This is a genomic window from Candidatus Poriferisocius sp. (assembly GCF_965204145.1).
In the GTDB taxonomy this organism is placed as follows: domain Bacteria; phylum Actinomycetota; class Acidimicrobiia; order Acidimicrobiales; family Bin134; genus Poriferisocius.
On sequence record NZ_OZ241977.1, the window covers coordinates 2,679,436 to 2,794,778 of the forward strand.

Here is a 115,343-nt window from a genome sequence, read left to right on the forward strand (position 1 = left end):
AGACCAAGGCTGCATCGGCTGCGGGGCCGAACCCGAATGGTGCGTCTCCCATCACATAATCGAATGGCAATACGGAGGCCCCACCCAACAAGACAACCTCGTGTTGCTCTGCCACCCCTGCCACCACAAAGCCCACCACCGCAACTGGACAGTCGAACACCACCCCGACACCCACCGCCCCTACCTCAAACCCCCCTGGCAACAACCCCTCGAACCACCCCAACGACGCTGACCCGAAGCGCCTAAAGCGTCTTAGTCAGCGCGTGGGCGGGGGCATGGGTTTGTCGTGGCGGGCCCATTGGAATCTGGAATGGAAATGGTGGAGTCGAGCTGCCTCGTGAACCTGGGTCGGGCATTTTTGGAGAATGTCTAGTATGTGACACGAATGTGTAGTGCATGGCTGCTGGAGGGAAGTGGCATCGAATGGCTTGATGGGCCAGTCCCTGGCAATCACAGCATGGAACCAAACGGAGTGCTCATGCGTTTAGTTCGTGATTGCTGGGAGGCACTCCGATGAACTCCGATATGACGCAGGCAGCAGTGAAGTATCGCGACCACGGTTGGGGCACTGGGAGGCGGAAGTCTGGACGGCAGCTGGCAGTCACCTTCCTGGTCGTTTCGACCCTGATAGGCACGGTCATCGTGGCCGACATGGATGCGGTCCGAGCACAGGGCTCGGCTGTCACCGGTACCGAGAGGGAAGACGTCCAGCTCCGCGACAATCTGATCGCCAACCAGGAGTCGCTGCTGAACGCCTACCGCTGCCTGTTCAACATCGACACCCAAATCGTGCCCGGCGGCTGCGTCAACAGGAAGCCCGAACCCCAGACAGGCAGCACTGCAACGGCTGGCCCCCGGGACGACGCCGCCTCGACACCAGTGCAGGTGAGGTTCTCATCAGCGGCCTACTCCGCAGCAGAAGGAACGACCGCGCAGGTGACAGTGCTGCTCGACACAGCCCCCAACCGCACCGTGGTCATCCCGCTGACGTATACCTTCCAGGATGGGGCCACCTCCGCCGACGCGGGAACATTGCCCACCAACGTCACCTTCGCTGCCGACGACACCGCCAAGATCATCACCATTGACATTGTCGACGACAGCCATGCCGACCCCGGAGAGTCAATCAGAGTCGCAATCGGCTCCCCCCTGCCAGACGGAGTCACCACCGGCACCACCCGCCAAACCGCCGTCGACATCACCGATGTCAATCGGCCAGCTACCAATCGGGGAGAGATTGATGTCTATGTGTTCTATTGCGCTGCGGAAAGCCGAGGCTACAACCAGGCCGATTTGACTTTTGAAGCCAACAGAATCAACGAGGTCGTGGGTGGCTTCTTTTCGAGGGAATCTTCAGGGTTGTCCACTTTGAGGTTCTTACCCGGCGGCATAGTCTCGCCCGACCTTGATTGGGAAAGTACAACCATCGGCGGCGAAAGGCTCAGGTTGATTGATGACCCCAACCACCAAGGAATACGCAATTGCTTTTCCGAGGCAGATCCGCCAGGCGAGAGCCAACACTACGTGTTTCTGGTGGACTTACTTCCAAGCTGGTCTGCTGGTGGCTTTGCCTGGCCCAACGCGAACTTCCCAAATTTGGGAGGGCGGGTATCTATTGCCGTGGCACCAACCGTTGAATCGAGATACGAAGGAAGTTATTTCTGTAGCAGCAGCGGTGGCCGACCACACCGAGTGCGAGAACAACCTGGCACCATTCTGTCAGCCCTTCAAACAACTTTTTTTGATACTAGAGATGGAATCGACTGCCGCTACGTCTCGTACTGGAGATACCTCTTCACGATTGGCCACGAGATCGGGCACTCGGTATACGAGCTCGACCACCCTCCGGGCTGCTCGATCATGGGCAAGGGATACACACCAAGCAGCAAGTGCCCGACGATCTACTTGGACGAGGAGATGCGGACTTCGAACTTCTTGAATGGGCTCTACGTCGATTGCGCTGACCGCGAGAAATTGGGCTGGCCCATTGTGGCGCGAGAAGACTGCTCATCTCCTCCACCACCGGTCGAGGTCGGTTTCGAGTTCGCGTCTTACAGCGCTGAAGAGGGCACGACCGCGCAAGTCACCGTGGAACTGGATGCCGTCCCCTTCCGCACCCTGACCATCCCGCTGACGTATGCCTTCCAGGGCGGGGCGACAGCCGCCGACACCGGAACACTGCCGACCAGCGTCACCTTCGGCCCCAACGACAAGACCAAGATAATCACCATCCCCGTCAACAACGATGACGACGACGAGGTCGGCGAAAGAGTTGAAATCTCGTTCGGAACCCCCCTTCCCGCCGACGTCACCCTCGCAGGGAGACCCGACCCCGTCCAAACCACGGTCAGCTTCACCGACTCAGCCCCACCGCAAGTCCAGGTCAGCTTCGCGTCGACCACCTACACCGCCGCCGAGGGCACCACCGGGCAGGTCATCGTGCAACTCGACAGAGCGCCGGGACGCCGCCTGGTCATCCCGGTTACGGCCATCTACCAGAACGGGGCCAACCACACCGACGTGGTGCGGGACCAGTCCAGCGTTACGTTCGAAGCCCACGAGACAACCAGCACACACGCATTCGACGTCTTGAGCGACAACCTCAGCGAACCCGGCGAAGGCATCAAGTTCGCGATCGAGGGCCCCACCGATTTTGTGGACTACGCCACCTATCTCTCAGCTCGTCCCCTTCCTGCCGGAGTCACCGTAGGAACCCCCAGAAGTACCATCGTCACCTTCATCGACACTCCCCCGCCGCAAGTCCAGGCCAGCTTCGCGTCGGCCACCTACACCGCAGCCGAGGGCACCACCGCGCAGGTCACCGTCCAACTCGACCAAGCCCCCCAACGCACCGTGGTCATCCCGCTCACGACCACCCTCCAAGGCGGCGCCACCGCCGCCGACTTCGGAACACTGCCGGCCAACGTCACCTTCACAGCCAACGAGACCTCCAAGACACTGTCATTCACCGTCACCGACGACGGCCTCAGCGACCCCGGCGAATCCATCCGACTCTCGCTCGGAACCGCCCTGCCCGACAGAGTCACCGCTGGAACCCCCAGCCAAACCACCGTCAGCTTCACCGACTCCACTCCACCGCAAGTCCAGGTCAGCTTCGTTTCGGCCGTTTACACCGCCGCCGAGGGCACCACCGCGCAGGTCACCGTCCAACTCGACCAAGCCCCGAGACGCACCCTGGTCATCCCGATTGCAAGCACCTACCACAACGGAGCCAACCGCGCCGACATGGCGGGCGTTAAGAATCCAGTGAACGTGACGTTCGGACCGCACGAAACAACCAGCACGTTCACATTCGACGTCTTGAGCGACAACTTCAGCGAATCCGGCGAGGGAATCAGATTCGAGATCGAGGACTACTCCCACAGTCGCCTGCCCGAAGGAGTCACCGTCGGCACCCCCCGACAAACCACTGTCACCTTCACCGACTCTGCCCCGCCGCAAGTCCGAGTTCGCTTCGCGTCGGCCACCTACACCGCAAACGAAGGCACCACCGCGCAGGTCACTGTGGAACTGGACAAGGCACCCAAACGCACCGTGGTCATCCTGCTCACGACCACCCTCCAAGGCGGTGCCACCGCCGCCGACTTCGGAACACTGCCAACCAACGTCACCTTCACAGCCAACGAGACCTCCAAGACACTGTCGTTCGCCGTCATCGGCGACGGCCGTGGGGACCCCGGCGAATCCATCCGACTCTCGCTCGAAACCTCCCTGCCCAGCGGGGTCACCGCCGGCACCCCCTCACAGACCATTGTCAACATCACCGACACCGAGTTGTCCCCAATCACCGTAAGTTTCACATCATCCACCTACTCGGTGTCTGAGGGAAACCTCGCAAGCGTGAGGTTGACGTTGAATAAAGCCCCAGGCCGCACCGTGACAATCCCGCTGACGTATGCCTACCAGGACGGGGCCACCGCCGCCGACTTCGGACGGTTCGGATTAGCCCCCGCCAATATCGTCTTCGGTCCCAACGATGTCGCAATATCCTTTGGTCCTGACGTCGTCGATGACGGCTTCGCTGATGCGGGAGAATCATTCACAGTCGCGATCGGGCCCAACTTGCCCGCTGGAGTCACCGCCGGCACTCCCAGACAAGCAACCGTCAACATCACCGACACCGGCCTTCAGCAACTCCAGGTGGAGCTATTCACAGACTCAACTACCGCTGCTGAAGGAACATGGGCTCATGTCGGCGTCGTATTCAGCGCTACCCCCAAGCGAACCCTCGTCATCCCGTTCACGGTCACATTCCAGGGCGGTGCCACCGAAGACGACATTCATGATTTGACCCTGGGGAGAAAGGACCCTGACACCGGAATCTTTACCGCCACGTTCCCGATCGGCGTTGGGTCCAAACCAATCACATTCGATGTCGTGACAGACGACCTAGTCGAGACCGGCGAATCAGTCACTATCTCCATCGGCTCTTCACTTCCCGAAGGAGTAACGCTCGGCACCCCCAGCCAAATCACCATCACTCTCACCGACCCACCCGAACCCGAGGCTTGACCGAATCGTTGAGTTAGCTGATCAAACCAGCTAACTCTTCAACATGATGGCGCCACTCTTCGGGGGAGAGGGCTAGGGGGACGAGCAATACGTGCTCTAGGCCGGCGTCGACGTAGGGGGCCAGGGTTTCGGCTACGTGGTCGACATCGCCGATGACCATTTCTCGGTCGCCGTAGCCGTCGCCGACCACTGACCAGCGGCCGGCGGCATCCAACGGGTCGCCCAGGCGGAGTTCCATGTGGATGGAGATGGTGGTCTCCTGATGGGCACGGCCAAGACGGTCTTGCTCGGCTCGCAACACAGCAAGGCGCTCGGCGAAGACCTCGGGTGGGGCCCAGGTGCCCATCCAGCCATCACTTCTTGCGGCTCGGCGGAGGGCTCCGGGGGATGATCCGCCGATCCAAATTGGGATCGGTGCCGCGGGCTGGGGGTTGATTCGCACGCCGGAGAAGCTGAAGAACTCGCTCTGAAACTCGGTAGCCCCCGACCAGGCGGCCCGCCACCCGTTGATGTAGTCGTCCAAACGCTGAGCCCGGTGCACCATGGGCACGCCGCAGGCCTCGAACTCGGGCTCCAGCCATCCGGCTCCCACTCCGAGGATGGTGCGGCCCGGGGCCAGCCAGTCGAGGGTGGCCCATTGCTTGGCGAATTGCATGGGGTTCCGATAGGCGGGGATCAGCACCGACGTCCCCAGCCCCACCCGCTGGGTGTGAGCGGCCACGGCGGAGAGCAATGGCACCGGCTCGGGGAAGAACGACGGCATCCCCTCCAGATCGACCGGCACGGCCACATGGTCGGCGGTCCACACGTCGTCGAATCCGGCGGCCTCGGCCTGCTGGGCAGTCTCGACCAACAGTTCCAGGGAGGCTGCCCTGCCGAGTTGGGGCAGGTGGATGCCCCACCTCATTGGCTTGTTGCCGCTCTGATCAAGTCCGCATCCACGGCGACAACCGGCTAGTACCGATACCGGGGCCAGGGTGGGTGGATCGAGTACTCCACCACTCCGTAGCCCCGCTCGCCGGTTTCCAGAACCTCGAAGTCGAAGAACGGCTCATGGCAGTCCAGCCGAACCTCGGCGTCGTTCTCGTCCCGCATGAGCCCGTTGCGAGTGTGGGCGTGCTTGCGGCCGGTGCGCACGGTGAGCACTTCGCCGTCGGTGGTCTCAAAGGTCATGTCGAAGGCCATGGCGGTGCGCTGGTCCTCTTCCAATCGGGGCACACAGGTGGCCGACCGCAGCGCACGGGTGCCGTCGGCATCGCCGATCCAGCCTCCGACCCCAGGCGTGTCGTCGGGCAGGGGCTGTGTCGGACTCATCCACCCGAAGGCGTTCAGATGCCGGTCGGGGAGCTGCACCGATGGCCAGAAGTGCCCCCACGACTCGGCCTGGGTCCGGCGATGGCGCACATCCCATGGTCCGGGCCGCTCAAACCGATGCGTCCAGGAGTGATCCCGATGAGACCAGCAATCAATGGCCCGGCGCTCCCCTGCCCGGGGCCCACCCCGAGACTCGAACTCGCCCCGGCACAGCAGCGCCTGCTCATAGTGCCCGCCATAACCCTCGTAGGCCCCCAGCGGGTTCCCCCCGAAGCAGTCGTTGTAGTCGAACACGCCAAAGCGGTCTTCGAACACCAGATCGAAGCCGAAGCGGGGGGCATCAAGCTGCCAGCGATACCGCGAGAACGGCTCCTCCACGGAGTAGGACACCCGGCCGTCACCCAGCACAGAGAACTCCAGCTCATCGGTAAGAGGGTGACGAGACCCCCATTGCACCGGAACGCCATCGATGACGTAGAACGCGCTGGCTCTCAGATAGCCGTGGGACAGGCTGGCGTGGATGTGGTTGATGCCGAACACGTCGGCTTCCCGGTCGCATACCGAGAACCAGAAGTTGTCGCTCCACAGGGCGTCGCTGCCCGGCGGGGGGGTGTGCAGGTACTCGTCGGAGTTGCTGAGCGGCATTGAGGGTTGAGGATAGGTCCTCGATGGGTCAGGGACCGATTAGCCACCCTCGGGCTGTGCCTCACCCACGAGGCGAACCTGGCCGTCGCCCTTTTCTACCTCCCCCACGACGGTGGCCCGATGGCCGCCGGTTCGCAAGAGGTCGATGGCCTTGGTGGCGTCTCGGTCCCGCACCGCCACGATCATGCCCAGTCCGAGGTTGAACACCTTGGCCATCTCCTCGTCGGCCACGTCGCCGATGCGCTGCAACTCGGCGAATACCGGCGGCTGCTCCCAACTGCTCCGGTCGACCACCGCGTCGACTTTGTCGGGCAGCACCCGCGCCAGGTTGCCGGGGATCCCCCCGCCGGTCACATGGGCGATGGCCCGGGCGTCCACCTTGGCCAGCATGGCCCGCACCGCAGGGGCGTAGATCACCGAGGGCAGCAACAGCTCATCGGCCACCGACTGGGAGCTCCCCTCCCAAGCGGGCTCGTCCAACCCCCGTTTGGCCACCTCGAAATAGAGCCGGCGAGCCAGGGAGTAGCCATTGCTCCGCAATCCGGGCGACGGCAGCCCGATCAGCGTGTCGCCGGGGCGCACGTTGGCCCCGGTGATGATCCGCGACCGCTCCACCACCCCCACGGCAAACCCCACGAGCTCGAATTCGTCATCAGGCTCGTCCACCGGGTGCTCTGCCATCTCCCCGCCGATCAACGCGCAGCCCGCCTGGCGGCAGCCCTCGACTATTCCCACCACCAGCTGCTCGATCCGTTCGGGGTCGAGCCTCTGCACCGAGATGTAGTCCAACATGAACAGGGGCTCAGCCCCCTGGCACACCAGATCGTCCACGCACATGGCCACCAGATCAATGCCAATGGTGTTGAACCGGCCCGCCTCCGCTGCCACATAGGCCTTGGTTCCCACGCCGTCGGTAGTCGACACCAATACCGGCTTCTTGTACCCGTGGCGAGCGAAATCAAACAGCCCTCCGAATCCGCCGATGTGGCCGATCGCCTCTGGTCGAAATGTCGAGCGCACATGTTCCTTGATGCGCTGCACCGCCTCTTCGCCCGCGGCGATGTCTACCCCCGAGGACCCATAGGTCTCAACCATTGCCGGTGGCCTCCAACCGGGCCACAGCCTCAGCCATTGCCGGTGGCCCAGAGCGAGGGCGCGGGCTCCTCGTCGGCGTCGGCAAACTGAGCGACGCTGCGCTGATAGGCGATCGAGCCGGGCGGCGCCACCGGCACCTCCACCGGATAGTTCCCGGTGAGGCAGGCATTGCAGAAGCCGGCCCCCACTGCTCCGGTGGCCTCGGTCAAACCCTCCATGTCGATGAACGCCAGCGTGTCGGCCCCCACGTAATCGCACATCTCGGCCACGCTGAGGTGGGCCGCGAGAAGCTCGGTCCGGTCGCCGGTGTCCATGCCGAAATAGCAGGGCCAGCGATAGGGCGGCGAGCTGATGCGGAGGTGAACCTCGGCGGCGCCCGCCTCTCGCAGCATGGTCACCAGTGCCCTCGTCGTGGTACCCCGCACAATGGAGTCGTCCACCACCACCAGGCGGTTGCCCTCGATGCTGTCGCGCAGGGGGTTGAGCTTCATGCGCACCCCCATCGACCGCATCTGCTGGCTCGGGGCGATGAACGTCCGCCCGATGTAGCGGTTCTTCACCAGCCCCTGGCCGTAGGGGATGCCGCTGGCCCGGGAGAAGCCCTCGGCCGCGGGGAGCCCCGATTCGGGCACGCCCATCACCAAATCGGCCTCCACCGGGGACTGCTCGGCCAACTGCTCGCCCATGCGCACTCGGGCGTGGTGCACGCTCTGGCCGTAGATCACCGAGTCGGGGCGGGAGAAGTACACGAACTCGAAGATGCACAGGCGGGGGTCCACCCGCTCCTCGGGGAACGGGCGCACCGACCGCACACCCTCCCCGTTGATCACCACCATCTCTCCCGGTGCCAGCTCCCGCAAGAAATGGGCGCCCACGATGTCGAGCGCGGGAGTCTCCGACGCCAGCACCCATCCCCCCTCCAGCCGGCCCAGGCACAGAGGGCGGAATCCATTGGGATCCCGTACCCCGATCACCCGCTTCTCGTCGGCCAGCACCAGCGAGAAAGCGCCCTCTAGCCGGGGCAGCACCCGCTCCAGCGCCCACTCGAGTACCCGCCCCTTCGCCCGATCCGACGGAGTCATCGCCGAGATCTCGATAGCCAGCAGCTCGGCTATGAGATCGCTGTCCGAGCCGACCATGCCGGGCAGGATCGACGTCTCCTCGGCCAGCTGGGCGGTGTTGGTGAGGTTGCCGTTGTGGCCCAGCACAAATTGGTGGTCAGCGGTGCTGCGGTAGACGGGCTGGGCATTGCGCCACGAGCTGGACCCGGCGGTGGAATAGCGGGTGTGGCCGATGCCCAGGCAGCCCTCGAGGGTGGCCAGCGTGCGGTCGTCGAAAACAGTGGCCACCAACCCCATGTCCTTGACCACGGTGATGTTGTCGCCATCGCTGACCGCGATCCCGGCCGACTCTTGGCCCCGGTGCTGCAACGCGTACAGGGCCAGGTAGTTCAGATGGGCGACGGGATCATGGGGTGCATAGATGCCGACAACCCCACAGGCCTCTCGGGGAGAGTCGTCCATGAGATCAGGCACTGGTTAATTCTGACATGGGCGAGCGCCACCGATCAGCAATCGCGGCCAATTCCAGGTCGAGCAGCCCCTTGATGGCGAAGCGGTCTCCGGTGGCCAGGCCGATGCGGGCGACGGCCACCCCAGAAGCAGCCGCCGCGTGCTCCACTTCGGGAAGCAGCTCGGGGTTCACCGCGGCCACTGCCCGGGAGGGGGCCTCGCTGAACAGCTCGGCGTGGTCGTGGATGCGAGCCCCTCGAAAACCCACCCCGGACATGGCAGCCATCTCGGCCAGGGCCACGCCCAACCCTCCGCTGGACACGTCGTGGACCGCCGATAAGCGGCCGTCCGCAACCAGACCGGCCACCAGGCCGGCCACCCGCCGGTGCTGCTCATAGTCCAGGTCAGGCAGTCGCCCCCGCTTGTGCCCGGCGGTGGAGGCGGCCCACAGCGAGCCGGAAAGCTCGGTGCTGCCCGATCCCAGCACGATCACCCTGTCGCCCTCGCTCCACGACAAACCCGGAGGAATCTGAGTCAAGCTGTCGATCGCTCCAAGCAGGCCGATCACCGGGGTGGGATCGATGTTGTGGCCGTTGGACTCGTTGTAGAGGCTCACATTGCCCCCCACCACCGGGACTCCGAAGGCATCGCACGCCTCAGCCATGCCGTCCACCGCCTCGGAGAACTGCCACATCACCTCGGGATGCTCGGGATTGCCGAAGTTCAAGCAGTTGACCAGGGCGAGCGGTCGGGCGCCCACGCAGGCCAGGTTGAGCACCGCTTCGGCCACGGTCATGGCGGTTCCAGCGCGGGGATCCACCGCACACCAGCGATGGTTGCCGTCGGTGGTCAGGGCCAGTCCCCGGCCGGTGTCAGCGCCGGATGCGGGATGCTTGAGCCGCAGCACGGTGGCGTCACCGCCGGGGCCGACCACCGTGTTGCAAAACAGCATGTGGTCGTACTGACGGTAGATCCAAGACGGATCGCTCAACAGATCCAGCAGATCGGCACCCACATCGGAGGGCGGTGGCAGCTCCTGAGCAGTGTCGGCCCTGGCCGCCTCCCAATCTCCAGGCGGACGTCGGGGCCGGTCATACAGCGGCGCATCCTCATGGAGGGAGGCCGCGGGGAGCTCGCCCAGCACCGGGCCGTCGGTTCCGTCTCTCACGCGAAGCTGCCCGCCCCCGGTCACCCGGCCCACTACCGAAGCCTGCACGTCCCAGCGGTCGCAGATCGCCAGCACATCGTCCAGTCCGTCAGGGGAGACGATGGCCAGCATCCGCTCCTGCGATTCGCTGGTGAGCACCTCGAAGGGCTCCATGCCGGGCTCGCGCCGGGGGACGGCGGCCACGTCCACATCCATCCCCACTCCGCCCCGGGAGGCTGTCTCGCTGGTGGCGCAGGTGAGTCCTGCACCCCCGAGATCTTGGATACCCACCACCAACCCGGCGTCCAGCAATGCCAGACATGCCTCGATCAGGCGCTTCTCCTCGAACGGATCGCCCACCTGCACGCTGGGCCGCTTCTCAGCCTCCTCCTCCTCGCCGAAGGACGCCGAGGCCAGCACGCTTACCCCGCCAATACCGTCACGCCCGGTGGACGCGCCTAGCAGCACCGCGAGATTGCCCTCGCCGCTGGCCCGGCCCAGCACCAGCCGATCAGCCGGCATCAGGCCGAGGCAGAGCACATTCACCAGCGGATTGCCGGAATAGGTCTCGTCGAAGACGGCCTCACCCCCCACGGTCGGCACGCCGACCGCGTTGCCATAGCCGGAGATGCCCGACACCACCCCTTCGGCAATCCAGCGGCTTCGGGCATCGTCGGGAAGGCCGAACCTGAGCGAGTCCATCACCGCAATCGGGCGGGCGCCCATGGTGAAGATGTCGCGCAGAATGCCGCCGACGCCGGTCGCCGCCCCTTGGTAGGGCTCAATGGCCGAAGGATGATTGTGGCTCTCAATTCGAATAGCCGCAGCTATGCCGTCGCCCACATCAACGACTCCGGCGTTCTCACCAGGGCCGACCAGTACCCAGGGTGCCTCGGTTGGCAGCCTCTTTAGGTGCAACCGCGAGGATTTATACGAACAATGCTCCGACCACATCACTGCGTACATCGCCAATTCGAGATGATTCGGGGCGCGGCTCAATATCTTCTCGATGGCGTCTGCCTCATCATCGGTCAATCCCAACGACCTGTGTATTGGTTCGTTCATCTCAAATCGCCTGAAGAATCACTGGGGATGAATGCCCAGAAGACTGAACTGATCGAATACAGGGTTTGAATAAACGCGCGCCATATAGTTGAATTGACCCGGTCAATTCTTCGAAGAAAGAGAAAAGAGAGTCAAAATGGTATCTGATGAAGCCAAAGCAGCACGGGCTGCCGGGCAAGCACAAGGCCGCACGGTCAGCCGCTATCTGACAGCGCTTGACTCGACCAAGCCCAAGCGCGGCCGGCAACGCTCTCCGGAAAGGATGCAGGCCCGCATCGCCGAACTCCCTGGCGAGATCGCCCAGGCCAAGCCGCTGAAGCGAGTTCATTTGATCCAAGAGCTCATGGACTTGGAAGCCGAGCTGGGCAAAGAAGAGGAAACGGTGGACATCAGCGACGTCGAGAGCGAATTCATCTCGATCGCCGCCGAGTACAGCGAGCGCAAGGGCATTTCTTATGCGGCATGGCGTGAGGTCGGTGTTCCGGCCAGCGTGCTGAAAGCCGCCGGAGTTGCCCGCACCCGTTCGGCTGACTAATTCCCACTAATCAGCCCTTTCAGCAATTGAGCACCGTCGGTGCTTCCCAGCAACGGGTGAGCAGCGCGCTCAGGGTGGGGCATTAGCCCCACCACGTTGCCGTCTTCGTTGCAAATTCCCGCGATGTCGGCCGTTGCCCCATTTGGGTTATCCCGGTAGGTCAACACGATTGAGTTGTTGTCGCGCAACTCCGCCAGTGTCTCTTCGGAGCATATGTAGTTGCCCTCAAAATGGTTGATTGGGATGTTCAACTCGTCGCCTTGAGACAGGCCCCTGGTCAGCACCGAGTTGGTTGATTCCACCCGTAGAGTCGTGGGCTGGCAGAGAAACTTGAGTCCCCGGTTCTTGTAGAGGGCTCCAGGCAATAATTGAGCTTCGGTAAGGATCTGAAATCCATTGCAGATCCCCACCACAGGCCCGCCGTCATAAGCAAAGCGGGTTACGGCATCCATGATGGGCGAGAACCGGGCCATCGCTCCAGTGCGGAGATAGTCACCGTGGGCGAAGCCACCGGGCAGGACTACCGCGTCAATGTCCCTCAACGAGGTGTCCTTGTGCCATAGCAACTCGCCAGTTCCACCCACGCCCTCAACTGCCTCCACCACGTCGAACTCGCAGTTGGAGCCCGGAAACACGACCACGCCGACCTTGGCGGTCATTTGCGCCCCAAGATGAAACAGACAATTGAAACTGTCACAACACCGGGCTGAGAGAGATAGCCACGTCTTCTATAACCGGGTTTGCCAAGAAGCGTTCGCACATGGCCTCGACTTGTCGGTGGGCCTCGGATTCATCAGATGCATCCACGAGGAATCGCAGGCTCTTGCCCACGCGAACATCGCTCACACCGCTGAATCCCAGCGCGGGCAGTGCCCGCTCGATGGTAAGGCCCTCCGGATCGGCTATCCCCTCGCGGAGGCTCACCTCAACGGTCACATTGAACATCGGCTTCACCATCACCCGGGCCAATCAGCGAAATCGCGCCCGGTGATGATCTCGTAGGCGCTCACGTAGCGAGCCGCGCTGGCCGTCACCACCTCATCGGGCAGCGGCGGTGGCGGATATTGCTTGTCCCAGTCCAAGGTGCTGAGGTAGTCGCGCACCGGCTGCTTGTCGTACGACGGCGGGGTGGCCCCCGGCGCCCAGCCGTCCACCGGCCAGAAGCGGGAGGAGTCGGGGGTGAGCACTTCGTCGGCCACCACCAGCGTGCCGTCGACCAAGCCCATCTCGAACTTGGTGTCGGCGATGATGATGCCTTTCTCAGCGGCGGCCTCTGCCGCCCGTTGGTAAAGCTCCAATGACGCGTCGCGGGCCTGCTCGGCCAAATCGGAACCCACCAGCTCCACCGCCTGGTCGTAGGAGATGTTCTCGTCGTGGCCCGACTCGGCCTTGGTCGAGGGGGTGAACACCGGTTCGGGCAGCTTGTCGGATTCTCGGAGCCCAGCGGGCAGGGCCTGGCCGTGCATGGTGCCCTGGCTCTTGTACTCCTTCCAGGCCGATCCGCTCAGATACCCCCGAACGATGCATTCGATGGGCAGCATCTCGGCCCGATGGCACAGCATGGTCCGTCCGGCCACCCCATTCGTCTGGGCCTCGGGGGGGAAGTCGGCCACATCGGTGGAGATGAGGTGGCTGGGCAGCACATCGGCCAGGGTCTCGAACCAATAGGCCGACATGGCGGTCAGCATCCGCCCCTTTTCGGGAACAGGCTCGTCCATGACCACGTCGAAAGCCGAGATGCGGTCGGACGCGATCATCAGCAGCCGGCCTTCGCCGGCGTCGAAGATGTCGCGGACTTTCCCGGAATGAACGGGGGGCAGGTTGATGTGTTGGGTGCTCACAAGATGGACTCCGGTTGGTAGGAGGCGGCGTTGGGGTGTTCTTGAGCCAAATCTTTGGCTTGATTGGCGAACTCACGGGATTGTGCCGGCCCGGCACCGGCCAGAACGAGGATCTGGCTCTTGATCCGTTCAACGTCGACAGCCGCTATCGACAACCTCGCGTCATCGACGACGGCAGTGAAGAACTCATCTCCTTTGGAGACATGCTCAGAAATGATGCGATGGGCCTCTTCCCTTCCTGCTCCAGCGGCCACTGAGGCCATCAGCATCCGGGTGGCGGTCAACGCTGGCAGATTGGCGTCCAGCTCGGCCGCAATCGCCCCTTCGAACACGACGAGTTCCTTGAGCACTACGAGCACCGCTTCAAGCTGACCGTCGAGAGCCAGGAACGCGCCGGGCAGGGCCACCCGCCGCACCACCGAGCAGCTCACATCGCCCTCATTCCACTGGTCGCCCACCAGGGAAGACACCATGTCGGCGTATCCCTGCACTACCGCGGAGAGGCCGCAGATGCGCTCGGAAGTACGGGCGTTGCGCTTGCCCGGCATGGCCGATGAGCCCACCTGCCCGGCCTGAAATCCCTCAGAAATCAGGCCCTGCCCGGCCATAAGCCGAATGGTCCGGGCCAGGTTGGCGGGTGCCGACGAAGCCTGGACCAGCGCCGAGACCACGTCGTAGTCCAGCGACCGGGGATACACCTGCCCCACGCTGCCCATCGTGGCCGCAAATCCAAGACTGGCGGACACGCGGTTCTCGAGTTCAGCAGCATCGTTCGCCGCGCCAAGGAACAGATCGATCTGGTCTTGCTGAGTGCCAACCGGTCCCTTCAGACCGCGCAAGCGGTAGCGAACCAGCAGGTCCTCAATTCGATCCAAAGCAGCGCGCGCCTCTTCCCCGGCAGTGGCGAACCGCTTGCCCAAGGTGGTGGCCTGGGCAGGCACGTTGTGGGAGCGGCCCACCATCACCAACTCGGCATGGGTGTCGGCCTTCACTCCGAGGGCACAGACCACCGCCACAAGCTTGTCCCGCACCAATCGCAGTGAATCGCGGATCTGAAGCTGCTCGATGTTCTCGGTGAGGTCGCGCGACGTCATCCCCTTGTGGATGTGCTCGTAGCCGGCCAGCGCGCAGAACTCCTCGATGCGGGCCTTCACGTCGTGGCGGGTGACTCGCTCCCGTTCCCGGATGGAATCCAGGCTCACCTGATCGATGGCACCTCGATAGGCCTCGACCACCCCGTCGGGCACCTCGATGCCGAGATCCCGCTGGGCCTCCAGCACCGCCACCCACAGGCGACGCTCGGCCTTGACCTTCCCCTCCGGCGACCAGATGGCCGCCATGGCCGCGCTGGCGTAGCGGTCGGCCAGAACGTCGGGGATCTGGTCCTTGTCAGCCACCGGCCATCTCAGCGCGATGGGCGGCCAGCCTCTCGGCCAGACCGGCGTCGGAGACCGCCAGAATCTGAATGGCCAAAAGGGCCGCGTTCATGGCGCCGTTGATGGCCACCGTGGCCACTGGGATGCCCTTGGGCATCTGCACAGTGGAATACAGGGAGTCCACCCCGTTCAGTGCTCCGCCGGCCAAGGGCACGCCGATCACCGGCAAGGTAGTCTGAGCCGCGGTCGCCCCGGCCAGGTGAGCAGCCATGCCCGCACCGCAGATGATGGCCCCGAATCCGGCCTCGCGGGCCCCGGACACAAACTGGCGGACCTTCTCCGGCGTGCGGTGGGCCGACATAACCTCCCAGTGGCACTCCACGCCGAACTGTTCCAGCGTGGTGCGGGCCGGGGCCATGGTGTCCTCGTCGCTCGACGATCCCATGATGACAGCCACTTTCAAGCTCATGCCGATTCCCTCTGTGAAGCGCCCTCAACCGCCGCGGCGGCAATGTCAAGGCGAACGTAGCGGCCCGGCCAGTCAATGTGGGTGACCCCGGCGTACGCCCGCTCCCGAGCGGTGGCCAAGTCGGATCCCTGCCCGGTGACGTTGAGCACCCGACCCCCGGCGGTGACCAATCCTTGAGCATTCTGACCAGGCGAAATAACGCCAGTTCCGCCCTCAGCGGCTGATGCCACCCCCGCACAGAACACAGTCACCCCCTCTACGGCGTTGGCCGCTTGGATACCGGCGATTGGATCGCCGGTTCTCGGGGATGCGGGATAGCCCTCGGAGGCGCACACCACCGTCACCGCGGCGTCGTCGCCGTACACCGGCGATTCGGCGAGCGATCCGGCTGCTGCCCCTGCTAGCAGGTCGGCCAGGTCGGACCGCAGCCGGGGCAGCACCACCTGGGCTTCGGGGTCGCCGAAGCGAACGTTGTACTCCAATACCTTGATTCCCTGGGGGGTGAGCATGAGCCCGGCATACAGCACGCCCCGATAGTCGATGCCCTGCCGCCTGAGCTCGGCCAGGGTGGGCAGCACCGCCCGATCCATGACCTCGTCAACCACGTCTGCGCCAGCCACCGGCACAGGGGAATAGGCCCCCATGCCGCCGGTGTTGGGGCCGACGTCGCCCTCGCCGATGCGCTTGAAATCCTGGGCCGGGGACAACGGCACCGCCCACTGGCCATCGCAGACCGCCAGCACCGACAGCTCCGGGCCGGTGAGGCCCTCCTCGATCACCACCCGGCGCCCGGCGTCACCAAAGGCCTCACCCGACAGATACGCGCGCACTGCATCGGCAGCCTCAGCCCGGTCCTCGGTCACCAGCACGCCTTTGCCCGCAGCCAGCCCGTCGGTTTTGATCACGAACAAGTCGTTCATAGCGTCCAGATAGCGGAGCGCCGCATCAGGCTCGGTGAACGAGCCATGGCCGGCAGTGGGGACGCCCGCCGCCATCAGCAGTTCCTTCATCCACGCCTTGGACCCCTCCAAGAGGGCCCCGTCGGCACCAGGGCCGAACACCAGCCCGCCCGACGCCCGCAGCTCGTCGGCCAATCCGTCCACCAGCGGCACCTCGGGGCCGATCACATACAGATCGGCGTCGATCTCAGTTGCGGGTGCAGGGGTCGAGCCGGGGATACCGGGATTTCCCGGAGTAACCACCACGTCGCACGACCGGCCGAGCACGTGGGCTAATGCGTGCTCTCGGCCTCCGCTGCCGACGACGCAGACTCTCACGGGACCGGGCTGAAGGAGATGAACTGATCCCGGCCGGGACCAACGCCGACCAGGGTGGCGGGCACGCCAGCCTGCTCTTCGATGAACCGCAGATAGTCCTCAGCCTCTTGGGGCAGCTCGGAGCGATCGCCGACTTCGCTCAGGTCGGTGCGCCAGCCGGGCAGCTCTTCGTAGATCGGCACCGCACGGTGGATCTCCGATTGGTGGTAGGGCATCGAGTTGCTGCGCTCCCCATCTACTTCGTAGGCCACGCACACCTTGATGGGGTCGAGGGCGTCCAGCACGTCGAGTTTGGTGATGGCCAGGTCTGACAGGGAGTTGACTCGGACCGCGTGGCGCAGCATCACCGTGTCCAGCCATCCGCACCGGCGGCGGCGCAAGGTGTTGGTGCCGTACTCGCGACCCACATCCACCAAGTGGTCGCCGATCTCGTCGGTGAGCTCGCAGGGGAACGGCCCCGAACCCACCCGGCTGATATATGCCTTGGTGACCCCGATCACCCGGTCGATGTGCCGAGGGCCGATGCCCGCCCCCACGCAGACTCCGCCGGCCACTGGGTTGGATGAGGTAACGAACGGGTAGGTGCCGTGGTCGAGATCGAGGAACATGGCCTGGGCCCCTTCGAACAGGACGTTCTGGCCAGCCTCCAAGGCATCGTGAACCAACCCCACCGTGTCGGCAATGTGAGGCTCCAAGCGTGGACGGCACTCTTCCAGGTACTGATCGGCCAGCGATTCGAGATCGAACGGCAGCCGGTTGTACACCTTGGCCAGCAGCGGGTTCTTCTCGTGCAATACCACGCCCAGCTTCTCCCGGAAGATCTTGGGGTCGAGCAGATCCTGGACCCGTAGCCCCACCCGAGCCGCCTTGTCGGCGTAAGCCGGGCCGATGCCCCGCTTGGTGGTGCCCAGCTTGTTGCGCCCCAGATGGCGCTCGGCCACCACATCCAGCGTCTGGTGATACGGCAGGATGAGGTGGGCGTTGCCGCTGATCTTCAGCCGGCCGCAGTCGACCCCGGCCTCTGACAGTCGGTCCATCTCCGCAATGAGCACCTTGGGGTCGATCACCACCCCGTTGCCGATCATCGGGATCACATGGGGATAGAGAACCCCGCTGGGAACGAGCTGGAGCTTGAACGTCTGGCCCTCCACAACCAGGGTGTGACCGGCGTTGTGGCCGCCCTGGTAGCGCACCACCATGTCCATGTCGCGGGCGAGGAGGTCGGTGAACTTGCCCTTGCCCTCGTCACCCCATTGCGTCCCGACGACCACGGTTGCTGGCAATGCACTACCCCATCAGCGTGGCTTACGAACCGACACTACTCGCGCCATGCCGGTGGTTGACCACCATTAAATTCAGCCCAGCGTCATCTCACCATACGGGACAGGGTGAGCGCGTAGTCTCCTCGGGCGTCGGTCCACAAGCGCTCCATGGCCAAGCCCACGCTGGCCAGTTCGGAGCCGATGTTCTCGGGCCGGAACTTGGCGCTGATCTCGGTCCGCATGCGCTCCCCTTGGGCGAAGTCCACCATCGTGCCCAAGCCGCCGATGGTCACTCGTTGCGCGCAACGCGACCGCAGCCACATCTCAATCCACTCTTCTTCGATATCAAAACGAGCCTCGTGCTCGAACTGCTCAAGATCGAAGTCAGCATCGAGGCGGTGGTTGATCACCGACAGCACGTTGCGGTTGAACGCCGCGGTCACCCCCTCGGGGTCGTCATAGGCCGCAATCAGCCGGTCGTGATCCTTCACCAAGTCGAAGCCCAGCAGGAAGGTGTCGCCCGGCGCCATTGTGTCGGCCACGCTGGCCAGAAAGTCTTTGCGAGGGGCGGTGGGAAAGTTGCCGATCGTGCCCCCCAGAAGCATCAGCAGCCGGCAGCCGCCATCGGGGACGTGGCCCAAGTGGTGCTCGAAGTCGCCGACCACCCCGTGGACGGCCAGCCCCTTATAGGCCGCGGCCAACTCTTTGGCCGCGGCCCGCAGCGTGGCCTCGCTGTTGTCGAACGGCACATAGCGGCGGAGCCGGCCGGTGGCGGCAAGGGCGTCCAGCACGATCCGGGTCTTCTCCGAGGTGCCCGACCCCAGTTCCACCACGGTGTCGGCCCCCGACCGCTCGGCGATCACGTCGACTTCTCGCTCGAGGATCTCCCGCTCCCTCCGGGTGGGGTAGTAGTCGGGCAGCCTTGTGATCTGGTCGAAAAGCTCGCTGCCCCGGTCGTCGTAGAACCACTTGGGGGGCAGCTCTTTGGGCTGGGAGGTGAGCCCCTCGGCCACGTCGACCCGAAGCGCTCGATCGATCCAAGCGCGATCTAAATGGACGTCGACGACCGGCTCAACAAAAACGCGACCTGGCATTACACGTCCTGAGCCAGACGCATCCCGGAGAAGTGCCAGCGGGTGTGGGGATGGAAGAAGTTGCGATAGGTGGCCCGGATGTGCCCCGGCGGAGTCACACAGGCACCGCCCCGGAGCACAAATTGGTTGACCATGAACTTGCCGTTGTACTCCCCCACCGCTCCCGGCGCCGGCCGAAACCCGGGATAGGGGCCGTAGGGGCTAGACGTCCACTCCCACACGTCTCCGAAGAGCTGGCTCAGGCCGTCGCCAGCCGCGGGTGCGGGATGCCATCGACCCTGGTCTCCCAGGTTGCCTCCTGGTTTCTGCTCAGCGGCGGCGTGCTCCCACTCGGCCTCGGTGGGGAGCCGGGCACCGGCCCAGCGGGCAAAGGCATCGGCCTCGTAGTAGGACAGATGGCACACCGGCTCGTCGGGCGACAGTGGCTCAAGACCATGCAGGGTAAACACCCGCCAGCCGTCTTCGGAGTGGAAGTCCCAGTACGACGGGGCCTCCCAGCCATACTCCTGCCTTTGATACCAGCCGTCCGACAGCCACAGGGTGGGGGTGCTGTAGCCGCCGTCGGCCATGAACTCCAGCCACTGGCCGCAGGTCACCAGCCGGTTGGCGAGCCGATACGGGGGGAGGATGGTCCGGTGGCGGGGGCCCTCGTTGTCGAAGGCGAAGCCAGCGCCGTCGTGTCCCACCCACACATCTCCGCCCTCGAAACAGGTCCAGTCGGCCGCCGGCTGACCATTGTCCGACACCGCCGCTAGCGCGGGAGGGAGATCGTGGTAGGCAGGCCACAGCGCTCGGTTGGTCGACAGCACGTGCTTGATGTCCATGAGCAACAGCTCTTGGTGCTGCTGCTCATGATGGAGGCCCAACAGCACCAACTCAGCGGTGGCATCATCGAGCGGGCGAGCCAGCAACTCGGCCATGGCCTGGTCTACATGAGACCGGTAGGCGGCCACTTCCTCGCACGATGGTCGGGAGAGATTGCCCCGCTCGGGCCGAGGATGGCGATCCCCGACCGTCTCGTAGTACGAGTTGAACAGGAAACCGAACGCCGGGTGGTACTCGCGATAGCCCTCCAATCGGGTTTTGAGCAGGAAGGTCTCGAAGAACCAGGTCACGTGGGCCCGGTGCCACTTGGTCGGGCTGACATCGGGCATCGACTGGATGCACTGGTCCTCGTTGCTCAACGGAGCGGCGAGCGCGTCGGTGTAGGACCGAACGGTCTGGTAGCCCACCAAGAGGTCGGAAAGGTCGGAGGCGAGGGTCACGGTCACAGGAGCGGCAGGGGTTGCACTCTACTAGGAAGTCGCGGCGGTTCAGACTCTTCGATACAGCACGATGTCGGCCCGCTTCGACTCCAGTTCCTGGGTGAGGCGCGCCACCTGGGCCTTGAGCCGGGCCACTTCTTTCTCCAAGGCCAGCACTCGCTCCACGCCGTCGAGATTCATGCCCTCGCTGGTGAGCTCGTGTACCCGGCGCAGCTTGTCGATGTCGGCGTCGCTGTAGCGCCGACTCCCGCCGCCAGTGCGGGCCGGCTGCACCAATCCCCTCCGGTCGTAGATCCGCAGGGTTTGGGGATGGATGCCGGCCAACTCGGCGGCCACCGAGATGACGTACACCGCCCGATCGCGGCCTCGGGGATCGATCATGGTCACGCCTCCATCGACTTTTCGTATGCTTCCAGAGCCTGGCGCTGCTCGTCGTTCAGCTCAGTGGGAACCTCCAGGTCCACCGTCACCAAGAGATCGCCGGTTCCCTTGGGGGTCTCCACGCCCCTGCCCCGAACCCGCAAGACTTTTCCGGGCTGGCTGCCGGGGGGCAGACGCAGCGTCACCGGATCGCCCTCGAAAGTGGGCACCGAGACCTCCGCTCCCAATGCGGCCTGGGCGAACGTCACCGGCACGGTGACGGTGAGATTCTTGCCCTGGCGGCCGAACACCGGGTGAGACTTGACGTTGACCGTCACGTACAGGTCGCCGGGCGGACCGCCATTGAACCCCGGCTCGCCTTTGCCGGCCAGCTTGATCTTCTGGCCGTTGCCCACCCCGGCAGGGATGCGCACTGAGATGGTGCGCCCAGACCGGGCGGTATCGCCGCTGAGCGTCAAGTCGGTGGTAGCACCCCGTACCGCCTCGGCGAAGTCCAGGGCCAGGTGGGCGTTGAGATCGTGGCCTCGAACCGGGCGGTTCTGGCCGCTGAACGGGGGACCGCCCCGGTCGAAACGGCCGCCGCCCATGAAGGCAGAGAAGACATCGGCCAGATCGCCCTCCATGGTGAAGCCGCCCGGCCCGGCTTGGAAGTTCATGGGCCCCATGTGGCGCACCTGGTCGTATTGGGCCCGGCGCTCGCCGTCGCCCAGCACGTCGTAGGCGGCCGACACCTCCTTGAACCGCTCCTCGGCCTTGGCGTCCTCAGGGTTGGCGTCGGGGTGAAGCTTGCGGGCCAGCTTGCGGTAGGCCTTGGTGATCTCCTTGTCAGACGCCGAGGAGGAGACGCCGAGGACCTTGTAATAGTCGGTCTCCAGCCATTCTCGTTTCACGTCCATGCTCCGATTGCCTCCGCCCTACCCCCGGACCTTCACCATGGCGGGCCGCAGCACTCGGCTGTTCCACTCATAGCCAGCCCGCAGAACCTCGGCGATCACCGCCTCTCCCTCTCCCGGCTCGTGGACAACGGCCTCGTGGCAGGTGGGATCGAACGGCGCGCCGGGATCGTCCAGCTTGGCCAATCCCTCTTTCTCCAGCGCACCGAACAGCGCGTCTCGTATGGGGATGACATCTTCGGCGCCTTGGGCCACGGCGGCATCACAGGCGTCGAGCACCGGCAGCACCTTCTCCACGATTTCGGCCGCGGCCATGGCCACCGTCTCCTGCTGGCGCTCGACCGACTTGCGACGGAAGTTGGCAAACTCGGCGGTCACCCGCTGAAGGTCATTGAGATAGCCGTCCCGCTGGGCCACCAGCTCCTCCATTGAAGGCGCTGGCTCCTGAAGGCCATCGACATCCTGGAGCTGCTCGTCGGCAGACTGCTCATCGGCAGACTGCTCGTCAGCAGACTGCTCGTCGGGAGACTGCTCGTCAGCAATCTCCTCCTCGGCTCGTTGTGCCGCAGCCTCCTCGCTCACGGGGAGCTTCCGTCTTCTTCGTCTTCGACAATCTCGGCGTCGACGATGGTGTCGTCATCCGGGGAAGTATCAGCACCCCCATCAGCGAAGCCGCCGGGAGCGTCGCCCGCCGCAGCAGCGGCCTGCTCGTACATGGCCGCGCCGATCTGCTGGCTGATGGCCGACAGCTCCTCGGTAGCCGAGCGAATGCGGTCCAGGTCCTTTTCGTTGATGGCCGATTTCAGAGCTGCCAGCTTGGCCTCAACCTCGGCGCGCTGGGCGGCATCCACCGAGTCGCCGGCCTCGGCCAGCAGCTTCTCCACCTGGTACACCAGGCTGTCGGCGTTGTTGACGGCCTCGGCCTCCTCCCGGCGACGGGCGTCCTCGGCGGCATGGGCCTCGGCGTCGGCGACCATCTGATCGATGGTGCCCTTGTCCAGCGAGCTCTGCCCGGTGATGGTGATGGACTGCTCTTTTTCGGTAGCCCGGTCTTTGGCCGAAACATGGACGATGCCGTTGGCGTCGATGTCGAAGGTCACCTCGATCTGAGGAACCCCGCGGGGGGCCGGAGGAAGGTCCACCAGCTGGAATTTGCCCAGCGTCTTGTTGTAAGTGGCCATCTCCCGCTCGCCCTGGAGCACATGGATCTCCACTGTGGGCTGGTTGTCATCCGCAGTGGTGAACACCTCGGTTCGACGAGTGGGGATGGTGGTGTTGCGCTCGATGAGGCGAGTCATCACCCCGCCTTTGGTCTCGATGCCCAGTGACAGCGGCGTCACGTCCAAGAGCAACACGTCTTTGACCTCGCCTTTGAGCACGCCGGCCTGCACGGCGGCGCCCACTGCGACCACCTCGTCGGGGTTGACTCCCTGATGGGGCTGGGTCCCGGTCATGCCGGTCACCAAGTCGACCACTGCGGGCATCCGGGTAGAGCCGCCCACCAGGATCACGTGGTCTATGTCGCCCGCCGACAAGCCGGCGTCGGACAGGGCCTGCTCGAACGGCTTGCGGCACCGGTCCAGCAGGTCGCTGGTGAGATCTTGGAACTTGGCCCGGGTCAGTTCGTAGTCCATGTGGAGCGGCCCGGCGTCGGTGGCAGTGATGAACGGCAGGTTCACATTGGTGCTCTGGGTTTGCGACAGCTCGATCTTGGCCCGTTCCGCGCCCTCCTTGAGCCGCTGCATGGCCATGTTGTCCTTGCTCAGGTCGACCCCGTGGTCGTTTCGAAACGAGTCCACCAGCCAGCCGATCACCCGGTCGTCCCAGTCATCGCCGCCCAGGGCGGTGTCGCCGCTGGTGGACTTGACTTCGAACACCCCGTCGCCGATCTCCAGGATGGACACATCGAAGGTGCCTCCGCCCAGGTCGAAAACCAGAATGGTCTGGTCGGTGTCGCCCTTGTCGAGGCCGTAGGCCAGTGCGGCCGCGGTGGGCTCGTTGATGATCCGCAGCACCTCAAGGCCGGCGATGGTGCCAGCCTCTTTGGTGGCGGTGCGCTGGGCGTCGTCGAAGTAGGCCGGGACAGTGATCACCGCCTCGGCAACCTCGGTGCCCAAGTAGGTCTCGGCGTCCCGCTTGAGCTTTTGCAGGACCCGAGCCGAGATCTCCTGGCTGCTGTAGTCCTTGCCGTCGATGCTCTCCGACCAGTTCGTGCCGACGTGGCGCTTGACCGAGCGGATGGTGCGATCAGGGTTGGTGATGGCCTGGCGTTTGGCCACCTCGCCAACCAGCACTTCTCCCTCCTTGGAGAACGCCACCACCGACGGGGTCGTACGAGAACCCTCGGTGTTGGCGATAACGGTTGGCTCACCGCCTTCGAGCACGGCGACCACGCTGTTTGTGGTGCCCAAATCGATGCCGACAACCTTTCCCATCGTGTTTGACTCCTTGTGTAATCGGGTTTTCCCCGCATTATTTGCGACTTCCAGGATACCCTGCAAATTGCCATATCCCAAAACTTGAGTGATATCCACTAAGGGTTGGAGCCGCTACGCTGCCCTGAGTGAATCCAGCGACCCTGATCCTGCTCCGCCACGGCCAGAGCCAGTGGAACGCCTCCAACCAGTTCACCGGCTGGTACGACTGCGACCTGACCCCAAAGGGCGAGGACGAAGCCCGGGCCGGTGGAACGGCGCTGGCCGGGGCCGGACTCCTGCCCGACGTCGTGCACACCTCGGTGCAGACACGGGCGATCCGCACCGCTGAACTGGCCCTCGCCGAGATGGATCGGAGCGGAGTGCCGATGAAGCGGCACTGGCGGCTGAATGAGCGCCACTACGGCGACCTCACCGGGCTGGACAAGACCGAGACCCGCCAGCGCTATGGCGACGAGCAACTCAACGCCTGGCGCCGGGGATATCGCACGCCGCCCCCGGCCATCGCCGACGACAACCCGTGGAATCCCAACGGCGACCCCCGCTACGCCCACATCCCTCCGGAGCTGTTGCCCAGAAGCGAGTGCCTGGCCGATGTGGTGGAACGGCTGATGCCCTACTGGCACGACGAGGTGGTCCCCGATCTGCGGGCCGGGCAATTGGTGCTGATCTCGGCCCACGGCAACAGCCTGCGGGCCCTGGCCAAGCACCTCGATCAGATCGACGACGACGCCATCGCCGAGCTCAACATCCCCACCGGCATGCCGCTGGTGTACGAGCTGGGACCGGACATGATGCCCATCGAGGCCAAGACGACGCTCGCCCGCTCGCTCGACCCCGCTGCGGCGGCCGAGGCCGCCTCAGCAGTGGCCAAACAAGCGGGCTAAGCGCCTGTCAGGCTGTAGGAGTGTCAGCCCACAGAGGTGGAGGTGTCCGGGCCGTAGCCGGGCACTCCATGCTCGTGGAGGTCGAGACCACCAATCTCTTCCTCACGAGACACCCGTAGACCCATCGTCTTCTTCATCACTGCGAACAAGATGCCGGTGGTGATGGTCACCCAGGCGAACACCAGCACGACGCCGATGAGCTGGACCAGAAGTTGGTCGCCGCCGCCGCCGTAGAACAGGCCAGCCTTGTCGGTGGCCACGAAGCCGTCGGCATAACGGGAGAACAGCCCTACAGCGAGGGTCCCCCACACGCCGCATACGCCGTGGACTGAGATGGCGCCCACCGGGTCGTCCACTCCCTTGCGGTCGAAGAACAGCACCGAGTACACCACGATGGCTCCGGCGATGCCCCCGGTCACCACCGCACCCATGGGGTTCATGGTGGCAGTACCGGCGGTAATGCCCACCAGCCCGGCCAGCACGCCATTACCTGTCATGGCCACGTCCAGCGAGCCGGTTTTGCGCCAGATGACGGCGCCGGCGACCAAACCGCCAGCGGCCGCGGCCAACAGCGTGGTCAACGCGGCGTGCATCACCACATTGTCGGCAGCCAGCTCTGAGCCGGGGTTGAACCCGAACCAGCCGAACCAAAGGATGAACACCCCCAGCACGACGAAAGCGATGTTGTGGCCGGGCAGGGCCCGAGGGTTGCCGTTCTCGTCGTATTTCCCGATCCGGGGTCCGAGGAAGATGGCCCCCATCAAGGCGGCCCAGCCACCGGTGCTGTGCACAATGGTGGAGCCGGCGAAGTCGCCGAACTTGGCGTCGCCGATCTCCAAGTCGGCGATAAGGCCGTCACCGCCCCAGAAGGAGTGGACCACCACCGGGTAGATCAGCGCAGTCATAAAGAAGCTGAACACCAAGTAGGCGGAGAACTTGGTCCGCTCGGCCATGGCGCCTGAGGCAATGGTCACCGCGGTGGCGGCGAACACCACCTGGAAGAAGAAGTCGGTGGGGCCGCTGAGGCCGCCATCGATGGCGTTGGACATGCCGCTCAAGAAAAAGCCGTCGGTGCCGAACACAGATCCCGCATCGGTCCCGTAGGCGATGCCGAAGCCAAAGGCAAAGAAGGCCAAGGCGCCAATACACATGTCAGCCAGGTTCTTGGCCATGATGTTCCCGACGTTCTTGGCCCGGGTCATCCCCGCCTCGACCATGCCGAAGCCGGCCTGCATCAAGAACACCAAGATGCCGGCGATGAACACCCAGAGGTTGTCCATCACCGCCTGCACCGCTTCGGCACCGCCGTCTTGGGCTGCTGCGGGAACAACCCCAATGAGCACTGTCCCGGCGGCAATCAGCGCTCCGACTCCGAATTTCCTTTTCATATGACCGGCCCTCCTTCGCCGTTTCTGCGCCCGCGCCACTGCGGCCCCGGCGCAATCGGAAACACGGTAGAAAGACCAGGTTTCACGATTGTTTCTGCGCTGTGAATTTCAAGCAGGCCGTGTCGAGTTCGTACTGCCTGCTTGAGTACGGAACCGGAGGGTGTCGGCCACTAGGTTTGGGGTCGCCATGGACCCAAAGCGCTTGCGTCCCTTCCACATCGTGCTCGGCCTTGGGCTGGGCTTCGCCGCCTTCACCATCGCCTCGGGCATCGCCTCGGCCATCACCGAGTTCAAGAACCCGGCGGAGATCACCCGCCATCCGTGGGAGAACATCCCCAACGGGTGGAAGGCGGCCTTCTACACCATCATCCCCATCTTCTTGGTGTGGGCCTCCTGGGAGTTCGCCAAGCGGGTGAAGAACTGGGAGCGGGGCGGCCCCGACAACCGCCGCACCACCCTGGCCAACGCCAAGACCCGCCTCGAGGACCTCCGACGGGGCATGTACATGCGCACCCTGTTGCGAGAGCCCGGCGCCGGGATCATGCACTCCATGATCTATGTGGGGTTCATCATCCTGTTGGGGGTCACCACCACTCTCGAGATCGACGAGCAGCTCCCCGACGGGGCCAAGTTCCTCCACGGCCGGATCTATCAGGTGTACTCCGCGGTGGGCGACATCGCCGGTGCCATCTTCCTGGTCGGGGTTATGTGGGCCATCGTGCGCCGCTACGGCCCCCGGCGGCTGCGCCCCTACCGCATCCGCATCAAGTCACGGCCCGAGCACGCGGTGATCCTGGGCACCTTCTTCGCCATCGGCGTCACCGGTTTCGGCGCCGAGGTGTTCCGCATCGCCGACCACGGCGTGCCCGACTTCGAGAAGTGGTCGGTGCTCGGCTACCAGGTGGCCACCCAGATGCGGGGGCTCGAGGGGCTCGACCACTGGCACCAGTTCTGGTGGGCCGGACACGTGATCACCTTCGTGGCCTTCCTGGTGCTGCTGCCCATCACCATGTTGCGCCACATGGTCACCTCCCCGCTGAACATGTACCTGCGGGACAAAGACCGGCCCAAAGGCGCCATGAAGCCCATGCCCAACCTGATGGAGACCGACCTGGAGACGTTCGGCGCCGCCACCGTGGAGGATTTCACCTGGAAGCAGCTGCTGGACACCGACGCCTGCACCATGTGCGGGCGGTGTACGTCGGTGTGCCCCGCCCACGCCACCGGCAAGCCCCTCGACCCCCGGGAAATCGTGCTCAAGACCGGCGAGGTCATGGCCGCCACCGGCGAGCCGGCCACCACCCCGCCGCTGGGCACGGTGCCGGAGATCAAGGTGGAGGCCAACTCTTTGTTCGAGCGGATCACCGGCGAGGAGATCTGGGCGTGTACGTCCTGCAAGGCGTGCGACGAGATCTGCCCGGTGAACATCGAGATCCTCGACAAGATCCTCGACATGCGCCGCTACCTGTCGCTGATGGAGTCCGACTTCCCCACCGAACTGGGCCAGGCCTATCGGTCGATGGAGAACTCGGGAAATCCGTGGGGCATGTCTCAGGGCGACCGCGGGGCGTGGGCCACCGAGTTCGAGGGCATCGCGGTGCTCGACGGGGGCGACCCGCTGGAGTCCGAGTACCTCTACTGGGTGGGCTGTGCCGGATCGTTCGACGACAAGAACCGCAAGGTGACCCAGGCGGTGGCCAAGCTGCTCCAGCGAGCCGAGATCAGCTTCTCCATCTTGGGGCCGGCCGAGAACTGCACCGGCGACCCGGCCCGGCGCTCGGGCAACGAGTACATCTTCCAGATGCTGGCCATGCAGAACATCGAGACCCTCAATGAGATGGGGGTCAAGAAGATCGTCACACAGTGCCCCCACTGCTTCAACACCCTGGCCAACGAGTACCCCCAGCTCGGCGGGCACTACGAAGTGGTCCACCACACCCAGTTCCTGGAGGCGCTGATCGACGACGGACGCCTCGACATGACCGGCGCCCGTCTCGACGAGCGGGTGGTGTACCACGACTCCTGCTACCTGGGCCGCCACAACGACGTGTATCTGGCCCCCCGCCGGGTGGTGGGATCGCTGGGCGGCGTCGAGGTGGTGGAGGCCGAACGCAACGGGACCAAGGGCATGTGCTGCGGGGCGGGCGGCGCCCGCATGTGGATGGAGGAGACCATAGGCAAGCAGGTGAACGTGGAGCGCTCGCAAGAGCTGCTGGCTACCGGGGCCGACCGGATCGCCACCGCCTGCCCGTTCTGCTACATCATGATCGACGACGGCATCAAGGCTGAGGGTGCCGACGACGACGTGGTGGTGGGCGACATCTCCATGCACCTGCTGGAGGCCCTGGAAAACCGCGACGCTGCCGTGGAGGAAGCCCGCCAATCCGAACTGCTCACCATCCGCACTCGGGCACCCGAACCCGGTGCGGTGGCTGTGGCCGAGCCGCAGGTCGCAACGGAGGCTCAAACCACGGTTGAAGCAGAGCCCGTGACCGAGGACGCAGCTCTGGCCGTCGAAGCCGAGCAAGCACCGGCGCCCGAAGCTGACCCCGAGTCGGAGGTTGACTCAGAACCCGAAGCACCCGCGCCCGAAGCTGCCGCGCCCTCCCGCCAGCCGGATGACTTCACCCGAATCATGGGCACCGACCCCGCTCTGGCCCGGTCCCTTCCCGAACACGGGATCGTCACCTACGAGGACATGGCCGCCCTTGACGAGGCCGGGGTGCGCGACCTCGAAGCCGCCCTGGAGATTCCCGGTCGCATCAGCAAGTGGAAGTGGCCCACCCAAGCTGCCGCCCTCATTGCTGAGCGCGAAGAAGCCGACTGAACAACTCCAGCTCTCATTAGCCCCTGGAGGGGGAAGGCAAGGGCGAGCCAACCGCTCAGCTCACCCGGTATTGCGGAGACCAGCGGCGATACCGTTTACCGTCAAAAGCAGGGCCCGCTGAATGCGTCGGTTGTCTGCGGGAACACCGGTTGCGGCTCTCGACCGGGCCAACAGCTCAACCTGCAAGACGCTGATGGGGTCGAGATAGGCGTCGCGCACCGCCAAGGTTCGCTTCAGCACCGGAAGGTCGTTGAGCAGGTCGCCACCGGCAAGCTTGGCGATGTGGGCCACGGTCAAGTCGTGCTCCTCAGCAATGGTGTCGAAGAAGTGGTGGAGTTCGGGGGCAACCAGGCGGTTGACATAGTGGCGGGCAATGGCAAGATCGGTCTTCACCAGGGTCATTTCAACGTTGGAGACGAATGTGCGGAAGAACTGCCAATCCTGGTACATGGTCTGAAGCTGTTCTCCGCATCCAGCCTGCTGCGCCGCCTCCATTGCGGTGCCCACCCCGAACCAGCCGGGGATGATCTGGCGCGACTGGGTCCAGCCGAACACCCAGGGAATTGCCCGCAGGCCGTCTATCCCGGCCTCAGCGCCCGACCGTCGAGCCGGTCGTGAGCCGATATTCATTGCAGCCAACTCCTCTACCGGGGTAGAGGTCTGGAAGTACTCAACGAAGCCAGGGGTATCGAGCAGGTTGCGGTACGCCTGATAGGCGCGTTCGGACATGAGCTCCATGACGTCGTTCCAAGCTTCGATGCCGCCTTGGCCGTGGCGGGGATGGCGGTGGGCCACCGTGGCCTCGACCACCGCCGACAGGGCCAGATCGAGATTGCGCTGCGCCAAGCGGGGCAGTCCGTACTTGTCGGCGATGACCTCGCCCTGTTCGGTGATCTTGACCGCACCGTTCACAACCCCAGCGGGCTGCGACAAGATGGCCGCGTTGGTGGGGCCTCCACCCCGCCCCACTGTGCCGCCTCGCCCGTGGAACACCACCACCTTGATCCCGACCTCAGCCGACACTTCGGCGATCGCCCGCAGCGCCTTGTGGATCTCCCACTGCGAGGTCGTGATCCCGCCGTCCTTGTTGGAATCTGAGTATCCGACCATTACCTCTTGCACATTGCCCCTGATCTCAACCAGCCGCCGGTAGGCGGGCACGGCAAAGAGCTCTCGGAGCATGGTGCCGATTCCGCGAAGATCGGCAACGGTCTCGAACAGCGGCACGAATCCGAGGCGGGCGATTCCGCTGGGGATGTCCACCAATCCGACTTCACGGGCCAGCACAACGGGGGCCAGCACATCGTCGACCCCCTGGGTCATCGACACGATGTAGCTCCCGATAGCCCCGTCTCCGTGTTGATCGAGGGCGTGACGGAGAGCGGTGAACAGAGCCAATGAGCCTCGCGCGTCCAGCCCCGCAGGTGGGGCCAGCGGACGGCGGCTTTCCAGTTCGGAGGCCAAAAGGGCGGTGCGCTCGGGGCGCGACATGGTGCTGTATCCGGTATCCAGCTCAGAAAAGAGCCCTTCGAGGGCCAAATGGTGGGCCGATGCGCTCTCGCGTATATCGAGAATGGCGAGGTGAAAGCCGATCATGGCCAGAATTCGCCGTACCCGGGCCAGGCGGCCCTGAGCCAGCAGCGACCCCTCATTGGCTTCCAGCGACTGAGACATGACGGCCAAGTCGGCTTCCACTTCAGCAGGCGTCCTATAGGCCCTCGGTCCGGGCGGCAGGTCCATCGCTTCCTGAAGGCGCTGGTGGATCACCGAGCAGCGCTGGCGATAGGGCTCACCAGCGCTCAGCTTGCTGAACCGGGAGACAATGTCGGGAAAGCCGTCGCGGTCGGTCTCGAGTTGAGCCTGCATTTCCTCAGTGATTCCAGCGACCGCCGTGCTCACCGACAGCTCCGAGGACAGCTCCTCGATCTCGGCCACCAACAGGCGCAACGCCCGACCTCGCTGGAAAGCCAGCACCTCCAGCGTCGTTTCCGGAGTGACATTGGGATTGCCGTCGCGGTCGCCTCCCACCCAAGAACCGAACCGCACTGGCACCTGAGGCCCGTCAAGCGATCCTCCGATGGTCCGGAGCACAGCATCGACGTCATCGAAGAGCTCGGGTACGCCGTCGGCGGCAATCTCGGTGAGGAAATAGAGGATGGACCGAGCCTCGTCCACCGGGTCGGGCCTCTCCCGGCGGAGCTCGTCGGTCTGCCAGACAGCGTCGATCAGCTCATCGATCCGGCGGTCGATCCTGCTCTGGTCGGCCGGTCCACAGCCGCTCTCCCCCCGGCGTTCGATGAGGACCGCAATCTCGGTGAGCTTGTCGAGGATCGACCGGCGGGATGCCTCAGTGGGATGGGCGGTAAAAACCGGGCGCAGGTCGGCATGGCGGGTGGCAGCCACGATCTCGGCCTCGTCGATTCCCAGCTTCAAGAGCTTGTCCACCGCATCGCCAAAGCGGAGACTGCCAGCGAGGCCGGCGGCATTCAGATCCTCCACTCGGTGAACTTGCTCGGCGGTGTTGGCCAAGTGGAAGTAGACGGTGAACGCCCGCACAAGATGGATGGCCTCGACCACATCGACATCGTCGAGCACCTTTCCTAGCCCGGCACCCGACTCCTCGTCGCGCCGCAGGCCCCGAGCCATGGCCCTCACTTGCTCCACGCGCTCAAGCAACTCGGGTCCGTGCTGGCGCACCAGGGCATTTCCCAGTTGAGTGCCCAGACGCCTGATGTCGTTGCGAAGAGCGGAGTCGATTTGGTCGAGTTCGTCAGCCGGCACCATGGAATTCAAACATCCATTCTACCGACCGAGCTCCAATCGCTTTGCTCCCGGCGAAGTGTCTACCCCACCTTGTGCCAGTACAAGACGCAATTGGAGTGGAGGCTCCGGCGATGAGAATCGGCGACGTGGTGAAGGCTCTCGGTTCAATGGTGGCGGCGCCTGGGCCGAATGTCACGCCAGCGCCTCCTGCGACATCGACGCCACATAGCCGATGGCGGGATCGGCCTGGCCTTCGAGCAAGTCGCGGTAAACCGCCTCGATCTCCTCGGACCCCGTTCGGTGGACCACGCTGAGCCAGCGACCGGTGTCGTCGACGAGTTCGTGCCATGCCTCGGCGATGCGCCTCGTCAACTCGGCCGCTCCCCATTCCTCGGAGCGCTTGGCGATCTGACTGGGGGCGAAGAAGAACTCAGGCCGCGCGCCGGGCAGCTCGGCACCGCCTATTGCGGGGTCCTCCCAGTGGGTGGCGCCGACGGTCAGGGAGAACTGGAGCCTGTCGCCGAAATGGGTGTGTACCCCCGACCGCACTGCCGCACTTCCCGCCATGTCGACCACGCCCGACGCCGCCGCGGGATCGAGTTGGTGGATGTCGTCGTAGACGACGACTTCGTCGTACAGGTCCAAACCCTCGACGAAGGCGAGATTGCGGGAAGATGTGAGGCCCACGCTGCGGTGGCCGCGACGGGCGAGGCAGAAGGCCAGGCAGATCGAGGTTTTCGATGATGCGCTGGTCACCAGGGTCTGAGAGGCACCGTGAAAGCCCTGGTCGCCCAGGAAGTCGTCGGCCAGAAACGACGTCATGAACAGGCCGCGGAGCAGCAGGAACTCGTCTACTCGGTCATCGCGGAACATGATGTCGCCGCTGACCGCGCTGAAATCGGTGTAGACCGCGGCGTGCTGGGCGCGGTGGGCGCCGATGTCGGTGAAGCCAGCCCCTTTTGGCGCGACCTCGATGACCACATCGCTGGCCATAGGATAGAAGCCGAAGTAGCGTCCGCTTGCATGGCTGAACCCTAACGACCTCCTTCAACTATTGCCAGTAAAAGGCGCACTACTATAGGGTCTTGCCATGCCGCGGTACGGGGTGCTGAACGACGCCTACCTGGGCTCCTGGCTCCAGCGAGACGAGCCTGGCGGGCCCATGTGGGCGCTCAACCTGATGAAATACCGCCCCGTCGCCGACTACCGCGACGGACGGGAGACCTCGCTCAGCGGCATCGAGGCCGACGATGTCTATTCGCCGGCCGTCGACCGCTGAGCCGATCAAGTGACTGCTACCGTCGAACGAAGATGACCGATATCGACCACTCCGACGCACCGGTCGACGGGCGTGTCGCCCGCCGAGAGCGCAATATCGAGAACGTTCTCGACATCGTCATCCAGATGTTCGCCGAGGAATCTCTCTTTCCGACTATGGAGCAGGTTTCCCAGCGGTCGGGCCTTTCTCTGCGGTCGCTCTACCGGTACTTCCCCAATCCTGGAGAGCTCCTCGAGGCCGCGGTCAATCGCCATCGCGAGCTAATGAGAGACGCCGGCCACCTCCACAGAATCGGACAGGGTCCTCTCGACCGCCGGATAGACGACTTCGTGGCCATGCGGCTCCGGCTCTATGAGAGAGCCAGCGCGGTGTACCGGGCCGGGTTGCACAATGCACCTCTTCATCCCCCGATTCGCGACTGGGTGGCCCGAGCCCGCGACGATTTCCGCAACCAGTTCGAACTCCAGTTCAATCCCGAGCTGTCCTCCCTCAAAGCCGCCGACCGCCAGGCTGTTCTGGCGGCTGGCGACGCGCTGTCCCAGTTCGACGCCATCGACTACCTGCGGCGCCACCGCCGCCTCTCGGTGTCAGAGACCGAAGCCGTCCTCCGCTCTGGGCTGCAAGCCTTGCTCGAAGTGGACCGGCGACAGGCCGGTGGCGGCTGAGAAGGCGGCGGTGATCGCCTCGGCCTCGTATACGCGGTTGCGGCGGCCCGCGCTGCGCTGCACGAGGACGCCTGCTTGTTCGAGTTGTGCCAGGGCGCGGGCCCCAGTCCTCCAGGAAGCTCCCAGCAGTTCAGCCGCCTTCTCTGCGTTCAGGACGGGATGCGCGGGGAGTTGGTCGATCAGCCTCATGCCGGGCTTGCTGGGGCGGCCTTCGGCTGTGACCATGCTCAACCAACCCTGCTTTATGGTCGCCACTTGTTTGATGAGGTGCCTGGCGTAGGACACCGCTTCGCTCACGGAACCAGCGGCAAGGGCGATCCAAGGGCGGATCGCAAGCGACCTCGCCGGGTCGTCGGGCTGCGCCACAACGCTGGCCTGCTCCAAAGCGGCGATGTAGTCGTCCTTGCGGAGAGCGAGGGCAGAGCTGATCGGCAGTGTGCAGGGAGGGGATAGCCGGCTTCGCTGGAGCATCATCTGTATCAGGGCCCGGCCCGTGCGCCCGTTCCCGTCTCCGAACGGGTGGATCATCTCGAATTGGGCGTGAACGACGGCCATTTCCACAATCGGGTGACCCTTGCCCCGGTTGACCCGGTCGATGAGATCACTCATTAGCGCATAGACGGTGTCGGAGGGCGGAGGGATATAGGAGGCGGTCAGTGGCGTCGACCAGAGCCTGCCCGGCCCGATCCAGTTTTGCTTTGCTCTGAAGTTCCCGGCCGAGGGGTCGTCTTCCATGAGCTCTCGGTGGACCGACGCAATGTCTTCGACGGTGAGCGGCCTGTTTTCGGCGGCGATTTCCAGCGCGTGATCGAAGGCATTGACATTTCGCAAGGCCTCCAGATCGTTGGGGCGGGGCTGCTCGCCGAATAGGCCAAGCTGGGCCTCGGCCCGTGCCAGCCGTCGCGCCGATGGGTGGACGCCCTCGATGGTGCTAGACGCTGCGCTCTCGGCTCGGCGAACAAGCCATTCGGCGGGCAGCGCTGCCGCGTCGCCGCATTCGTCGCCTAGGCGGCGTATCGCATCCTCCGCCACCATCACCCTCTCGACGCACTCGCCGTCCATCTCGACGTCCCAGTCGGCTATCGGGTGGGGGATAAACGCCCTGAAAACGCAGGCGGGATCATCGCCCGAGCCCGCCTGCCTAGACTCGTAAGCCTCCTCGTCCCAATAGCGCGGCGATGACATCATGCCCATGTGCGACTCCCCAACGGCCGTTCGCCTGTCAGTATACAGCCTCATATTGACGCATACGTGGAGATATCAACAATCTTGTCAGTATAGATATCTATATTGACAGATCTATCGATCTCAAGCACAATATGTCAACACACTGGCCTGTGTTGACAACCAAGGCCAGCCTAGAAGGGGCGCAGCAGGAGCTTTCCGTGGTTTTCGCCTCGAAACAGCATGCGGAAGGCCTCGGGGAAGCTCTCAATTCCCTCGACGATGTGCTGGCGATGCTTGAGCGAGCCGTCGGCCACCCAGGCGGCCAAATCGGGCACTGCCTCGGGGATGCGATGGAGGTAGTCGAGCATCGTGAACCCCGTCATGCGACCGCTTCTGGAGATCAGCTGCACGTCCACTTCGATCTCGCCATCGGCCAACTCCGGCGGAGAGTCGTGAGTGATGCTCCAGACATCGTCGGCGGGAATCCCCGACGGGTAGGCCACAAGTCGGACCTGGGAGGGTTGCGGAACCATAGGCCGAGAGCCTAAGTTTTGCGTGTATTACTGGCAAATGATTGGTGTGAGAGAGATCCGAGGACCGCCATGGGCAATGTCGACACGCTGAACCTCATCCAAGACTCGCTATTGCGCCGCATGCGGACCATGCACTCGCTCTACTACCAGGCGGTAGGCACGATGGAGCTGCATCATGTCAACCACTTCGAGCGGGAGGGGGTGCTGCCGATAGCGTTCTCGCTGTTCCACTACACGAACATGCAGGACGCCACCTTCATGGGCATCTCCGGCGAGCTTCCCATCTGGAACGACGACTGGCAGGCCCGAGTGCAGATGGCCATCAACGACCACGGCAAGGAGCGGCCGGTCAGCGACATGATCCATCAGCGCGTCGGCGACTTCGAGGCGTTCAAGGAGTACCAGCGAGCGGTCTTCAGCCGCACTGAGGCCTACATCGAGTGCATGGACCCCGCCGAATTCGAGCGGGTAATCGTGGCTCCTCCCTACCCACCCCAGATCGCCAGCACCTACAGCGCGATGTGCGCGGGGCCCCAAGGCATCACCGTTCTCGACGCCTTCGAGTGCTGGCACTACCAGCATGGACTGCGCCATATGGGTGAAATCGAGCTCGCCCGGGGTTTGGTGGGCTTGGGCGGAATGACGTCTTGAGCAACCGGCGCCACCAGCACCATCCCCTAGACCCAGCCAACCGGGAACCGCAAAGGAGCAATAGATGGACATCGTGTTGACCGGGACCGGCTCGCCGCTGCCCGATGCCAACCGAGCGGGCCCGTCCACCCTCATCAAGGCGGGCGACACCCACATCCTGGTGGACGCGGGCCGAGGAGTGGTCATGCGCATGGCCGGAGGCGGCTCCCTGCCCGCGTTCCTGGCCGCGGTGCTGGTCACCCATTTGCACAGCGACCACGTCTGCGGCCTCAATGACGTGATCACCACCCACTGGGTCATGACCCGGGGGAATGCCGAGCTGGCCGTTTACGGGCCGCCGGGCACAGCCCAATTCGTGGAGCGCCAGCTCCACGCCTTAGAGGCGGATATCGGCTACCGCATCGAGCACCACGACGCGCTCACCAATGGACCGAGAGTGCGGGTAACCGAAGTTGCCCCCGGTAAGGGCTTCTCCGTCAACGACGTTCAGGTGACCACCGCAGCCACGGCCCACGCGCCGGTACGGCCCACCATTGGCTACCGGCTCGAGCACAGCGGCTCGTCGGCCGCGCTGGTGGGCGACACCATTCCCTGCGAGGGCGTGGACCAATTGGCCGCCGGCGCGGACGCCTACGTGCAATCGGTGATCCGCCGTGACCTGGTGGAGCAGATCCCCAACGACATGATCCAAGACATCCTCGACTACCACTCCGGCGTGGTGGAGGCGGCCCAGACCGCGGCCCGGGCGGGCGCCAAGCGGCTGGTGTTGACCCACATGGTGCCGGCACCCACCGCCGAGCAGTACTCCGAGTGGATTGCGCTGGCGGCCGAGCACTACGAGGGCGAGATAGTCATCGGAGACGACTTGACCACCATCGCCACGGGACAGGAGTGACGACAATGGCTGGCTCTTCGATTCGAAGTCCGTTTCCCGGAGCGATCGACAAGACCGCGTCCCGGACCGAGATGGCCAGGCAATGACAGCGGTTGCACTCGGGGGCCTTCGGCCATGAGCGAGACCACCCGAACCGCCATTGTCGCTGCCGATGCCGATGCAGTGTGGGAGGTGCTGGGCGACTTCGGGGCCATCAGCAAGTGGGCGCCCAACGTCGATCACTCCTGCTTGATGAGCGAGCAGGCCGAAGGCGTCGGCGCGGTGCGCCGAGTGCAGGTGGGCCGCAGCTCCCTGGTGGAGCGGGTGGTGGAATGGACTCCGAGCTTCTCCCTGGCCTACTCGATTGAGGGACTTCCTCCGGTGATCCGCACGGTGGTCAACACCTGGTCGCTCATGGAGATGGTCAGCGGAACCCGGGTGTCGCTGACCAGCCGAGTACACGCCGGGCCACGGCCGCCGCAGCAGCTGATCGCCCGGATTGCGGCCCAGCGTTTGGCCCGAGCCTCTGAGACCATGCTCGCCGGACTCGAACGCCATCTGGCCATGGCCGCGGGAGCAAGCCGATGACCCTTGGAGCAAGCCCGAGATCGCTGGAGTCCGACCGATGACCGATCGTCCCGATGTGGTTGTGATCATGACCGATCAGGAGCGGGCCGCCCCGCCCTATGAGAGCGACGAGCTGCGCGAGTGGCGCCGTCGCACCCTGGTCGGGGCCCGGTGGTTCGAGGACCACGGGGTTTCCTTCATGCGGCACTACACCGGCTCGCTGGCCTGTGTGCCCAGCCGTCCTACGCTGTTCACCGGCCAGTATCCCGACGTCCACGGCGTGACCCAGACCGACGGCTTGGGGAAAATGTGGAACGACTCTCGGATGCGGTGGCTGCGCCCCGGCGAGGTGCCCACCCTGGGGCACTGGTTCCGGGCCGCGGGCTACGACACCCATTACCAGGGAAAGTGGCACATGAGCCACGCCGATCTGTTCGACCCCGCCACCGGGGGCGCGCTGGCCACCAACGACAGCGAAGGCGCAGTGGACGAGATGGCGGTGAGGGCCTATCTGGATGCCGACCCGCTCGGTGTGTTCGGGTTCTCCGGATGGATCGGCCCTGAGCCCCACGGTCCGTCGTTCTCCAACACCGGATTTGTGCGGGATCCGCTGATTGCCGACCGGGTGGTGGCCTGGCTCCAAGACCGCTACGCCCGCCGACGGGCCGGCGATGCCAAGGCTGCCCGTCCGTTCTTGCTGGTGGCCAGCTTCGTGAACCCCCACGACATCGTGTTCGCCCCGGGATGGCTGCGGCGGGGCAGCCCTCGCACCCCTGGCGTTGGGGATCCGCCACCGGTGCCGCCGTCGCCCACCGATAACGAGGATCTCTCCTCCAAGCCCGCCGCCCAGATCGCCTTCCGTGCCTCCTACCTGTCGTGCTACGGGCCGCCGCCGCTGATCGAACGGGCCTATCGGACGCGGGCCCAGGGGTATCGCGACCTCTACCACCGCCTCCACGCCGAGGTGGACGGCCCGCTCGACCGGGTTCGCCGCGCCATCACCGAGGGGGGATCAGAGCACGCCGTGCTGGTGCGAACCGCCGACCACGGCGAGCTGTTGGGCGCCCACGGCGGCCTCCACCAGAAATGGTTCAACCTGTACGACGAGGCCACCCGCGTGCCGTTCGCCATCGCCCGAATCGGACATCACGAGACGACGGGCCGCCAGGTGGACGATGCTCCCAGCTCCCATGTCGATCTCGTGCCGACGCTGTTGGCCGCCGCCGGCATCGACCAGCAGGAAGCCGCCGGGCAACTCCAACAGACCCATACCGAGGTGCACCCCCTTCCCGGCCGCGATCTCATGGCGGTGGTCGACCAGACGTCGGCACCCGACACTGAACGGCCGGTCTACCTGCTGACCCGCGACAACATGCCCGAGGGTGATTCCGGGGCCAACGCCATGGCCCGGCAGATGGGCCGGACGGTGCGTCCGCCACTCCCGCTGCGCATCCAGGTGCCCGCCCACGTCGCCGCCAACTTCGAGGGTCTCGTCGTCCGGGTGCCGGATGCCGCGGCGGCTGGCGGTGCCGGCCGCCTGTGGAAGATCGTGCGGAGCTTCGACGATCCCGACACTTGGACCGAGCCGGGCGTGCGCCACCTGGCCGCCGGCGGACCGGCCGGGCCGATCCATCGATCTGAGCCCCTCCCCGACCAGTGGGAGATGTACGACCTCGACGCCGACCCCATCGAGGCCCATAACCGGGCGAGCGACCCGGCGGCCGCGGCCGTTTTCACCCATCTCACCAACATCTTGGCCGCCGAGCGGACCAAGTGCGTTCCCGACCGCAACCAGCCTTGGCCCTACGCCGAGCGCATCCCCTCGGAGGGTCCCATGGCCAAGACGCCCCCGCCCCCTGCCCGTCTGCTGCGCAAGGCGCTCCAGCAGGTCGGCATGCATCCCGATGACCAACGTCGCTTCAGGGCCGATCTCACCGGGCGACGAGCCCTGGTGGTGGCCACCAACCACGGGAGGCTCGACATCGGCAAGCCCACCGGAGTGTTCGCCAGCGAGATGACCGTGCCCTATTACGCCTTCTTGGACGCCGGTATGGAGGTACACGTGGCCAGCCCGGCCGGCGGAGAGATCCCCGTGGATCCCCAATCGCTGAAACCCGTGCTCCGCACCGAGGCCGACGACCGCTTCCTTGTCGACGACGACCTACGCCAGAAGGTCACCGAGTCGCTGGCGGTGGGAGACCTCAAGATGGCCGACTACGACATCGTGTACCTCGCAGGAGGGTGGGGAGCGGCCTATGACTTCGGCTTTTCGCCCGAACTCGGGACCCAGATCACCGAGGCCAACCGGCTGGATCGGGTGATCGGCGGCGTCTGCCACGGCCCGCTCGGCCTGTTGCTGGCCACCGGGCCCGACGGGGAGCCGCTGGTCAAGGGGCGCCGGGTAACCGGGGTGACCGACAAGCAGGTTCAAGAGCTCGGCATCGAGAGCACGCCCCACCATCCCGAAACCGAATTGCGGCGGGTCGGTGCGGTCTTCGAGAGCACCACCCGGTTCCGCGACGCATTCGCCAACCACTGGGTGGTCGACGGCAACCTGGTGACCGGCCAAAACCAGAACGCCGCCCCCATGGTGGCTCGCGAGATGATGCAGCTCGTCGCCAAGGCACCCACCCGAACTTAACTGCGACTCAGTTTTCATCCTCAGCCTCGGTCGGCCAGGTCGTATTCGGCCATGCTACGAAGCAGCAGGGCTCGCACCAGTGTCGAAAACCGCTAGTATCAAGTGTCGAAAACCGTTACTGACAGGTGTCGAAAACCGCTAGTATCAAGTGTCGAAAACCGTTACTGACAGGTGTCGAAAACCGCTAGTCTGTGATGGTGGCTGAGTACAGGGATGAGTACAGGGAGCGGTTGGCTGACCGGTTGATCGCAGAGTTTCTCACGGAACTGCCCGCTTTGGCGATTGTTGGGCCGCGGGCATCGGGAAAGACGACCACCGCCGTGAGGCACGCTCGCACGGTCATCCGGTTAGACCGCCCTGCTGAGGCAGCAGTCGTTGCCGCTGACCCCGATACCGCCCTAGACGGCCTGCCTGAGCCGGTTCTTCTCGACGAGTGGCAAGAAGTGCCCGAAGTGCTTGGCGCGGTCAAACGAGCCTGCGACACCCAGCCGAGACCAGGCCGGTTCATCCTTACGGGATCGGTGAGAGCCGAGATCGAAGCCAAGACATGGCCAGGCACGGGCCGGGTGACTCGCATCGCCATGTATCCCATGACCGTAGATGAGCAACTTGGAACCCCGACGACCCCGTTCGTCGACCGGATCGCCGCCAACAATCCAATCGATGTGCCAGGCGAACAGCCGAATCTGCGGCACTACCTAGACATGGCACTGCGAGGCGGCTTCCCCCAAGCGGCTCTATCGCTCACCCCCCAGGCACGTCGAGGCTGGCTCGACACCTACACCGAGGAGATCGTGACCCGCGATGTCCAAATGGCAGGCACCGGCCACGACAGCGTCAGACTGGGCCGGTACTTCGAGGCGTATGCCCTCAACTCGGGCGGCATTGTGGACGACACCACCCTCTACAGCGCAGCCAACATCAACCGGCAGACCGCCTTGGGCTATCACGAATTGCTCAGCCGGATCTATGTGATCGACGAGCTGCCGGCATGGACTTCGAACCGGCTCAAGCGCTTGACCCTCGCCCCCAAACGGCAACTCATCGACTCATCGCTGGTGGCCTCTATAACCGGGGCCACCCATGAGACAGTCATGCGCGACGCAAACCTGCTCGGGCGCCTGCTGGAAACCTTCGTCGTCGCCCAACTGCGGGCCCAGGCCACCGTGAGCGAGCACCGCTGCCGTTTGTACCACCTCCGCCAACACCACGGACGCCACGAAATCGACGTCATCGCCGAACTCGACGCGCAGCACGTCGTCGGCATCGAGATCAAAGCCACCGCTGCGCCCGCAAGCGATGACGCCCGTCACCTGGCCTGGTTGCGCGACAGCATCGACGACCGATTCCTAGCCGGAGTCGTACTCCACACCGGCCCCCGCTCATTCCAACTCGGCGACCGCCTCTGGGCGATCCCTATAAGTGCCGTGTGGAGCTGACCCCGGCCAGCAGCACAATGGCGTTCCCCGCGTAGCTACAATGAGCCTACACTTTGCATCTAACCGAAGGAGCCAGCATGGGCGCTGACACCGTCGTGCGAGCCCGCATCGACCCCGATACCAAGGCAAGAGCAGCAGAGGCCCTCCACGCAATGGGGCTTTCGATTTCGGACGCTATCCGCTTGCTCATGGTCCGAGTGGCAGAAGAAAGGCGGCTCCCGTTCGCGGTCCAAGTGCCCAATGCCACCACCATAGAGGCCATGGCCGAACTAGAACAGGGCAAAGGCAGGCGCTTCGAGAGCACCGAGGATCTCCTAAACGACCTCGACCCATAACGTGCTGACCCCCGTCCGGTCTTCCCAATTCAAACACTTGGTGCTCCGGTGACCTCAGCAGACATGATACACAGAGCATCCGAGTGTGATTGTTGTGGTTGCCGGTCGCTCGGCTGATGCTCAAACCTCGATGTCCATATGCGAGCGGAGATCGGTGGCAGAGGCGGCTACCACCAGTTGATATTGGCCGGGGTCAACTACCCAATCGTGAGTCTCGGGGTCCCAGCGGGCGAATGAGCGCTCGCGGAGTTCGATTGCTGCGGTGCCGGTTTCGCCGGGGTCGAGGGTGAGCTTGGCGAATCCGGCCAGTTCTTTGGGGGGTCGCGGCACACCGCTGGAGGGCGGGGACACGTACACCTGCACCACTTCGCTGCCTGGCCGCTCGCCGGTGTTGGTGACCGGAACCGTCACGGTTCGCTGGGTGCCTTCGCCGCTCACTTCGGGTTGGCCCCATTCGAACGTGGTGTAGGAGCCGCCGTGGCCGAAGGGGATCATGGGCTCGATATCTCGGGCGTCGTACCAGCGGTAGCCGACGAAAATCCCCTCGCCGTAGCGCACCACGCCGGCCTCGCCGGGGTAGTTCAAGAAGGCGGGCGTGTCCTGCTCCCGCCAGGCCCAACTGGTGGGCATCCGCCCCCCGGGATCGGCGTCGCCGACCAACACATCGGCGATGGCCTCCCCAGCCTCCTGGCCCGGGTACCAGGCCAACAGCACTGCTTTGGCCCGGTCGAGCCACGGCAGAGTCATCGGGGCGCCGCAATTGAGCACCACCACCGTGTTGGGGTTGGCGTCGAGCACTCGCTCCACCAACTCGTCTTGCTGGTTGGGCAGCTCGATCGAGTCTCGGTCGCCGCCCTCCGACTCCCATTCGGCGTTGGAGCCGACTACCACCACCGCGGTATCGGCCTGGGCGGCCAGCGCGGCGGCTTCGTCCAAGCCTTGCTCGCGATCCATGTCGGCCAGCTCCACCCCCACGTCCACTATGCACACCCACTGGCGCCTCTCTCTGGGGACGTGGTCGAGGCGGATGTGGTATTGCTGGCCGGCCTCCAGGTGCAGATATCCGTGTCCGCCGTGCAGGCCGAGGCCGGCGCCGAACCCGTCAACCTGGTTGTCGGCCGCCAGCTGGCCGTCGACATACAGGCGAGCATGGGCGAAGCCGAGAGCGCACAACCGGTGCCGCCCGGACTGCTCGGGCGTCATGGTGAACTCCAGTCGCACCGACAGGGTGTCGCAGTCTTCGGGCCAGTTGTCGCCGATCCACGCATTGAACGGCAGGGGTCGGGTGAGAGTCTCGAACGGTTCGCCGTCGAACCCAATGCTGTTGTAGAGCTCGAAGCTCACGCCGTCGGGAATCCACGACTTGGGGACGGCGTCGGCGTTGCGGCGCATTTCGAGACCGGTGGCGTGGCCGATCAACCGCGGGCCGAGCCGCTCCCCCAGCGATTCCAGCACCGAGGTGGTGCGATGAGGAATCAAGCTGGCCGAGCCGCCGCCCAACAGGGCCGTATCGGCCGCGGCTGCGCCAATGAGCGCCACCGTGCCGTCGCCGGCCAGCGGCAAGAGGCCGCCTTGGTTGCGAACCAGCACCATCGACTCTGCGGCGGTGCGACGGGCCAAATCCCGGTGCTCAGGACGTTCGATGCTGGCCTCGTCGTGGTCGGTGGGCGTGTTGAGGCGACCAGCCCAGTGCAGGAAGCCGAGAATGCGGCGCACCTTGTCGTCGATGAGCGATTCGTCCACTTTTCCGGCCTCGACCGCCTCTTGAAGCTGGCCCTTGCCCCACCATCGGCCCGGACCGGCCATCTCCAGGTCGAGCCCGTACAGTGCGGGCGCCACGGTCTCTTTGATGGCGCCCCAGTCGGAGACAACGAAGCCGTCGAATCCCCACTCTCCCTTCAATATGCCGATCAGCAGATCCGGCTGAGCGCAGGCGTGGTGGCCGTTGACGAAGTTGTAGGCGGCCATGACGGCCCGGACCCCGGCTTCCTTGACGGCGGCCTCGAACGGGGGGAGATAGATCTCTCGCAGGCTCCGCTCGTCGACGTCGACGTTGATGGTGAAGCGCTCGAACTCCTGGTCGTTGGCCACATAGTGCTTGACGCAGGCGCCCACCCCCTGCGACTGGACGCCGGTGATGTACGCCACCGCGATGCGCGAGCTCAGCTCAGGATCCTCGCTATAGCTCTCAAAATGACGGCCGCCCCTCGGGGAGCGGTGGAGGTTGACCGTGGGGGCGAGGATCATGTCGACCTTTCGGTCGGTGGCCTCGGTGCCCAGAGCTTGGCCCAGTTCGTGGACCAGGGCGGGATTCCAGGTGGCGGCAATGGCCGACGGCCCAGGCACGACGAGGCCCGGCCCCATGGTACGGCCCCGCACCCCCACCGGACCGTCGCTGACACACCAGCCGGGAATGCCGAGCCGCTCACAGCCGGGGATGGTCCACGGGCTCTCGCCCACCACCATCCGGCACTTCTCCTCCAGCGTCAGGTCGGCTACCAGCGCTTGGACATCAGCCATGAGACCCTCTTTCAAACATCCTCTGGACAATTTTTCTACCACTGGTATATTTTGCATGCAACGGCGACGGGATCAGGGGGAAAGCGATGGGATACCGACGGACGTTGATGTCACTGCTACTGACGCTGGCGGTGTTCGCCACCGCCTGCACCACCGGGGGTGGCGGCGAGGACGAGCCCGCGGCTGAGGAGGCACCGACCGCGGCAGCCGAAGAACCGGCGGCCGAGCCGGCCGAGCCAGCCGAAGAAGCTCCCAGCGAGCCAGCGGCAGAAGACGACGAGCCCGAACCGGCCGCGGAAGCCCCCGAAGAGCCAGCCGCAGAAGACGAGCCCTCAGAACCGGCGCCGGAGCCCACCCCCGAGCCCACCCCGATCGTGCTCACCGCCAGCTTCCGGGGCGTTACCGAGGACACCATCCGGATCGGTGTCGGGTTCTGGGACGTCTCTTTGTTCGGCTTCGGCTTCTTCGGCGACCCCGAACCGGTGTGGGATGCCCTTACCGGCGCAGTCAATGCCGAAGGCGGCATCTACGGCCGGTCGTTGGAGCCGTACATCGCCGGATTCAATCCGGCCCTTCCCAACGAGATGCTGGCGGCCTGCATCACACTCACCGAGGATCACCAGGTGTTCGCGGTGCTGGGCGGGCTGCGGGGCGACGCCAACTACTGCGTGTCGGAACAGCACGAGACCATCAACGTGGGCTCCCAGGTAAATGCCAGAGGAGAGCTTTTGGAACGGGCCAGGGCCCCTCTGGCCAGCTTCAGGCTCTCGGGGACGGCCGGGGAGGAGGTGTTCATCACCGAACTAGCCCGCAGAGGGTGGTTTGACGGCGCTACCGCGGTGGGCGTCCATTATGACGGGTCCGAAACTCAAGACCGGGTAGAGGATGTTGTGAAAGCAGCCTTTGCCGACGTCGGGGTGGAGATTGCCATCACCATGAACATCGACGACCTCGTGCTCGACGACGATGCAATGGAGAGCCAGACCGAGATCATGCGACAGCAGGTGGCCGATGCTGGCATCGACCGCATGGTGATCTTTGGGGCGGCGGCCACCGGCCTCGTCACCTACGGCGACTTGGGAATCCAGATGGCCGCGGTCGACTCCACCAACTTCACCACGGCGATCTCCTCGGGCATCGACCCAATGGCGCTGGACGGCACCATCGCTACAGCCGATCGACTCAATCTGCCCTCCGATTCGGTGGATGCCGAGACCCGGAAGTGCCTCGATGTGGTGATGGCCGCGCTTCCCGACGAACGCTTCGAGCGGCCTGGTCCGGGAGTGGAGAACAGCGAGGAAGATCCCAACTACTGGAACTACACCGTGCTGGCGTGCCGCGATCTGTCGCTGTTCGTGCAGATCGCCACTGCGGCCGGGCCGGAGCTCACCAACGACTCCTTCCAGGCCGGACTCGACTCGCTCTCCCAGGCATCGCTGCCGGAGATCCCGTTCTTGTCGTTCGGGCCGGGCAAGTACAACGGCAACGACACCCTGCGGCTGGTGCAGTTCGACGGAGACGCCGATGAGGACGGCGAACTCGTCGGCCTCGGCGGCGCGGTCGACCTGACCCCGTGACCACCCCGCACTAGATGACCGAAGCGTCGGGCGATCGCCGCAGCTTCGCCGACTTCAGCAGGGCGCTGCTCGACGAGGAGGCGGCTCGGGAGGCCGCCGAAGCCGATCAGCTAGAGATCCGCGCTGATGAGGACCTTCCCGGAGTGGGCGAAGAGGCGATAACGCTGCGCCAGGCAACCGCGGTTGGCGGCATCGGCGTATTGGCCGTGCTGGGCACCTTGGACGCCGTTGACACCTTCCAGTTGGCCATACCCAGCCTGCTCGGACCCGAAATCCAAGACAGCTTCAATGTGTCCGATGCGGGGTTGGCGGTTATCGGAGTCGGCGGGCTCATTACGACCACGCTGTGCACCGTGCCGATGGCCCTTCTCGCCGACCGGGTCAACCGCATGCGGTTGGTGGGCCTGGCCACCGCTTTCTGGAGCGTGGCCATGTTCACCCGGGGCTTCCAAGCCACCGCGCTGGGGTTCTTCCTAGTCGGAATGCTCATGGGAATTGGAACGTCAAATACTTTCCCAGTGCAGGGAGCGGTGTTGGCCGACGCCTACCCGATTTCGGCCCGAGGCCGCATATACGCGGTCAAGAACGTGCTCGGTCGCGGGGGCGAGCGGATCGCGCCCCTGTTGGTGGGCGCCCTCATGCTGTTGGTCAATGACAATTGGCGGTGGGCTTATTGGGTCTTTGCCTGGCCCACTTTGTTCCTGGGTATCTGGGCATTGTTCGTTCCCGACCCACCTCGGGGCCAGTTCGAGCAGAAGGCAGTGCTCGGGGAGGTGATGGAGGAAGACAAAGACCGACCCCGGGTGTCGCTCCCGGCGTTATGGCAGCGCCTGATGGCCGTCAAGACGCTGAAGCTGGCGTGGATCTCGTTCAGCATCATCGTGTTCTCGATCATCGGACAGAGCTTCTTGGTCAACTTGTATCTCGAAGACCGGTGGGGCCTGAGCCCGTTCGAGAGGGCGATGATCGGGTTTGTCCCCGGGATACTGTCATTCGCCGCAGCACCGTGGGCCGCCAAACGCTACGACGCCCTCTACCGAGAAAGCCCGGCTCGGGCGCTGAGATGGATAGGCGCCCTGTTCTTCCCCGTCGCAGTGTCCATCCCCATCCAGTTCTTCATGCCCAACCCCGTGCTGTTCGCCGTGGTCGGGATCGTGCCAGCGGTCTTGAGCGTGGTGATCTTCGGGATGATCTCGCCGCTGCTTGCTGGAGTAGTCCCTTATCGAATGCGTGCTATGGGCATCGCCTTATCGATGCTGGTGATACTTCTGGGCGGCGGCGTGCTTGGCCCCATCGTGGCCGGGTTGCTGTCCGACGCCACCGACGAGCGCACCGCCATCCTCATCGTGGCCATCCCGTTCAAGATCATCGGGGGCGCCCTGTTGATCTGGGGGGCGCGGCACATTCGCCACGACCTGTCGCTGGTGGTGGATGAGATCGAAAAGGACCACGCCGAGCTGGAGCGGAGGAAATCGCGCCCCGACCAATTGCCCGCGGTCGGGTTGCGGGACATCGACTTCTCCTACGGGCCGGTACAGGTGCTCTTTGGCGTCAACCTCCATGTGGACCGGGGCGAGACCCTGGCGCTGCTGGGCACCAACGGCGCCGGCAAATCGACGATCTTGCGGGTGATCAGCGGGCTGGCCGTGCCCTCGCGCGGCATCGTCTCGCTGCACGGGCGGGACATCACCCTCACCTCCCCCCAAACCCGGGTGGACATGGGCATCCAGCAGCTCCCCGGGGGCAAAGCAGTGTTTCTGCCGCTGTCCATCGAGGACAACCTCCGCACCGCGGGTTGGACCATGCGGCGGGACCGGGCTCAGCTCAAAGCCCGTATTACCCATGTGCTGGAGATCTTCCCCGAGTTGGCCGATCGGCTCGACGAGCCCGCCGGTGCGCTCAGCGGCGGGCAGCAGCAGATGCTGGCCCTGGCCATGGTGCTGATGCATGAGCCCGACGTGCTGCTCATCGACGAACTGTCGCTCGGCCTCGCCCCCGCGGTGATCGGCGAGCTGTTGGAGATCGTGGAGCGGCTCAAGGCCGAGGGCCAGACGATGATCATCGTGGAGCAGTCGCTGAACATTGCGGCGGCCCTGTCGGATCGGGCGGTGTTCATCGAGAAGGGGCAGATCCGCTTCGACGGGCCGACCGCGGAGCTCGCCGAGCGGGGCGACATCGCCCGGGCCGTGTTCTTGGGCGACGACCGCCCCGAACCGGAAGACTCGTCGTGATCCTCGCCTTCGAGGTCGGACGCCAATACGTCTTCATCGGGGCGGTCAACGGGCTCTCTTACGCCCTCTTGGCCCTCGGCGTCATCCTCATCTACCGGTCCAGTCGCATCATCAATTTCGCAGTGGGCGCCACCGGGGTGTTGGCCAGCCAGGTGATGGCCCATCTGGTGATCCGCTACGGCGCGCCGTACTGGACCGGTGTGGTGCTCGCCGTGCTCGCTGGGGCCGTGTTCTTGGGGGTGGCCGAGCTGACCGTGGTGCGCCGCTTGTTCACCGCTCCCCGGGTGATCCTGCTGGTGGCCACCATCGGGCTGGCCCAGCTGGCCCAAGCTCTCATCTTCGCCCTGCCCGAGGCCTCGGCCGCCGACAAGCGGCATCGGTTCCCCACACCGTGGAACCGGGATCTGGAGTGGTTCGGCATCAGCATCGAGGGAGGCGAGTTCGTCTTGTTCGTCGCCTCGGCCGCCGCGGTGGTGGCGCTGAGCATCTGGGTGCGGTGGTCGGCGTGGGGTCGGGCCATCCGGGCCACCGCAGCCGATCCCGACCGGGCTCGACTGGCCGGCATCCATCCGGGGCGGGTGTCAACGGTGGTGTGGGCGCTCACCGGGGCGTTCGCCGGGCTGGTCACGGTGTTCCAAGAAGCCGACTCCATCGGCTCGTTCGTGGCCACCAGCCCCGGTCACGCCACCATGACCCGGGTGCTGGTGGTGGCGGTGTGCGCCTCGTTCGTGTCGTTCAGTGTGGCGGTAGCGGCCGGGATCATCCTCGGCATCGTCGAGGCCCTGGTGAGGGTCAACTACCCGCTGGATCTGGGGAGATTCGAAGCCGTGCTGCTGCTGGTGGCGATTCTCGGGATCGTGGCCACCACCCGGCGAGGCGCTCCCGACGAGGCCGGCGCCTTCTCATTCAGCCCCCGGATTCGCCCCATTCCGGCCCGGCTGCGCTCGATCTGGTGGGTTCGCCACCATTCTCGAATCCTGGCCGCAGTTGGGGTGGCCATTGCCGCGGTGGTGCCGGTGTTCGTCACCACGGCCAGCCGCACCTTTCGCTACAGCGAAATCCTGCTGATGGCGCTGGCCGCCCTCTCCTTGGTGGTGCTGGTGGGCTGGAGCGGACAGATCTCGCTTGGCCAAGGCGCTTTCGCCGGCCTGGGCGCGCTGACCACCACCGCGCTGGTGAGCGGCAACGATCTCGGACTCGGGGTTGCCGGGTTCGACGTGGTGGTGCCCATGCCCGAACTGCACTTCTTGTGGGCTGCGGTGTGGGGCACCGCCGTGGCCGCCGCCGCGTCGGTGATCGTCGGCATTGGCGCGCTCCGGGCCCGGGGCCTGTTGCTGGCCGTGGTCACCCTGGCGTTTGCGGTGGCGGCGGAGAAGTTCTTCTTCACCCGGCCGTTCCTCAGCGGAGGCAGCCAATCTGCGGCGCTATTGGAGCGGGCCCATATCGGGCCCGTCGACCTCGCCCCCCAGCGAACCTATTTCTATCTGGCGCTGATCGGACTGGTGCTGGGGGTGGCGTTCACCGCCCACCTGCGCCGCACCGGCATCGGCCGCCGGATCGTGGCCACCAGGGAAAACCCGTCGGCCGCGGCGGCCGCCACTGTGTGGCCCACCGGATCAAAGGTGCTGGCCTTCGCCTTGGGCGGCGGGTTGGCCGGATTCGCCGGGGCGCTGCTGGCCGGACTCTATTCCACCGTGCTGTTCTCCTTCTTCTCGGTGGACACTTCGTTCAAGGTGGTGGCCATCGCGGTAATTGGCGGCATCGGCTCGGTGATCGGCCCGGTGCTCGGGGCGTTGTGGGTGATCGGGCTCCCCGCCTTCTGGCCCGATTCCGCACTGATCCCGGTGCTGACCAGCAGCCTGGGAATCCTGGTGCTGTTGATGTACGCACCGGGAGGGTTCGTGCAGCTCTGGTACATGGCTCGAGACTCATACTTCAGCTGGCTGGCCCAGAGGAAGCCCGCGCCCCTGGTGCGGGGGCGCGACATTCCCGCACCACCATCGATTCCCGACCCGCCATCGGACATTGCGTTGGCCGCCAGCGAGCTCACCGTGCGCTACGGCCCCCGGGTGGCCGTGAGCCAGGTGAGCCTCGAGGTGGGCCACGGCGAGATCGTGGGGCTTATCGGCACCAACGGCGCGGGCAAGACCTCGTTCATGAACGGAGTGGGCGGCCTGATCCCCGCAAGTGGCCGAGTGGAGATCTACGGAACCGACGTGAGCAGGCTGGCGGCCCATCGCCGCCACCGCCACCATCTGGGCCGGGCCTTCCAGGCCGCCACCTTGTTCCCCGACCTCACCGTGCGCGAGACGGTGCAAGTTGCGCTGGAGCGGAGGGGCCACACCCGCTTCTGGCCTGCCGCCCTGGCCCTGCCATCGGGCTCCCGGCACGAACGGCGACAGATCGGGGTGGCTGACGACCTGATCGGCTTCTTCGGCTTGGGCGACTTCGCCGACAAGTTTGTGGCCGAGTTGTCCACCGGCACCCGCCGGATTGTGGAGCTGGCCTGCCTGGTGGCCGGCGGTTCCCGTCTGCTCTGCCTCGACGAGCCCACCGCCGGGGTGGCCCAGCGAGAGGCCGAGGCTTTGGTGCCGTTGCTGCACGGAGTGCGCCGAGAGCTGGACGCCTCGGTGCTGTTGATCGAGCACGACATGCCGCTGGTGATGTCGATCAGCGACCGCATCTATTGCATGGACGCCGGGGAGGTGATCGCCGAAGGGACGCCGACCGCAGTGCGCGACAACCCCCTGGTGGTGGCCAGCTACCTCGGCACCGACACCAGGGCCATCGCCCGATCAGACGCAGGACCCGAGCCATGACCTCTGCCTTTGCCGATCCGCCGATCACCCCCAAGGCGGCAGCCACCCGGGCCCGGCTCTTGGAGATCGCCGCCGCGGTGTTCATCGAGCACGGCTATGCCGCGGTCTCGCTGCGCGACATCGCCAAGGCTGCCGGGGTCACCAAAGGGGCAATCTACGGCCACTTCCGGTCGAAGGGACAGCTCTTGGTAGAGGTGATCCGCACCCAGCTGGCCGAACGCGACGCCCGGTTCGACATCAACGCCGCGGCTGAGCAGCCGATGACTGCCTTCATCCAGTTCATCAACCCCGTCAGCCGCGATCTGCGGCTGTTGCAGATCGACGCCGCCGCGGCCGCCCGCCACGATCCCGACGTGGCCGCCGGGGTCGAGGAGATCTACGCCGCTCGCAGCGCCTGGATCCTTGAGACTCTGCACGGCCTCGACTCCCCCGAAACGCTGCTCTACGTCATCAATGCCCTCTCGGCGGGCGTCGGCGCACAAGAAGCCCACGGCCGTCCCGCCCCCGATCCCAACGCGTGGTCCAACGCGGTGGCTCGCCTGTTCGGGGTGGCCGATTAGTCGAGGAGCTCACGAAGGCCATCGGCGGCGTGGGGCATTCGATCTGGCGTATCGGGCATCGGTAGGATGCCGTGATGGGCGAGCGACTGGCGCAAACCCACGAGTTGGTGTCGGCCCGCCTGCATAAAGCTGGCCAGCTCTACACCAAGGGCCGACGAGAGCTCGTGGAACTCCTCGTCCTCACAGCTCGACCCGCGACCATCCCCGAGATGCTCGAGCTCCGGCCTCGACTGACCCGCAGCTCGCTCTACCGCAACATGGCCGACCTCGAGAGCGTGGGCATCGTTCGGCGTGTCGTCGGGGTCGATGATCCGACTCGCTACGAATTCTCCGAAGACATAATCGGCCGTCACCACCATGCCATCTGCACCAAGTGCGGCACAGTTGCCGATTTCTTCATGCCCGCCCCGGCCGAACGCAACCTCGAGACCTCACTCGACAAGGCTTTGGGCACGACCGGGTTTCAGCCCAACACCCACCGGCTCGACGTCTTCGGCACCTGCCCCAACTGCCACTGACTGGCGAATGAAAACCCTCGACTGAAGAACCGGAGGCGGGGGCTGCGAGGCACCGTCGACGAGCCAGTCGCACACCGCAGAAGTGAGCGCAGGATTGCTGATGCCACCCAGCCACACCGATGGCCCGTCGTCGGGGCGAACGATCACGACGTTGGAGTAAGCGCACTCGCCGACGCAGTCCACAATGCGAGTCGGAGCGATTGCCGAGATCGCGGCGATCTGCCCGTCGTGGTCGACGCCAGGGTGCTTCCGCTCGGTTCCACAGCAACAGCCGCGACAGATCTGGACCCGTACGGAGGCACCGGAAGCCAAAGGGCCCAGCGCCCTGCTCATCGCTGGTAGCCGATCACGGCGCGAGCGGGCCGAACGCGAGGTGGGAGTGTTGCCCATCGGCAAGTCGTCGCACCTCGATGCCGTAGACGGGTTCAAGCACGTCGCTTCGCAGCACGTCGTCGGGCCGACCTTGATGCACGACCTTGCCTTGGTCGAGAAGGACGAGATGATCGCAGTAGCGGCTGGCCAGGTTAAGGTCGTGGAGCACGACGATGGTGTCGTTCTTGAGGCGTTGAACCAGCGTGAGCACCTCGTGCTGGTAGCGGACATCGAGATGATTCGTAGGCTCGTCGAGCAGGATGACCGGGCTTTGCTGCGCGATGCACCGGGCGATCATCACGCGTTGGCGTTCTCCGCCTGACAGGTGGTGGAGGCTGCGCTCGGCGAACCCCGACATGTCCACCAGTTCCAGCCCGTCGAGCGCGGCTTGGCGGTCATCGTCGGTGAAGCCCTGATGGTCGCCGCGATGAACGTGGCGTCCCAAGAGCACGAACTCGCCGACCGAGATATCGATCCCGTCGGCTGAGGCGTCTTGAGTCACGACGGCAATCGCACGGGCAATCGAGCGTTGCGACATTGACCCGATCGCCATGTCGTCGATGAGAACGGCGCCTCGGTTCGGGCGGAGCAACCCGTACAGGCAGCGCAGCATGGAAGACTTGCCGCTGCCGTTGGGCCCGATGAGGCCGACGACCTGTCCGGGGCGCGTGCTGAGCTGCGCCCCGGACAGGACATCGACGGCGCCGAGCCGCAGGTCGATGCCAGTGGCCGCAATCACGGGTTTGTCACCCGGTGATCTGAGCGCTGAGCAGGGACAGCCCCTCCACTACGAGCGGTGTCGGTGGCTCGGCAAAGTTGAACAAGAGCGGGTACACCGCGCCTTGCTCGACGGCGGTGATGCTGCTGGCACCCGGAAGCTCGGTAACCAGTGCGCTGATCTCGTCGGGGGTGAGCTCAAAGTCCTCATAGAGCAGGACCAACACCTCGGGGTTGCGTCCGATGACCTCTTCGATCGAGACCTCGGGCACTCGCTCGCTGAGTTCGGCGAACACGTTGGTCATGCCCAGGGCCTCCATCAGCGGGTGCACCATGCCAAGCGAGGAGTAGGCGTAGATGGCGCTGCCGTCGGAGGTGACATAGAGCGCCGCAGCGGTTTTGCCCTCGGCAACTGGCGCGTCGGCGGCCGAGGCCACGGCAGCCTCCAATGCAGCGGCGCTCGCGTTGGCTGTTTCGGTCGTGCCGAAGAGCTCCCCGTAGAAGCGGACCTCGTCCAGGATGCTCTCGAACGATGGCGTCGGCGGGTTATCGCAGAATGGTGGCATCACATAGAACTGGATGCCGACGTCGGCGAGCGAGTCGTGGGTGAGGATGGCGTTGTCGAAACCGATGACGAGGTCGGGGTCGTGGTCGACGATTGCCTCTAGCGACACCTCGACACCTCCGGTCGCAGTGGCCTCGGCCAGCAACGCTGGAATTTCGCTGAGCACGGCCAGCTGGTCGGCGGTGTAGTACTCCTCGTTGAAGTCCTCGATGCGGGCAATCACAAGGTCCATAGCGCCTGCGGCGAACATCAGCGAGGGCGCCGAGGCCTCCATCAACAACACCCGCTCAGGAGCGGAGTCGAGAGTGAATTCTTGGCCGCAGTTGGTGAATGTCAGCGGGAATCCGTCGTCGTGAGTAGCTGTGGGCTGGCTCTCAGCTGGCTCAGCGGTTGCCGTGCTGGCATCCGGCGCGCTGGCGCCCGAGTCCGCCGAGGAGGAGTCGTCGTTTCCTCCACACGCCGCGGCCACACATCCAACCACCAGGAGCAGTGCGATCGCTCGACTCCTGAACGTTGACAGTTTCATTGGGCTTCCTTTCTCAAGCGCATTTGCGCTCAATTGCTGTGATTGAGTTTTCGGACGAGCGCGACGAGGACCGGCGCACCAACCACGCCGGTGACCACGCCGATGGGCAGTTCGCGGGGCTGCAACGCCATGCGGGCCGCGACATCCGCCCAAACCAACATGAGGGTGCCGAGCGCCGCTGATGCCGGGATCAGATGGCGGTGGATCGGGCCGACGATTCGCCGCGCGATGTGAGGCGCTGCCAGACCGACGAATCCGATACCGCCCGACAGCGACACGGCGAAGCCGACGCACAACGCGACCACAACCACGAGCAGCAACCGGGTGCGCCCAGGATCGACGCCGCTGGCCATGGCCGTCTCGTCACCGAGTGCCAGCAGGTCAAGTCGGCGACGCCACCAGAACACCAAGACCATGCCGACGCCCATGCCGAGGTAGCCGATGGGCAGCGTGGACCAGTCGGCGTTGGCGAGCGAGCCAAGCAGCCAGAACATCACCGCGCGGGCACCTTCAGCGCTGTGGGCGAAGAGGATGAGCAAGCTGGTTACGGCACTCAGCAGGTAGCTGACGGCCACGCCGGCCACGAGCATCCGGGAAGGTGTGATTCGACCGGTGGAACGGGCCAGAGCCAACACCAGAGCAAGGGCGCCGAGGGCGCCGAAAAACGCCATCAACGACACCGATTCCGCGCCTAGCCCGGAGCCGATTCCAAACAGGATTGCCGCGGCCGCGCCGGTGGATGCCCCCGAACTCACACCGAGGATGTACGGCTCGGCCAGCGGGTTGCGGACGATGGCTTGGAGGGTCACTCCCACAACTCCGAGGGCCGAACCCACGATCGCGCCAAGCAGCACCCGGGGCAGACGCACTTCCCAGATGATGGCGTCGTCGGTTCTGGCCCAGTTTTCGGCATCGAACAGGCCGAAAATGTGGTGTCCGATAATCCGCAGAACCGTCGGAGGGGCCACCCCGACCGGACCGAGCCCGATGGCGACGATCACCGACACGATGGTGACCAGCGTCAGGGCAATGAGAGTGGGCCGGCGGCTCCACGCCCAACCGGCACTTGATGTAGCCGGGGCCCGATCCGTCGCCTCCAGAAGAGACACGGCGGAACAGTAACAAGAATGAGTCCTATTCCTAAATCAGCACCGAGGCGTCCTAATGTTCCTGTTCAACCGCCTATCGGAAATGGCACTCATTCCCGATCAATCGGTACGGTTTCGGCGTGACCAGCGCCTCGGATGGAACGCAGAACCTGTCGACGCACGCGCTCGTAGGCATCCTGACCGTGTCAGACAGGGCCAGCCGCGGTGACTACGAAGACCGAGGGGGACCAGGGATTCGCGAGTATCTCGAGCGTGTGATGGCGTCGGAATGGTCGACGCAGGCTGAGATTGTTCCCGACGAACAGCCCCAGGTGGAGCAAGCGATTCGGGCGTTGGCCGCAGCAGGGTGCTGTCTCATCCTCACCACTGGCGGCACGGGCCCGGCACTGCGCGACGTCACCCCCGAGGCCACCGCCGCAGCCTGTTCCAAGATGCTGCCCGGCTTCGGGGAGGCGATGCGCACCGCCTCGCTGAAGGCAGTTCCCACTGCGATCCTGTCCCGCCAGACTGCCGGCATCTGCGACGGTGCCCTGGTGATCAACCTGCCGGGTCAGCCCAAGGCGATCGCTGAGTGCCTCGACGCAGTCTTCGCCGCAGTGCCGTACTGCATTGACCTCATTGGCGGGCCGTACATCTCAACCAACGCCGAGCACATCGTCTCGTTTCGGCCGGCCTCGGCTGTTCGACCAGACCTGGAGGTCTCGACGAACACGGGATAGCAGTCGGCACTGCCTTCTCAGTCAGAACTCGATGGGCACCGGCTCGGTTGATGCCTGCGCTGGCTGACCGCCGCGCAGTACCTCGGTCCAGTCTTGGTTGAACGCCCGCCACCCCTCTGATTCGGGCGAGGCGTAGTGGTACACCATGGCCGCCCGCATCCCATCGGAGAGGTTGTCGGTGGACCGATGGCGCAGGTGGGAGTGGAACACCAGCAAGTCGCCCGGCTCCATGAGCACCACTTGCTCGTTGTCGGTGGGGACGTCGACGATCTCCACATAGGCCAGTCCGGCGCCCTCCCGGGTGTCGGGCACGGCGTCGTGGATTGGCTCGGTGTGAGAGCCGGGGACGATCCACAGCGGGCCGTTGTCGGGGGTGGCCGCGGTGCAGGCCAGCCACACCCCCACTTGGGGCAGGGGGGTCATGCGGAAGTAATAGTCGTCTTGGTGCCAGGGCTGGCCCAGGGTGCCGGGATGCTTGAAGATGAACTGCGACAAGAAGCAGTCGACGTCGGGGCCGATGAGGTCGCCCATCATCGCCAACAACCGGGGATCGGTGGCGAACTCATAGAACACCGGTTCAGCCCGCATGACCCGGAAGATTTTGGAGACGCCCACCTCTGGGGTGGCCGGATTTTTGTTCGTCTTGTCGGGGGTGATGTAGAGATCGGGCCGCTCCTCCCCTGCCGCGTCGGCCCGGGCTAGCTCGACGATCCGCTCAACCATGGCGTCGGCAACAGCCCGGCTAGCGAACCCCCTCTCAATGAAGAACCCGTTCTCTTCCCAGCTCTCCCGCTGAGTCTCGCTCAACCCCATCGCAAGAAATATACCAACGGTCGATTCTTCCGGCGACCACCGGCCGCGGCGAGATCTTCTGCCGCTGCCATTGCCTCTAGAGTTTGGGCCATGTCTGATTTGCCGCGGTCGATTGAGTTGGAGGTTGAGGTGCCGGGCACGCCCGAGGAGGTTTGGCGGGCGGTGGCTACCGGGCCGGGGATCTCTTCTTGGTATGTGCCCCACACGGTGGAAGAGCGGGCGGGCGGCTCGGCGATGGCCTCGTTCGGGCCGGGGCCGGAGATGCAGATTCCGGGGCGGGTGGCGGTGTGGGAGCCGCCTCGTCGGATCTGTTTCGACGGGGGCGAAGGGGTTGACGGATTGGCGTTCGAGTGGACCGTTGAGCCTCGAGGCGACGACCGGTGTGCGGTGCGGTTGGTGAATTCCGGCTTTGGTCAAGGTGGAGAATGGGACGCTCAGTACGACGGCATGGTTGAAGGCTGGAAATTGTTCATGTTCAACCTGCGGCTGCACATGGAGCACTTCGCCGGACAGACGGCAGCGTCGGTGCTGCCCACCTCTATGGGGGCTGGCTCGCTTGGCGAGGTTTGGGCCGCGCTCACCACCGCTTTGGGCATCTCTTCGGCGCCTGGGGTCGGCGAGCGCATTGAGCCCCAAGCTGCCGGCGTCCCCGCACTGGCCGGCACAGTGGTGGATGCCGCCTCTCACCGAATCGCCCTGCTGCTCGACCAACCCGCGCCGGGTACCGGCTTCGTGGCGGTGGAATCGTACGGCGAGCACGCCGGGGCGTCGGTGTGGCTTTACCTTTACGGGGCCGACGGGGCCCAGGCCGCCGAACGGGACGGGCCGCTGTGGCAACAATGGCTGGCCGATACACTAGGGAGTGGCGAATGAACGCAATAGAAGGACGCAAGATCCTGGTGGTTGGCGCCTCGTCGGGGTTGGGCCGGGCCACCGCTATCGCCCTTCAGCGCCAAGGTGCCGATGTCGTGTTTGCCGCCCGACGCCGCGAGGTGCTCGAAGAGGCGGTGGGCGAGGCCGGGGGTGGCCATGTGGTGGCCATCGACGTGCTCGACCCAGCCAGTATCGACCAAGGGGTGGCCGAAGCGGTGGGCGCCCTCGGCGGACTCGACGGCATCGTCTACACCTCGGGCATGTCGCCCATGGCCCCAATGGCGGAACTAGACCAGGCCGACTGGCAGGCGGTGTTCGGGGTCAACACGTTTGGGCCGAACCTGCTGATCAAGGCCGCCCTCCCTCATCTCAGCGAAGATGCGGTGGTGGCTGCGGTGTCGTCGGACTCCACCGAGATGCCCCGCCATTCGCTGGTTCCCTACGCCGCGTCCAAACGGGCCCTAGAAGCGACCATGGAGGGGTGGCGCACTGAGCTTCTGGGCACCCGACGATTCGTGACCGTGATCCTCGGGCCGAACATGCCCACCGAGTTCGCCAATTCCTTCACCCCCGAAGCCTTCGAGGCGGCCATCCCCCACTGGCAGCGCCAAGGATTCCGCACCGGAATCATGAATGCCCACGAGGTGGCCAACGGCCTGGTTGCCTGCATGGATGCGCTGTTCGCCGCCCCCACCTTCGGGATCGAGTCGCTTCTGCTGCGATCCCCCGAGCCCGAGGTGGCCAACGAATTCTCCTCCGACATCGGCCAGGAGTGACCAGGGTGAGGTTGTGGTGACCATGCCGAGCGCCCTCGACATCGAAGAGTTCGCTGGTGCCCCGCCGGAGCTGATTCCCCGGAGTTACGACCTCGAAGGCCTCGGCTACGTCGAGGCCGAATTCGAGGCTAGGGGCGAAGCGCATTCCTACCGGGCGGTTGGCGAATGGCGCCAGGACGGGCATGGAGAAGCTGAGCCTGATGGATCGGCCCCCTTCACGACGAGAATGCTGGTGCGGCGCCCGGCCGAACCCGCCCACTTCAGCGGCACGGTGGTGGTGGAATGGCTGAACGTCTCCGGCGGTATCGACGCCTCCCCCGACTGGGACTATCTGCACCGTCATCTCATCCGGCGCGGCGATGCTTGGGTGGGGGTTTCAGCCCAAAGGGCCGGCATCGACGGCGGCGGATTGGCACCGGGCATCCACCTCAAGCTGTTCAACGAAGAGCGGTACGGCCATCTGTCCCACCCGGGGGACGCCTTCTCCTTCGACATGTTCTCCCAGGTCGGACGAGCTCTACGGCTACCCGGGTCGCCCCTGTTGGGCGGCCTCGATGCCAACCGGGTGCTGGCGGTGGGCGAGTCGCAGTCGGCTTCGTTCTTGGCCACCTACGTCAACATGGTGGATCCCTCAGTCCAGGTCTTCGATGGCTTCTTCCTCCACGGTCGGGCCGGAGTGCGGGTGGGGCTAGACGGCACCTTCAGGTCCCGCCGGCTCGACGACCAACCCGGCCCGGCCCGCGATCGGCCTGAGCAGGTCCGATCCGATGCCCGGGTGCCGGTGCTCCTGTTGAGCGCGGAGACCGATGTCACCGTGCTGGGCAACGGGGAGATCGAACAGCCCGACGGCGACCGAGTGCGGGTGTGGGAGCTTGCTGGGGCGGCTCACGCCGACACCTATCTGCTGGTGGCGTCACGCGCCGACGGAGGCCAGCTCGATGCGGGGGAATTCGCCCGAATGCTCGAACCGATCACCGAACTGGTGATCATGACCGTGGAGCAGCCGATCAACTCCGCACCTCATCAGCACTACGTGGCCCAAGCCGCTCTAGAGCGCCTTGATCAATGGGTAGGCCAGGGCACCCCGCCACCCCATGCTGCCCGGCTTGATCTAGTCGAAGACGGCCGCGACTTCCGGCGGGACGAACTGGGCATCGCCCAGGGCGGCATCCGCAACCCCTGGGTCGACGCTCCCATCCGAGTGCTGTCCGGGCTCGGACAGCAGGGAGAGGGCTTCGCCCCCCTGTTCGGAACCACCGCCGCTCTCGATCCGGCCACCGCAGCCCGGCTCTACCCCGGAGGCCGCGACGACTACCTCGCAGCCTTCACCCAATCTCTCGACCAGACCATCACCAACGGCTTCATCCTGAAAGCCGACCGGGACGAGATTCTGGCCGTCGCGGCAGAAACCTACGACTTGGCCAAACTCGCTTAGGGTGTGGCTGGGAGGGTTGCGGTGGGGTCGGGGGGCGGTTGGACGATTACCAGCACCATGTCGACTCAGGTGGGGTTGCCCCGGGTGATCACGTAGTAGGCGGTGTCGTTGATAAAGGCCAGGCGGCCGTCGGACTCGGTGATCCTGGCCTGGATGGAATAGGTGTTGCGGGGGTTGATGTCGTCTTCGTTGTAGTACACCTCGAATGCGACGGGGACCTGGCCCGGATTGGCGATGACCTGCTCGGCGATCAGCTCAGAGGCCACATCCATGAGAGAAGTGTCCCGAAGCTGCACGGTGACGGTGCCCGTTACCGAGGCGTTGGCGTCGGGATCGACTGTCGGGAGACGGTCATGTTGTGGCCAATTGGACACGGCCGGTCTGTTGCGCCCACGCCCGGAGCTTTGCGTCCTTGGTAAGGAGTTCGTGCTGGTGGAGGATTGCTGTGGCGACAATGAGCTGGTCGGCGGGGTCTTGGTGGAATCCCTCGTCCACCAGGCTGGTGGCGTCCACCCAGAGTGATCCGGTGACGGGTATCTCGCTCAGGCCCTGCCTCAGGACACCGGCACGCAATTCCTTGATGCCTGGGAGGGGTGGCAGATTTCCTCGTGGCTTTCTGCGCTTGACCTCCAGTTCCCAGAAGGTGGCGGCGGAGACGGCTGCCTCACCTCGGCTGATGGCTCGATCAATGCCATCAAGGATGGTCTGCGGCAGCTTGGCGGTGTCGCCGGTCACGGCCCACACCAAGACATGAGTGTCCAGCAAGATCATGCAGTTCCTTCGGTGCAGGTGGGGGCGTCAGCCCCAGTCGTCGGCCATGCCGGTCACTGCCTCCGGGTCTATGACCGTTTCGCTAGGGTCGTCCCAGAAACCGGCGAACTCCGGAAAAGAGCCGCAAATGCCCGTGCCTTCGCCATGTGCCGGAACAAGACGGGACACGGGTGTGCCTCGTTTGGTGATGACAATCGGAATGCCGGTTTCGTTGACCTCATCCATGAGCTTCAGGCACTTGGCCTTGAACTCTCCGGCGGAAATAGTTCTTGGCTGCTGAGTCTCTATTGCCACGAACAGACCCTATCACCAGATGACCATGTTTGTGACCATGAATCTGTGGCCTTATCCAGTTTCAGGGCGGCGGGGTAGGAATGCGCTGGTTCGCTGGATGTACTCGTCGTAGCCGGGGCGGGTCTTGTTCAGGCGGTGTTCGACCATGGGGACCCCGGACACTTTGACCAGGATCCAGGTGATCATCGCCGGGGCGATCAGTCCCACGATTCCGATTGGTGTGGAAGCGGCCACCAAGCCGATGCCCCACCAGGCGCAGGCGTCGCCGAAGTAGTTGGGATGGCGGCTGTAGCGCCACAGGCCTCGATCCATCAGCTTCCCCGCGTTGGCCGGATCGGCCTTGAACCGGGTGAGCTGCCAATCGCCAATGGCCTCAAAGCCGAAGCCGACCAGGAATACCACTGCGCCGATCACCCACAGCGCGCTCCAGCCCCGCTCGGTTTCACTGATGCCGATCATGAGGGGAAGCGACATCACCCACATGGCGGCGGCTTGCAACCCGAACACCCGCACCAGGCTGGTGAGCCAGAAGCGGTCTCCGGCGTGGCGGCGCATGGACTGGTAGCGGAAGTCCTCTTCTGCGCCGATGTTGCGAAACGCCAGATGGATGGCCAGGCGAAGCCCCCAAGTGGTGGCCATGGCCACCAACAGGGCAGCCCGCACGCCGTGACCGTCGGTGACCGCCAAGCTCACCCAGGCCACCACCACGAAGCCGAAGCCCCACAAGATGTCGACGATGCCAGCGTCTCGAATCGCCACGCTGATTGCCCACACCGCCAGCATCATCCCGGCGATCACTACCGCCGCTACCCAGAAGACCATCTGCGATCAGCGTACCTTTGTGGGTTGTGGGCTCCACCGACCGCCATGTGTTGCTGACCTTCACCAACCCGGTGATCGGTCGGGAGGCCCGGTATCACCAGTGGCACGAAGTCCATCTCCGCGAGGTGGTGTCATGCGAAGGGGTCATCAGCGGGCAGCGCTACCGGATGAGCCCCGACGCCGACACGCTGACGCCCGGGTGGATGCGCACCCACGCCGACCGCAGCGATCTGCCGATGCCGTTCGAGTTCTTGGCCGTGTATGAGATCGAAGGAGACCTGGCCGCGGCCATCGAGGCGATTTCCGCCAAAGACGACTACTCCATTCGCCCCGGCGACAGCCTCGACCACGACACCGTGGCCAGTTGGGCATTCACCCAGACCGGTGCCCAGATCGGCTCGGCCAACCCCGGTGAGGTTGATCATCTCGGGATCTCGCTGGCGAATCCCACCAAGGGCAACCTCGAGTGGTTTGAGCACTGGTACACCATCCACTACCGGGAAGTGATGGCGACCCCTGGCTTCCTCACCGGGCGGCGCTACTGGGCCGCCGCCAACACCCTCACCCCCCAATGGGCCATCGACCACGGTGAGATCGGTACTAACGGGATGCCGTTTCAGCACCTCGTTGTGTACGAAGTGGGCTCACCGTATGCCGAAGCCAAACCAGCCCTGGAGGAGCAGCGGAAAAACTTCACCGTCTTCCCCGACGGCGCTATGGACTACGACGAGATCATCGCCTGGCGCTACACACCGTTTGGAGAGCAGGCCGAGTAAACCAGGACGCCGATCTAACCTAAGAGCGCCATGTCAGAAGAAATCAAAACCTTGTTGGCCCGCTATTCCGACGCGGTGTGCCGTTTCGACGCCGATCAGTGGGCCGCCACCTGGGCTAAGGACGCAGTTTGGGAGATGGGCCCGATGACCAAGAGCGGTCGGGATGAGATCTCCACGTCCTGGCAGGGCATGCTCACTCGTCTCGACGGGGTGATCCACGCCTACCTCAACGGCTGGGCCGATCTTGATGAGAATGCCGGCACCGGCACGGGGCGCTGGTACGTGATCGAGCACTTCAAGCGCCCCGGCGAAGACCCCATGACCATGTACGGCTACTACGACGACGAGTACTGCCTGGAAGACGACGAGTGGAAGTTCGCCCGCCGCGCCCTCCACCGCATCTACTACGGCGCACCCGACATGTCCGGCGACTTCACGGGCTTCGGTCTCCAATAGTAAGAGTGTCGCAACCAATCTTGAAGGGGCTCAATGTCTGCCAAGCTCGCCAATATTTTGAAGAAGCCAGGAAGCACTGAAGCCGTCGACCCGACTATTCGTGAATACGAGCGCCGATTCAGGCAACTCAAGAACAGCGATTCAGGCCGCGGGGAAGGCGACCACGAAGAGTTCAACAACCTCTATTACGACGTGGCCACGGACTTCTACGAGTACGGATGGGGCAAGTCCTTTCACTTCGCTCCCCGCGTGGCCGGGGAGAGCTTGGAGGCTTCCATCCGACGTCACGAGCACTTCTTGGCCCACAAGCTCGAGTTGCGGCCTGGGATGGTCGTGGCCGACCTCGGTTGCGGCATCGGCGGTCCGCTATTGGAGATTGCCCGCTTTTCCGGGGCCAAGATCGTCGGCGTGAACAGCAACGCCTACCAACTGCAACGCGCCCGGAAGCTGGCGGAAGAAGCGCAGCTCACCCATTTGGCCGAGTTCCTGCATTGCGACTTCTTGAACGTCGACGCCCCCGACGAGTCGTTCGACGCGGTGTACGGCGTTGAAGCCACCTGTTGCGCCCCCGACAAAGAGAGCATCTACGGGGAGGCCTTCCGCTTGCTGAAGCCCGGACAGTGCTTCGCCGCTCACGAATGGTGCCTCACTGATCGCTTCGACGCTGATAATCCCCTCCACCTCAAGATCAAGAACAACCTCCTGTTGGGAACCGGGCTGACTGACCTGGACGACCTACCAACCGTTGACCATGCGCTCAAGTCGGTGGGTTTCGAGATATTGGAAACAAGTGACCTCGCGATACCCACTGGCCCGTCAATCCCTTGGTATCAGCCCTTGGTAAGCCCGGGGTTCTCTCTGACAGGACTGCGGGCGTCGGCCATCGGTCGCTGGATGACCACCCAGTCGCTACGGGTGCTCGAAGCGCTTCGCGTCGTTCCGCAAGGAGCAGTTCGCGTGTCGGAAACCCTGAACATCGGCGCCGAGGGCCTGGCCGAAGCAGGCAAGCTCGGCATCTTCACCCCGGCGTACTTCTTCCTCGCCCGCAAACCGGATTAGCGAGACGCTCGTTCAACCAGCCAACCGAAGATGGGGTCGGTGGGGCGGGTGGGCATCATCTCAGGGTGCCATTGCACGGCGACCACGTGATCGCCCATCTCCACACCCTCGATGGTGCCGTCGTCGGCTCGGGCGGTGACGGTGAGATCATGGCCCAGATCGGCCACCGTTTGGTGATGGAGGCTGTTGACCTGGGCTGAGGGGCCGTACAGCTCATGCAAGGTGGAGCCCTCGGCGAAACTCACCTCGTGGATGGTGGAGTCGATGGGCAAGTCGAAGCGGCCGTGTTCGGGCACGTGCTGGTGCAGCGTTCCACCCTGGTGGACGTTGAGCACTTGGATGCCCCGGCAGATGCCGAGCACCGGTACTTCGGCTTCGAGAGCAGCGGATAGCAATGCCAGCTCTAGATCGTCGCGCTCGGGCTCTAGGGGCAGCAGCTCGGGATCGGGATCGGCCCCATAGAGGATCGGGTCGATGTCGGTTCCCCCGGGCAGGACGATCCCATCGAGCCGCTCTCCGACTGCGGTGGGGTCGACATCGATGGGGATGTGAACCGGGATGCCGCCCGCTTCGATGACGCCGCGGGCGTAGTCGGCCATGTACAGATCGACATCGCTGTTGGCCATCGGCTCAGGAAAGCCGCTCACCTCGAAGGCGCGCTTGCGCCGGCCGGGCAACCCAATCAATGGCGGTGTCTTTATCAAAGAATTGTTCGCTTCCTAACGCTCTCATTGCGAACGCTAGTTTGGTCGGCATTGGAACCCGAGATTTGAGATGTCGACGAGGACTCGCGCCATGAGCGACTACGACCGAATTCGCGTGCTGTGGCCTGATCACCTCGGCCTAGCCCGAGGCAAGTACTTGCCCATTCATCTTGCCGAGTACGGCACCGGGCACTGCGTGTCTGTTTTCGCCCTCGGCTACGACCGCAGCATGATCCCCGCCCCCGGTGCCTACCTGCTAGAAGGGCTTCCCGACGTTGTAGCCACGTTTGATCCCGACGAGGTGCGCCGGAGTTGGGAGGACGATGCCACGGGAGTGGTCGTTGGCCATCTGGACTTCCGAGGACGGCCCTATACCGTCTCGGCCCGCTTTGCTCTTCAGCGGGCCATCGCGGCTTGGGGCGATCTGGGATATTCACCCAAGGTGGGCATTGAGTTCGAGGCCTACGTGCTTCAACCCGACGGCAAGGGCGGTTGGGAGCGATGGCAGACTCCCCGGTCGTTCGTCTACGGCACGGGCCGTTCGGCCGACCCGACCGGGCTGATCGACGACATCACCCGGACCGCCTGGCGGTGTGGGTTCCCGCTGGAGAGCATCAACGCCGAGTACGACGAGTCGCAGTTCGAGTTGACGCTGGAATACGACGACGCCCTCAAAGCGGCCGACGAGGCGTTCTTGTTCCGGGTGCTGGCCCGGGAAGTGGCCCTGGGCCACGGCTTGGACCTCACGTTTCTGGGCAAGCCGTTCGTGGGGGTGGCCGGCAGTGGTGTACACGTGAACTTCTCGCTGGTCGACGCCGCTGGCCAGAACACCTTCAACGACACTTCAGCTGATGACGGCCTGTCTGCCCTGACCAAGGGGTGCCTAGCGGGGCTTGTGACCCACCATCAGGCCCTCACCGCGCTGTGCGCCCCCACGGTGAACGCCTACCGGCGGCTCCAGCCCGGTGAGCTCAACGGGTATTGGGCGAACTGGGGCCACGACCACCGCGGCGCTGCAAATCGAATGCCCGAAGCGAGAGGGGCCGCCACCCGGATCGAGAACAGGGTGAGCGACGGCGCGGTCAACATCCATCTCGGGGTGGCCACCATCCTCCAAGCCGCCCAGCTCGGGGTGGTCGATGAACTGGACTGTCCTGAACCGCTCACCACCGACGGGGTTGAAGAAACCAATACCGATGTCTGCGCGGCACCCAGCCTGGCTGTGGCGCTGGAGCATCTCATGGCAGACCCCGCACTGATGGCAGCCGTGGGCGACGACTTGTGCCAGAACTTCATTGCCAACAAGCAGGCCGAGTGGGAGCGCTACATAGCCGCGGTGGGCGAGGACGTGCCCGGCGGGGAGGTAACCCAGTGGGAGCTCGACGAGTACCTCATGTACCACTGAGCGAGTGGTTCAGTCGGCGAGCACCTCGTCCAAATACCAGTCGACAAAGGCGTGGCACTGCTTGATGTTTGCCATCTCGTGCTGGCGGGTCTCTTCCATCAGCTGGTCGAAATCCACTCCGCACTCGTCCAAGTAGTCCGGGGGGGGCAGGCGAAGAAACGACTCCACGTGGGCCACGTCCACCTCGGGGTGGAACTGGGTTCCCACCGTGTTGCCGATCCTGATGAGCTGCACGGAGCTGTCGTTGCGGGCCAACACCTCGGCGCCGGGGGGCGGGGTGAACCGGTCGTGGTGCCACTGCATCCACGGCCCCGGCCCGGCCGGGTTGGGGCCGTGCTCTCCGTCGTCAAGCTCGAACCAGCCGATCTCGGTCACCGGGGACACCTCGACTTCGCCGCCCAGCGCCTCGGAGATGAGCTGCCCGCCGAAGCAGATCCCCAACACGGGCTTGCCCTGCTCATGGGCCTGCCTGATCATGTCGAGCTCTTCGTAGACCCAGGAGTCGATCTCGTCTTTGTCGGTCAGCGTGCGCACCGAGCCCATCGGCAGCAGCAGGTCGTAGTCGTCCATCGACGGGAAGGGCACCGCGACATTGGGGTAGTCGTAGTCGTGGGTCACCACGTGGATGTGGACCTCGTAGCCCCGCTGGCGCAAACGGGTGGCTATCTGGCCGGGGAGACCATCCAACTCGTGGGCGATGGCCAGGGCGCGCTTCACGGGCTGAACCATAGATGCACCTGGCCGGTTCCGGCGACCGCCTCGTATCGCCCGAACTGCTCGCCAGGGGCGGTGCAGGCCGTCCCGCCCAGGGCGCCGACCATGGTCAGGTAGTGGCCGAAGAACCCCTCGGGGGCGTGGGTGGAGAACTCGGGAAGATAGTCGAGCACCCCGGCATGGTCGCCTTTGACCAGGCAGTCGATGACGCGCTCATCGGCGGCTCTGGCCTCGGGTGTGCGGAGATGGAGCGCAGGATCGGCGCCCTCATGGTCGCGGAACTGCCGCAGCGGCCAGAACCGATGGCTCAGCCCGCCGCTGGCCAGCACCACCACCCGGCGGTCCAAGTCGGCCACCGCCTGGGCCAACAGCTCGCCGAACAGCAAAAAGTCGTCGGGCTCGGCGGTCTGGCAGATGCTGGCCGACACCCAGGCCTCGTCGCCCTGGAGAAACGGCAGCAGGTTGATGGTGGGATAGTGCACCGGCAGATGGAGATCGTCGATGGCCGTGATCCAGGTGTCGTCCCGCCCAGCGGCCTGGCCGGACCATGCCTCGGCCAGCTCCCGGTCGCCGGGCATGTCATAAGACATCTGGCACATGCCACGAGGCAGCTCTTCGGAGGTGAACAGCCCGAAGCGGCGGTCGTGGGAGGTCACGATGTGCTCGACGGTGGTGAACCAGTGGGTGTCCACCACCACCACGGTGTCGGCACCCAGCGGGCGCAGCCGCTCGGCGCCCAAGTCGTGGAGCCCCTGGTAGAGCGTGGTGTCCTCGCCGTTGTTGAGCTCCCGGCGAATCGCCTCGGGCATCACCAGCGGCGGAACGTGGGAGATCAGGCCGGCGCCAACGATTGATCCCATCACGCCACCTTGACCGGAAGCCGCTTGATCCCCGAGATGAAGTTGGACCGCAGCCGGTCGATGGGGCCAGCCTGCTCCAAGCGGCTCACCCTTTTCATCAGCTCCTCGAACACCAGCCTCACCTCCATGCGGGCCAGCCATGCCCCGAGGCACAGGTGGGGTCCGTTTCGGCCGAACGCCATGTGATCGCTGTGCTGTCGGCCCAGATCGAAGCGGAAGGGCCGCTCGAACCCCTCGGGGTCGTGATTGGCGGCCACGAACCAGATCACCACCTTGTCGCCGGCCCGGATTTTGGAGCCCCGCATCTTGACGTCGCGGGTGGCGGTGCGACGGAAGTGCATGGTGACCGACCCAGTGCGAAGGATCTCCTCCACCGCGGTGGGGGTCAGGCCGGGGTCGGCCTGCCACGCCTGCCACAGACTGGGATGGTTCAGCATGGTCCACATGCCGTGGGTCATGGTGTAGCGGGTGGTGTCGTTGCCCGCGGCCACCAGCAGGGTGAAGAAGTTGTTGAACTCCAGGTCGGTGAGCGGATCGCCGTCGATGGTGGGAGCGAGCAGCTTGGTGATGATGTCGTCTCGGGGACAGACCCGCCGGTCAGCGGCTTGCTCTTGGGCGTACCGGAAGATCTCGATGGCCGCAGGGCTGCGGAACGGGACCATCCGGAACTGCTCGGTGTCGGTGAGGTCCACCGGATAATCGGTGAAGTCGGGGTCGGTGTTGCCCAAAAGCGCGTCGCCCCATGCCACCAGCTTGCGGCCATCGGTGTCGTCGGTGCCCAGCAGGCGGCCCAGCATCCTCATGGGAAGCTCTTCGGCGATGTCGTGGACGAAGTCGAACTCGTCTTCGGCCAGCGCCTTGTCGAGCACCTCCCCCACTAGCCCGCGGATGGAGCCCTCGAAAGTCTCCACCGTCCGGCGGGTGAAGCCCTTGTTCACCAGGCGCCGCAGCCGGGTGTGCTCGGGCGGGTCCATCTCCATCATGGTGCGCCGGGCCTCGGTCTGCTCGTCGTCCATCTCCTCCAAGCGGATGCCCAGCGACGAGGTGAACGTCTCGACGTCGCGGCTCACCGCCAGGCAGTCGTCGTAGCGCAGGATCGACCAGAAGCCGGACCCGTCGGCCTCCTCGGTCCAGTACACCGGGTTCTCGGCTCGCAGCCGGGCGAACGTGGCGTGGGGCACGCCGGCCACATAGGTGTCGTGATCGGTGATGTCGGCGTCGTCGGGGCCGAGATCGGCCAAATAGTCGTCGACGTAGGCGGGGGTTGTCATCACTCGGACTCCATCGGGTTGGGCGCGGCCCACAGCGTGGTGCCCCCGGCCATGGAGTTGCCCACCTGCCGGTAGTAGCCGCCGATGATCTCGAAGGGCGCCAAGCGGGTGAGCTCCTCGGTGGGATTCTCGGGCAGCACGAGTTCGGCGTCGCCGCTGAACACCGGACCCAAGTCGGCGTCGTAGCCCCGCATGGTCACCAACTCGTCCAGCGAGTCGCGCCCGTCCATCTCGATGGCCGGCATCTGCCGGCTGTGCAACATGGGGTGGCCGTTGACGAAACCGGCCGACTCGGCGGTGCCCCGGATGGTGAACCTGGCCTCGGCGATCCGCCGCCCCCACGTGCTGAGGGTGGCGCCGAACTGCCCGCCCGGCTCGAGCCGGGGCCCGGCCTTGCCGTAGGCCACTGGCCGGGTCATCCAGATCTCGCTCATCTTCTTGGGATAGCCCTGGACGTGGCCCCGGGCCATTGCGAAGTCCTTGTCCACCCAGATGTAGGCCGCCCGGCTATGGATCTGTCCCCGGTAGGCGCAGCGGACCACCAGGAACACCTCTTTGTACTGGGCTCGGGCCGGGTCGAGGATCTCCTCGAAGCTGTCGCTGCAACTCTGCCAGTCGGCCCAAATGAGGGCGACGGCACCGGGGTCATCGTCGACCAGTTCCAGCGGCTCGGGGAGAAGCTCGGCCACGTTGGCCGGATCGGTGCGGAACTCCACGGTCAGCATTTCGCCCGAGTAGTGCCACGGCGGGCCGGGCAGGATGCTTCCGGCACCTGTCGGCGTGCGGGGGTACATAAACCCCTCGAGGTCGACCATCAGAACAGTATAGTCATTTGGTACCAAACGACTATACTGTTCTGACCCAGAAACGTGTCCTACAAATGGAGTCGAGACTGTGGATACGGGTCTTGCGCCCTGCAATTACGAGGCAACCCGGTGACACTTGTCGACCTTGCTGCAAGAGACGGGATGCCAACTCCGGACCAGGCAACCTGCGAGTCGCGACCACCGATATGGTGGTCACCACTTCGCCTACTCCTAATCCAAAGCAGACTTGGCCCAATTTCGTCCACGGCGTGCTCTCGGTGGGCATGCAACCAGCCAAGGTGTCATGACTGAGACACCCAACACCGACCGGTTGGCCGCCGAACGCTCCCGCTGGGTGGCCGCAGGCACCGCGGGACGGCCGTTCTTCGTCGCCCGGGCGTCGGGGGCCCGCATCTGGGATGTGGACGGCCGGGAGTTCATCGACTTCGTGGGCGGCGTGGGCACCGCCAACCACGGCCACACCAACCCCGAGATCGTGGCCGCCATCCGCGAGCAACTCGACGCCTATCTGCACCAGTGCTTCTCGCTGTCGTCCTACGAGCCCTATGTGGAGGTGTGCCGGCTGTTGGCCCAGTGCCATCCCGGCGACTTCGACAAGAAGGGGCTGTTGCTGAACTCAGGGGCCGAGGCGGTGGAGAACGCGGTGAAGATCGCCCGCTACCACTCCGGCCGCCAGGGGATTATCTGTTTGGACAACGCCTTCCACGGGCGGACGCTTCTCACCATGTCACTCACCGCCAAGGTACGGCCCTACAAACTGGGCTTCGGTCCGTTCGCCCCGGAGATCTACCGAGCGCCCGGTCCCTACCCCTATCGGGGGATAGCCAGCGACGACGCCATCGCCGGCCTTCACCGGCTGTTCAAGAACCAAGTCGACCCGGCCAACGTGGCGGCCATCATCTTCGAGCCGGTCCAAGGCGAGGGCGGCTTCATCCCGATGCCCAAGGACTATCCCTCCCGGGTAGCCGAGATCGCCGCTGAACACGGCATTCTGCTGATCTCCGATGAGGTGCAGGCCGGCATGGGCCGAACCGGCCTGCCTGCGGCGTGCGCCCACTTTGGAATCGAGCCCGATCTCTGTACTTGGGGCAAGGCCATGGGCGGCGGCCTGCCCATCTCGGGGGTCACCGGGCGGGCCGAGATCATGGACTCGGTACACGCGGGTGGCATCGGGGGAACCTACGGCGGCAACCCCCTGTCGTGCGCCGCGGCCCAGGTTGCCATCTCCCAAGTGCTCGACCCCGAGTTTCTAGAGGCAGCCCAAGCCCTGGGGGAGCAGCTTCGGACGGGTCTCGACGGATTGGCCGCCCGCCACTCCAGCATCGGCGAAGTGCGGGGGTTGGGGGCCATGCTGGCCATCGAACTGGTCAAAGATCCAGACAGCAAAGAACCCGACCCCGAGCGAGCCGCACGAGTGATCGACGGGGCATTCGACCAGGGGCTCATCCTCATGGGTGCCGGGGTGTACTCCAATTGCATCCGGGTGCTGGCGCCGCTGGTTGCCACCCAGACAGACGTCGACGAGGGCACGGTCATTCTTGACCGGGCCTTGGCCGAGGCGGTCTGATGGCGGGCGAAGACATGGTGCGGGTGGCGGTAGACCGCTGCCCCGGCCAAGCCATCGCAATAGCGGAAGGGAAGTTTTGATGGAGATCTACGGCAACTGGATCGACGGGGGGTTCGCTCCCCCGCCCAACGGACGGCGCATGGCCACGGCCAACCCGTTTTCCGGGGAGTCATGGGCTGAGGTGGCCGACGACCCGGCCGCAGTAGACGATGCCGTCCGAGCGGCTCGGCGGGCGTTCACCGATGGCCCCTGGGCCACGATGGCCGCGACCGAGAGGGCCCAGTTGATGCGCCGCTTGGGCGAGTTGCTGAGCCGCGACGCTGATCTGTTGGGCACCGTTGAGACCAGGGACAACGGCAAGATCATCCGCGAGACGTCGGCCCAGGCCAAGGGCTTGCAGAGCTACTACGACTTCTTCGCCGGGATGGCCGACAAGATCGGCGGTGAGCAGTTGCCCAGCCCGTCGCCCAACTTCTTGGTGTACACAGAGCGCGAGCCCATCGGCGTAGTGGGGGCCATCATCCCGTGGAATTCGCCATTGGCCCTATTGACCTGGAAGCTGGCCCCGCTGTTGGCCACCGGGTGTACCGCGGTCATCAAGCCCTCGGACATCACCCCGGTCACCGCGCTGATGCTGGCCGAGCGCACTGCCGAGGCCGGATTCCCGCCCGGCGTGATCAACGTGGTGACCGGCGGGGCCGAGGTGGGGGCGGCCATCACCTCCCATCCCGACATCGACAAGATCACCTTCACCGGTGGCGGGGCCACCGCCAAGCACGTGGCCCGGGCCGCCGCCGACAACCTGACGCCCACGGTGCTGGAGCTGGGCGGAAAGTCACCGCAGATCATCTTCGCCGACACCGACCCCGAGGCGGTGACCAACGGGCTCCTGGCCGGGATCTTCGCCGCCAGCGGACAGACCTGTATCGCCGGGTCAAGGGCCTACATCCACCGCGACATCGCCGACGAGGTCGTCGGCCGGGTGGTGGCCCGGGCCGGCGAGCTGGTGCTGGGCGACCCCTCCGACCCGGCCACCGAGATGGGTCCAGCGGCCTCCGATGCCCAGCGCGACCGGATCCTGGCCATGATCGACCAGGCCCGCTCAGAAGGCGCCACCATTGCCGCGGGCGGTGTGGTCGATCCCCACCTCGGTGGGCGATTCGTGCGCCCCACCGTGATCACCGGCGTGACCAACCAGTCCACCATCGTGCGGGAGGAGGTGTTCGGCCCGGTGCTGGCGGTGTTGGACTTCGAGGACGAGGACGAGGTGGTGAAGCTGGCCAACGACAGCGACTACGGGCTGGCCGCCGGCATCTGGACCAACGACATCCGCCGGGCCCACCGAGTGTCAAGGGCACTGCGGGTGGGCACGGTGTGGATCAACACTTACCGAAACGTGAGCTACATGGCCCCCTTCGGTGGCTTCAAACAATCAGGCTACGGCCGGGACAACGGCCTCGAAGCCCTCGACGGCTTCCTCCAAACCAAAACCGTCTGGATAGAACTAACCGGCGCCACCCGCGACCCCTTCGTCATCGGCTAGGCACCGTCATCGGCTGACCGTACAGCCTCCATCGAGGCGGTTTCGGTCAGTTGGCGATCTTGTCGCTAATCGAAACCGAGGTCAGCGTGAAGTCGTCCTCCGTCGATCCCACTAGACGGCGTTCGCGTATGAAGGGGAGCGCCACAGAGGGATCGGCGGAGTCGAATTCACGGGCGAGGCGGTGGCCCGAGAACACGGACTGAGCGACCATGCCCGGAGTGTGGGCATCTCCGACGAGGTGGACCGACTGTATGCCCGCCCCCGCGAGACGTTCGCCGTCATCATGGAGTTCGTCGTAGATGTCGCACACCGAGTTGCGCTGGGTGACCAAGATCACCGAATCGAATTCGACAGAGCGCTCTTTACCGGACCACAGATGCAGGAGGCTGCCGACGTTGTTCTCCAGCGAGAGTGTGAGGTGCTGGCTGTGTACTTCCACCCCGAGTTCGGTGAGCTTCTCCCACATGCGCTGCTCTTCGAGGGTGAAGCGCAGGTACTCTCCGAGACTGTCCCAGTGGGTGACGTAGGTAACGTCGGATCCCTTCTCCGCAGCAACCTGCGCCATCGCACTGCCCATGTAGTAGTTGTCGTGGTCGACCACCAGCACCCGCTGGCCGAGCTGCTTCTCGTCGACCACCACCTGCTCGGGCGTCAGCACATGCGGCAGCGCGGCGTCGGCGCCCGGAATCACGTCATGCATGGGGCCGTTCATCCCGTCTCCGGCCCACACCGAGCCGGTGGCGAGAACAACGTGCTCGGCGCCATAGTCCAAAATGTCATCGGCGGTCAGGCGAGTCGAGGGAACGAACTGCACATTGTCGAGCTGGTCAATCTGGGTCTCACGCCAATCGACAACCCGTCGCCATGCGGCAAACCCGGGCATCGAGGAAACCCAGCCGAGATGGCCGCCCATCCGCTTGTGGTCGTCGACGAGATGCACGGCCTCGTAGCCGCGCTTGCCCAGGACCATCGCGGTCTCGAGGCCGGCCGGGCCGGCCCCGACGACAAGAATCGCCGTTTCAGTGTTCTTGGCCCGGGTGTAGTACTCGGGGTGCCAGCCGCGGCGGTATTCCTCGCCTGAAGTGGGGTTTTGAGTGCACCATATGGGCGGGCCGCCGATCTCCCAGCGAGACACGCACACATTGCAGCCGATGCACTCGCGGATGTCATCGAATCGTCCCTCCTCGATCTTCTTCGGGAGGAACGGGTCGGAAATCGACGGACGGGCCGCGCCGATGATGTCGCACTGGCCGCTGGTGATCGCCTCGAGCATGACTTCGGGCTCGGTGAACCGGCCCACGTTGACGCACGGCTTGTCGGTGTGCTGCTTGGCAATCCGGGTGTACGGCGCCTGATGGTTCGACGGGAAGAACCGGCTGGAACCGGCGTCCTCGCCCCAGTTGAGCGTGCCCACGTTGAGGTCCCAGTAGTCAACGAGGGGACTCAGCGTCTCCAGGTACTCCGGCGCGTCGCGATCCGCGACAAAGCCCGCCTCGCCATAGCCGTACGGCTCTTCCAGGGTGTCGATGGGCATGCGGATGCCGATGGCGCAGTCGTCTATCGCCTCGCGCATCATCTCGAGGACCTCCTTCGTGAACCGCAACCGATTCTGCAATGAGCCCCCGTACTCGTCGGTGCGCTTGTTGTAGAAGGGATACATGAAGAAGTTGGTGATGTTCGCCAATCCGCAGAACAGCGTGAGCAAGTCGAATCCGGCCGCTCGGGCCCTGAGGGCCGCGTCAACGTGCTCACCCTGGATTTGGCGAATCTCACGCTTGGACATCGCCCGGCAGCTGGCCGCCGAGATATCAGACGGGATCTGGCTTGCGCCCCGGGCTGGCAGCCGGGTCTCGGCGTTGTGGTTCAGGCCGCCTCCGTGGGTGAGTTCGGCCCCGGCGAGCGAGCCGTGCTCCTGGACCTTCTCGCACATCAACGCAAGGTTGCGAATGTCGCCGTTGTCCCAGATGCGCGAGCCGATCCACGGGAGGGGGTCGCTGTCTGGCGTCATCAGGCAGATCTCGGTGAAGACCGCAGCCCAGCCGCCCTCGGCCTTCACGCCGCGGAACTCCGCCTGCATGCCGGGCCGCTCGCTGCCGGCGCCATTGCAGTGCGGAACCTGCCAGAAGCGATTCCGCAGAGTCTTGGGACCAATCTGGACCTCTTCGAAGAGGACATCGAATCTCGGGTCTCGGGCCATGGGTGCTGCTCCTGGGGCTAGGGGGCTAGAGGAATGTGAACGTCAACTGCGAACCCGGATTCGCTCCGGGTCGTAGACCGGGGTCTTCACCACTTGGGCGGTGAAAGCGGCGTCGCCGGCAACACCCTCGAAGCGGGTGCCCACGGCGGCGGCGGCTTTGCGAACGCGGGCGAGGCCCAGCGTGCCGCCCTGCACGGGTGACGGCACCGCCATGGTGACGACGCCGATTTCTTCGCCGTCGAGGGTGATCGGAGCGAACTCAGCTCCCTCGATGCCGTCGATCACCACCGTGACCACCCGGTCGGGGGCGGCATCTCTGGCCGCGAGAAGAGCGTCTCGGCCGCGGAACGGGCCCTTGTCGAAGTCAACGGCCCAACCGAGGCGGCACTCGAAGGGTGTGGACGTGTGGTCGTACTCCAGTTCGGCCATGACCATACCGCCCTCGATTCGCGCCATCATCACGGTGGCGGCACCGGCAATCCGGATTCCGGCGCCGGCGCCGGCTTCGAGGAGCGCCTCGCCGAATGCCGCCACATCGTCAACGCCGCAGATGAACTCGTAGCCGAGCTCGGCGGTGAATCCCATGCGGTTGAGCTGGCCGGTCACCCCCCCGACCACCATGCCGGTGCGGAAGGTGTAGTAGGGCATCGCCTCGTTGGAGAGATCGGCCGATGTCATCGACTGGAGGACCTCGCGTGATCTTGGCCCTTGAATGGAGAGCTGGGCTGTCTCGTCACGGCGTTCGGTGACCGTCACCCCATCGGGCGCTGCGGTGCGCAGGATCAGGTCATCGGCCTCGACATTGCCGCCGATCACCCGTACCCGGTCGGGGCCGGATCGGAACACGGTGACGTCGTCAACCATCTTGCCGTCGTCGTCAACAAAGACACCGTATGCGATCTGGCCGTCGGCCAGCTTGTGGAGATCGCGGGAGTGCACCGAGTTGACGGCGTCGAGAGCGCCCTCACCGACGAGGTCCCACCGATAGAGCATGGAGAACTCCATAGCCGCGACGCTCGTGCGGAGCGCGCCGTACTCAGCCTCAATGTCACCGCAGCTGACGGGGACCGCGCAGCCGAAGACGTCGATCCATTCGGTCTCGAGGTCGCCTGAATAGAAGATGCTATACGGCGTTGAACGCAAATCGGTTGGAGCAGGCATGGCTTCCCCTTGGGCTCATTTAGTTCGTATACGAAGCATATGCACGAGACGGGCCAAGTCAAGTCCTTCGCTCACGCTCCGTCGATCACCCGCCGCCCGACATCGGCGAGATCGATGACCTCGTATGCCAGCCTCTCCTGCAAGCCGTTTTGGAGCGGACGGGCACCGGCATCGTCATAGCGATTGGACTGCTCGGTCGGGTCGGAGTCGAAGTCGTAGAGCTCGCCGATCCCGTGCCCGTGATAGAGCGTCAACCGGCCCGAGTCCGCTATGAGCGTGCGTATTCTGACCGGTGCGGGCAGGCCCTCGACGCCGATCGGCATGTCCTCCTCCACCAGGACCGCGTCTCGGTGGTCGGCGACCGCGCCCCCGAGGACTGGCTGGAGCGATCGGCCCTGGATTCCCCGGAAGTGGTCAACACCGGCGATGTCGAGGATGGTCGGAGCGACATCGGCGTTGCTCACCAGCGCGTTCGACCGCGGCGCGACAGCGCCGGTACCGGTGACCACGAGGGGCACCCGGGTGACCGCCTCGTAGTGAACGAGCTGTTTGAGAATAAGCCCGTGGTCCCCGAAATGGTCGCCATGGTCGGCGGTGAAGATGACCGCCGTCTCATCGGTGAGCGCGGCGGCCTCGACCGCGGCCATGATGCGCCCGACAGCGTCGTCGAGCATCTTGATGAGGCCGAGTTGAGCCACCATCGCCTCGCGATACTGGGCCTCGGTTATGGCAAAAGTAATGGTGGAATCAAGGTTTGGCGTCCCTCGCCGCTCCAACATCAAGCGCACATGGGGTGCCAATCCTTCTGGATCCTGATGAAAGCTGGCTGGAAGCTCGACGTCGGCCGGATCGATCAGCGAGGCGTATTCGGCCGGCGGGCAGAACGGATGATGGGGATCGGGGAACGATGCGAGAATGAACGTTGGATCGTCCCGCTCGGCTGCCCGCTCGATCTGCTCCACGCTGCGCTGCGCTACGTAGGAGCTCGTGCTCAGCTCCGCCGGCATCGCCGTTTCCCACACCTCGCTCCACAACGATGACGGGTTCGGGGAGTTTGCGAAGCCGGCCAGAGCCGCGGGGTCGACCCCGTGCTCAAGGAGCCAGTGCCAGTAGTGCCCGCTCGCGCCGTCACCGTGACCAGAGACGAGGTCCACAGAGCTGAACCCGTAGTAGTCGGCCGGCAGCGGCACAAGCTCAGCTCGGTGTCGGGCGATGTTCTCCCATTCGAGGTCGACATCCAGATCCCTTCCGGCGGCATTTGGCCGATTGTCGTGCGACCAGGGATTCGTGGTCGCAATCTCATCAAGCTGATGCTGCTCAAACGGCCAGCCAAGGGTCTGGAGGTGCAACTTGCCGACGGCGGCGCAGATCCATCCTGCCGCGGCAAGCGACGTCATCACGGTTTCGGCCGATGGGTCGAGCGGAATCCCGTTCGTCCTCGTTCCGTGCACGGACGGCCATCGGCCGGTAGCGAGCGACGCACGGCTCGGCATACACGACGGGTTGGTCGCATGGGCTCGCTCGAACACAGTGCCCCGTTCCGCAATCGAGTCCAAATGCGGCGTGTGGCCGAAGCCGAGTCCGCCGAAGCCGGTATGGTCGGCGCGGAGTTGATCGGCAACGATCACGAGAACAAGTTTGGGAGCCATCTTCCCTGTACGCGCCTCGGGCTGCGGCAATCGGCAGCTCACAGATCGAGAGCGACGATACCGCCTTCCTCCCGAGCTCTCGAACTACAGGTTGCTATGCGGGTTTCGCGCTCCTTGCTCGATAACACGAAGTCCCGATGTTCGACATCACCCCCGGTGTACGAGAGGACACAGGCGGCACATAGCCCATCACTGCATTTTGTGATCACGGGCAGACCCTCATCCTGCAAGACCTCGGCAATGGACTTGTCCACCGGCACGTCGAGGGACTGTTGAGAGCGCTCCAGGAGAACCGTGAACGGCGTGTTCTCGTATTCGGCTTGCTCGGGGGCGGTGAAGTACTCCCTGCGCATGTCCTTCTCCGCCCACCTCCCCGCTGTTCCTGCGGCGAACACGGCGTCCATAAAGGCCTCGGGGCCGCATGCGTAGAGGACATGCCCAGGTTGAGCGGTGCCGACGATTTCAGAGAGATCGGCGCGAGTGCCCTCTTCGGAGCAGTGAATGTAAACCTGCTGGCTCCAAGGCTGGCGCTGGAGATGGTCGATGAACCCCGCTGTCTCGCGAGACCGGAAGCTGTAGTGCAATTCGAATTCCCGCCCGAGCGCATGCAGGCGATGCGCCATCGAGATCAAGGGGGTGACGCCGATCCCGCCGCCCAGCAACAGCGACTTCGACGCCTCCTCATCGAGGGCGAAGTGGTTGCGCGGTCCAGTGACCGCAACGATTTCACCGGGATGCAGCCGCTGATACGCACGGAGGGAACCACCACGACCCTCGGGCTCATTGAGGATGCCAAGCACATACTTCGACTGGTCGGCTGGATCACCTGCGAGGCTGTATTGCCTGGTAAAGGGGGCGTCGATCACCAAATCTATATGGGCGCCCGCGGTGAACGGGGTGACGTCGGTCTTGTCCGGCTTCTCCAATTCGAACATAACCACGTCCTCAGCCATGTCATCCCGCGTTGAGATGCGCAGGTACTGCACCTCCGGCGTGTCGGCCGGGATGTTGAACTGGGGGACCAGATCCTCGGTGTCCCCGGCGGCGAGCCTTGCCTTGTATTCGTCGACCGAGAGCAGGCTCTTGTATCGCCTGATGCCCTCCTCCCGGCTTGCAGTGAATTGCACGGGAACCGGAGCGGGCGCCATATCTGCGGGATAGCAGGCCAGTGTTTGGTCTTCATACCTGAGGTCGAAGTCGAGCGTCAGCTCCCGCCGGTTGATGCGATCCTCGGAGACGACCCTCTTCTCGCCCTCAGCGGTGGTCTCAATGTCCCACCACCATTTCTTGGTGGGATTGATCTTGCCGTTGCCGATCTTGTCGTCCAGCTTGGCCAGCCATTTGGCCGCCCGCGGGGTCTTCATTGCCAGCCAGCGGAAAGGCGACTCGACGAAGATGCCCTCCAGATTCCACGGACAGGTCTTCATGCATCTGCCACACATGGCACCGGAGTCGTGCGTCACGCGGTATCGCGTGCACTTTTCGACATCTGCCTTCCACGTCTCATAGCCGTTGAACATGACTTTGGGTCCGGCTGAAATTGCTCCGGACGGGCATTCACGCGCGCACTTGTTGCAGGAATTGCAGAACGACTGGAGGCCGAAGTCAATCGGCTTATCCGCCTCAAGCGGCATGTCGGTGGTGACGACCATGGTCTTGAGGCGCGGCCCGAGGAAGGGGTTGAGCGCGATGTCGCCGATGCGGCTCATCTCGCCCAGCCCGGACAGGAGCACGAGCGGCGTCTGAAGAACATCGCCGTTCACAACGCTGTGCGTGAAGGCGCCGTATCCGAGATTTCGGATGTGCTCGGCAACGACGCCACCGAGCAGCATCCCTCGCAGATACGTGCGCATCGATTGCGACGAGGAGATCCAGTCGTCTCCGCTGGCCCCTTCCATCGTCTCGTGGCCCTGGTCTATCAAGATCGTGATGGCGTTCTTGTGGTACGGCTCAATCTCGGATCCGTCGAGGTCGTGGGAGTACCACGCCCAGTCGGGCGCCCGTGAGATGCCGACCATGTCGGCTCCCAAGAAGTGAAGGGCAGATTTGACCTTCTTCGCGTTCTCTTGCGGGTCTTCGTAACCGCTGGTCTTGGCGGGAGCTTCCGGAAGCCTCTCGATGAGATGAAAAGCGCCGATGAGCCCATACTGAGCCTCGCCCACCGCGGACTTGATGACGCAAAACTCATCGGCGCAGTTGATTTGGACGGCTTCTCCGAAGTCGCCGTAGTTGCCTCTCCAGAACCCGTCATGTCGCTTCGGCACGCGAGGCACCCGCACTTCATCGATGAATGTCGACGGCGTGTCCCGGCGCTTGATCTTGTGCATGCCGTAGGCGTCAATCTCGAAGCTCTGCTTCCGGTAGGGGTCGAGATTGAATGCGTTCTTGATGGTGCCCTTGCCCCTGCCCAAAGCGGGGCCACCTCCGAACCACCAGGAGGGTCCGTGAGAGGCAACCTTGCCTCTGATCCCTCGAGGCGCCAGCGGCTGGTCAACCTCGATTTCCAGATCCGTGCTTACCGCCGCGAGTCCGAAGTCCAAGCCCAGATAGGGATGGCGCGCCACACCGTCGGTGCCAACCTCCAGAACTCCGGCCGCTACCCCTGCCTTTGCCAAGTCGAGGTCGGTGGTGCTCTCTGTATGGGCCCGAGCGTTGAAGCCAAACGTGCGGATGTAGTTGGCGAGCACGACAGCGGTCTCTGAGGCGCGGATACTCGCGCAGTGCCAGCCCGCACCGAACAGCCACTCGAAGGCGGTCTCAGAGTCGCGGAGCTCCCGCGAGTGTCCGTAGACGATGACCGCGTAGTAACCGTGGTCGGCAATGGACTCGCCGTTCTCATCGATGCCGTGCTGAAGCCCATGGGCGATGTGGTGGTGAAAACCGGGCCGATCCTCGGGAAGCTGGCCCAGTTCGACGTGGAGGCTTTCGAGATCGGCATTGATGTAGGGCGAGGACAAGAAGAGAGCTTCCGAGAGGACTCCGCATCCAACGGCGAGCGCGTCCATGAAATAGCACATGGACTTGAGCTGATCGGCCCGCTCATTGGGGTGGGATGGAATGTCAACCCGTTGTTCGGAAGTCGGTCCGTTCCTCGCTGCGTCCATGTACTTGGCATAGAGGCGCATCGCGTTCACGAGTGATTCCGGCCGGTCATTGCGGTCAAAAGTCAACTGGGAACGGGTTTGCACTTGCGAGACGTCGACACCCTCCGCCCGCTTCAGCGTCTCAAGCGGCAGGGGGCCCATGCTGACTGGTCGGTTCTTGTAGGAAAACAGTCTCACTTGAGCGCTCCTCTCATCGTCGTGGAGAGCTGAAAGCCCATGAACATGGCGCTTCTCGCCAATTAGTTCGTATCCGAACGATAGTCGGTCGATTCATCGCGTCAAACCCCTCTTGCCCACCAACCACCCACGCTTCAGCACTCGCCGGTCACTTGATTGCGATCATCGGCATCGCCGCAAGCGCGAACGCAACGCCAATCCATTGGACCCGTCGCAATCGCTCGTCCAGCACGATCCGGGCGAGGGCCACGGTGCTGAAGGGATAGAACGCGCCCAGTGCCGCGACCAGCGAGATCGGGCCCCGTTGATACGCCCAGAGAATAAAGATGCTCGAGACCACTCCCGCCGCGCCTGATGCCGCCACGATCTTGCGGATAGCCCCTGCCGGAATGGCAAGCCCCCCGGTCACCGTGAGCGCCAGCACAACGAGCATCGGCACCGCCACCGAACGCCCTATCACCAGCGGCCAGAGACCTGCTTCGACGCTCGTTTCCGCCAAGGCGAGGAAGAACACCGAAAAGCCGAATCCAGCAATGGTGGCAAGGACAATTCCGGCCCAAGTCGCGCTGGCATCCGCGCCGGCCGAGGCGCGATCTTGGGCCACCAAGGCCATAGCGACGAGCGCCGCGGCGATTCCCCCGATCTGCACTGGGCCAAGCGTCTCACCTCGGGTCAAGCCGGCAATCGTCGGAACAATCACTCCAATGATCGCGGTAAGCGGCGCCAGCAAGCTGATGGGCCCGAGGGTGAGGGCAAAGTAGAAGACGATGAACGAGAGCGCACCCGATGTCCCGATGACGACGCCGGCCACAGTATCGGTGGTCGTCACCAGCGGCGCATCGACAAACCATACAAGCACCAGCAGAAGGGCAAACCCGGCCACATAGATCCATGCGGTAACCCGAACGGGAGAGACTTGCCTCGATGCCAGTCCGCCTCCGAAGTCGACTGCGCCGATAATCAGCGCGGCAGAGAGTGCGAGCAGGGCAGTCATCCCTGAACCGCAGGCAACGATCTAATCGCGAGGCAGGAGTCGGGCGCGGTCGGCAGACCACGTGATCGTGACCCTGGTGCCGACGTCAGCGGTGCCGAGTTCGTCGGGGATCTCCGCCTTGACCGTTGACTCCAGCGCCGCGCAGTCAGCCCGATAGGTGAGCGACGAGCCTCGAAACGCCGCATCGATTACCGACGCTTCAAGAGCACCTCCCGGCGGACCGAACCGGATGTCCTCGGGCCGCACCACCAGCCAATATGAGCCCTGGGACCCGGCACAGCCGCTTACGGGGAGCCGCAGACCGCCTGCGGTTTCCACCGAATCGTCGTCAGCCGATTCCACCTCGATCTCAAAGACATTGGCGTCACCGACGAAGCTGGCGGCGAACTGCGATTCAGGTTCGCGGTAGATCGCCTCGGCTGTGTCGCATTGGATCACCTTGCCGTCCTGGAATACCGCGATGCGATCGGACAGCGCCAGCGCTTCGCGTTGATCGTGAGTGACATAGATGAACGTGGATCCCAGCTCGCGGTGCACTCGCCGCAGCTCGACCTCCATCTCCAGACGGATCTTCAGATCGAGCGCCGCGAGCGGTTCGTCGAGCAGCAGCACCTTCGGCTGATTGACGATCGCCCGGGCCAGGTTGACCCGCTGGCGTTGGCCGCCGGATAGCTCCGTGGTGCGGCGGCGCTCGAATCCGTCTAGGCGCACCAGTGCGAGTGATTCAAGGACCCGCTCTTCGATCTCGCGCTTTGGAACCTTCGCCACCTTCAATCCGAAGGCGATGTTCTGGCCGACGTCGAGATGGGGAAACAACGTCGAGTGCTGAAAAACCATGTTCACGGGCCGCTTGTGGGGGGGAAGACCGGTGATGTCCTCACCCTCCAGAAACACCCGACCCTCGCTGGGCGTGACGAACCCCGCGATTGCCCGCAGCGTCGTCGTCTTACCGCAGCCCGAGGGTCCGAGAAAGGTGAGGAATTCGCCCTCGGCGACCTCGAAATTGATGTCGGTGAGCACCTCATTGTCGCCGAAGCGGTGGGTGACGTCTTGCAAAACGAGAAGGGGCGGAGAGGTCATAAGATGTCCTCGGTCTGGGCCAGCGCGTCGAGTCTGCGTCTGCGCTGGAGTCGGAGGGAATAGATCAAGGCGGCCAGCCAAAGGGCGAGGTTGACGAACAGCAGCAGCGAGGAGATCGCATTGATCGACGGGTCAATCGTGCGACGCAACCGGGAGAAGATCACCAGCGGAAGCGTCGATTCGTTGCCGATGACGAAATAGGTGACGACGAATTCGTCGAAGCTGATCACAAACGAAATTGCCGCCCCACCCAGCAAGACGGGCAACACCTTGGGCAAAATGACATGTCGGAACCGGTAGAACGGCGCGGCACCGAGGTCGGCGGCCGCCTCAAGCTGGGCAACCTCGATGCGGTTCAGCGCGGTCTGAGCGATCACGTAGAAGAACGGCATGACGAACACAGTGTGCGCGATCACGACCGTCATGGTCGACAGGCGAATGCCCCGGTCACTGAAGAACGAGAGCAGTGCTATGCCGAGAATCAGCGCGGGCATAGCGATCGGGATTACGAACAGAGCAGCGTAGAACCCCTTCAACCGCGACATGGTTCGGCTAACGCCATATGCCGCGGCCGTGCCGAACACAAAGGTCACCGCAGCGGTGAGCAACGCGATCTTCAGCGATACCTCGAGGCCGCTGCGCACCGACCGGTCGGACAGTACCTCTCGGTACCACTGCGTGGAGAACCCTTCGAACGGAAGGGACAGCGAGTTGGTGGAGTGAAATGAGAACAAGATGACGATCAACAGCGGAGCGAACAAGAAAACCAACGCGGCAATGGTGACCACCGCGGTTGGACGGCTGCGACGAGTCTGATACACGTCAGTCCCAATCCACTCGGTGAAGCTTGAGGCGTCGCAATGCTAGCTGGATCACGGCAAAGACGAGGCCATAAAAGACGATCATGGTAATGGCCAGGGCGGCACCCTTGCCGTAGTCGCCAGCCTCTCGGAAGTAGCGGTTTATTTGCGTTCCGATCAACTGGCCCTGCAACCCTCCGAGGAATTGCGGGGTAACGAAGTCTGAGGAGCTGACAATGAAGACGAACAGCCAAGCGCTGGCCAGCGGCGCCGCGACCAGCGGAAGGATGACCCGCGTCCACCGAGTCCACGGCCCCGCGCCCAGATCCTCTGCCGCTTCGAGAAAGTCAGGACGGATCGGGCGGACCGCCGCGTAGAGGATGATCACCGCAAAAGGCAGCAAGAGATGGAGTTCCGCGATGATCACCGCGGTACGGCTGAAGATCAGATACTGAAGCGGCTCTTCGATCAACCCCAGCGATTCGAGGCTGGAGTTGACCACGCCGCGAGAGCCCAGCACGGTGCGCCATGCGTAGATGCGCACCAGGTAGCCCGCAAACATCGACGCAATGATCAGTGAGACCACCGGGATTGCCCACCGGCCGGCACTGAAGTGCAGCCAGTAGGCGATGGGCAGTCCGATTCCGACCGCGATGGTGGCGGTCAAAACGCCGGTAACCACCGAATTCCACGCCATGGTGTGGTTCACACTCAGCGTGAGGGCGCTGTGGAAGTTGTCCAGCGTCCACGGCTCGCCCACCTGGAACAACTCACCGGTTTGAAAGCCGTAGATCCCGACGATGACGATCGGCAGGAAGAAGAAGGCGAGCATCCCGGCCGCCGACGGTGTCGCCACCAACAGCGACACCCAGCTGGCACGTTTTGCGATGTTACCCCTCATATTGGGGTCCGCCGCGGCATGAGTTGGCCGACTCTCCGGAAGGCATCGCCGGCCAACTCACACCGCTTCTATGGAGGGGGAATCCGTGGATTACTTGCGATCAGCCTCCGGCGGCAAGACTGCCGTACGCCTCGATGAAGTCACCCATGGTGATTGCGCCGTTCTCTCCCACCGGCAACTCCTGGATCGGGTTGACCGTCAAGAAGTTCTCAAGATCGTCGTAGGGATACAGCGCCTTGTTGGCATCGCTGACCAGTTCGACCGCGGCGGAAATCGGCGTCGCCTGGGCGAACACGTCGTTGACTTTTGCGTTGACCACCGGATCGAGCATCGCGTTGATGAACGCCAGTGCTCCCTCGCGGTTGTCGGCACCAGCGGGAATCGAGTACACGTCGACATAGCCGGTTGTCCCCTCTGTGGGGAACACGGTCAGGATGTCGGGGTTCTCGGTGAAGGCACCGAGACCGGGGTAGCCCCCGTAGGCCGCGACGATCTCACCGGAAGCGAGCAAACCGATGATGTCGCCAAACGACGGCGAGAGGACTCGGGCCTGACTCCAGAGCCCCTGCATGAACTCGATGACATCGTCCAGTTGCTCTTCGGTCAGGTATCTCGCCTCATAGCCGAGCGCAGCAGCGGCGGCCTGGACATGCAGACCGGGAACGTCGGGGATGCCAATGAGGCCCTTCAGTTCGGGATCGAGCAGGTCGGCGTAAGAGGTCGGTGAGACCCTTGTGCTGTCATAGGTGATGCCCAGCGGTGCGAAGGTGAACGGGACGGCGAGCCAGTTGCCATCGTCATCCTTGAAATGGCCCCAGTGGTCGTTAGCGAACAGATCGCTCAAACCGGCCAGGTTCGGAACCTCCTCAACCGTGATTGGTGTGAGTATGCCCTCGATGCTGCGGAACTGCCGGTGGTTGGAAGTGGTCCAGGAGACGATATCGATGCCCCCGCCACCACCGCTGGCAAACTTGGACGCGATGTCGGACGGCGCACCGATATAGGTTGAGTTGAAGTCGATGCCCAGCTCTTCGAGCGTCCCGGCGTTCGCACCGAAGAAGGTGTCGTATCCCTCCCAACCGATGAAGTCAAGAGTGCCGTACGGCGCGCCTGACTCTTCGGCAGCCGGCTCTTCGGCGGCTGGCTCCTCGGGGGCAGGCGCCTCAGGGGCAGGCTCTTCGGCGGCCGGCTCCTCGGGGGCAGGCTCTTCGGCTGGAACGCTGTCGGTTGACGAAGAATCATCATCCCCACATGCGGCGGAAATCATCGCCAACGCGAGCAATAGCGCGAGCAGGCTTGCGAACCTGGCCTTTCGAAGTTGAGTCATGTTCCCTCCTTGAACGTCGAAGCAGTTTGCGATCGACGCAACTTGACTGTGTTCGGCGATAATGCGTATGCGAACTACCGCCAGCACGACCCTACTCGTTTGGTACCAAACAAAGCAACCGACTCCAGAGTTTGCCCTTGCTGTCGACTCTGGTGGATGCCATCGAGGCATCCGTCGCTTCAGTTCACGGCTGATTAGACCCGCCAGGCTGGTTCACCAGGGATTCGAGATGGTCGGCGACTATGCCAAGAGCCTCGGCGAGCTGTCGTTGCCGAGCTTCGCCTAAGTGCTTCGACAACTGTGCGGCAGTTCCGTTCACCTTTGGCCAGACGCGCTCAATCACCTCAGCGCCGATGGGAGTCAGTTGGAACAAGTACGATCGCTGATCGGTCGGGTGCTCCCGCCGCTCGATCAGGCCGCGCTCCTCCAGTCGGCCAGCGAGCCCCGAGAAGCTCGAGCGGGTGATGCACACTTCGCTCGCGATCGAAGCAGCGTCCATTTCGCCGTTCACACGCAGCGCCCAGAGGGTTACAAACCCCGACAACGACAGGCCATCGTCGGCAAGAGGTCCTCGCTCATAGAACGTGCGCATCCGGGTGAAGCTCCAGTGCAGGTTGGATGCAACCAGAAAAGAGAGCTCATCCAGGCCGAGGTCGCGGGCAATCCGCAGACCCTGCTGTTCCATGTCATAGCGGGTTACACGGGTGTCGCCAACACCTGACACGTCACGGGAATTCATCAAAGGGGAGCGTAGGCGACAGCCCTGCGACAACCGCGACTGCCGGATCAGATTCAACGGCAACAATTGCTCCGTCTAGGAGATCAAGTCAGAGTGACTTATCGATTTCCCCGCTATTGTGATTGTTTGTATACGAATTACTTGGGAAAGCGCGGTGACCCCATGGCCCGATCCAATGTTCTTGAGCTGATTTCCCGACACCAGCCCGGCCATCCCCTCGACCAAGGGTTCTACCAAAGCGAGGATATCTTTGAGACTGACGTGGACTTCCTCGCTCAGCGATGGATGCTGGTGGACCACGAGTCACGGATCCCCGAGAGCGGCGACTACTTCCTCTCTGAGACCGGCGCCGACAGCTATATCGTCATCAGGGGAAGAGACGGTGCGATTAGAGCCTTCCACAACGTGTGTCGACATCGGGGCTCGCGGGTCTGTCTGGCGCCGCAGGGGCATTCCAAACTGCTGGTGTGCCCCTACCACGCGTGGTCTTACCGGCTCGACGGCTCGCTGAAGTCGGCGCGGGAGATGGGGCCTCATTTCGACCCAGGCGATTATGGGCTGCGTGAGATCGGCGTGCGACTGCTCGGCGGCCTGGTATTCATCTCGCCGGAGGGCGACGGCGCAGCGTTCGATCAGGAGTTCGCCGGGTTCGGCGATGTGCTCGCGTTTCACGGGATGTCTCAGGCAAAGGTGGCCGCACGGCGCACCTACCCGACTGCGGCGAACTGGAAGCTCGTCGTCGAGAACTTCCTCGAGTGCTACCACTGCCTGCCCGCCCACCCCGAGTACAGCTCGGTCCATTCTCGGGCCAAGCTGGAGGCCTTCGGCGCCGGCACGGGATCAGGCGACCCCGCGGCAGTGGCTCGGTTTCAGCCCCGACTCGAGGAATGGGAGCAGCGCACGCGCGAACTCGGTCATCCGCTCCCCTTTTACGAGGGCGACCACACCACTCAGCACATGGCCCAGTTGGCGCGCTTTCCGATTTCCAGCGACGACCGTGTCTCCGAGACCCAGGACGGGGAACTCGGATGCTCCCGCATGATGGGGAGCTTCGCGGAGAGTGACGGCGGACAAACAGCCATCGCGTTCTGCCCCACCGGGTATGTACTGGCCAACTGCGACTTCGCCTTCATGGTGATCTTCCGCCCTCTCGGACCATTGTCAACCGAGGTGGACGCCCTGTGGCTGGTGGACGGGGATGCCGTTGAGGGCGAGGAGTACGATGTCGGCCGTCTCATGTGGGTCTGGGACGCCACCTTGAAGCAGGACAAGAAGATCACCGAGAACAACCAGCGCGGCGTGTTGTCGAGGGGCTACCAGCCCGGCCCATATGCGCTGAGCGAGGTGCGGGTGAACACTTTCATCCAGTGGTATCTGCACGGCCTCAGCGAGCTACTCGCCAGAGACCCCTGCCTTGTGCCGTAGCCACCTACGTTCGATACGTCAATGGAGTCCTTCGGCTGATCCGCTACTCAGAGGCGTTCGTGGTAACCAGCCGCAGAAGACGAGCCAACTCACGCTTCTCATCCTGGTTGAGCCCTCCGCTCATCTGCCCCTCAAACTCGTTGAAATGGGGAAACAGCTGCTCGATGGTCTTCAACCCGGCTGAAGTGAGGGCCACGGTTACGCGGCGGCGGTCCGACTGCATGCGGGTGCGCTCCACCCGGCCCTGCTTCTCCAGGGTGGACACCATCCCGGTGAGCGTGCCCTTGGCCAAGTCGCACTCAGAAGCCAGTTGGGCTGCCTCCATCTCCCCCCACACCCACAGCACCCACAAGATGGCGAAGCCGCCCCATGACAGTCCGGCCTCGGCCAATAGCTCCCGCTCCGCCCGGCGCCGCACCGCGGCCGCGGCTCGATAGATATTGGCAATGGCCTGCATTGAGTCGAAATCGAGCGGTCGGTCGCCCAGCCGAGCTTGGATATCGACTTCGGCATCGAGAAGGCGCTCGTCGCTGGCAGAGTCAATGGGCACTGGCACTGCCGCTAGATTGCCAGACATGCCCGAATACCGCCGCATCCTCCTCGACGGCTATCCCTGTGACGTCGAACGCGTCGGCGATCAGCTGGTCTCCGGCGACGGCCGGTCGGTGGCTATCGACGAAGCCGTCCACCTGGCGCCGGTGACGCCTACCAAGATCATCTGCATTCATCTGAACTACCGCAGCCGGGTGGAGGAGTTCATGACCAAGCTGCCTCCGGCCCCCACCTACTTCCACAAGCCCATTACGGCGCTGTGCGGGCACCAGAGCGACGTAGTCCGCCCTGAGAGGTGCCAGTGGCTGAACTATGAAGGCGAGATCGCCATCGTGATCGGCCGGACCTGCCGCAACGTCTCGCCTGCTGAGGCGGGGGATTACATCGCCGGCTACAGCGTGGCCAATGACTATGGCCTCCATGACTTTCGGGATACCGATGCCGGGTCGATGCTCCGGGTCAAGGGCAGCGACACCTTGTGCCCGGTGGGCCCCGGACTGGTCACCGGTTGGGACTTCCGGGGCAAGCGCATTCAGACCATCGTCAACGGCGAGGTCAAACAAGACGCCACCACCGATGAGATGGAATGGGACATGCACTACATCGTGGCCGACATCGCCCGCACCATCACGCTGGTGCCCGGCGACATCCTGCTGTCGGGAACGCCGGCCTATTCCCGGCCGGTGGAGCCCGGCGATGTGGTCACCGTGGAGGTCGAAGGCTTGGGGGCATTGACCAACACCATCGTTTCCGGCCCCACTCCCATCCGAGACGACGTGGGGGCGCAGCCGTCCGACTCCGAAGAAGTGCAGTCCACCGCCAAGGGCGGGGATTGGGAGTTCCGGGGCATCCGCGCCCCCCGAGGTCCCGGTGCCCAGCACTACGAATCCACCGTGGAGGAGGAATGACTCCGTGACGCGCCGAGACGTTGGCGGAGTCTCGGTACCGGTCGACCACTTGATCGGGGGACGTGGGTCTCATCACCTCAACGGTTCGAGACCCGGTCGCCAATGGGCTGGGAGCACCTGGCTGATATCGCCCGTGGCGACGACGTCGCCGCCACGGCCGCGGTGGACGCCGCTGTCGAGGGATTCCAGGGGTGGGGTGCCTTCAGTGCGGGTGAACGGGCTGACGTGCTGCATCGTCTGGCCGACCTGATCGAGGCCCACAACGACGACATCGCCCTGGTCGAGACTCTAGACATGGGCTTTCTCTATGAGTCGATGAAGCAGCGGCTGGTGGCCCGGGGGGCACTCAACTTCCGCACTTACGCCGACCTGATCACCGAGCACGAGAACCTCTCCTGGGATGCCAAGAGCATGAGGAACCAAGTGCAGCGCATGCCCGCCGGTCCGGCGGTGGTTATCACCCCCTGGAATGCCCCGTTCATGCTCAGCACCTGGAAGCTGGCCCCTGCGCTGGCCGCGGGCAACAGCGTTATCCACAAGCCAGCCGAATGGTCGCCACTGTCGGCCGCACTGCTGGCCGAGCTCACCCTGGAAGCTGGCTTCCCGCCGGGCGCCTACAACCTCGTCCAGGGAATCGGCGAGGAGGTGGGCGCCGCACTGGTAGCCGACCCCCGGGTCCGGCGTATCACGTTCACCGGGTCACCGGAGACTGCCCGTCACATTGGTCGGGCCGCGGCCACCAACATCGTCCCGTTCACCGCTGAGCTGGGCGGCAAGGGACCGTTCCTGGTGTTCGCCGACGCCGATCTTGACTCCGCTGCCCACCGGGCGGCCTGGCAGTTCGACGATTCCGGGCAAGTGTGCCTGGCTGGCACTCGCCTGCTCGTTGCTGCCGAAATCCGGGACGAGTTCCTCAAGCGATTCCACCACCATGCTGATGCCCTGGTGCTAGGCGACCCCCGTGATCCCACCACCGACATCGCTCCGCTGGCCCACCCCGACCACCGCGATCGAGTCCACGGATTTGTGGAGCGGGCACGCGCCGCGGGCGACGTCATCGTGCGGGGCGGCCAACGGGTGGAGAACAGCCTCCACTACGAACCGACGCTCATCGAGCCGGCTTCCAACGATAGCGAGGTAGTGCAGCGGGAGATCTTCGGCCCGGTGCTCACTCTCCAAACCTTCGCCAACGAGGCCGAGGCCATTGACTTGGCCAACAGCACCGACTACGGACTGGCTGCGCAAATCTGGACATCATCCCAGGACCGGGCCGAGCGGGTGGGCGCAGCCGTGCGGGCCGGATTGGTGTGGGTCAACACCTTCCTGGTGCGCGACCTCACTGCCCCCTTCGGCGGCTGCGGCATCTCCGGCATCGGCCGGGAGGGCGGGGGCTACGCCCTCGACTTCCACAGCGATCTCAAAACCCTGATGATCCTCGACGACACCACCGAGTGATCTGCTAGCGCTCTCCGCTACATCGAGCGGGAGGGGTTCATGGGGGCGGGGGCGGCTTTGGCCATGGAGTCTTGTTGGAACGTGGCCACCAACTGGCCATCAGCGGTGAACACCTCGCCTTGGCCGTAGACCCGGCCGTTGGCTGCTTTGGTGGCCTGCATTTGCACCAGCAGCCACTGGGAAACGTCCAGGTGATCCAAGAAGTGGAGCGTGTGGGCGATCACGCCGGTGGACAAGGTCCGGTGGGCGTCCTCGATTCGGATGGTGTCTCGATGGGGGCGCATGGCCAGCCCGATGATGTTGCCGCAGGTGGCCCATCCGGCGATGCCCTGGTTGGCCGCTTGAGACTCCACCTCTGGCCCGTAGCGATGCCAGGCCCGCTCCACCGGCACGCCGTCGATCTCCGGTTCGCCGGGCACCGGCCGCCACTCGGCGCCGGGGAAGATGAAGGCGAAGCCGGGATCCAAGCCATCGGGAGCGGGCACGTCGGGCATTACCGGCTCGTGGCGCATCAAGTCGTCATCCACCGTGCTCATCAAGATCAGCGCTCGGCTGAGCAGCTTGCCCCCCTGGGTGGCGGTCACCGAATCGCTGGCCCAGGTGCGCCCGGCCTGCATGGAGTCGACGTCCACCTCGATGGGCAGGGTGTAGGTGCCGGCTCGGGCGAAGATGGCATGCACCGAACGGATGTCCTTGGCGCCGCCAGCCTCCCGATCCGACGCCATCATCATCTGGGCCAGGAGCTGGCCGCTGAACACCACATCTCGCCCCTCAGCCGACTCCGCCGGCTGGAAGACGTGATACCGCTGCTCACCGACCTCGGTGAGCTCCAAGATGTCAGGCAGTTCGCCGCTCATGGGGCGCTATTGCTCATTCATCCATGCCGAACATGGCCGGGTCGAACTCCATCATCCCAGCCATCACCTTCACGAACGGGTCGTCCCATGCATCAACCAGCGACGCATTGGTGTGGCCTTGGTCCACCAGCAAGTTGATCCCGTTAATGCCACTAGCGGCGTCGCTGCTGAGAAACAGGAGCGTGTCGCCCATCTGCTCGGGAACCAGGGTGGGCACATCGGCGGCCTCCCGATAGCCGGCTCCAAACGCCAGCCAGATGTCGGCGTTGGCCTGGGCCAAGGGCGTGTCGGTGGGACCGGGCATGATGGAGTTGATGCGCATGCCCTTTTGCAGGAAGGGGAACGCCTGGGCAGCCACGTAGCCGTTGATGGCCTGCTTGGAGAACATGTAGCTGTCGGTGCCCTCGTTCTCGTCGATCCATGCCGCGGCGGTGTCCCAATCGGGGGTGGCCAGAAAGTCTTTCACCTGCTCGAGGTTGTCCAGCCAGCCCATCCCGGCCGCCGAGGAGATGAAGCTCACCGAGCTGCCTCGGCCCAGCTTGGCACTCTTGACCAGCGCTTCGATGAGGTGGCGTTGCGACGTGAAGTTAATCAGCATCAGGTTGCCGGTCCCGTCGGCCACCCCGGCGCAGGCCAACACGGTGTGCACTGGGCCTTCGATGGCTTCGACGGCGGCGTCCACGCTGGCCTGGTCACCCAAGTTGACGTGGATGTACTGCCCGCACTCGTAGGCCACGTCGGCGATGTCCAGCACGATGGTGTGAGCTCCGAGCGAGGCCGCCTTCTGAGCCGCCGCCGCCCCCATCCCGGTGGCACCGCCCACCACCAGCACCCGCTTGCCCTCGTAGCTGACCAGATCTGCCATAGCCTCTCCCCTTTTCGGTCTTGCTTGTGAATGGTCTAGCCGATATTGGGAGACTTCTGGCAATGAGCAGAGGGCAACCCAACATCGCTATCGCCCATTGGCCAGGCATGGATCTGTTCGGCAAGGCCGATCTCGACCGGCTGCGGGCGCTGGGGCTGTTGTTGAACACCGAGCCCATCGGGGCCTGGGACGAAGAAGCCAGCACTGTGCTGGCCGAGGCCGAGGTGATTGTCGGCCACTGGGGGTGCCCGCCGCTGGACGCCGCCATGCTGGATCAGGCGCCCCGGCTGGGCTTGTTCGCCTACGCCGCGGGAACGGTGAAGATGACTCTCACCGACGCGGTATGGGACCGGGACATCCGAGTGACCAGCGGGGCCAACGCCAATGCCGAGCCGGTGGCCGAGTTCACCCTGGCCGCCATCTTGTTCGCCAACAAGGGGGTGCTGTGGCGCCGGGGCCCGGCTGACTTTTCGGCTATGTCGAACATGGGCGACCGCCAGTGGGGCAACTACGGCCGCACCATCGGCATCATTGGGGCATCGCTGATCGGCCGCCGGGTAATCGAGCTGCTGCGCCCCTTTCCCCACTTGACGGTGACGCTCTACGACCCCTACGTCACCCCTGAGGAAGCCGCTTCGCTAGGGGTCGAGAAGCTGGAGTTGGACGAATTGTGCGCCAGTGCCGATGTGCTGTCCATCCACGCACCGGCCCTGCCCGAGACGATGCATATGATCGGACCCGACCAACTGTCGGCCCTGCCCGACGGGGCCACGGTGATCAACACCGCCCGCGGTCCGCTGATCGACCACGAGGCGCTTCTGCCCCACCTGGTGTCGGGGCGGCTGTACGCCATCTTGGATGTAACCGACCCTGAGCCGCTGCCCGACAACAGCCCCATTCTGGAGTTGCCCAACGTGTGGATCAGCCCCCACTTGGCTGGCAGCCAGGGCACCGAGTTGGCCCGCATGACCGACTACGTGATCGAGGAGGTCCGGCGATGGTCGGCCGGAGAGCCAGCCCTCAACGAGGTGACCAAAGAGCGATTGGCCACGATGGCATGAGCATGGACCTCCGCTTTCCCGAACACCCCTTGGCTGGTACCACCACCGCTGGTGCCCTGGCCGACCGGCTGATAGCGGTTACAAGGGACAAGATGGCGGAGTTCGAGCAGTCGGCGGCTCCCGGATTGGAGCTGCCCCGGCTCTATGCCGGCCATGCGGTCTTGGACGACGCCACCGCCGACTTGTTGTACGTGCTGGGACTGCTCATCGAATGCGGAGTCGACGAGGTGGACGGGTGCGAACTGCGAGCCCGGATCCCGCCGCTGATCGCTTCGCTTGATCCCGCCACGGTGGAGGCGTTCGCCAGCTACCGGGTAGGAGAGACGGTTCTGCGCATCGGGGGTCTCGATTCCCTCCCCTCCGAGCTCCATCAGACCGTGCTCGATGCAGTGCACTCCCCGGGCATCATCGGCCGGCTGGCCGACACCGATGCCATCCCGCCCAACTTCGCGGTGGTGGCCTCCCGATGCCTGCGAGCCCTGGCCAAGCTTCGGGGCGGCGAGGCGCCCGCTGAGCTGCCCGACCTGCTCGACCGGGTGCGCTCGATGTTCTCCAGCCCCACGGGCTGGTTGAACGACGGCATGGGCAACTGGGTCCATTACGACATCTACACCCCCGACATGTATCTGTTCGCCGAGCCGCTGGCCGACCAGCTTGGCCCGGGGTGGGTCAGCGGGCTGTCGAAGGTGCTGGTCGACCTAGACGAGGTGGCCCAGCCGGGCGGGGCCATCACTTGGGGGCGGTCTATCGGAGCGCTGGGCATGGCCATCACCATCGAGCTGGCCGCCATCGCCGCGGGGCGCGACCTCGACGTGCCCCAAGACCGCTGGCTGGCCCGAGCCGATGCGACTCTTGACGATCTGTTGGAGTGGTTCCCCAGTGGGGTCATCGCCGCCCACCAAAACCGAGCCACCATGTTCTACCGCGGCCCGGCCCGAAGGCTTCAGATGACCCTGGACATCTACGGCAAGCTGCTGCTCTCCGCCCTCGAACTACGCCGCCGACCTGAAACGCCTAGCGCACCGCCCGGCGATGCCTATCTCCCTGCGGAGCGATTCATCTCATTCGACGATTCCCAGCGGGCCACGGTGTGGTCGTACCGGGCTAAGCCGATGTCATTCTCCCTGCCCACGGTGTTCGGATTCTCGGCCGACTACGCCCCCTCGCCGCGAAGCCCGGGCCTGTTTGAGCAGCCCACCTCCGGCCATCCGGTGATGCTGCCGGTGATCACCCCACTGGGCCGAGACGACCGCACCGGCACCAACAATGCTCCCCTGGTCCCGGCGGGACTGCCCACCTCGGTGGAGCACGAGCCGGGCTCGGTCACCATCGTCCACGATGGGTGGGCGCCTGCGGGCAGCGACGAGCCGACGGTGGCGGGCCGCCGTACCGCCACCTACCAAGTGAAGGGCCGCTCGCTGGTTGTTTCTGAACAGCTCCAATTCGACGACCCCGACCTCCCCGGACCGCTGACCCTCACCGTGGCCGAGCCTGCCGGACGGCCGCTGGACGTGGAGATCGATACCGGTCGAATTCAGGCCATCGACACCGCGGGAATCGCCGAGTGGCGCAGCTTCTGGGGTGAGCTGCCCCGGGTGTACCAGGCTGAGCTCGAACCCGCGTCAATGGTGGATTTCACCTGGAAGGTCACCCCCCGCCTGCGGGTGGCCAGCACCATCCACGGCCACCCCTACGACCGCTCGCTGTACGACCCGATGGCCGACCGGGTGGTGGCCATCGGCGCGGGCATCCCCGACGACAAGCTGGTGCGAAGGTTGCGGGACGTCGACGTGTTGCACATGGCCTGGCCGGAATGGTGGAGCGGCGTCGACCCCCAGCGCACCGCCGAGGTGCTCGAGCAGGTCAAGGCCACCGGCACCGCCATCGTGTGGACCCAGCACAACCTGCTGCCCCACTTCTTCAAGACCGACGAGGCCGCGGCCAGCTACCAGCTATGGGCCGAGGCGGCCGACGCCGTCATCCACCACAGCCAGGTGGGCCTAGAGGTGGCCCTGGCCACCTACGACTACGGCCCCAGCACCGAGCACCACGTCATCGCCCACGGTCATTGGGGGCGCGAATACGAGACGGTGGCCCACACCACCCGCGAAGATGTCGAGTTGGCCGAGGGATGGGCACCATGCGGGCTGCGGGTGGCGGTTATCGGGACCCCTCGGGTGGAAAAGGACCTCCAACTGGTGGTGGACGCAGTAGCCGCTTGCGCCCGGGACGACATCCAGCTGGTGATCCGGGTGGACCTAACGGTGGCCGTGCCCGACGACCCCCGCATCATCGCCGAGTTCGGCCATCTCGACTTCAGCCAGTACCTGCGGCGCGTGAAGGCCTTCGACGCGGTGATACTCCCCTTCGCCCCCTCCGGGATGCTCACCACCGGCACCGCCTTCGACTGCATCGGAGCTGGCGTGCCCGCCATCACCAGCAACTGGGACTTCTTCGACGAGACCTTCGCCGGGGCCGACATCCGCTACGGAGACACCGTCGAAGACCTCACCCGCTGCCTCGACAATCTCAGCCCCGAGGACTTGGACCGCTCCCGCCAAGCCCTGATCGACCTTCGCCCGACGTTTGAATGGGGCCCTATCGCCGAGGAAACCCTGGCGGTGCTCGAAGCCGCCGCCCTCAGCAAGACCTGACGCCTAGACCGTGGTAGAACCCACATTTGCAGGCATCGATTAAGGACATCTCATGAGCGAGTACAGATACGTCGGCTACGAGACCGCTGACGCGGTGGCCACCATCACGCTGGCCCGACCCGAAAAGGCCAACGCCCAGAACGAGCGGATGCTCGATGAGCTGCACCACCACTTCTTGGCCGCCGAATACGACGACGACGTGAAGGTGATCGTGCTGCGGGGCGAGGGCAGGCACTTCTCCGCCGGCCACGACCTGGGCGGCGGCGCTCCCGACCCCGACGCCGTGTCGCTGGCCGAGGCCGACGGCAGCTGGCAGCTGAACAAGATCTACCGCTGGGAGGCCCGCAAGTACCTGGGCTACTCCTGGCATTGGCGCAACATCCCCAAGCCCACCATCGGCGCCATCCAGGGCAAGGCCATCGCCGGGGCTCTGAACCTGATCTGGCCGCTCGATCTGCTGGTGGTGGCCGACGACGTGGAGTTCTCCGACCCGGTGGTGCTGATGGCCATCGGCGGGGTGGAGTACCACGGCCACACCTGGGAATTGGGTGCCCGCCGAGCCAAAGACCTGCTGTTCACCCAGCGCACCCTGGGAGCCGAAGAAGCCGTCCAGATCGGGGTTGCTCGGGAGGCGGTCCCCCGCGACCAACTCTGGGAGCGCACCCACGAACTGGCCGCCCAGATCGCCACGAACAACGCATTCGGTTTGGCGCAGGCCAAGCGGGCGGTGAACCAGACTCTCGATGTGCAGGGCTACTACACCGCCCTCCAATCGGTGTTCGACGTCCACCACACCGGCCACGGCAACGCCATCAGCGTCAGCGGCTATCCCATCTTGATGCAGCTCGACGAGATGAAGCAGAACCTGAAGAAGCAGTAGCCGCCCGATGCCGCTGAACCGCCCCGAGCACTAGCTCGCCCCGGCATGGCCACCGACTACGACGCCATTTTCAAGGCCTACGACGTGCGGGGCACGGTGGGCGATCAAATCGACGCCGACGGTGCCCGGGCCATTGGAGGCGCCTTCGCCCGGTTTATCGCCGCATCGGGGGCAACGACGGTGCTGGTCGGGCGGGACATGCGCCCCGAGGGCGAAGAATTCTCCGCTGCTTTCGGCGACGGGGCCATGGACCACGGCCTCGACGTGGTGGACGTGGGACTGTGCGCCACCGACATGCTCTACTACGCCTCGGGCAGCCTCGATCTGCCCGGAGCAGTGTTCACCGCCTCCCACAATCCCGCGGGCTACAACGGGATCAAGATGTGCGGCGCGGGTGCCGCGCCCATCGGTGCCGACACCGGGTTGGAGGCCATCAAGTCCATGGCCATCGCCGGCCCCGACCCGGAAGCTACCAAGGGCACCCGCACCAGCCGGGACTTGCTGGGCGACTACGTCGCCCATGTCCGCTCCTTCGTGGACGTGGACGCGCTGGCCCCTCTGTTGGTGGTGGCCGATACCGCCAACGGCATGGGAGGCCTGGTGGTGCCGGCCGTGTTCGAAGGACTGCACCTCACACTCGACCACCTGTTTCCCGAGTTGGACGGCACCTTCCCCAACCACCCGGCCGACCCTCTCCAGCCCGAGAATCTACGCGACCTCCAGAGCCGGGTGCTGGAAGTAGACGCCGATGTCGGAATGGCCTTCGACGGCGATGCCGACCGCATGTTCTTGGTGGACGAAAACGCCCGACCGGTGTCGGGGTCGTTGACCACCGCCATCATCGCCCGCACGGTCTTGGAGCGGGAACCCGGCGCCACCATCATCCACAACCTGATCTGCTCTCGGACCGTTCCCGAAGCGATCGCCGAGGCGGGTGGCACCGCGGTGCGAACCCAGGTAGGCCACTCCATCATCAAACAAGCCATGGCCGACACCGGTGCCATATTCGGAGGGGAGCACTCGGGCCACTACTACTTCCGGGACAACTATCGGGCCGACAGCGGCCTGATCGCCGCCCTGATGGTGCTGGAAGCCCTCAGCCACCACCCGGCGGGCCTGTCCGATCTCGTGTCGGACTTCGACCGCTATGCCTCATCGGGAGAGCTCAACACCACGGTGGACGACGCGGCAGTGGTGATCGAGCGGGTGGCGGCCGCCTACCCGAATGCCCGCCAAGACCGCCTCGACGGACTCACCGTGGACCTGGGCGACTGGTGGTTCAATCTGCGCCCCTCCAATACTGAGCCGCTGCTGAGGTTGAATCTTGAGGCGCCCACCCCAGACGAGGTGCAACAGCGATTGGCCGAAATCCAAGCCCTTATCGCTTGAATTGAGCGCCGTTTAACGCCCACATCCCGGTTTAATGAATTACACAGCCGGGGAGAGGAATGCCCCCCTCCCGTCCTCCTCTCCCCGGCTGCGCCGTAACTTAGTGGCTTCATTCCAACCTCGCACGACGGGTCGCGGGGAAAGACCTGCGATTAGGGCAAACGCTAGGAAACGGGGGTCAGCTCCAAGGAGGCCAGCAAGGTCTCAACGCGGAGCCTGACGTCGTCCCGAATGGGACGCACTGCCTCAATGGGTAGTCCTGAGGGGTCGTCCAACTCCCAATCCTCATAGCGCTTGCCGGGATAGATGGGGCAGGCATCGCCACAGCCCATGCTCACGATCACATCGGCGGCTCGGGCGATTTCGTCAGTCCACGGCTTGGGGTATTCGGTAGCGATGTCGATCCCTTCTTCGGCCATGGCTTCCACCACCACCTTGTTGGTGTCGAAGCCGGGGTCGGAACCGCCGGTGAACACATCCACTCGATCGCCAGCCAAATGACGCAGGTAGCCGGCCGCCATCTGAGAGCGTCCCGCGTTGTGGACGCATAGGAACAGCACACCGGGCCGGTCCAAAGTGCCCACCTCTAGGCGGGCCAAAGCAATCAGCCGGTCGTGAGTGAACCGCTCGATGAGCACCGGCAGCCAGGTGGCGAACTTGGCCCGGCTCTCCAGCCGGGTCTGCGAGTCAGTGATGTACCGCTCGATGGTCTCGGCGTTGAAGGTGCCCTCAAACTTGGTCTTCAGCCGTTGGGCAGCCTGCTTTATCAACAAGATCTGCTCAGTGGTCAGCTTGACCTGCGGCTCCAACAGAGTCTGCTCATCCATCCCGGAATTCTCGCCTACCCAATTGGAGGCCAATTGGAAGCGAGGTGAACGCCCTCTTGACCGAGGGTGAATTCTTCCGGTGGAAGAGATTGACAGCAGAACTGGGGTGGTGTAGAAGTTAATCGGTTTAGTAAATCGATTAAATCAAGGGGGCTTTCGAGGGGGATGCGGGTCCGACTGCAAGACGTGGCGGAACGCGCCGGGGTGTCCACCGCCACCGCTTCGATGGTGCTCAACGGCAAGGACGACTCCATCAGCGGCGAGACTCGGGCTCGGGTACGGGCGGTGGCCCGTGAGATGAAGTATCGCCCCAATGTCTTGGCCCGCAGTTTGCGAAGCCAGCGAACCAGGGCAATCGGGTTCATCAGCGATGAGGTCGTCACCACCCCCTATGCCGGTGCCATGATCCAAGGTGCCCAGCGCGTGGCCGACGACCATGGCTATGTGCTCCTGTTGGCCAACACCGACTATCACCCCGATGTCGAAGAGCGCGCGGTGGAGGCGCTGTTGGATCGACAAATCGATGCCGCGGTGTACGCCACCATGTACCACCGCATCATTGAGCCTCCTACCTCGCTGGAGAGCATCCCCACGGTCATTCTGGATTCCCGCCCCAAAGATGAGGCGGCATTCTCGTGGGTGGCTCCTGACGAGATTGGCGGCGCTAGAGCAGCAGTCGACCATCTAGCCGATGCTGGTCACCGCCGAATCGCCATGATCAACGACCGCGACGGCACACCAGCGGCTGTCGAAAGGGAGGAGGCCTGGCGAACGGTCCTGGATGCCCGAGAATTGGACCAGGACCTGAATCTGCTGGCTTACGCCAGTTCGGATGCAACCAGTGGCGCAATGGCGGCAGCCCAATTGCTGGAGGGAGAAAATCCTCCGTCAGCCATATTTTGTTTCAACGATCGCATAGCCGCCGGGGTGTACATCTCAGCCAGCCGCCTCGGCGTATCCATTCCGCAGGATCTGTCAGTTGTCGGTTTCGACAACCAGATCCTTGTGGCTGAGGCCGTCGACCCGGGCCTCACCAGCGTGCAACTGCCGCACGACGAAATGGGTCGATGGGCAATGGAGCAGGTGCTGCGCCTGCTCGACAAGGGGGCCGGCCCGCAAGGCAAGCGAATGCCATGCCCCCTCGTCGAGCGAGGCTCAGTCGCTCCGCCCGGTCAGCAATAGAGCAAATACAGGGAGGGGACCTTCCATGAAAACTACAAGAAGATTCGGCAATTGGGGGCTGTTGCTACTCATCGTTGCCGTGTTCAGTCTGGTTGCCGCAGCCTGCGGCAACGATGACGACGAGGCGCCAGCGCCAGCACCGGCCACGGAGGCACCAGCGGCTGCTCCAACAGAGGCGCCCACAGCTGCTCCAACCGAGGCGCCGCCCGCCGGCCCGGAGACCATCACGATGTGGTATCACGGGGCGGGCAACGACACCGAGCGAGAGCTGCTGACAAACATCATCGATGACTTCAATGCCGAGCAGAACGAGTGCCGCATCACGCGCGAGGACTTTCCACAGGATGCCTACAACGAGTCGGTGATTGCAGCTGCTCTAGACGGCAGCTTGCCCGACATCATCGATGTAGACGGTCCGGTCATGCCCAACTGGGCCTGGGCCGAATATATGCAGCCGCTGAGCATTGACCCCTCGGCCTATGCCGACTTCCTGCCGGGTGCCATTGGCAGCTGGAATGGAGAGGTCTACTCGCTAGGGCTGTGGGATGCGGCCATCGCCATGTTTGCCCGCCAGTCGGTGCTGGAAGCAAACGGAATCCGCATTCCGACACTTGACGATCCATGGAGCTTTGAGGAGTTCGACGGCATTCTGGAGACCCTCCAGGCTTCAGGAGAATTCGACTACGCCCTCGACCTCGGAATGGCATGGACCGGCGAATGGTATCCCTACGCCTTCTCCCCGTTGCTTCAGAGCTTCGGTGGCGACATCATCGATCGCTCCGACTATCAGAGCGCCGAGGGCGTCTTGAATGGTCCCGAGGCACAGGCCTTCGGCGACTGGTGGCAGAGCCTGTTCGATCGAGGTCTGGCACCGGGCACGTCACAAGACGGCGCCGACCGGGAGACCGGTTTCGTAGACGGTCGCTATGCCCTCCAGTGGAATGGCAACTGGGCGGCTCTGGGCGCGCTGGAAGCATTCGGCGATGACATGCTGTACCTGCCCGCTCCCGATTTCGGCCACGGTCCGAAAATCGGCGCTGCCTCGTGGCAATTCGGCGTGTCTTCGACTAGCGATAATCCCGAGTGCGCCAACGCCTTCATCGAATTCGCCATCGATGACAAGTACCTGGCTTCGTTCTCCGATGGCATAGGCCTAATACCGTCTACCCCGGGTGCGGCTGCGCTCACGCAGAATTACACCGCCGGCGGCCCACTTGAGGTCTTCTTCGAGCTCAGCAACCAGCAAGGCCTGATCCGCCCGCCGACCCCGGCGTATCTCAACGCCGCAGTGGTCTTTGAGAAGGCTCTGGCTGATATTGCCAACGGCGCCGATGTGTTGACAGCTCTCGACGCGGCGGTCGACGAGATCGACGCCGACATCGAAGCCAACAGCGGCTACACCAACTAATTCCCCTCCAGGTGGAGCTCGGGCGGCCTACTTCAGGCCGCCCGAGCTTCCGGCCTGGCAAAGTAATCGGCGATGGCGAGTACAGCGGCAGCAACCAAATCGGAGCGCCGAACCGGCCTTTTGATGGTCGCGCCTGTGGTGGTGCTGCTGCTGTTCCTTGCCCTTCCGTTTGTGGCGTCGTTCTACTTCAGTTTCACTGACCAGCGGTTGGCCTCGCCGAATCCCACTCAATATGTGGGGGCCGATCAGTTCGACCGGCTGCTCTCGTTCGAGTGGGTGACGCTTTCTCCATCGCTAGACGAGAGCGGCGAGTACGTGCGCAACGAGGACGGTGGTCTGGTCTATCCGCTCCGGGAGACCATCCGAAACAACCCTGACAATCCCCAGTTTGACGGCTTGCAGAAGTGGTTCAGCATTCCCCGGGGAGACGACAAGCGGACCTACTTCTTGGTGGGCGACCTCCTGTTCGTCAAGTCGATGATCAACACAATCTTCTTCGCGGCGGTGATCGTCCCCGTGCAGAGCGGGCTGGGGCTTGTGCTGGCTCTGCTGGTCAATCAGAAGCTGCGGGGAATAAATGTGTTTCGCGCCATTTACTTCATGCCGGTGGTCACCGCCATGGTGGTGATCTCCATCTTGTGGAGGTTCATATACGACGCGGAGAACGGGTTGCTCAACTCGGTGCTCGACTGGTTCACATTCGGAGGCATCACCGGCACCGACTGGTTGGGCGATACCACGACAGCCATGCCCGCACTGATGGGGATGTCAATCTGGCAGGCTGTCGGGTTGCACATGGTGATCTGGCTCGCGGGGCTTCAGACCATACCTGGGGTCCTCTACGAGGCGGCAGCCATCGACGGCGCCAGCCGCTGGGCCCAGTTTCGCCATGTAACGTGGCCCGGTTTGCGGGCCTGTCGGGTGTTCATCCTGATCACCATCACCATCGCCGCATTTGGCCTGTTCACTCAGGTGGACGTGATGACCAATGGCGGGCCTCTGGACTCCACTTCATCGGTCATCTTCTACGCCGTAAGGCAGGGATGGAGCCAGCAGAACATCGCCTATGGCTCGGCGATTTCATTGGTGTTCTTCGTCATGGTCTTGGCTGTGGCCCTCGTGCAGAGATGGCTTACCCGGGAGCCCAAGCCCACATGAGACCAGTCCCACCGATCGCGAAAGCTGCACCATGAAGGCCATCACCTCCGGCAATCGAGTGAGTATGAGAACCGTGACCTCTCACAACAAGGCAGCGATGCTGCTGGCCTCCCGTTATCTGCTCTTGTGCATCTTCGCGGCATTCTTCTTGTTCCCAATCGTGTTCATGGTGGTTTCGTCGCTCAAGCCCGACGACCAACTACTGCGAGACACCTCCTCACTCCGGGCATTCATCCCCTACGGAGACATCTCGTTGGACAACTACAAGGGAGTGTTCGACCGGGTACCCGCAGGACGGTTCATCTTGAATTCCATAGCCATTTCCAGCCTCACCGTAGGCCTGGGACTCGTCGTCAACTCCATGGCCGGCTTCGCCCTGAGCCGTGTTCGATTCCGAGGACAAAAGGTGCTGCTCAGCCTGATCATTGCCACCCTCATCCTTCCCCTTGAGGCCATAGCCATCCCGTTGCTCATGGTGGTGACCGAGCTTCCCACGATCAGCATCAGCGACGGCTTCGAGATTACTCAGGGATGGCTCAACACATACCACGTGCAAATCCTGCCGTTCGTTGCTAACGCATTCTCGATCTTCTTGTTCGCCCAGTACTTCAGCAGCATTCCCAAAGAGCTGGACGAGGCAGCTCTAATCGACGGCGCCTCCTGGTTTCAGATCTACCGAAAGGTGGCCGTACCGCTGTCGGGCCCAGCTTTCGCCACTGTGGCCATCCTCACCTTCTTGCCGATTTGGAACGGGTACCTATGGCCGCTGCTTGTAGTGCAGCAAGAAGACATCCGCCCTGTCATGCTTGGAGTGGCCTATTTCTTCCAACTCGATGTGGCCTGGGGAGAGATCATGGCCTACTTGACCCTGATCACGATTCCCATACTTCTGATCTTCTTGGCCTTTCAGCGGGCCTTCATCGAATCGGTTGCCTCTAGCGGAGTCAAGGGCTGATGACCACTAGCTGGGATGGCTTGGCACCGGCGCGCCCCGCAGTTCATTTGACGCCTCCTACTGGCTGGATGAACGACCCCAACGGGCTCTGTTATGTCGATGGGCACTGGCATGCCTTCTACCAGCACAATCCCAACGACATTGTGTGGGGCCCGATGCACTGGGGCCACGCCTCCAGTGCAGATCTGGTGAGCTGGGACCACCACCCGGTTGCACTGTCGCCCAACGAACAGGGGACCATATTCTCGGGATCTGCGGTAATCGACCATGACAACACCGCAGGGTTCGGGGCTGGGGCCCTTGTGGCTATGTTCACCCAAGACCTAGAGGGACTCCAGCGTCAGTCAATTGCCGCCAGTCTCGACGGAGGACTCACCTGGAGTGTGTCCCCAAGCAATCCGGTGTTGGAAATTGATGCCATCGATTGTCGAGACCCAAAAGTCCTGGCCATGGACGATGGCGACCCCCGTCGGTGGGCCATGGTCCTGGCCGTGGGCGACCGAGTTCACTTCTATCGGTCGGCGGACCTCAAACACTGGAATCTGGAAGGCGAGTTCACCTGGGATCTGGAGGCCGACGGGGTCTGGGAGTGCCCCGACCTAATGAGGTTGCCCGGTAGCGATCCCGGGTGGCTGCTCACCTTCTGCGTCACCAATGCCGGGCCCCACGGACACAGTGCCAGCCTGGCCGTACCCGGAAACTTCAATGGGGTCAGATTCGAGCCTTCTTCCACACCTGCCCCGGTGGACTTCGGACCTGACTTCTATGCCATGCAGAGCTTCCACGCCGCGCCGACAGACAATCCGGTGGTGATGGGGTGGATGAACAGCTGGCGCTATTCCAACTCCCACCCCAGCAACGGATGGCGGGGGGTCCAGTCGCTTCCGCGCCTGCTCTCGCTAGCCGATGACGGGCAGCTCTTGACCGCGCCTGCCGTCGATCTTGTCACCCGAAGCTCGCCTTTCCATGGTTCTGCCTGGTCTAGCGAACCCGACACAGCCATTTATGTCCGAGCAGATGACTCGATGAGAGCGGAGATCGAAGGGGACAAAGGACTGGTAGCAACCATAGAGATCACCAGCCAGTCGGCTTCGATAACCCGCCAAGGAGAGGTGGTGGAGGGATACGCCCAGCGATACGAAGCCGAGCTGACTCAAGGCGGCATACATCAGATCATCATCGACCACGGAACCATCGAGGTGTTTGCCGCTGGAGGCCAGGCATCTCTAAGCGCCCTCACCTTCCCGGGTGAGGAATGGCATGTACGAGTAGACGGCCAAGCAGAAATCAGACTGCTATGAGAATGCTCGGGGCGGCGCTCACGGTGGCCATAGTGCTTCCTACAACAGCGGTTGCCTCTAGCCAGCAAACCAACGACCGCCCATCTATCCACTTCACCCCGCCAACAGGCTGGATCAACGACCCGAACGGACTAGTCAGGGTGGGCGACATCTATCACCTCTTCTACCAGCACAATCCAGACGACATTTTGTGGGGGCCGATGCACTGGGGCCATGCCACTAGCGAGGACCTCCTGAGTTGGAATCACCAGCCGATCGCCCTCTTCCCCGATGAAATCGGCACCATCTTCTCAGGATCGGCGGTAATCGACCATCACAACTCCGCTGGTTTCGGTGAGGGGGCAATAGTGGCGGCGTTCACCCATTTCGCCACCCCCAGACAGATGCAGAGCCTGGCCTATAGCACCGATCAGGGCCATACCTGGCAGAAGTATGAAGGAAACCCGATCCTCCAACCGCCCAGCGGAATCCGGAACTTCCGAGATCCCCTCGTGTTCCTCTGGGATAGAGGTCCGGGCGATCCCCATTGGGTAATGGCCGTGGGCTCGGGACTCGCCATCATTTTCTATCGATCCCCCGACCTGCGGAATTGGACACCAATGTCAACGGTGGGCCCAATGGTAGGGGCAACTTGCGGGGTCTGGGAGACACCCGATCTCATTGAGCTGCCGATTGCTGGTACATCCAGAAGCGCCTGGGTGCTAACGGTGGCCACCAGTGACTGCTCCCCTTCGGGAGGCAGTGGCGTCCAGTACTTCGTCGGAGACTTCGACGGTGAGCGATTCGTCAACGCCAACGACGATGAGACCGAGCTGTGGGCCGATTGGGGTCCTGGTTTCTACGCCCCGCAGACGTGGGGCGAAGTTCCCGACCGGGCCGTTTGGATCGGCTGGATGAGCAGCTGGCAGTATGCCCAAGCGGTACCCGCTTCCACTTGGCGAGGCTCGATGTCGATCCCCAGGGAACTATCGCTGATTGAGACTCCCGACGGTCTGCTCCTTGCACAACAGCCGGTGTCTGAGATTGACGACGTGCGATGGCCGCTTACCTCGATTGAGGCAAAGGTGCGGGAAGGAGCACCGTTAATTGCTCCACTCGGCCCAGACAGAGCATTCGACGTGCACGCCAAGTTCTCTTGGGAGGCAGGCTCGATTCGTCGTGCAGTGCTCAGGTTTCACGGCGCCCCTGGCGAATGGACTGACGTGGGTTACGCCATACCCGAGTCCAGGACTTACGTCGATCGATCCCAATCGGGCTCGGCCGAAGTCACGCCATGGTTCGGGTCCGCCCATCTCGGACCGGCAGAACCGCCGGGGCGAACGGACTTGGACATCCGAGTGATCGTCGATCGAAGCTCGCTCGAGATCTTCATCGACCGCGGCGCCATCGTGTTCACCGAGCAAGTGTTCCCGGAATCGTGGACCGGCGTTGAATTGCTTGTCGAAGGCGGAACTGCCGATGTGGAGGCCACCGTGTCCTTCATCGACCCTGGCAATCTCGTTGAACCACCGCGATCGGGACGCAGCCACGGAACTTGGGTGGCTACTGCGGCTCTGGCTGCGCTACTTCTTGTTTTGGTTCTTGCCGCTTACCGAACTCACCAGCGAAGGGAGGCCATTCGTGGCTGAAATTGCTTTCGAGGAGATCAACAAGGTCTATCCAAATGGCTTTCAGGCCATTCACCAATTGAGTCTGGAAATCGCCGACAAGGAGTTCTTGGTGCTGGTCGGACCTTCCGGCTGTGGGAAGTCCACCGCTCTGCGCATGATCGCCGGTCTGGAGGACATCACCTCAGGCACTCTGCGTATCGGCGACCGGGTTGTAAATGACGTCGAACCCAAGAAACGCGACATCGCCATGGTGTTCCAGAACTACGCCCTTTACCCCCACATGACAGTTGAGCAGAACATCGGATTCTCACTAAGACTGGCCAAGGTGCCCAAGGCGGAGATCAAAGAGCGGGTGGCCGAAGCCGCCCGCATCCTGGAACTCACTGAGCAACTCGACAAGAGGCCTAACCAGCTGTCCGGTGGCCAGCGGCAGCGGGTGGCCATGGGTCGAGCCATCGTTCGTGAACCATCGGCCTTTTTGATGGACGAGCCACTGTCAAACCTCGATGCCAAGCTGCGGGTGCAAATGCGGGCCGAGATAGCCCGCTTGCAACACGAATTGGAGGTGACCACGGTATATGTGACCCACGACCAGGTAGAGGCCATGACCATGGGTGACCGGGTGGCAGTGCTCAAAGACGGCTATCTCCAGCAGGTTGACACCCCCCAGAACCTCTACGACCGGCCTGAGAATGTGTTCGTGGCCGCGTTCATCGGATCACCGTCGATGAATTTGTTTGAGGGCCGTATCGATGGTTCAACCGTTTGGGTCGGCGACCACCAGATTGGTCTGCCGGATGCGGTGTTCGACTCCCGGCCCGGCTTGCGAGCATACGAAGGCGAGGCGGTCATTGTGGGGGTGCGCCCCGAGGACCTGGAGGATGCCGCATTGGCTCCCGACGCGGTGGCCACGGTGTCGTCGACTGTGGAGTTGGTGGAGGCATTGGGCTCGGAGATAATCGTCCACTTCAACCTGAACGCGACAACCGTGGACGCCGGCGATCCAGATGCGGTGGAGGAAATCAGCGCCGATGTGAACACCGTTGGGCGGTTCGACCCCCGCAGCCGAGCGGCAGTCGGAGAGCCGGTCACCGTCGCGGTGGAGGTTGCCCACCTGCACTTCTTCGACCCAGAATCTCGCTTGTCCATCTGGAATTGAGACACGCATTGTTGGACCTGCCTTGACTGAGAACGCACCGAAGCAGTCTTTGTCGACAACTGAGGTCGCCAAGTACAACACCGCGGCCTGGGATAAGTCAGCGGCAACCGGGGGCATTTGGTCTACGCCGGTCACACCCGAAGATGTGGAATGCGCCCGTCAGGGTGAGGTGAGAATCAAGCTCACACCGTCGAAAATCGTCCCCGCAGAATGGTTCCCTGCCCTCTCAGGTCTTGAAGTGCTTGCCCTTGCCTCCGGCGGCGGTCAGCAGGTTCCGCTAATGGCTGCGGCCGGCGCGAATGTCACCTTGGTCGACTTGTCGGAGGGTCAACTAGATGTCGATCGGATGGTGGCCAAGCGGGAGGGATTGTCTATCAACACTGTGAAGGCAGACATATCCGACCTTTCTATGTTTGAACCAGACTCATTCGAATTCATCCTCCATCCAATTTCCAACCTCTTCATCGCCGACATCGAGCCCGTGTGGGAGGAGGCGTTTCGGGTGCTCCGACCGGGAGGAACGCTCGTGTCGGGATTCAACAACCCGGCGATTTACATCTTTGATTGGAGAGATCACGAGCGCGGCGCATTGACGGTGCGCCACCAGCTGCCCTTTGCTGATGCGGTGGATTTGGATCCCGAGGAGAGAGACAGCTTCATCGAGGACGGCATCACTCTCGAATACAGCCATACGCTGGAACAACAGATTGGCGGTCAGATTAATGCCGGATTCGAAATCATCGGCTTCTACGAGGATCGCCATGACGAGCTTGCCCTTGCCCACTACATGTCCACCTCAATCGTGACGCGAGCTCGCAAGCCCCAGCTCGACATCACCAACTGAACCCAATTTGGCGAAGACACGGTCACCAGCAGATAGCGGAATTCACCCCACAGTGATCAGGGTGGTGCCGGCCAGCACGGCGGCGATACCGACAGCCTGCCACCAGCGCAGGGTGTCGTCGTCGAGGACTACTGCTAGTGCGATGGTCACCACCGGGTAGAGCGAGCCGGCCACCGACACCTCCCCCACTGGGCCTCGCTGGACTCCGGCGATGAACGACGCCATGCCCAAGCCGCCGGCGATGCCTCCGGCCAGGCCAGCCAACCGCAGGGAGCGGGGCAGGATCTGGGGAATGCGCCTAGCCCGGGTGACCATCAGCATGAACACCAGGGCGGCGGCCCTCTGGGTGGCGGCGGGCCACATGCCGCTGTCCACGCTGGTTCGATCCAGCAACACGATGGCCGCGGTAAAGGCGAGTCCGCCGAGGATGGCGTAGGCGATGCCTGTGCCGACGTTCGTCACGGTCTGGGGCACGATCACGGCCAACAGCAGCCCGGCCACAGCCACGGCAATGCCGATGTTGGCCGCCAGAGTGGGACGTTCGCCGGTGCTTACTCCATAGATCAGCGGCCCCAACGATGTGAAGGCGGCCACGATGGGCGAGGCAATGGCCGAGGAGGACACGGCCAGGCTGTGCCACATGGCCGAGAGGGCGATGGCGATGAGCGCTCCCGAGGCCGCCCCCAGCAGCAAGTCAGCGGCAGTGATGGCACTGGGCACAATCACTAGCAGCACCATCGTGATGCCCAGCCCACCCACGAACGCGGTGCCCACCGTGGTCATGGCCTGGGCGCGCCGACTGCAATACCGCCCGAAGTAGTCGGAAACGCCGATCAGCCCCGACGCCAAAGCCCCCAGCAAAACCGGCATGCCCTCCGCACGCTAGTGGCCCAAGAGATGCCCGATTGCTCACCGGCTATCTTCTGTTTCGCACGGGAGGTCCAATTGTGCCGACTCGAGAGCCCACCATCCGAGAGATGCCGCCGCCCCCGCACATTGTGGGGTTGCAGCACTTCATCACCTATGCCGAGATCGACGAGATTCTCCGGTCTCGGAGTTTCCGGCAGGGGTCGCACCAGGAAAGCCAGCCGTTCTTCGGGCGCTCCCTGTTGACCATCGACGGCGACGAGCACTTCGAGCGCCGCCGGTTGGAGGCCCCGCTGTTCGCCAAGGCCGCACTCGAGTACTACGAGCACACCGAGTTGATTCCGCTTATCGGCAAAACACTGGAGGAGTGCCGGGACAACCGGGGCGACGACGGCATCGTGCGAGCCGACCTTTGTGTGCTGCTGCGCACCATGCTGGCCCGCATTGCGGCAGCTACCACAGGAATCGACGGGGTGGACACCCCCGAGCGCACCACCGCATTTCGGGAGTACGTCGAGCAGCTCGGCACCGGGGCCACCGTCGAGTGGTCCACCGAGGACCACGACGAGGTGATCAGGCGCATCCTGGCGGTGCGCGACGACTTCGACCGCGACTTCTTCGCCTCGTCAGTGGCCCGCCGCCGGGCTCTCATCGAGCAGTTCCACCGGGGTGAGATCGAAAGAGACGAACTGCCCGTCGATCTCATCACCATGCTGTATCTGCACTGGAACGACGACTGGGATGAGGGGCTGCCCATCCGAGAGGCCTGCCTGTTCTTGGTGGCGGCCACCCAGACCACCACCCATTCGGTGCCCCACCTGATCGCCCACCTCGACGAGTGGTTCGACGCCCACCCCGAAGATCGAGCCAAGGTGACCGACCGGGAGTACATCAAGCGGGCCGCCCACGAGGCCCTTCGGCTGCACCTGCCATCCCCTGCTCTGCTGCGAATCGCCAACGAGGACGTGACGTTGAGCAACGGCAAGACCATCGCCGCCGATGAGCGGGTGGCGTGCCTGTTCACCCCGGCAAACCGCGATCCCAATGTGTTCGGCCCCGATGCCGGGGAGTTCAACCCCTATCGGGAGGTCATCTCGGTGAAGCCCTGGGGTTTGACCTTCGGTGGTGGGGAGCACATCTGTATCGGGCGCACCCTGGTCACCGGCCTCTCAGCCCGCACCGACAACGACGAGGGAACCGACGGCACGCTGGTCAACATCGCCAGCGCGCTCTACAACGCCGGCATCGAAATCGACCCCGGCGATCCCCCGGCCTACACCGAGGCCAGCCACCACGACGCCTACGGCCGCTTCCCGATTCTGTTGACCAAGTTGTAGGCGAGCGATGGGCAAGGATCAGCTGCACGTCACCGTCGACCACCTGCAATGCCAGGGGGTGGGCTACTGCGAGCGAGTCGCGCCCCGGGTGTTCCGGCTGGGCGACGATGCCCTTTCCCACGTCATCGACAGGCATCCGCCCGAATCCGAGCGAGAGGCCGTCGAAGAAGCGGAGACGCTCTGCCCCAGCCGCGCCATCCGCTACTGACCACCCCTAACAAAGAGGCTGATCAGAGCACGGCTCGGAGAGCTTCGAGGTCGCGGCGAGCAGATTGGAGGATGTAGGCGGGGTTGTCGAACTCGGCGTCGTCGCGACCGAAGCCCCACATGCCGTGGGAGAACTCGATGGTCCAGGTGGCGGTCGGGGATGCGGCGCTTATGGCATCGGCTGCTGGCCGGAGCACTTCGCTCAATTCAGCGGCGCTGGTGGATTGAGGAACCTCCGCCACCTGAACGTGAACGTGGCGTACCCGATCTCCGAGCACACCCAACGGCTCCGACCACTCGTCTCGGGCCATGGGATGAACGTGGACAATGGCTCCTAGCCGGTCGGCGTCGGCAATGGAGTCGAACATGCCGCGAGCCACGTTGGGATCCTCAGCCACCGTCCCAAAGTGGCATTCGCACAGCAGCCGGGCGCCGTCGGGCACTTCGGCCTCGAAGCGACGGAGCCGCTCGGTGTAAGCGGCGATGGAGTCGGGATCGCTGCCCACGTTGAACTTGACGCCCTGTGCTCCCACTCGCTCTATCCACGCCGCAGTCTCAGCCCGGTCGGAGTCGTCGGGCTCGTCCCAACTGGTGTAGCAGCTCAGGATTCTTATGGGGATCTCCGAGGCCAACAGCGCGTCCAACTCCTCGTCGGGCACCGAACGGGCGTGGCGCTCCCACAGCTCCAACCCGTCAAAGCCCGCCTCGGCGATGGCCGCTAGCCACTCGGAAACCCGGGTCAGGGGGTGCCCTCCGGACTCGGCCAAACCCCAGCGGTTCGGCTCGATGGCCACTGTGCCCAAATAGATCTGCCCCGTCATCGTGGAGCGGGTGACGAGAATCGAACTCGCGTCATCAGCTTGGGAAGCTGGGGTTCTACCACTGAACTACACCCGCAGGTGCCCGGCACTATACCCAACCGGGGACAGTCAGTGAACCGACAATTGCCGTTCATACCGGGACGGCTAGTGTTCCTTTGAGCGGAACATCATTCCGCAAGAGCGCTGATTGAGAGGGACGCCTATGCCTGATGTTGTCGGCTACCGGGCCAAGATCGGGGTCATCGTGCCATCGACCAACACCGTGGTCGAGCACGATTTCGCCCGGGTGCGGCCCCCGGGGGTCACGTTCCACAGCGGGCGCTTTTTAGTCGAGGCTCCTGATCTGAGCAGCGACGAGGCGTTTCTCCACTTTCTCGACCTGATCCGCCAGACCATTCCCACCGCCGTACACGATCTCATGACCTGCAAGCCCGACCACCTGCTCATGGGGATGTCGGCCGAGACCTTCTGGGGGGGCAAGGAGGGCAACGCCGCCTTCCAGGCCCGGGTGGCGGAGATCGCCGGCGACGTCGGCATCACATCGGGTGCGGCGGCCTGCAACGCTGCCTTGGAGCGCCTCGGCGTGTCGCGCATCGCCTGTTTGACGCCTTATCAGCCAGCGGCCGACGAGCAGGTGTACGGGTACTTCACCGAGTGCGGCTATGAGGTGAAGCGGGTCCACGGCTTGCGCTGCGATTCGGCCACGTCCATAGCCGACGTGACTCCTGAGACGCTGGTGGGAGTGCTCAAAGACCTCGATGGCGACGACATCGACGCCATTGTCCAGTGCGGCACCAACTTGTCGATGGTCGAGGTGGCCGACCAGGCCGAGCGCTGGCTGGGCAAGCCGGTGCTGGCCATCAATGCCATCTGCCTGTGGCACGCCCTGCGCACGCTGGACATCGACGACCAGTTCGTGGGCCACGGGATGATGCTGCGCGAGTTCTAGCCGCCCGTGCCGCCGCCCCACGCCATCGTCGTCGGCGCCGGCCCGGTCGGATGCGTGGCCAGCGCCATGCTGGCCTCGAGCGGCATCGACGTGACGCTGCTGGAGGCTGCCCCCGAGCTGCCTCGGGAATTGCGGGCATCCACTTTCCACCCCGCCACCCTGGATCTGCTCGACCGGTTCGGCGTGGTCGACGAGATGATCAGCCGGGGCTTGATCGCCCCCCGTTTCGCCTATCGGGACCGGCGGCAGGGGGTGGTGGCCGAGTTTGACCTCGGTGCGCTGGCCGACGTGACCGACCATCCGTTCCGGCTTCAGTGCGAGCAGTTCAAGCTGTGCGAGATCATGCTCGAACGGTTCCGCTCGATGGCCAACGTCACCGTGCGATTCGGCGCCGAGGTGGTGGGTGCCGTCGATCACGGCGATGCCGCTTCGGCCCAGCTGGCCTCCGGTGAGACCTTGGCCGCCGACGCGGTGGTGGCTGCCGACGGCGCGGCCAGCGCGGTGCGCAAATCGCTGGGGTTGGGGTTTGACGGCATGACCTATGAAGACCGCTACTTGGTGCTGTCCACGCCCTTCGAGATGGCCAACCACCTCGACGATTTGGCCTACGTCAACTACATCTCCGATCCCGATGAGTGGCTGGTGCTGCTTCGAACCCGGGATCTCTGGCGGGCGCTGTTTCCCGTTGGCGACGATGAGACCGATGCTGAGGCGCTCGGCGACGAGAGCGCCCAGCGACGGCTCCAGGGGATAGTGGCTCGCGATGCGCCCTACGAGGTTGCCCACCGGACCATTTACCGAGTGCACCAGCGGGTGGCCGACCGTTTTCTCGTCGGCCGGGTGGTGCTGATGGGCGACGCCGCCCACATCAACAATCCCCTGGGCGGCATGGGCATGAACGGCGGCATCCACGACGCGGTGCTGCTGGGGGCTTCGCTGGCCTCAGTGCTGCGGGGCGACCTGGGGGCTGATCGTCTGGCCCACCACGCTGAGCTGCGGCGGACGCTGGCCATCGAATACGTGAGGCGGCACACTCATGAGAATGCCGAGAGCCTGGCCGCACCCGATGGGGCCGCTCGCCGACGGGCGCTCGACCAGATGGCCGCCCGCGCCGCCGATCCCGAGGCGGCCCGGGCCTACATGCTCCAGGCCAGCATGATCAATGCCGTGGCCGCCATGCGAGCCGAACT

99 protein-coding genes, 1 tRNA gene and 2 pseudogenes (2 of these 102 only partly in view) are annotated in these 115,343 nt (G+C 64.3%); 48 read left to right on the top strand and 54 right to left on the bottom strand.

Annotation, left to right across the window (positions count from 1 at the left end; translation table 11 throughout):
• Both ACOGI7_RS12435 and ACOGI7_RS12440 read left to right on the top strand, forming a co-directional pair.
• Window positions 1-232, top strand: the 3' end of a protein-coding gene (locus tag ACOGI7_RS12435; protein ID WP_419849076.1) for an HNH endonuclease. The gene continues 935 nt to the left of window position 1, outside the view; only the last 232 of its 1,167 coding nucleotides appear in the window; its start codon lies off the left edge, out of view; it ends in the stop codon at window positions 230-232.
• Window positions 233-513: 281 nt separating this feature from the next.
• The gene (locus ACOGI7_RS12440) at window positions 514-4,533 is read left to right on the top strand and encodes a Calx-beta domain-containing protein (RefSeq protein ID WP_419849077.1); all 4,020 of its coding nucleotides are present in this window, start codon (window positions 514-516) and stop codon (window positions 4,531-4,533) included.
• Window positions 4,534-4,546: 13 nt separating this feature from the next.
• Here ACOGI7_RS12440 and ACOGI7_RS12445 read toward each other — a convergent pair whose 3' ends face one another.
• From ACOGI7_RS12445 to purL, 5 genes are read right to left on the bottom strand one after another with little or no spacing between them, the layout of a single operon-like run.
• Complete coding sequence (locus tag ACOGI7_RS12445) at window positions 4,547-5,440, bottom strand: TIGR03619 family F420-dependent LLM class oxidoreductase (RefSeq protein WP_419849078.1); 894 nt, start codon at window positions 5,438-5,440, stop codon at window positions 4,547-4,549.
• 47 nt (window positions 5,441-5,487) lie between these two features.
• Window positions 5,488-6,492: a hypothetical protein gene (locus ACOGI7_RS12450; RefSeq protein ID WP_419849079.1), complete on the bottom strand. Its 1,005-nt coding sequence runs from the start codon at window positions 6,490-6,492 to the stop codon at window positions 5,488-5,490.
• 39 nt (window positions 6,493-6,531) lie between these two features.
• Window positions 6,532-7,587: a phosphoribosylformylglycinamidine cyclo-ligase gene (purM, locus tag ACOGI7_RS12455; RefSeq protein WP_419849080.1), complete on the bottom strand. Its 1,056-nt coding sequence runs from the start codon at window positions 7,585-7,587 to the stop codon at window positions 6,532-6,534.
• A gap of 29 nt (window positions 7,588-7,616) precedes the next feature.
• A complete protein-coding gene (gene purF, locus ACOGI7_RS12460) occupies window positions 7,617-9,122 on the bottom strand; it encodes an amidophosphoribosyltransferase (protein ID WP_419849081.1) in 1,506 nt (501 codons plus the stop codon).
• Complete coding sequence (gene purL / locus ACOGI7_RS12465; protein ID WP_419849082.1) at window positions 9,115-11,310, bottom strand: phosphoribosylformylglycinamidine synthase subunit PurL; 2,196 nt, start codon at window positions 11,308-11,310, stop codon at window positions 9,115-9,117. Before purL ends, purF begins: the two co-directional genes overlap by 8 nt.
• 136 nt (window positions 11,311-11,446) lie before the next feature.
• On the opposite strand from purL, the gene ACOGI7_RS12470 reads away from it, so the two are divergent.
• Entirely contained in the window at window positions 11,447-11,845 is a 399-nt protein-coding gene (locus tag ACOGI7_RS12470; RefSeq protein WP_419849083.1) for a hypothetical protein, read from the top strand.
• Here the strand turns inward: ACOGI7_RS12470 and purQ are convergent.
• From purQ to dnaK, 13 genes are all read right to left on the bottom strand, one after another.
• Window positions 11,842-12,504, bottom strand: coding sequence for a phosphoribosylformylglycinamidine synthase subunit PurQ (gene purQ, locus ACOGI7_RS12475; RefSeq protein WP_419849084.1), 663 nt, complete (start codon window positions 12,502-12,504; stop codon window positions 11,842-11,844). The two genes, ACOGI7_RS12470 and purQ, sit on opposite strands and share 4 nt — an antisense overlap.
• Window positions 12,505-12,538: 34 nt before the next feature.
• Window positions 12,539-12,802, bottom strand: a complete 264-nt coding sequence (purS, locus tag ACOGI7_RS12480; RefSeq protein ID WP_419851508.1) for a phosphoribosylformylglycinamidine synthase subunit PurS — start codon at window positions 12,800-12,802, stop codon at window positions 12,539-12,541.
• Window positions 12,802-13,686 carry a phosphoribosylaminoimidazolesuccinocarboxamide synthase gene (locus tag ACOGI7_RS12485; protein ID WP_419849085.1) on the bottom strand — a complete coding sequence of 295 codons (885 nt, stop codon included), beginning with the start codon at window positions 13,684-13,686 and terminating at the stop codon, window positions 12,802-12,804. Before ACOGI7_RS12485 ends, purS begins: the two co-directional genes overlap by 1 nt.
• The gene (gene purB / locus ACOGI7_RS12490) at window positions 13,683-15,083 is read right to left on the bottom strand and encodes an adenylosuccinate lyase (protein ID WP_419849086.1); all 1,401 of its coding nucleotides are present in this window, start codon (window positions 15,081-15,083) and stop codon (window positions 13,683-13,685) included. Before purB ends, ACOGI7_RS12485 begins: the two co-directional genes overlap by 4 nt.
• The gene (purE, locus tag ACOGI7_RS12495) at window positions 15,076-15,531 is read right to left on the bottom strand and encodes a 5-(carboxyamino)imidazole ribonucleotide mutase (protein WP_419849087.1); all 456 of its coding nucleotides are present in this window, start codon (window positions 15,529-15,531) and stop codon (window positions 15,076-15,078) included. Before purE ends, purB begins: the two co-directional genes overlap by 8 nt.
• Window positions 15,528-16,808, bottom strand: a complete 1,281-nt coding sequence (gene purD / locus ACOGI7_RS12500; protein WP_419849088.1) for a phosphoribosylamine--glycine ligase — start codon at window positions 16,806-16,808, stop codon at window positions 15,528-15,530. Before purD ends, purE begins: the two co-directional genes overlap by 4 nt.
• Window positions 16,805-18,091 (bottom strand): adenylosuccinate synthase, encoded by a 1,287-nt coding sequence (locus tag ACOGI7_RS12505; protein WP_419849089.1) that lies wholly within the window; start codon window positions 18,089-18,091, stop codon window positions 16,805-16,807. The genes purD and ACOGI7_RS12505 overlap by 4 nt, the downstream gene beginning before the upstream one ends.
• 83 nt (window positions 18,092-18,174) lie before the next feature.
• Window positions 18,175-19,164, bottom strand: a complete 990-nt coding sequence (egtD, locus tag ACOGI7_RS12510; RefSeq protein ID WP_419849090.1) for an L-histidine N(alpha)-methyltransferase — start codon at window positions 19,162-19,164, stop codon at window positions 18,175-18,177.
• Window positions 19,164-20,435 (bottom strand): ergothioneine biosynthesis protein EgtB, encoded by a 1,272-nt coding sequence (gene egtB / locus ACOGI7_RS12515; protein ID WP_419849091.1) that lies wholly within the window; start codon window positions 20,433-20,435, stop codon window positions 19,164-19,166. Before egtB ends, egtD begins: the two co-directional genes overlap by 1 nt.
• Before the next feature lie 42 nt (window positions 20,436-20,477).
• Window positions 20,478-20,810, bottom strand: a complete 333-nt coding sequence (locus ACOGI7_RS12520; protein ID WP_419849092.1) for a heat shock protein transcriptional repressor HspR — start codon at window positions 20,808-20,810, stop codon at window positions 20,478-20,480.
• A 2-nt stretch (window positions 20,811-20,812) separates the two neighbouring features.
• Complete coding sequence (locus tag ACOGI7_RS12525) at window positions 20,813-21,706, bottom strand: DnaJ C-terminal domain-containing protein (protein WP_419849093.1); 894 nt, start codon at window positions 21,704-21,706, stop codon at window positions 20,813-20,815.
• Window positions 21,707-21,724: 18 nt separating this feature from the next.
• Window positions 21,725-22,285 carry a nucleotide exchange factor GrpE gene (locus ACOGI7_RS12530; RefSeq protein WP_419849094.1) on the bottom strand — a complete coding sequence of 187 codons (561 nt, stop codon included), beginning with the start codon at window positions 22,283-22,285 and terminating at the stop codon, window positions 21,725-21,727.
• Window positions 22,282-24,138 (bottom strand): molecular chaperone DnaK, encoded by a 1,857-nt coding sequence (gene dnaK, locus ACOGI7_RS12535; RefSeq protein ID WP_419849095.1) that lies wholly within the window; start codon window positions 24,136-24,138, stop codon window positions 22,282-22,284. Before dnaK ends, ACOGI7_RS12530 begins: the two co-directional genes overlap by 4 nt.
• 128 nt (window positions 24,139-24,266) lie before the next feature.
• On the opposite strand from dnaK, the gene gpmA reads away from it, so the two are divergent.
• Window positions 24,267-25,025 (top strand): 2,3-diphosphoglycerate-dependent phosphoglycerate mutase, encoded by a 759-nt coding sequence (gene gpmA, locus ACOGI7_RS12540; protein WP_419849096.1) that lies wholly within the window; start codon window positions 24,267-24,269, stop codon window positions 25,023-25,025.
• A 23-nt stretch (window positions 25,026-25,048) separates the two neighbouring features.
• On the opposite strand, the gene ACOGI7_RS12545 is transcribed toward gpmA, so the two are convergent.
• Window positions 25,049-26,413: an ammonium transporter gene (locus tag ACOGI7_RS12545; protein ID WP_419849097.1), complete on the bottom strand. Its 1,365-nt coding sequence runs from the start codon at window positions 26,411-26,413 to the stop codon at window positions 25,049-25,051.
• 187 nt (window positions 26,414-26,600) lie between these two features.
• Between ACOGI7_RS12545 and ACOGI7_RS12550 the strand changes: the two genes are divergently transcribed.
• Complete coding sequence (locus ACOGI7_RS12550; RefSeq protein WP_419849098.1) at window positions 26,601-29,240, top strand: heterodisulfide reductase-related iron-sulfur binding cluster; 2,640 nt, start codon at window positions 26,601-26,603, stop codon at window positions 29,238-29,240.
• Between the two features lie 60 nt (window positions 29,241-29,300).
• Here ACOGI7_RS12550 and ppc read toward each other — a convergent pair whose 3' ends face one another.
• Together ppc and ACOGI7_RS12560 are read right to left on the bottom strand one after the other, a co-directional pair.
• Window positions 29,301-32,024, bottom strand: coding sequence for a phosphoenolpyruvate carboxylase (gene ppc / locus ACOGI7_RS12555; protein WP_419851509.1), 2,724 nt, complete (start codon window positions 32,022-32,024; stop codon window positions 29,301-29,303).
• A gap of 171 nt (window positions 32,025-32,195) precedes the next feature.
• Window positions 32,196-33,005, bottom strand: a pseudogene (locus tag ACOGI7_RS12560) (DUF2855 family protein); the annotation flags it as partial.
• An 88-nt stretch (window positions 33,006-33,093) separates the two neighbouring features.
• Between ACOGI7_RS12560 and ACOGI7_RS12565 the strand changes: the two are divergent.
• Both ACOGI7_RS12565 and ACOGI7_RS12570 read left to right on the top strand, forming a co-directional pair.
• Window positions 33,094-33,282, top strand: a complete 189-nt coding sequence (locus ACOGI7_RS12565) for a hypothetical protein (RefSeq protein ID WP_419849099.1) — start codon at window positions 33,094-33,096, stop codon at window positions 33,280-33,282.
• Between the two features lie 32 nt (window positions 33,283-33,314).
• Window positions 33,315-33,947 (top strand): TetR/AcrR family transcriptional regulator, encoded by a 633-nt coding sequence (locus tag ACOGI7_RS12570; protein WP_419849100.1) that lies wholly within the window; start codon window positions 33,315-33,317, stop codon window positions 33,945-33,947.
• Here the strand turns inward: ACOGI7_RS12570 and ACOGI7_RS12575 are convergent.
• Both ACOGI7_RS12575 and ACOGI7_RS12580 read right to left on the bottom strand, forming a co-directional pair.
• Window positions 33,870-35,141: a Fic family protein gene (locus tag ACOGI7_RS12575; RefSeq protein WP_419849101.1), complete on the bottom strand. Its 1,272-nt coding sequence runs from the start codon at window positions 35,139-35,141 to the stop codon at window positions 33,870-33,872. The two genes, ACOGI7_RS12570 and ACOGI7_RS12575, sit on opposite strands and share 78 nt — an antisense overlap.
• Window positions 35,142-35,305: 164 nt before the next feature.
• Window positions 35,306-35,647 carry a hypothetical protein gene (locus tag ACOGI7_RS12580; protein ID WP_419849102.1) on the bottom strand — a complete coding sequence of 114 codons (342 nt, stop codon included), beginning with the start codon at window positions 35,645-35,647 and terminating at the stop codon, window positions 35,306-35,308.
• A 69-nt stretch (window positions 35,648-35,716) separates the two neighbouring features.
• Between ACOGI7_RS12580 and ACOGI7_RS12585 the strand changes: the two genes are divergently transcribed.
• From ACOGI7_RS12585 to ACOGI7_RS12615, 7 genes and pseudogenes are all read left to right on the top strand, one after another.
• Window positions 35,717-36,298 carry a hypothetical protein gene (locus ACOGI7_RS12585; protein ID WP_419849103.1) on the top strand — a complete coding sequence of 194 codons (582 nt, stop codon included), beginning with the start codon at window positions 35,717-35,719 and terminating at the stop codon, window positions 36,296-36,298.
• A gap of 64 nt (window positions 36,299-36,362) precedes the next feature.
• Window positions 36,363-37,193, top strand: a complete 831-nt coding sequence (locus ACOGI7_RS12590) for an MBL fold metallo-hydrolase (protein WP_419849104.1) — start codon at window positions 36,363-36,365, stop codon at window positions 37,191-37,193.
• A gap of 114 nt (window positions 37,194-37,307) precedes the next feature.
• Window positions 37,308-37,760: an SRPBCC family protein gene (locus ACOGI7_RS12595; protein ID WP_419849105.1), complete on the top strand. Its 453-nt coding sequence runs from the start codon at window positions 37,308-37,310 to the stop codon at window positions 37,758-37,760.
• Between the two features lie 37 nt (window positions 37,761-37,797).
• Window positions 37,798-39,570: pseudogene (locus tag ACOGI7_RS12600) on the top strand (sulfatase-like hydrolase/transferase); the annotation flags it as partial.
• 183 nt (window positions 39,571-39,753) lie between these two features.
• A complete protein-coding gene (locus tag ACOGI7_RS12605; RefSeq protein WP_419851510.1) occupies window positions 39,754-40,380 on the top strand; it encodes a type 1 glutamine amidotransferase domain-containing protein in 627 nt (208 codons plus the stop codon).
• A 197-nt stretch (window positions 40,381-40,577) separates the two neighbouring features.
• The gene (locus tag ACOGI7_RS12610) at window positions 40,578-41,819 is read left to right on the top strand and encodes an ATP-binding protein (RefSeq protein ID WP_419849106.1); all 1,242 of its coding nucleotides are present in this window, start codon (window positions 40,578-40,580) and stop codon (window positions 41,817-41,819) included.
• Between the two features lie 77 nt (window positions 41,820-41,896).
• Entirely contained in the window at window positions 41,897-42,154 is a 258-nt protein-coding gene (locus ACOGI7_RS12615; RefSeq protein ID WP_419849107.1) for a type II toxin-antitoxin system RelB/DinJ family antitoxin, read from the top strand.
• Between the two features lie 120 nt (window positions 42,155-42,274).
• Here ACOGI7_RS12615 and ACOGI7_RS12620 read toward each other — a convergent pair whose 3' ends face one another.
• Entirely contained in the window at window positions 42,275-44,674 is a 2,400-nt protein-coding gene (locus ACOGI7_RS12620) for a glycoside hydrolase family 3 C-terminal domain-containing protein (RefSeq protein ID WP_419849108.1), read from the bottom strand.
• Window positions 44,675-44,781: 107 nt separating this feature from the next.
• Here ACOGI7_RS12620 and ACOGI7_RS12625 point away from each other — a divergent pair, with 107 nt between their 5' ends.
• The 5 genes from ACOGI7_RS12625 to ACOGI7_RS12645 all read left to right on the top strand — a co-directional run bounded on the left by ACOGI7_RS12625 (window position 44,782) and on the right by ACOGI7_RS12645 (window position 52,379).
• Window positions 44,782-46,251: a hypothetical protein gene (locus tag ACOGI7_RS12625; RefSeq protein ID WP_419849109.1), complete on the top strand. Its 1,470-nt coding sequence runs from the start codon at window positions 44,782-44,784 to the stop codon at window positions 46,249-46,251.
• A 14-nt stretch (window positions 46,252-46,265) separates the two neighbouring features.
• Complete coding sequence (locus ACOGI7_RS12630) at window positions 46,266-48,482, top strand: ATP-binding protein (RefSeq protein ID WP_419849110.1); 2,217 nt, start codon at window positions 46,266-46,268, stop codon at window positions 48,480-48,482.
• Window positions 48,479-51,301 (top strand): ABC transporter permease subunit, encoded by a 2,823-nt coding sequence (locus ACOGI7_RS12635; protein WP_419849111.1) that lies wholly within the window; start codon window positions 48,479-48,481, stop codon window positions 51,299-51,301. Before ACOGI7_RS12630 ends, ACOGI7_RS12635 begins: the two co-directional genes overlap by 4 nt.
• Complete coding sequence (locus ACOGI7_RS12640) at window positions 51,298-51,861, top strand: TetR/AcrR family transcriptional regulator (protein WP_419849112.1); 564 nt, start codon at window positions 51,298-51,300, stop codon at window positions 51,859-51,861. Before ACOGI7_RS12635 ends, ACOGI7_RS12640 begins: the two co-directional genes overlap by 4 nt.
• 74 nt (window positions 51,862-51,935) lie before the next feature.
• A complete protein-coding gene (locus ACOGI7_RS12645) occupies window positions 51,936-52,379 on the top strand; it encodes a Fur family transcriptional regulator (protein WP_419849113.1) in 444 nt (147 codons plus the stop codon).
• A gap of 346 nt (window positions 52,380-52,725) precedes the next feature.
• Here the strand turns inward: ACOGI7_RS12645 and ACOGI7_RS12650 are convergent, their stop codons facing one another.
• From ACOGI7_RS12650 to ACOGI7_RS12660, 3 genes are read right to left on the bottom strand one after another with little or no spacing between them, the layout of a single operon-like run.
• Window positions 52,726-53,490, bottom strand: coding sequence for an ABC transporter ATP-binding protein (locus ACOGI7_RS12650; RefSeq protein WP_419849114.1), 765 nt, complete (start codon window positions 53,488-53,490; stop codon window positions 52,726-52,728).
• Between the two features lie 7 nt (window positions 53,491-53,497).
• Entirely contained in the window at window positions 53,498-54,559 is a 1,062-nt protein-coding gene (locus tag ACOGI7_RS12655) for an ABC transporter substrate-binding protein (protein WP_419849115.1), read from the bottom strand.
• A gap of 29 nt (window positions 54,560-54,588) precedes the next feature.
• Entirely contained in the window at window positions 54,589-55,668 is a 1,080-nt protein-coding gene (locus ACOGI7_RS12660) for a FecCD family ABC transporter permease (RefSeq protein ID WP_419849116.1), read from the bottom strand.
• Window positions 55,669-55,787: 119 nt separating this feature from the next.
• Between ACOGI7_RS12660 and mog the strand changes: the two genes are divergently transcribed.
• Window positions 55,788-56,387 (top strand): molybdopterin adenylyltransferase, encoded by a 600-nt coding sequence (mog, locus tag ACOGI7_RS12665; RefSeq protein WP_419849117.1) that lies wholly within the window; start codon window positions 55,788-55,790, stop codon window positions 56,385-56,387.
• Window positions 56,388-56,408: 21 nt separating this feature from the next.
• Here mog and ACOGI7_RS12670 read toward each other — a convergent pair whose 3' ends face one another.
• Window positions 56,409-57,200 (bottom strand): phytanoyl-CoA dioxygenase family protein, encoded by a 792-nt coding sequence (locus ACOGI7_RS12670; protein WP_419849118.1) that lies wholly within the window; start codon window positions 57,198-57,200, stop codon window positions 56,409-56,411.
• A gap of 90 nt (window positions 57,201-57,290) precedes the next feature.
• Between ACOGI7_RS12670 and ACOGI7_RS12675 the strand changes: the two genes are divergently transcribed.
• From ACOGI7_RS12675 to ACOGI7_RS12685, 3 genes are read left to right on the top strand one after another with little or no spacing between them, the layout of a single operon-like run.
• Window positions 57,291-58,073, top strand: coding sequence for an SRPBCC family protein (locus tag ACOGI7_RS12675; RefSeq protein ID WP_419849119.1), 783 nt, complete (start codon window positions 57,291-57,293; stop codon window positions 58,071-58,073).
• Window positions 58,070-58,849: an SDR family oxidoreductase gene (locus ACOGI7_RS12680; RefSeq protein ID WP_419849120.1), complete on the top strand. Its 780-nt coding sequence runs from the start codon at window positions 58,070-58,072 to the stop codon at window positions 58,847-58,849. Before ACOGI7_RS12675 ends, ACOGI7_RS12680 begins: the two co-directional genes overlap by 4 nt.
• A gap of 22 nt (window positions 58,850-58,871) precedes the next feature.
• Complete coding sequence (locus ACOGI7_RS12685; RefSeq protein ID WP_419851511.1) at window positions 58,872-60,284, top strand: alpha/beta hydrolase domain-containing protein; 1,413 nt, start codon at window positions 58,872-58,874, stop codon at window positions 60,282-60,284.
• Window positions 60,285-60,349: 65 nt separating this feature from the next.
• Here the strand turns inward: ACOGI7_RS12685 and ACOGI7_RS12690 are convergent, their stop codons facing one another.
• Genes ACOGI7_RS12690 through ACOGI7_RS12705 form a run of 4 tightly spaced genes read right to left on the bottom strand, consistent with a single transcriptional unit; the run spans window position 60,350 to window position 62,171 of the window.
• On the bottom strand, window positions 60,350-60,658 hold the full coding sequence (locus ACOGI7_RS12690) for a YbaY family lipoprotein (RefSeq protein ID WP_419849121.1): 309 nt from the start codon (window positions 60,656-60,658) through the stop codon (window positions 60,350-60,352).
• Complete coding sequence (locus tag ACOGI7_RS12695; RefSeq protein WP_419849122.1) at window positions 60,636-61,055, bottom strand: type II toxin-antitoxin system VapC family toxin; 420 nt, start codon at window positions 61,053-61,055, stop codon at window positions 60,636-60,638. Before ACOGI7_RS12695 ends, ACOGI7_RS12690 begins: the two co-directional genes overlap by 23 nt.
• A gap of 27 nt (window positions 61,056-61,082) precedes the next feature.
• Window positions 61,083-61,349 (bottom strand): type II toxin-antitoxin system Phd/YefM family antitoxin, encoded by a 267-nt coding sequence (locus ACOGI7_RS12700; protein WP_419847947.1) that lies wholly within the window; start codon window positions 61,347-61,349, stop codon window positions 61,083-61,085.
• 51 nt (window positions 61,350-61,400) lie between these two features.
• Window positions 61,401-62,171 (bottom strand): DUF1295 domain-containing protein, encoded by a 771-nt coding sequence (locus tag ACOGI7_RS12705; RefSeq protein WP_419849123.1) that lies wholly within the window; start codon window positions 62,169-62,171, stop codon window positions 61,401-61,403.
• A 26-nt stretch (window positions 62,172-62,197) separates the two neighbouring features.
• On the opposite strand from ACOGI7_RS12705, the gene ACOGI7_RS12710 reads away from it, so the two are divergent.
• Genes ACOGI7_RS12710 through ACOGI7_RS12720 form a run of 3 tightly spaced genes read left to right on the top strand, consistent with a single transcriptional unit; the run spans window position 62,198 to window position 64,462 of the window.
• Window positions 62,198-62,947, top strand: a complete 750-nt coding sequence (locus tag ACOGI7_RS12710; protein WP_419849124.1) for a hypothetical protein — start codon at window positions 62,198-62,200, stop codon at window positions 62,945-62,947.
• 30 nt (window positions 62,948-62,977) lie between these two features.
• Window positions 62,978-63,403: a nuclear transport factor 2 family protein gene (locus ACOGI7_RS12715; RefSeq protein WP_419849125.1), complete on the top strand. Its 426-nt coding sequence runs from the start codon at window positions 62,978-62,980 to the stop codon at window positions 63,401-63,403.
• Window positions 63,404-63,436: 33 nt separating this feature from the next.
• Complete coding sequence (locus tag ACOGI7_RS12720; RefSeq protein ID WP_419849126.1) at window positions 63,437-64,462, top strand: sterol methyltransferase; 1,026 nt, start codon at window positions 63,437-63,439, stop codon at window positions 64,460-64,462.
• On the opposite strand, the gene ACOGI7_RS12725 is transcribed toward ACOGI7_RS12720, so the two are convergent.
• Window positions 64,459-65,148: a gamma-glutamyl-gamma-aminobutyrate hydrolase family protein gene (locus ACOGI7_RS12725; RefSeq protein ID WP_419849127.1), complete on the bottom strand. Its 690-nt coding sequence runs from the start codon at window positions 65,146-65,148 to the stop codon at window positions 64,459-64,461. The two genes, ACOGI7_RS12720 and ACOGI7_RS12725, sit on opposite strands and share 4 nt — an antisense overlap.
• A gap of 109 nt (window positions 65,149-65,257) precedes the next feature.
• Between ACOGI7_RS12725 and ACOGI7_RS12730 the strand changes: the two genes are divergently transcribed.
• The gene (locus tag ACOGI7_RS12730; protein ID WP_419849128.1) at window positions 65,258-66,571 is read left to right on the top strand and encodes a glutamine synthetase family protein; all 1,314 of its coding nucleotides are present in this window, start codon (window positions 65,258-65,260) and stop codon (window positions 66,569-66,571) included.
• A gap of 9 nt (window positions 66,572-66,580) precedes the next feature.
• On the opposite strand, the gene ACOGI7_RS12735 is transcribed toward ACOGI7_RS12730, so the two are convergent.
• The 4 genes from ACOGI7_RS12735 to ACOGI7_RS12750 are packed head-to-tail and all read right to left on the bottom strand — an operon-like array spanning window position 66,581 to window position 70,231.
• Window positions 66,581-67,288, bottom strand: coding sequence for a type 1 glutamine amidotransferase (locus ACOGI7_RS12735; protein ID WP_419849129.1), 708 nt, complete (start codon window positions 67,286-67,288; stop codon window positions 66,581-66,583).
• Entirely contained in the window at window positions 67,285-68,145 is an 861-nt protein-coding gene (locus ACOGI7_RS12740) for a catechol 1,2-dioxygenase (protein WP_419849130.1), read from the bottom strand. Before ACOGI7_RS12740 ends, ACOGI7_RS12735 begins: the two co-directional genes overlap by 4 nt.
• A complete protein-coding gene (locus ACOGI7_RS12745; protein WP_419849131.1) occupies window positions 68,145-69,416 on the bottom strand; it encodes a cytochrome P450 in 1,272 nt (423 codons plus the stop codon). The genes ACOGI7_RS12740 and ACOGI7_RS12745 overlap by 1 nt, the downstream gene beginning before the upstream one ends.
• Window positions 69,416-70,231: an acetoacetate decarboxylase family protein gene (locus tag ACOGI7_RS12750; RefSeq protein WP_419849132.1), complete on the bottom strand. Its 816-nt coding sequence runs from the start codon at window positions 70,229-70,231 to the stop codon at window positions 69,416-69,418. Before ACOGI7_RS12750 ends, ACOGI7_RS12745 begins: the two co-directional genes overlap by 1 nt.
• Window positions 70,232-70,526: 295 nt before the next feature.
• Here ACOGI7_RS12750 and ACOGI7_RS12755 point away from each other — a divergent pair, with 295 nt between their 5' ends.
• A complete protein-coding gene (locus ACOGI7_RS12755; RefSeq protein ID WP_419849133.1) occupies window positions 70,527-71,810 on the top strand; it encodes an aspartate aminotransferase family protein in 1,284 nt (427 codons plus the stop codon).
• 79 nt (window positions 71,811-71,889) lie between these two features.
• Window positions 71,890-73,353, top strand: coding sequence for an aldehyde dehydrogenase (locus tag ACOGI7_RS12760; protein ID WP_419849134.1), 1,464 nt, complete (start codon window positions 71,890-71,892; stop codon window positions 73,351-73,353).
• A gap of 46 nt (window positions 73,354-73,399) precedes the next feature.
• On the opposite strand, the gene ACOGI7_RS12765 is transcribed toward ACOGI7_RS12760, so the two are convergent.
• The 10 genes from ACOGI7_RS12765 to ACOGI7_RS12810 all read right to left on the bottom strand — a co-directional run bounded on the left by ACOGI7_RS12765 (window position 73,400) and on the right by ACOGI7_RS12810 (window position 87,482).
• Window positions 73,400-75,550: an FAD-dependent oxidoreductase gene (locus ACOGI7_RS12765; protein WP_419849135.1), complete on the bottom strand. Its 2,151-nt coding sequence runs from the start codon at window positions 75,548-75,550 to the stop codon at window positions 73,400-73,402.
• 42 nt (window positions 75,551-75,592) lie between these two features.
• On the bottom strand, window positions 75,593-76,711 hold the full coding sequence (locus ACOGI7_RS12770) for an aminomethyltransferase family protein (protein ID WP_419849136.1): 1,119 nt from the start codon (window positions 76,709-76,711) through the stop codon (window positions 75,593-75,595).
• A 71-nt stretch (window positions 76,712-76,782) separates the two neighbouring features.
• Window positions 76,783-78,390 (bottom strand): sulfatase-like hydrolase/transferase, encoded by a 1,608-nt coding sequence (locus ACOGI7_RS12775; RefSeq protein ID WP_419849137.1) that lies wholly within the window; start codon window positions 78,388-78,390, stop codon window positions 76,783-76,785.
• An 8-nt stretch (window positions 78,391-78,398) separates the two neighbouring features.
• Window positions 78,399-81,641 (bottom strand): reductive dehalogenase, encoded by a 3,243-nt coding sequence (locus ACOGI7_RS12780; protein ID WP_419849138.1) that lies wholly within the window; start codon window positions 81,639-81,641, stop codon window positions 78,399-78,401.
• 148 nt (window positions 81,642-81,789) lie between these two features.
• Window positions 81,790-82,635 (bottom strand): EamA family transporter, encoded by an 846-nt coding sequence (locus ACOGI7_RS12785; RefSeq protein WP_419849139.1) that lies wholly within the window; start codon window positions 82,633-82,635, stop codon window positions 81,790-81,792.
• 21 nt (window positions 82,636-82,656) lie between these two features.
• Window positions 82,657-83,655 carry an ABC transporter ATP-binding protein gene (locus ACOGI7_RS12790; RefSeq protein WP_419849140.1) on the bottom strand — a complete coding sequence of 333 codons (999 nt, stop codon included), beginning with the start codon at window positions 83,653-83,655 and terminating at the stop codon, window positions 82,657-82,659.
• 56 nt (window positions 83,656-83,711) lie between these two features.
• Entirely contained in the window at window positions 83,712-84,536 is an 825-nt protein-coding gene (locus tag ACOGI7_RS12795; protein ID WP_419849141.1) for an ABC transporter permease, read from the bottom strand.
• 1 nt (window position 84,537) lies between these two features.
• Window positions 84,538-85,383, bottom strand: coding sequence for an ABC transporter permease (locus ACOGI7_RS12800; RefSeq protein ID WP_419849142.1), 846 nt, complete (start codon window positions 85,381-85,383; stop codon window positions 84,538-84,540).
• Between the two features lie 133 nt (window positions 85,384-85,516).
• Window positions 85,517-86,830 (bottom strand): ABC transporter substrate-binding protein, encoded by a 1,314-nt coding sequence (locus tag ACOGI7_RS12805; RefSeq protein WP_419849143.1) that lies wholly within the window; start codon window positions 86,828-86,830, stop codon window positions 85,517-85,519.
• Window positions 86,831-86,927: 97 nt separating this feature from the next.
• Window positions 86,928-87,482, bottom strand: coding sequence for a MarR family winged helix-turn-helix transcriptional regulator (locus ACOGI7_RS12810; RefSeq protein WP_419849144.1), 555 nt, complete (start codon window positions 87,480-87,482; stop codon window positions 86,928-86,930).
• A gap of 141 nt (window positions 87,483-87,623) precedes the next feature.
• Here ACOGI7_RS12810 and ACOGI7_RS12815 point away from each other — a divergent pair, with 141 nt between their 5' ends.
• The gene (locus tag ACOGI7_RS12815; protein ID WP_419849145.1) at window positions 87,624-88,907 is read left to right on the top strand and encodes an aromatic ring-hydroxylating oxygenase subunit alpha; all 1,284 of its coding nucleotides are present in this window, start codon (window positions 87,624-87,626) and stop codon (window positions 88,905-88,907) included.
• A 43-nt stretch (window positions 88,908-88,950) separates the two neighbouring features.
• Here the strand turns inward: ACOGI7_RS12815 and ACOGI7_RS12820 are convergent, their stop codons facing one another.
• Entirely contained in the window at window positions 88,951-89,457 is a 507-nt protein-coding gene (locus ACOGI7_RS12820; protein ID WP_419849146.1) for a MarR family winged helix-turn-helix transcriptional regulator, read from the bottom strand.
• A gap of 25 nt (window positions 89,458-89,482) precedes the next feature.
• Between ACOGI7_RS12820 and ACOGI7_RS12825 the strand changes: the two genes are divergently transcribed.
• A complete protein-coding gene (locus tag ACOGI7_RS12825) occupies window positions 89,483-90,367 on the top strand; it encodes a fumarylacetoacetate hydrolase family protein (protein ID WP_419849147.1) in 885 nt (294 codons plus the stop codon).
• 102 nt (window positions 90,368-90,469) lie between these two features.
• Window positions 90,470-91,822, top strand: a complete 1,353-nt coding sequence (locus tag ACOGI7_RS12830; RefSeq protein WP_419849148.1) for an aldehyde dehydrogenase — start codon at window positions 90,470-90,472, stop codon at window positions 91,820-91,822.
• A gap of 17 nt (window positions 91,823-91,839) precedes the next feature.
• Here the strand turns inward: ACOGI7_RS12830 and ACOGI7_RS12835 are convergent, their stop codons facing one another.
• Together ACOGI7_RS12835 and ACOGI7_RS12840 are read right to left on the bottom strand one after the other, a co-directional pair.
• Window positions 91,840-92,679 (bottom strand): acyl-CoA thioesterase, encoded by an 840-nt coding sequence (locus tag ACOGI7_RS12835; protein ID WP_419849149.1) that lies wholly within the window; start codon window positions 92,677-92,679, stop codon window positions 91,840-91,842.
• 13 nt (window positions 92,680-92,692) lie between these two features.
• The gene (locus ACOGI7_RS12840) at window positions 92,693-93,544 is read right to left on the bottom strand and encodes an SDR family oxidoreductase (protein ID WP_419849150.1); all 852 of its coding nucleotides are present in this window, start codon (window positions 93,542-93,544) and stop codon (window positions 92,693-92,695) included.
• Window positions 93,545-93,606: 62 nt separating this feature from the next.
• On the opposite strand from ACOGI7_RS12840, the gene ACOGI7_RS12845 reads away from it, so the two are divergent.
• The 4 genes from ACOGI7_RS12845 to ACOGI7_RS12860 are packed head-to-tail and all read left to right on the top strand — an operon-like array spanning window position 93,607 to window position 99,528.
• A complete protein-coding gene (locus ACOGI7_RS12845) occupies window positions 93,607-94,605 on the top strand; it encodes a hydroxyacid dehydrogenase (RefSeq protein ID WP_419849151.1) in 999 nt (332 codons plus the stop codon).
• Entirely contained in the window at window positions 94,602-97,259 is a 2,658-nt protein-coding gene (locus ACOGI7_RS12850) for a hypothetical protein (RefSeq protein ID WP_419849152.1), read from the top strand. Before ACOGI7_RS12845 ends, ACOGI7_RS12850 begins: the two co-directional genes overlap by 4 nt.
• A 52-nt stretch (window positions 97,260-97,311) precedes the next feature.
• Window positions 97,312-98,139 (top strand): enoyl-CoA hydratase, encoded by an 828-nt coding sequence (locus tag ACOGI7_RS12855; protein WP_419849153.1) that lies wholly within the window; start codon window positions 97,312-97,314, stop codon window positions 98,137-98,139.
• A gap of 45 nt (window positions 98,140-98,184) precedes the next feature.
• Window positions 98,185-99,528, top strand: a complete 1,344-nt coding sequence (locus tag ACOGI7_RS12860; protein WP_419849154.1) for a phosphomannomutase/phosphoglucomutase — start codon at window positions 98,185-98,187, stop codon at window positions 99,526-99,528.
• A gap of 164 nt (window positions 99,529-99,692) precedes the next feature.
• On the opposite strand, the gene ACOGI7_RS12865 is transcribed toward ACOGI7_RS12860, so the two are convergent.
• Window positions 99,693-100,355, bottom strand: coding sequence for an arsenate reductase ArsC (locus ACOGI7_RS12865; RefSeq protein ID WP_419849155.1), 663 nt, complete (start codon window positions 100,353-100,355; stop codon window positions 99,693-99,695).
• A 165-nt stretch (window positions 100,356-100,520) separates the two neighbouring features.
• Here ACOGI7_RS12865 and ACOGI7_RS12870 point away from each other — a divergent pair, with 165 nt between their 5' ends.
• From ACOGI7_RS12870 to ACOGI7_RS12905, 8 genes are all read left to right on the top strand, one after another.
• Window positions 100,521-101,537: a LacI family DNA-binding transcriptional regulator gene (locus tag ACOGI7_RS12870; protein WP_419849156.1), complete on the top strand. Its 1,017-nt coding sequence runs from the start codon at window positions 100,521-100,523 to the stop codon at window positions 101,535-101,537.
• A 79-nt stretch (window positions 101,538-101,616) separates the two neighbouring features.
• The gene (locus ACOGI7_RS12875; protein WP_419849157.1) at window positions 101,617-102,945 is read left to right on the top strand and encodes a sugar ABC transporter substrate-binding protein; all 1,329 of its coding nucleotides are present in this window, start codon (window positions 101,617-101,619) and stop codon (window positions 102,943-102,945) included.
• A 123-nt stretch (window positions 102,946-103,068) separates the two neighbouring features.
• Window positions 103,069-104,103, top strand: a complete 1,035-nt coding sequence (locus tag ACOGI7_RS12880; protein WP_419849158.1) for a carbohydrate ABC transporter permease — start codon at window positions 103,069-103,071, stop codon at window positions 104,101-104,103.
• 64 nt (window positions 104,104-104,167) lie between these two features.
• On the top strand, window positions 104,168-105,058 hold the full coding sequence (locus ACOGI7_RS12885; protein ID WP_419849159.1) for a carbohydrate ABC transporter permease: 891 nt from the start codon (window positions 104,168-104,170) through the stop codon (window positions 105,056-105,058).
• Complete coding sequence (locus ACOGI7_RS12890; RefSeq protein WP_419849160.1) at window positions 105,058-106,359, top strand: glycoside hydrolase family 32 protein; 1,302 nt, start codon at window positions 105,058-105,060, stop codon at window positions 106,357-106,359. Before ACOGI7_RS12885 ends, ACOGI7_RS12890 begins: the two co-directional genes overlap by 1 nt.
• Complete coding sequence (locus tag ACOGI7_RS12895; RefSeq protein ID WP_419849161.1) at window positions 106,356-107,987, top strand: glycoside hydrolase family 32 protein; 1,632 nt, start codon at window positions 106,356-106,358, stop codon at window positions 107,985-107,987. The genes ACOGI7_RS12890 and ACOGI7_RS12895 overlap by 4 nt, the downstream gene beginning before the upstream one ends.
• Window positions 107,980-109,128 (top strand): ABC transporter ATP-binding protein, encoded by a 1,149-nt coding sequence (locus ACOGI7_RS12900; RefSeq protein WP_419849162.1) that lies wholly within the window; start codon window positions 107,980-107,982, stop codon window positions 109,126-109,128. The genes ACOGI7_RS12895 and ACOGI7_RS12900 overlap by 8 nt, the downstream gene beginning before the upstream one ends.
• Window positions 109,129-109,150: 22 nt before the next feature.
• Window positions 109,151-109,972 carry a class I SAM-dependent methyltransferase gene (locus ACOGI7_RS12905; protein WP_419849163.1) on the top strand — a complete coding sequence of 274 codons (822 nt, stop codon included), beginning with the start codon at window positions 109,151-109,153 and terminating at the stop codon, window positions 109,970-109,972.
• Window positions 109,973-110,014: 42 nt separating this feature from the next.
• Here ACOGI7_RS12905 and ACOGI7_RS12910 read toward each other — a convergent pair whose 3' ends face one another.
• The gene (locus ACOGI7_RS12910; RefSeq protein ID WP_419849164.1) at window positions 110,015-110,842 is read right to left on the bottom strand and encodes an EamA family transporter; all 828 of its coding nucleotides are present in this window, start codon (window positions 110,840-110,842) and stop codon (window positions 110,015-110,017) included.
• A 107-nt stretch (window positions 110,843-110,949) separates the two neighbouring features.
• On the opposite strand from ACOGI7_RS12910, the gene ACOGI7_RS12915 reads away from it, so the two are divergent.
• Window positions 110,950-112,176 (top strand): cytochrome P450, encoded by a 1,227-nt coding sequence (locus tag ACOGI7_RS12915; RefSeq protein WP_419849165.1) that lies wholly within the window; start codon window positions 110,950-110,952, stop codon window positions 112,174-112,176.
• A gap of 7 nt (window positions 112,177-112,183) precedes the next feature.
• Complete coding sequence (locus tag ACOGI7_RS12920; RefSeq protein WP_419849166.1) at window positions 112,184-112,384, top strand: ferredoxin; 201 nt, start codon at window positions 112,184-112,186, stop codon at window positions 112,382-112,384.
• A 22-nt stretch (window positions 112,385-112,406) separates the two neighbouring features.
• Here the strand turns inward: ACOGI7_RS12920 and ACOGI7_RS12925 are convergent, their stop codons facing one another.
• Complete coding sequence (locus ACOGI7_RS12925; RefSeq protein WP_419849167.1) at window positions 112,407-113,204, bottom strand: sugar phosphate isomerase/epimerase family protein; 798 nt, start codon at window positions 113,202-113,204, stop codon at window positions 112,407-112,409.
• 2 nt (window positions 113,205-113,206) lie between these two features.
• Window positions 113,207-113,280 (bottom strand) — tRNA-Gly (locus ACOGI7_RS12930).
• A gap of 126 nt (window positions 113,281-113,406) precedes the next feature.
• Between ACOGI7_RS12930 and ACOGI7_RS12935 the strand changes: the two genes are divergently transcribed.
• Both ACOGI7_RS12935 and ACOGI7_RS12940 read left to right on the top strand, forming a co-directional pair.
• Window positions 113,407-114,153, top strand: coding sequence for an arylmalonate decarboxylase (locus tag ACOGI7_RS12935; protein ID WP_419849168.1), 747 nt, complete (start codon window positions 113,407-113,409; stop codon window positions 114,151-114,153).
• Window positions 114,154-114,159: 6 nt separating this feature from the next.
• Window positions 114,160-115,343, top strand: partial view of an FAD-dependent oxidoreductase gene (locus tag ACOGI7_RS12940; RefSeq protein WP_419849169.1) — the 5' portion only. It continues 31 nt past the right edge of the window; only the first 1,184 of its 1,215 coding nucleotides appear in the window; its start codon is at window positions 114,160-114,162; its stop codon lies beyond the right edge, outside the window.

Excerpts from the sequence above, each read along its gene's own strand:
- dnaK (WP_419849095.1), bottom strand. The coding sequence starts at position 24,138 with ATGGGAAAGGTTGTCGGCATCGATTTGGGCACCACAAACAGCGTGGTC.
- ACOGI7_RS12625 (WP_419849109.1), top strand. The coding sequence starts at position 44,782 with ATGTCACTGCTACTGACGCTGGCGGTGTTCGCCACCGCCTGCACCACC.
- ACOGI7_RS12810 (WP_419849144.1), bottom strand. The coding sequence starts at position 87,482 with ATGAATTCCCGTGACGTGTCAGGTGTTGGCGACACCCGTGTAACCCGC.
- ACOGI7_RS12870 (WP_419849156.1), top strand. The coding sequence starts at position 100,521 with ATGCGGGTCCGACTGCAAGACGTGGCGGAACGCGCCGGGGTGTCCACC.
- ACOGI7_RS12845 (WP_419849151.1), top strand. The coding sequence starts at position 93,607 with ATGAGCAGAGGGCAACCCAACATCGCTATCGCCCATTGGCCAGGCATG.
- ACOGI7_RS12675 (WP_419849119.1), top strand. The coding sequence starts at position 57,291 with ATGTCTGATTTGCCGCGGTCGATTGAGTTGGAGGTTGAGGTGCCGGGC.
- ACOGI7_RS12750 (WP_419849132.1), bottom strand. The coding sequence starts at position 70,231 with ATGGTCGACCTCGAGGGGTTTATGTACCCCCGCACGCCGACAGGTGCC.
- purM (WP_419849080.1), bottom strand. The coding sequence starts at position 7,587 with ATGGTTGAGACCTATGGGTCCTCGGGGGTAGACATCGCCGCGGGCGAA.
- ACOGI7_RS12755 (WP_419849133.1), top strand. The coding sequence starts at position 70,527 with ATGACTGAGACACCCAACACCGACCGGTTGGCCGCCGAACGCTCCCGC.
- ACOGI7_RS12860 (WP_419849154.1), top strand. The coding sequence starts at position 98,185 with ATGGCCACCGACTACGACGCCATTTTCAAGGCCTACGACGTGCGGGGC.
- ACOGI7_RS12595 (WP_419849105.1), top strand. The coding sequence starts at position 37,308 with ATGAGCGAGACCACCCGAACCGCCATTGTCGCTGCCGATGCCGATGCA.
- ACOGI7_RS12885 (WP_419849159.1), top strand. The coding sequence starts at position 104,168 with ATGAGAACCGTGACCTCTCACAACAAGGCAGCGATGCTGCTGGCCTCC.
- ACOGI7_RS12720 (WP_419849126.1), top strand. The coding sequence starts at position 63,437 with ATGTCTGCCAAGCTCGCCAATATTTTGAAGAAGCCAGGAAGCACTGAA.
- ACOGI7_RS12910 (WP_419849164.1), bottom strand. The coding sequence starts at position 110,842 with ATGCCGGTTTTGCTGGGGGCTTTGGCGTCGGGGCTGATCGGCGTTTCC.
- ACOGI7_RS12745 (WP_419849131.1), bottom strand. The coding sequence starts at position 69,416 with ATGACAACCCCCGCCTACGTCGACGACTATTTGGCCGATCTCGGCCCC.
- ACOGI7_RS12760 (WP_419849134.1), top strand. The coding sequence starts at position 71,890 with ATGGAGATCTACGGCAACTGGATCGACGGGGGGTTCGCTCCCCCGCCC.
- ACOGI7_RS12605 (WP_419851510.1), top strand. The coding sequence starts at position 39,754 with ATGACCGTGCCCTATTACGCCTTCTTGGACGCCGGTATGGAGGTACAC.
- ACOGI7_RS12550 (WP_419849098.1), top strand. The coding sequence starts at position 26,601 with ATGGACCCAAAGCGCTTGCGTCCCTTCCACATCGTGCTCGGCCTTGGG.
- ACOGI7_RS12825 (WP_419849147.1), top strand. The coding sequence starts at position 89,483 with ATGCCCGAATACCGCCGCATCCTCCTCGACGGCTATCCCTGTGACGTC.
- ACOGI7_RS12695 (WP_419849122.1), bottom strand. The coding sequence starts at position 61,055 with ATGATCTTGCTGGACACTCATGTCTTGGTGTGGGCCGTGACCGGCGAC.
- ACOGI7_RS12565 (WP_419849099.1), top strand. The coding sequence starts at position 33,094 with ATGCCGCGGTACGGGGTGCTGAACGACGCCTACCTGGGCTCCTGGCTC.
- ACOGI7_RS12915 (WP_419849165.1), top strand. The coding sequence starts at position 110,950 with ATGCCGCCGCCCCCGCACATTGTGGGGTTGCAGCACTTCATCACCTAT.
- ACOGI7_RS12640 (WP_419849112.1), top strand. The coding sequence starts at position 51,298 with ATGACCTCTGCCTTTGCCGATCCGCCGATCACCCCCAAGGCGGCAGCC.
- ACOGI7_RS12740 (WP_419849130.1), bottom strand. The coding sequence starts at position 68,145 with ATGGGATCAATCGTTGGCGCCGGCCTGATCTCCCACGTTCCGCCGCTG.
- ACOGI7_RS12525 (WP_419849093.1), bottom strand. The coding sequence starts at position 21,706 with ATGGACGTGAAACGAGAATGGCTGGAGACCGACTATTACAAGGTCCTC.
- ACOGI7_RS12590 (WP_419849104.1), top strand. The coding sequence starts at position 36,363 with ATGGACATCGTGTTGACCGGGACCGGCTCGCCGCTGCCCGATGCCAAC.
- ACOGI7_RS12575 (WP_419849101.1), bottom strand. The coding sequence starts at position 35,141 with ATGGGCATGATGTCATCGCCGCGCTATTGGGACGAGGAGGCTTACGAG.
- ACOGI7_RS12520 (WP_419849092.1), bottom strand. The coding sequence starts at position 20,810 with ATGATCGATCCCCGAGGCCGCGATCGGGCGGTGTACGTCATCTCGGTG.
- ACOGI7_RS12585 (WP_419849103.1), top strand. The coding sequence starts at position 35,717 with ATGGGCAATGTCGACACGCTGAACCTCATCCAAGACTCGCTATTGCGC.
- ACOGI7_RS12580 (WP_419849102.1), bottom strand. The coding sequence starts at position 35,647 with ATGGTTCCGCAACCCTCCCAGGTCCGACTTGTGGCCTACCCGTCGGGG.
- ACOGI7_RS12785 (WP_419849139.1), bottom strand. The coding sequence starts at position 82,635 with ATGACTGCCCTGCTCGCACTCTCTGCCGCGCTGATTATCGGCGCAGTC.
- ACOGI7_RS12445 (WP_419849078.1), bottom strand. The coding sequence starts at position 5,440 with ATGAGGTGGGGCATCCACCTGCCCCAACTCGGCAGGGCAGCCTCCCTG.
- egtD (WP_419849090.1), bottom strand. The coding sequence starts at position 19,164 with ATGCCAGGTCGCGTTTTTGTTGAGCCGGTCGTCGACGTCCATTTAGAT.
- ACOGI7_RS12630 (WP_419849110.1), top strand. The coding sequence starts at position 46,266 with ATGACCGAAGCGTCGGGCGATCGCCGCAGCTTCGCCGACTTCAGCAGG.
- ACOGI7_RS12645 (WP_419849113.1), top strand. The coding sequence starts at position 51,936 with ATGGGCGAGCGACTGGCGCAAACCCACGAGTTGGTGTCGGCCCGCCTG.
- ACOGI7_RS12705 (WP_419849123.1), bottom strand. The coding sequence starts at position 62,171 with ATGGTCTTCTGGGTAGCGGCGGTAGTGATCGCCGGGATGATGCTGGCG.
- purL (WP_419849082.1), bottom strand. The coding sequence starts at position 11,310 with ATGAACGAACCAATACACAGGTCGTTGGGATTGACCGATGATGAGGCA.
- ACOGI7_RS12450 (WP_419849079.1), bottom strand. The coding sequence starts at position 6,492 with ATGCCGCTCAGCAACTCCGACGAGTACCTGCACACCCCCCCGCCGGGC.
- ACOGI7_RS12715 (WP_419849125.1), top strand. The coding sequence starts at position 62,978 with ATGTCAGAAGAAATCAAAACCTTGTTGGCCCGCTATTCCGACGCGGTG.
- ACOGI7_RS12765 (WP_419849135.1), bottom strand. The coding sequence starts at position 75,550 with ATGGCCCGAGACCCGAGATTCGATGTCCTCTTCGAAGAGGTCCAGATT.
- ppc (WP_419851509.1), bottom strand. The coding sequence starts at position 32,024 with ATGGTGCCGGCTGACGAACTCGACCAAATCGACTCCGCTCTTCGCAAC.
- purS (WP_419851508.1), bottom strand. The coding sequence starts at position 12,802 with ATGGTGAAGCCGATGTTCAATGTGACCGTTGAGGTGAGCCTCCGCGAG.
- ACOGI7_RS12670 (WP_419849118.1), bottom strand. The coding sequence starts at position 57,200 with ATGGGGTTGAGCGAGACTCAGCGGGAGAGCTGGGAAGAGAACGGGTTC.
- ACOGI7_RS12935 (WP_419849168.1), top strand. The coding sequence starts at position 113,407 with ATGCCTGATGTTGTCGGCTACCGGGCCAAGATCGGGGTCATCGTGCCA.
- ACOGI7_RS12890 (WP_419849160.1), top strand. The coding sequence starts at position 105,058 with ATGACCACTAGCTGGGATGGCTTGGCACCGGCGCGCCCCGCAGTTCAT.
- ACOGI7_RS12470 (WP_419849083.1), top strand. The coding sequence starts at position 11,447 with ATGGTATCTGATGAAGCCAAAGCAGCACGGGCTGCCGGGCAAGCACAA.
- ACOGI7_RS12850 (WP_419849152.1), top strand. The coding sequence starts at position 94,602 with ATGAGCATGGACCTCCGCTTTCCCGAACACCCCTTGGCTGGTACCACC.
- ACOGI7_RS12865 (WP_419849155.1), bottom strand. The coding sequence starts at position 100,355 with ATGGATGAGCAGACTCTGTTGGAGCCGCAGGTCAAGCTGACCACTGAG.
- ACOGI7_RS12620 (WP_419849108.1), bottom strand. The coding sequence starts at position 44,674 with ATGGCTGATGTCCAAGCGCTGGTAGCCGACCTGACGCTGGAGGAGAAG.
- ACOGI7_RS12770 (WP_419849136.1), bottom strand. The coding sequence starts at position 76,711 with ATGCCTGCTCCAACCGATTTGCGTTCAACGCCGTATAGCATCTTCTAT.
- ACOGI7_RS12830 (WP_419849148.1), top strand. The coding sequence starts at position 90,470 with ATGGGCTGGGAGCACCTGGCTGATATCGCCCGTGGCGACGACGTCGCC.
- ACOGI7_RS12730 (WP_419849128.1), top strand. The coding sequence starts at position 65,258 with ATGAGCGACTACGACCGAATTCGCGTGCTGTGGCCTGATCACCTCGGC.
- ACOGI7_RS12655 (WP_419849115.1), bottom strand. The coding sequence starts at position 54,559 with ATGAAACTGTCAACGTTCAGGAGTCGAGCGATCGCACTGCTCCTGGTG.
- ACOGI7_RS12855 (WP_419849153.1), top strand. The coding sequence starts at position 97,312 with ATGAGCGAGTACAGATACGTCGGCTACGAGACCGCTGACGCGGTGGCC.
- ACOGI7_RS12440 (WP_419849077.1), top strand. The coding sequence starts at position 514 with ATGAACTCCGATATGACGCAGGCAGCAGTGAAGTATCGCGACCACGGT.
- purQ (WP_419849084.1), bottom strand. The coding sequence starts at position 12,504 with ATGACCGCCAAGGTCGGCGTGGTCGTGTTTCCGGGCTCCAACTGCGAG.
- ACOGI7_RS12925 (WP_419849167.1), bottom strand. The coding sequence starts at position 113,204 with ATGACGGGGCAGATCTATTTGGGCACAGTGGCCATCGAGCCGAACCGC.
- ACOGI7_RS12685 (WP_419851511.1), top strand. The coding sequence starts at position 58,872 with ATGCCGAGCGCCCTCGACATCGAAGAGTTCGCTGGTGCCCCGCCGGAG.
- ACOGI7_RS12880 (WP_419849158.1), top strand. The coding sequence starts at position 103,069 with ATGGTCGCGCCTGTGGTGGTGCTGCTGCTGTTCCTTGCCCTTCCGTTT.
- ACOGI7_RS12895 (WP_419849161.1), top strand. The coding sequence starts at position 106,356 with ATGAGAATGCTCGGGGCGGCGCTCACGGTGGCCATAGTGCTTCCTACA.
- ACOGI7_RS12680 (WP_419849120.1), top strand. The coding sequence starts at position 58,070 with ATGAACGCAATAGAAGGACGCAAGATCCTGGTGGTTGGCGCCTCGTCG.
- purE (WP_419849087.1), bottom strand. The coding sequence starts at position 15,531 with ATGAGCTTGAAAGTGGCTGTCATCATGGGATCGTCGAGCGACGAGGAC.
- ACOGI7_RS12570 (WP_419849100.1), top strand. The coding sequence starts at position 33,315 with ATGACCGATATCGACCACTCCGACGCACCGGTCGACGGGCGTGTCGCC.
- ACOGI7_RS12920 (WP_419849166.1), top strand. The coding sequence starts at position 112,184 with ATGGGCAAGGATCAGCTGCACGTCACCGTCGACCACCTGCAATGCCAG.
- ACOGI7_RS12615 (WP_419849107.1), top strand. The coding sequence starts at position 41,897 with ATGGGCGCTGACACCGTCGTGCGAGCCCGCATCGACCCCGATACCAAG.
- ACOGI7_RS12835 (WP_419849149.1), bottom strand. The coding sequence starts at position 92,679 with ATGAGCGGCGAACTGCCTGACATCTTGGAGCTCACCGAGGTCGGTGAG.
- ACOGI7_RS12840 (WP_419849150.1), bottom strand. The coding sequence starts at position 93,544 with ATGGCAGATCTGGTCAGCTACGAGGGCAAGCGGGTGCTGGTGGTGGGC.
- ACOGI7_RS12545 (WP_419849097.1), bottom strand. The coding sequence starts at position 26,413 with ATGAAAAGGAAATTCGGAGTCGGAGCGCTGATTGCCGCCGGGACAGTG.